A 90,029-nucleotide genomic window follows, 5' to 3' on the forward strand; every position below is an offset into this window, starting at 1 on the left:
CCGCGTCCACCGCAAGCCCGGCTCGCGAACGTGACGACCACAAGATCGCCCCTCAAGGATGAGCCGGGATGGGCGACGCATACGCCAAAACCGAATTTCGGTAAAGTGGAATATTTTTTCCGAAGGGGATTGACGCGCCGGCGACACAGGTCGCGCAATGAGACGCCTCGCGCAGAAGCAACAAGGGGCGGCGAAACACCGCCCCTTGTTGCTATCTTGGCGCGAAACGAGACTGCGGCGAGGACAGGCGCCTAATACGGCTGATAATAGCCACGCGGACCATAGTAGGGACCGCCGCCGTAATATCCCTGGCCGCCGTAGTAAGGACCGGGGCCGTAATTATAGCGGTCCTCGTAATACTCCTGGCGCCTGCTCTCCGCGATCGCGCCGCCGATCAGACCTGCCGCCACGCCCATGAAGGCAAGGCCTGCTGCGTTCGGACCCCGTCGATAATAGCGATGGCGGCGAGCGGCGCTGAAATCTGTGGCAGCCTGAGCGGCCGGGCCCACGGCAGCGGCCTTGGCGGGCGCGGGCGAGTTGGCAGCCGAAGGCGTGACAGAGGCCGTAATCAGAACAAGACTTGCGAAAGCTGCCAACGCAACGTTGCGGCCGGCTGCAGAAATCATCTTTCCCTTATTCATCTTGACCTTCCCTGTTCTCGCTCAAAGCGACACAATCAAACAAGACTTAATGCGCAAACCACTGAAATGGTTTCAGGATCGCGGCAATCTGCCACGCTTCGAACGTTTGTAAACCGAACGTCCAGATCCAGCTTGAACCATCCAACATGAGCGGATAATGAACAGGCGCACCGTTTTTCGGTCGCCGTAAGCGTTTTACGTGAACCAACGCATCAACCGACGCCGTCGGGATCGATGCCATTCTTGAGTTCACCGTGACTGACGCGTCCTTATTCCAAAGAGAAACCAGATGATTGCGGTTCGCAAACTGCCGGCGCGCTATGCGCCGATCGTGATGCCATTCGTGCTGTCCATCCTCATGACAGCCGTGGTGTCGGTCATTTCCACGCTTCGAAGCCTCGGCGCAACGCCGGCGTTTCTCGCGACCTGGCCGGGCGCCTGGGCGCTGTCATGGCTCGTCGCCTTTCCGACGCTGCTGATGGTGCTGCCGCTGGTCCGCCGGATCGTGGCGAGCGTCGTTGCGGCTCCCTCCCAACCGGCCCGATAGCCGGCGCGGACGGCGGCGCATGACGCACGCCGTCCCGCTTCCGCGTGACCTTTACGACAGCGCGCCGAGCACGCCGCGCGTGGCCTTGTCGATCTCCTCGACATAGCGGCGACGGGCGAAGGTCTCGGTGAGGAAGCCGACCACCTTGCGGCTGTCGGTGGAATCGACCACCGCCAGCATCTCGGCCTCCGCCTCGTCGAACACCGCCATCGCCGACTTCACGTTCATTTCCGGGATCAGCACGATCTCGGTCAGGCGCGCGAGCTCGATCACCTGGATCTCGTCGGCGATGGTGTCGAGGTCGCCGGAGAACAGGTCGGGCAGCAGGACGAGGCCGACATATTCGTCCGCATTGTTGACGATGACGATCCCGGGCCGCGATCCCAGCACGAATTCGCGACGGACCGCGGCAATCGTCGTGGTCGACGGCACCTTGCCGACATCGGAGCGCATCAGCCGCTCGACGGTGAGGTTGCGCAGCCAGCCGACGTCGTTGGCGCTGCGAATGGTCTCGCCGCGCAGATGCAGGCGCCAGGTCGAGAAGGAGTGCCCGAACATGAAGCGGACGCAGATCGAGGTGACGATGCAGCCGGCCAGCACCACGGCGGTGACGTCGACGTTGCGGGTCATCTCGAGCACGAGGAACGACATCGTCAAGGGACCGCCGACGATGGCGACGCCGAGCGTCGCCATGCCCGTCAGCATCGCGACCAGCGGATCGATCACGAAGTTGGGGCTGATCAAGAGCAGCACCGCGGCAAAGAACTTTCCGATCAGGCTACCGACGAACAGCGAGGCAAAGAACAGCCCGCCGCGGAAGCCGGAGGCGAGCGAGATCAGGCAGGCCGTCACCTTCAAGGCGATGATCAGCGCGATCAGGCCGATCGTCATGTCGTGAAAGAGATCGAGCACCATCGCGCCGTGACCGGCCGCCAGCACCTGCGGCGTGACAATCGCAAATCCGCCGACGATGAGGCCGCCGATCACCGGGCGCAGCCAGACCGGCAACCATTTGAACAGGCGCTCGAACATCGAGGACGAGCGCATCACGGCGATGCCGACGCCGCTGGTGACGAGCGCGAGCCCGATCAGCGCCAGATATTGCTCGACGCCGACGGCGCTGACCTTGGGGATTTCGAGCGAGTATGGCGCGCCGCCGAGCCATTGCGCGGTCAGCGCGCCGGCGAGCGAGGCGGCGAGGATCGGCGCGGCGCTGCCGACCGAATAGACGCCGACGATCAGCTCGCAGGCGTAGAAGGCCCCCGTGATCGGTGCACCGAAGGCCGCCGCGATCGCCGCAGCGGCGCCGCAGCCGACGATCAGGCGCAGATCGTTGCGGCGCAGATTGAAGAACTTGCCGAGCAGCGAGGCGATGCCCGAGCCGATCTGGGTATAGCCGGCCTCGAGGCCGACGGAGGCGCCGCAGCCGTTCGAGATCAAGGTCTGGCTGGACACCACCACGCTGTCGCGCATCGACAGATTGCCGCCACGCAGCGCGTTCGCCTCGATCGGATCGACCGCGCTGGAGAGCTTCAGCCGTCGCCGCCACCACTCCATGATACCGAGCGCCAATCCGCCCAGCGCGGGCGCGATCAGCGCGGCCCAGGGACTGACGCTGGTATTGGCGGACAGGCGGACGTCGATGGGGATGCCGTAGATTACCATATGGGCAATCTGTGCAATCTCGGCCATCAGCGTCACGATGGCGCCGGCAAGCGTGCCGATCACCAGCGCCAGCGGGATCAGATAGAACTCGTTGCTGCGCAGCAGCGCCCGCAGCCGAACCATGACGCGGTTCGTCCCCTTGCGATCGGCGAGATGTCTGATCCGCAGGAACACGTTCTGCCCGCCCTACCCTTCCGCCATGCCGTAACCGGACATGCGCTGGCGGACCCGCTCGATCTCGGCGCTCGACAGCAGCGGCGGCTCTCCGATCTGGAGACAGCCGTGATATTGCCGCGCCAGCGTCTCGACCTCGACGGCGAGCCACATCGCCTTGTCCAACGACTTGCCGATCGCGATCATGCCGTGATGGTCGAGCAGGCAGGCAAGCCGGCCCTCCAGCGCCCGCACTGCATGTTCGGACAGCTCCATCGTTCCAAAGGTGGCATAGGGCGCGCAGCGGATGCTGTCGCCGCCGGCAGCCGCGATCATGTAGTGCACGGGCGGGATCTCCAGGCCCATGATGGCCAGGATGGTGCAATAGGTCGGATGGGTGTGGACGACGGCGTTGACGTCTGGCCGGGCCTTCAGGATGTCGAGGTGGAAGCGCCACTCGCTGGATGGCTTCTGATCGGGCGCATGCGAGCCGTCCATCGTCATGAACACGATCTGGTCCGGCGTCATGGCGTCATAGGGCACACTGGTCGGGGTGACCAGAAGCCCGTCCACATGCCGGACGCTGATGTTGCCTGAGGTGCCCTGGTTGATGCCGAGCGCGTTCATGCGGCGGCAGGCGTCGATGATGGCCTGTCTCTTGTCGAGCTCGTCCGCTGTCATCGACATCTCGATTTCCTGACGATGGGCGCCTGTCAGACGGGGAGTACGTCAAGCCATATGGCAGCGCAAGAGAAAGCGGACCGGATCGCGCGCGATCGTGGCGGCCGCCTCATGGCATCATGAAATAAACATGAAAATCAACGCATTAACAGATTGTCGCGAACCTACGGCAGGCTCGCCCGGACCGCCGCGATGCCGTTGATCACGAACTGCACCGAATAGGCCGCGAGCAGCATGCCGAGCACGCGCGAGAGGACGGCGTTGCCGGTGCGCCCAAGGCTCCGCGCGATCATGTTCGCGGAGACAAAGCAGAGCATGCAGAGCAGGCACACGCAGAGCACGACCGCGATGATGATCGCGAGCCTAGGCCCGTAGCCGGCATCGCCCGTCAGGAGCAGCGTGGTTGCGATCGCGCCGGGACCGGCCATCATCGGGATCGCCAACGGGAATACCGCGACGTCGGAGGCGTGCTCGGAGCTTGCCTTGTCGGCCTCGCGGGCCTCGCGATGCGGACGGTCGCCGAAGATCATCTGGTAGGACACGCCGAACAGCAGCAGCCCGCCGGCGATCTGGAAGGCGGGGATGCCGATCCCGAGCTGGCGCAGCAGCCAGTTTCCAATCAGGGCGATCACCACCAGGATCGACGCCGCAATCAGCGGCGCGCGCAGCGCGATGGTGCGTTTGGTCTTGTCGGGCATGCCTCCGGTCGCGGCGAGGAAGGCGGGCACGAGACCAATGGGATCGACCACCAGCAGCAACGTCACAAACGCGGACAGGGAGAAATCAATCATGGCGCCTCTTCCGGTCCGACGGCCCAAGCACGTCGCAATAACAAAAGTTAGTTCAGGGTCGGGTCAAAAAGATCAACCAGCTCAATCGCGAAGCAACCATTCCGCAGGATTGCCGTTTCACTGATCATCGATACGAGCAGAAGCAGCACAGACAATTGCACGAGCCCCGTTCCAGAATTGATCCGCACGATCCCATTTCCTGCAGCCGCTGGGCGCTTCGATTAGGGACAAACGTCAGAGAACTCAAGGCCGCCATTCACCAATTCGGCAGCGCCGCGGACGCAGTCGCCTACGGCCTTCAGCAGTGGCGGCTCACCGCATCCCGAGGCCAGTGGCAAGCCCGCAGCGGGGCGCCGCAGGTCGGCATCCTCTCGGATTCCATCGTTGCGCGCGGCGAGCAGCTTGCCTCCGTCGCCTTGATCTGCGTCAACGCCGTCGGCCTCGTCGCTGGCGCCGTGCCGCGGGTCTTGCCCGCGGCCCCCGAAGCAGATGTCGATGCGTATCTCGACGGCCTCGACGGCCTCTTCATCGGCGGTGGACAGACCAACGTCCATCCTTCCCGCTACGGACAAACAGCCGACGAAGCGCGCGATGGTCCGTTTGATGAATTCCGCGATGAGGTCGCGCTTCGCCTGATTCCGCGCGCGCTGGCGCGCGGCATTCCCGCCCTGTTCGTCTGCCGCGGAATCCAGGAGCTCAACGTCGCCTTTGGCGGCACGCTGGCGAAGGAGCCAGACGGTTTGCCGGAGGACAAACGCCACGGCACGCCCGAGGCGGACAATGAGGATGCCCGCTATCGGCTGCGGCAAAAAGTGACGCTGCGCAAGAGTGGCGTGTTGCAACAGATCTGCGGCTCAGATGCCATCACCGTCAATTCGCTGCACAGCTTCCTGATCGACGATCTCGCACCGGGTCTGGTGGCGGAGGCCGTCGCCGAAGACGGCTCGGTCGAGGCCGTCAGCGTCGAAGGCGCGGGCGCTTTTGCGCTCGGCACCCTCTTTCATCCCGACTATTGGGCGAGCTCCGACCATGCGTCAGCCCGCATTCTCTCTGCCTTCGGAGACGCGGTTCGTCAGCATGCGAAGGCGCAAGGGGCAGCGTAGGTCATGCACCGTTATCGCTTCGGCATCGAGGAGGAATATTTTCTGGTCAACCGCCAATCGGCGGCACCGAAGTCCGAGCTGCCCAAATCCTATATGGCAGCGGCCCAGAAACGCCTCGGGGAGCGGCTGACCACCGAGATCCTGCAATCGCAGATCGAAGTGGCGACGCCGCCATTGGCGACTTCAGCCGATGCCATCGCCGAGCTCGGGCACTACCGCGCGGTTCTGGCCGAGGTCGGCAAGGAGCACGGGGTCGGTATCATCGCGGCGGGAACGCATCCGTTGGCTCAACCCCAGCAGCAGCGCATGACGCGCAAGCGCCGCTACAGCAAGGTCATCAACGACCTCGGGATGGTCGGCCTCGGCAATCCGATCAGCGGGCTGCACGTCCACGTCGAGGTGCCCGAGCCGGACCACCGGGTCGAGATCATGCACCGCCTGGTCCCGTTCCTGCCGCTGCTGCTGGCGCTGTCGACCTCGTCGCCGTTCTGGTGCGGCTACCCCACCGGATTGCTCGGCTACCGCAATGCCGCAAACGACGCCCTGCCCCGGACCGGCTTTCCCGAGATGTTTCGCAACCTCGCGGAATACGAAACCTATGTGAGAACCCTGGTCGATGCAGGCATCGTCCCCAATGCCACCTATGTGTGGTGGGCGCTCCGGCCTTCGCTCCAACATCCGACCCTGGAGCTGCGCATCACCGACTGCTGCACGGCAATTGCGGACTCGGTGGCGATCGCGGCGCTGTTTCGCGCGCTGGTCAGGCACGCCGTGCACCATCCGGATCTGAACGCCACCCATTCGGCCGTGCACCGCGCGCTGATCGAGGAGAACCGCTGGCGTGCCCAGCGCTACGGAACCGACGGGACGTATATCGATCTGGTGTCGTTCGAGCCGGTCTCGTTCAGGACCTGGCTCGAGACGGTGATCGCCATGCTGGCAGCCGACATCGCGCATCTTCGCATCGAGGACGATATCCAGCATCTCAAGACCATCCCCAAGCGCGGCACGTCGGCCCATCTTCAACTGGAATATTTCCGGGGCTTGAGGAAATTCGGCCGATCGCCCCGGGACGCGATCGGCGACGTGACGAAATGGCTGCGGACCTCGACCGAGGCCGGTGACTTCACCGCGCGGGCGGGCGAGCCGAAGGGGACTTCGGTGCGGCAGCCTGTCGCCAATCCCGTGTGAGGCGTCGGATGCGAGGAGGGCTGGTTGAGGAACGACCTTCCGCCATCCGACTTAGCTGACCATGACCGCAAGGGACATGGTGGAGATCATCTATGAGCGACAGCGGAGTTAGCATGTTGCTGGGCCACGCCTCGAGCCAGATGCTTTGGCTCTGGTTCATCGGCGCGTTCGTGCTCGGCGGCGCCCTCGTCTACGGCGTCATGAAGGCCGGTCACCTCCGTCGCAGCGAGCGCGCACGCCTCGATCGCGCGACGGAAGCGCGACAGCGGCAGGACGATCCGTACAAACGGCCGGGTTAATCCACACTGCGTTGCATATTGGGAACCTTTGGCCGCGCAGAGTCTTGATCGCCCGAGGATAGAGGAAGGCGGGGCCTTCCCGTTCACCTCGACAGGAGGATGTATGGCCAAGAAAGCAAAGAAGCGCACAACCAAGAAATCGTCGACGGGCCGCGCCCGTCAGGCGCCGAAGATGTTGAGCGACCTATTCCTGGAGACGCTCAAGGACATCTATTTCGCCGAGAACAAGATCATCAAGACCTTGCCCAAGATGGCCAAGGCCGCCAACTCGAAGGAGCTCGCGGCGGCTTTCAACAAGCATCTGCGCGAGACCCAGGGCCAGGTCAAACGTCTGGACCAGATCTTCAAGATGTTGGGCAAGCCGGCCCGCGGCAAGCCTTGCGAAGCGATCAACGGCATCACCGACGAAGGCGCCGAGATCATGAAGGAGTTCAAGAACGCTCCTGCGCTCGACGCCGGCCTGCTCGCAGCCGCGCAGGCGGTCGAGCATTACGAAATCTCCCGCTACGGCACGCTGCGCACCTGGGCCGAGGAGCTCGGCATGCAGGACGCCGCAAGGCTGCTGCAGGCGACGCTGGACGAGGAAGAGGCGACCGATCACACCCTGACCGAGCTCGCCACCTCCGTGATCAACCTCGAGGCGGAAGAGGAATATCGCCAGGCGGCCTGAGCCCCACGTGGCGTTACGACGAAACGCCGCGGCCGGAAGGCCGCGGCGCTTGTGTTTTCGGATCGCACGATCCGCATGGCACCTCCGCGCCGCCGGGCTGGAATTCTCGGGAACCGGCCCCATATTCAGCGTTCCCCACCGCCGAGCCCGCATCATGCAACCCAAAAATCCCCTCGACTGGATGCTGTCCGAAGCCCTGGACTCGCTGACCCGCGCCGAACGGCTGCGCCAGCAGTTCGGCCGCCAGGACGCCTGCTGGGAGCCACCGATCGACGTGCTCGAAACCGAGCATGAACTCCTGATCCTGGTCGCGCTTCCCGGCGTCAATCCCGACAATGTCGAGACTGTCATCCATGACGGCGTGCTCGTCATCTCTGGCCAGCGCACCCTTCCACCCGAGCTTCGCAACGCCCGCATCCACCGGCTCGAACTGCCGCAGGGGCGTTTTGAGCGCCGCATTGCATTGCCCGTTGGCCGCTACGCCATCAGCCGCTTCGTGATGGACGGCTGCGTCGCGCTGCGCCTCGCCAAATCCTGAGGTCGATCATGGCCACCGAACCTATGAATACCGCACCGACCAATCCCCAGAGCAATTCCGACGTGAAGATTCCCGAAGACGCGCTGATCATCATTCCCGTGCGCGAGATGGTGCTGTTCCCCGGCGCCATCGCGCCGATCGCGATCGCGCGACCAAAGTCCGTCGCCGCCGCGCAACAGGCGCTGCGCGAGCAGCGGCCGGTCGGCATCGTCCTGCAACGCAGCCCCGAGACCGAGGAGCCCGGACCGGACGACCTCTATCGGGTCGCGACCATCGCCAACATCGTGCGCTACATCACCGCGCCCGACGGCACCCATCACATCGTCTGCCAGGGCGTGCAGCGCGCGCGCATCCTCGACTTCCTGCCGGGGACGCCGTTCCCGGCCGCGCGGATCCAGCAGATTCCGGAGCCGACCACGAGCACGCCCGAGATCGAGGCCCGCGGGCTAAACCTGCAGCGTCAGGCCATCGAGGCGATCGAGCTGCTGCCGCAGGCCCCGCCGGAGCTGATCGCGATGTTCCAGGGCACCACCGCGCCCGGCGCGCTGGCGGACCTGGCGACCTCGTTCATGGACATCAAGCCGCAGGACAAGCAGGAGGTGCTGGAGACCATCGACCTCGCTCTGCGCGTCGAGAAGGTGTCGAAGCATCTGGCCGAACGGCTGGAGGTGCTGCGCATCAGCAACGAGATCGGCCAGCAGACCCGCGCCAGCTTCGACGAGCGGCAGCGCGAGGCGATCCTGCGCGAGCAGATGGCGACCATTCAGCGCCAGCTCGGCGAAGGCGACGGCAAGGCGGCCGAGGTCGCCGAGCTGACCGCTGCCATCGCCAAGGCCAACATGCCGCCCGAGGCCGATGCACATGCGAAGAAGGAGCTGCGCCGCTACGAGCGCATGCCGGAGGCCGCCGGCGAAGCCGGCATGGTCCGCACTTACCTGGACTGGCTGATCGAGCTGCCGTGGGCGCTGCCCGCGGAGAAGCCGATCGACATCAAGGAAGCGCGCCGCATCCTCGATGCCGACCACTTTGGCCTGGAGAAGATCAAGAGCCGGATCATCGAATATCTGGCGGTGCGCAAGCTGGCGCCGCAGGGCAAGGCGCCGATCCTGTGCTTCGTCGGACCGCCCGGCGTCGGCAAGACCTCGCTCGGCCAATCCATCGCACGCGCGATGGACCGTCCCTTCGTGCGCGTCAGCCTCGGCGGCGTGCATGACGAGGCCGAGATCCGCGGCCATCGGCGCACCTATATCGGCGCGCTGCCCGGCAACATCATCCAGGGCATCAAGAAGGCCGGCACCCGGAACTGCGTCATGATGCTGGACGAGATCGACAAGATGGGCCGCGGCGTGCAGGGAGATCCTTCCGCAGCGATGCTGGAGGTGCTCGACCCCGAGCAGAACGGGACGTTCCGGGATAATTACCTGGGCGTGCCCTTCGACCTGTCGCGGGTGGTGTTCATCGCGACCGCCAACATGCTGGACCAGATCCCGGGTCCGTTGCTGGACCGCATGGAGCTGATCAGCCTCGCCGGCTACACCGAGGAAGAGAAGCTGGAGATCGCGAAGCGCTACCTGGTGCGGCGGCAGCTCGAGGCCAATGGCTTGACGCCGGAGCAAGCCGAGATCGAGCCGGAGGCGCTGAAGCTGGTGGTCAAGGGCTACACCCGCGAAGCCGGCGTGCGTAACCTCGAGCGCGAGATCGGCAAGCTGTTCCGGCATGCCGCGGTGCAGGTCGCCGAGGGCACGGCTGTCAAGGTCGTCGTGGCGCCAAAGGACATCGGCACCGTGCTCGGCCAGCCGCGCTTCGAAGGCGAGATCGCGCAGCGCACCAGCATCCCGGGCGTGGCCACCGGCCTTGCCTGGACGCCGGTCGGCGGCGACATCCTGTTCATCGAGGCCTCGCGGGTATCCGGCCGCGGCGGCATGATCCTGACCGGCCAACTCGGCGAGGTCATGCGCGAGAGCGTGCAGGCTGCGATGACGCTGGTGAAGAGCAAGGCCACGCAGCTCGGGATCGATCCGCAGCTGTTCGAAAAGAGCGACATCCACGTTCACGTGCCCGCAGGCGCGACCCCGAAGGACGGGCCGAGTGCGGGGGTCGCGATGTTCACGGCGCTGACGTCCCTGCTCACCAATCGCACGGTGCGCAGCGACACCGCCATGACCGGCGAGATCTCGCTGCGCGGCCTGGTGCTGCCGGTCGGCGGCATCAAGGAGAAGGTGGTGGCGGCTGCGGCCGCGGGCCTGAAGCGGGTGATGCTGCCGGCGCGCAACAAGCGGGACTACGACGACATCCCGCAGAGCGCGCGGGACAAGCTCGAATTCATCTGGCTGGAGCGCGTCGACGAGGCCATCGCCGCGGCGCTCGAGCCGGCCGAGGCCAAGGTCGAAGCGGCGGAGTGAATGCGATGAAGAAACTGCTGGAAAGAGCAAAGCGATCGCGGAAGACGCAGCGGCTGCGCCAGTTGCTCGATCGCGCCATCGACGGGGTTCGCGATGCGCTGGCGGCGCCAGGACCGCGGCTTCAGCCCGTCCCGGTCCGGGTGAAGCGCCGCAAGGGTTGAGCCCTCCGTCTCAAGTCCTCGCGGCAGCCCCAAACAAAAGGCCCCCTCGGTCGAGGGGGCCTTCGCGTTGTTAGCCCACTGCGTCCTTGGCAGCCTTGACCGGGCGGGCGCGGACGATCTTCCGGGCCGGCTTGGCCTTGAACATCATCTCTTCACCCGTGAACGGGTTGGTGCCCTTGCGCGCCTTGGTCGCGGGCTTCTTGATGACCACGAACTTGGCGAAGCCCGGCACCAGGAACAGGCCGTTCTTCTTGAGCTCCTTATGGCCGACGTCGGTCAGCGTCTCCATGACGCTCTTGACGTCACGCTTGGAAAGCTCGGTGGTGGTCGCGATCTTTTCGATCAGCTGCGATTTCGACATTTGGGTGGCCATCGTGTCTCCTCTGATTCGTTGACGGCTGCATATTAGACCAACCGGTGAAGGCCTATAGCCTTCTGCACAGTTTTGTCGGGGTTTTACGGGCTTTTTTGGCCCTCTGTGGCAAAAAACCCTGCTTTTTAGCCACTTCCGGAGCGGGAGAAGCCTCAGGCAGCGGATTTTACCTTGTTTCAAAGGCCCGCACGCAGCCTTGCTAAAGCTGATTCGATGCTTTCGACAAGCGACGACCGGCCTCTTTGTCGGAGTCCGGTCGCGATTCACCCTGGAAAATAAGCCTAGATCGTCGTGATGCGGCGATCGCGGGTACTTTCTCTCCCTTATTTCTAAGGAGCGCGACGAGCTTCGCTCGCGCTAGATACGTTCGATGATGACGGCCGGGGCCATGCCACCGGCCGCGCACATGGTGACGAGACCGCGCTTCAAGTCGCGCCGTTCGAGCTCGTCGAGCACGGTGCCGATCAGGATCGAGCCGGTGGCGCCGATGGGATGGCCGAGTGCGATCGAGCCGCCATTGACGTTGACCTTGGCGCGGTCGAGCTTGAGGTCGCGGATGTATTTCTCCGCAACCACGGCAAAGGCCTCGTTGATCTCGAACAGGTCGATGTCGTCCATGGTCAGCCCCGCCTTCGCCAGCACCTTGCGCGTCGCCGGCACCGGCGCGTTCAGCATCAAGGTCGGCGAGTCCCCCATGTTGGCCATCGCGACCACGCGGGCGCGCGGCTTCAGGCCATGCGCCTTGGCATAAGCCGGCGACGCCAGCAGGATCGCAGCCGCGCCGTCGACCACGCCGGACGAGTTGCCGGCGTGGTGCATGAAGTCGATCTCGAGTTCGGGGTACTTCTGCAGGATCAGGCCGCGATAGGTCGTGCCCTTGTCGTCGAGCGCATGGTCGGCGACCGCGGGGAATGCGGGCTTCAAAGCGCTCAACCCTTCCATCGTGGTCTGCGGCCGCGGATATTCTTCATGGTCGAGCGCGAGGCTGCCGTCCTCGCGATGCACCGGCACGAGGCTGTTCTTGAAGTGGCCATTCGCGATCGCAAAGGCTGCGCGCTTCTGGCTTTCGAGGCCGAGCGCGTCGACGTCCCTTCGCGTGATGCCTTCCAGCGTTGCGATCGCGTCGGCGCAGACGCCCTGATGCGACTGCGGATGCCGCGCACGCAGGCGCAGATTGCCGTTGTCCATCATCATCGGGCCGCCGCCGCGACGTCCTTCCATCGACATCATCTCGCAGCCGCCGGCGACGACGAGGTCCTCCGTGCCCGACATGATCGAGGCCGCGGCCATGTTGACGCTGGTGATGCCGGAGCCGCAGAAACGGTCGAGCGTCACGGCACTCGCGCGTACGTCGTAACCGGCGTCCAGCGCCGACATGCGGCCGAGATCGCCGCCTTGCGTTGCGACCTGCGCGCTGCAGCCCCAGACGATGTCGTCGACGTCGGCAGTGTCGATGCCGGTGCGCGTCGCGAGCGCGCGCAGCACGGTTGCTCCCAGCTGCTGCGGATGAATGCCCGAGAGTGCGCCCTTGCCGGCCTTGCCGACGCCGCGCGGGGTCCGGCAGGCATCGATGATGAGTGCGTCGGTCATTGGCGTGTCCTCTTGTTATGAGTGGTTGAGGACGGTTTTGAATAAGGCAGAGAGTGGAGTCAATGCGCGGCGCTGCACTCCCTCTCCCCGTTCTTACGGGGAGAGGGTTGGGGTGAGGGGCTGCCTCAATAAAGACGGTGACAGACGGACTCGCGGAGACTCCCCCTCACCCGGATTTTCCGCTGCGCGTAAAATCCGGCCTCTCCCCGCAAGCGGGGAGAGGCGAAGAGACGCCGCTACACCCCCGCCGCGTTCTTCGCGATCACGTTGCGATAGAAGCTGGCGCTGAGTTTCGGCGTACGCACCTGGGTGTCGAAATTGACGTGGTAGAGCCCAAAGCGCTTGTTGAGCCCGAACACCCATTCGAAATTGTCCATCAGGCTCCAGAGGAAATAGCCGCGCACCGGCACGCCTTCGGCCGTGGCGCGCTGGAGCTGAGCGAGGTAGTTGCGCAGATACATGATGCGGTCGGTGTCGTAGATCTTGCCGTCGGGCGTCACGACGTCTTCGCCGGAGGTGCCGTTCTCGCTGATATAGATCGCATCCGTCTTCCAGATCTTCGCCGCCAGCTTCGGCACCCAGTAGATCGTCTCGGGGCCGACGCGCAGCCAGTCCGAGTTCATGTGCGGGAACGATTTCGGGATCGGCAGCGGCATGAAGCCCGCGCCCTGGTCGGACGCCACCACGTAGTTCTGCGGCGCGTAGATGTTGAGGCCGAGGAAATCGACCGGCGAAGATATGATCTTCAGCTCGGCATCGGTGTATTTCGGCGCGTCGCGCCCCGCGAACTTCAAGAAGGCGTCGGTGTACTGGCCCGTCATGATGACGTTGAGATAGCCGGCGTTCATCTCGCGCAGCGCGATCTCGGCGGCACGGACGTTCTCCGGCGTGTCGATCGCGGGGGCGCAGGCATCGATGTTCTCGGCCGGCCCCACCCTGGTGCCGCGGCGGCCATGGGCGCGTACCGCCTGCACCGCGAGCCCGTGCGCGAGTGCGCTATTGTGCCTGATCTGGTTGACCTCGGCTTGCGGCAGCGTCACGCCGGGCGCGTCGATGCCGATGCCGTAGCCGAAATGGACGAACCGACCGCTCTCGTTCAGTGTGAAGACGTTCTTGACGCGATCGGTCAGGTGCTCGGCGACATAGGCCGCGTAATCGCCGAATATCTTGCAGGTCTCCGTCGAGCGCCAACCGCCAAACCGGTCCTGGAGCGATTGCGGCAGGTCCCAATGATAAAGCGTCAGCCACGGCTCGATGCCGTTCTTGAGGAGTTCGTCGACCAGGCGGTTGTAGAAGTCGAGCCCCTTCGGGTTGGGTTTGCCATCGCCGTCCGGAAACAGCCGCGGCCAGGCCACCGAGAAGCGATAGGCCTTGCAACCGAGCTCCCTGATGAGCGCGATGTCCTCCTTGTAGCGGTGATAGTGCTCGTTGGCGCGGTCGCCGGTCGAGCCGTCCTCGATCTTGCCGGGGATGCGGACGAACTTGTCCCAGATCGAGGCCCCTCGCCCGTCCTCGTTGACGGCGCCCTCGACCTGATAGGACGAGGTCGCGGTGCCCCAGACGAAGCCCGCCGGAAAGCCGTCCCCGCTCCGTGGCGGCGATGCGGGCTTGGCGTCCGCCCCCGTAAGAGGATTGGCGATGCCGGCTGCGGACAATCCCGCCAGCGTGGCGAATTGGCGGCGCGAGACCTTGTCCGACATTGATAGTGCTCCGGGGTGATGCTCTTTCGGCGGCACCATGGCGAATCGCGGGTCGTTTGAGAAGCGGGCGAGCGGAAGGCTGAGGATACAGAATTGCCGAATGCGACAAAGTTGTCCGAAAGGGGCTAGGGCGATTGTCGGCAGAGCTACCCCAAGCCGAAATACCAGCCCAATCAGGCGAGGAAGTTGTCAGTTCCCCTCGATACGAGGGCCCGTAGGCTCACAGAATGCCATAAACCGCTCGGAAATTACGACCAAAGTTCGAAAATATGGCGTATGGTGCAACCATCGCCGCTCCGCTCTGGGCGATTGTCTGTCCGCACCGGTCAAGCAAGAGAACGACTGACTATGACGCGGTTTGACCGCACGAGACTGTGGTCACCTCTTCCGCTTGACCAAGCGCCTGTCCTGCCAGGGATACAACGACCGACCCCGCGTCAGAGCCACTGTGAATTCGAGGTAGATATATGTCGTATGCCTACAAGCTGAATGAAGACGTTCGCCACCAGCCCCAAGGCCCACAAGGACGTGCCGCAACCGAGCCACCGATGATTTACACCATCGTCCAGCATATGCCTATCGAGGCCGATGGACGTCTCCGATACCGCATCAAGTGCAAGTCTGAGAAAATCGAGCGAGTCGTCACGGAAGATCAGCTTTCGTATTCGCAGTGAACTGCTCGATGACGGCGGCTCCCTCGCTCAGCGTGAGCGCTTCGGCAACTTTGGCAGCTTGTCGGGATTGAACGGCGGTATCTGCCGGGCTCGTTCGGGTGCGGGGGTCTGCTGTTCCGTCAGGATCAGCGTACCCTGGAGGATCATTCCCGGCACTTGCGCTGCTATCGCCGTGTAGGTCGCGACCTTGCCCGGGCAGTTTCCCTCGATATCCAGCGTGAGCTCATCGTCGACGCCGAATACCGTTGCGCGTCCGTCGGTATGGCGCTTCGTCGATACGGTGGCGGTGAAGCGATCGCCGTCGACCTTGCAAGAGCCGTGATAGGTCATCAGGCTGTCGCAGCCCCAGATCTGTCCGTCCGCGATATGGACGATCCCGGTCCCCTGATCGAGCGGCGTCTTGTACCACGCCGCATAGGTGCCGTCCTTCAACACGGGAGCAGTCTCCCCTGGTATTCCCTCGCGCATCATCGACACGATCAGCGCTAACAAAGCGTTAATCGCGCGGTCCATGCCAATCCGGACTATTCCTGCGCAGCTCGGCTTCGAGGTCTTCAATGATGCTGTGAAGCAGACACGCGGCAAGTGGATCGGTCACTTCGCGCTCCAGATGCCGGTACCGCGCGATCTGGAATTCCTGCTCTCTCAACTGGCGCTCTGTCATGGGACGGGCCCTCCGACAGATCGACGCCGAGACAGCCGAACAGTTTCGTTACAATTTTAGGATCATTCGCTATGGTTTCCGATCGGTAAAACAACGCGACGCCAAGCTTCGCCGGCGCGCGGGATCATCGGAGGTTTCGAAAGGTCGATACGCCGACATGCGCCGCTGTTACGGCACATCACCACTTCTCCGATTCTCGCCGATGCTGTGCGGCTTGTTGAGGAAGAACTCCCGGTTACCGAGAGCCGCTTCCGCATACTGGTCGATCGCGACCTGGATGGCCTCGATGTGCATGCGGCACCAGCCCTCGAGGCAGGACAGGCGCCGCGCATGATGGAGAGCCTTCAGAAATTCCGGGGGCTCCGGCATGTCGGAGAAGTAGGTCGGCTTCTCCCCCTTCATGCCCGTGCCATCTCTCGCGGCGGAACGAGGCGGCGCTTCTCGACACCGACGCGCGATGGCATCGGCCGCCGGCGGGGAACGAAGAGGCTGGCGACAACGATCGGGTCGGTGTCTCCGAGCGCGGCCCGCTCCTGAACGAGGCCGCTCATCACCGTGCGCATCTTCATGACTTCGCCTGCGACGAAGCTGCAGTCCTCGTCCCTGTTGATCTGCTCATGCATGATGGCCTCGGCCTCACGCATGCTGACGCGTAACGCCCTGATGATCCTACGGATTTCGTTGATGCGGTTGTCCATGGCTCGCTCCCTTGGCTGGACGAGCAACATAAGAACAAAACATGAACAATGAGTCAATCGGCTTTAGGTAGAACACACCCGGGACAGCACGCCGCGCCGGCGAAGACCGGCCTCCTCCTCCCCCCACATCTGCCGGGCTTGGAGGACCTGATCAGAACGTCACCCGCATCCCCGCGTAGAATGCACGCGGCCTGGCCGGGCTGAGCGAGCGCGGGTCGGTGAACTCGGCACCGCCATTGGTGAAGTTGGGCACGGCTTCGCGGTCGAAGAACTGTCCATAGGTCGCGTAGCGCTTGTCGAAGATATTGTCGATCTTGCCGTAGAGCTGGAAGTTCTTGGTCACCTGGTAGGACGTGTGCAGGTTGAACACGGTATAGGACGGCAGCTTCGCATATTGGTTGGACTCGTCGCCGACCAGATATTGGCTGGAGACGAACAGTGCGTTGCCGCCGACCTTCCAGACGTCAGTGACCGCATAGTCGACACCGACCTTGACGCGATGGCGCGGGATCGCGGGGAGCTGGTTGCCGGGCAGCACCTGAATGGTTTCGGTGACAGTATCCCTGAACGGGCTTTCGGAACCGAGCGCGAAAGCGTCGAGATAGCGTGCGTCGACGAACGCGTAGCTCGCCTGAAACTGAAGCGTGGGCGACTTGATGTTGATCTCGGCTTCGAGCCCCTGACGCCTGGTCCGGCCCACGTTGGAGAAATAGCCGAAGCCGGTGCGGCCGACTGCGGGAACGGCGACGATGTCGTCGTAATTGGTCGCGCGGAATCCGCCGAGCTTCCATCCGAGCGTGCCGATGTTGAGCTCCCTGCTGCCGCGCAGGCCCGCTTCCACGGTCTTTGACACGACCTGCTTCAATGGCGGATCGGAGACGAGAAACGCGGCAATGAGACAGGGACGGGCTGGATCGGAGCAGCCGAGCTCCAGCGGAGTCGGAACGCGGTTGGCCTCGGAATAGCCGGCATAGGCCGTCAGCTCCGGTGTAATTTTGTATGTGCCGCCGATCACCGGATTGAAGCGGGTGAAGGTGTGATCGCCGTTAAGGTCGGTCCCGAGCTGATCCTCCAGCGTGATGCGCGCCACGTTGAAACGGCCGCCGCCGGTGACGGCGAAGGCGTCGGTGATATTGAACGTGTCCATTGCGTAGAGGCCGTTATACTGGTTGACGGTCCGCAGCGAGACAGGGCCGGCAACGGTATCAGGTACGCCGGTCGGCCCCAGGAAGAGGCCGCTGCCGCTGACGACGTAGTTTTCTCCGATCGTGCCGATTTCGGCGGTGGCGTTATAGCGCGTGACGCTGGCGTCATAGGTGGCGCCCATCACGAAGCGGTTGTCGTGGCCGAACAGTTGATCGGTATTGGTGGCCTGCCCCGACACGCCGAAGGTGGTCGAACGTATCGAGCTGCGGTCGATCTCGCCGAGGATGGTCCCGGATGCGAAAGGATTGGCAAGCGGCAGGCCGTTCACGCCGTTTGCCGGTGTGGCGCCGTCGCCGAAGCAAAGAAGGCCGGCGAGTCCCGGATCGGTGCATTCCTGCGCGTCGGTCGGATTGCCGTCGACGAGCTTCTGCTCGTACCTGCGCACATGCGCAGTTCCTTCGAGCGTCCAGGTCGGCGTCGCATCGACCTTGCCGGTCAGATTGAGATAGCCGACGCGATTGGAGGTGGTCTGCGGTGTCGTGTAGGTCGCGCCCCAATATTTATCGAGCAGCTCGGCGGGAACGGTGGCGCTGGCGCCGAAATCGTTTTTGGCGACGCCCATGTTGGCGTGGAATTCGCTGTCGCCGGCCTTGTAGCCGACATCGCCGTAGAAGCGCCGCACGTCCGACTGGGAGAAATTGCGGAAGCCGCTGTCGTGCAGGCCTTCGAGCGCGGCATAGACGCCGTAGTTCTTGTCGACCGTCTTGCCCCATTGCGCCGAGCCCTGGATGCGGCCGAACGAGCCGCCCATGAGATCGAGCTCCGCACCCTGATAGGTGAAACCATCCTTCATTTGCAAATTGATCGCGCCACCCAGCGCGTTGAGGCCGAAGGCTGGGTTGTTGGTCACGAGCGTCACCGACCGGATCGCCGCGGTCGGGATCAGGTCCCAGTTGACGGCGTCGGAGAAGGCTTCGTTGATGCGGACGCCGTTCTGATACACGGCGAGGCCTTGCGGCGTGCCCGTCACCGGCGAGGCAACGAAGCCGCGGAATTCGACATCCGGCTGAAATGGATTGCCGGTGACCTCGCTGATGTTGACGCCGGCGATGTTGTCGCGAAGCGCATCGGTGATGTTCATCGAGCCGGTGCGCTTGATCTGGCTGGCGTCGACGGCGTTGATCGCCGACGGGACCTTGTCGACGTCGAGACCTCTGCCGGTACCCGGCGCGGTCGGATAGACGTAGAGGCGCGTCCTGGGGCTGGCGGATGATGGTGCCCCGATGTGCGCGACGGGACGCGACGACGCGGTGCGCCGCGCCGTCGACGGCGGCGGCGCCGTCACCTCGACCGGCGGCAGGTTCTGGACGTTGGTTTCCTCGTCCTGCGCGGCCCCCGCGGGGATCGCGAAGATCAACCCCGACACCAGCCCGGTCGAAACCGAGGCCATCACCAAACGACGCTTGAACCCAAGAGGCTTGAACCCAAAACGCTTGAACCGAACACGATCGCCCATCCCAGCCTTCCCATCCGTGACCACCGGCTGTTTTGATTTTCGCCGGTTGGTCGAGCGAGTGTAGTCGGCAGGGACGCGTGCGCCAGCCACAAAAGGTCGGGCCGCATCCGCACCAATTTTCCCGACAAAATCGGGAATTTTTCCCGACGCGATCAGGCCGCCGCCGTCGGAACCAGCGCTTCGACGGTCAGACCGCCATCACCGGACACGACGTTGAGCGTGCCGCCCAGCGCCAGGATCCGCTCGCGCATGCCGACGAGGCCGAAGCCGAGCTTCTGGCCCGGCTCCATGCCACGGCCATTGTCGCTCACCCGTACCCGGGCACAGCCGCGGCCATCGCTTGCCGCCTGCGCCACCGGCTCGATGACGACATTGACCGAGGTCGCGCCGGCGTGGCGGAACACGTTGGTGAGCGCCTCCTGCACGATGCGATAGATGGTGAGGTCGGCGGTCTCCCCGGTGACGCCAAGCGCCGGCGAGATCGCGGTCTCGATGGTGACATCGGGATGCGACTCCCGCCACAGCCGCGACAGCGATTCCAGCGCCTGGCGCAGGCCGAGCTCGGCAAGGCCGACGGGCCGGAGACGCTCCAGCACGCGGCGATTGAACTGCTGAAGCGCGTTGATCTGCTCCAGCATGGCACTGCCGTGTTTTCGCACGGCCTCCGCACTCGGGGCGCGTCCGTCCGCCTGCTTCGCCAGCGCGCTGGCATGCGCGCGTAGCGAGAACAGATATGGCCCGAACTCGTCATGGAGCTCGCGCGCGATCTCCTTGCGCTCGACGTCCTGGAGCGACACCGTTCGCTCGGCGAGGCGCCGCTTGTCCTCGATCGCCTCGCTGAGCGTTGCCGCAAGATGGTTGAGCTTGGTGCAGATCGCGGCGAGCTCCGGTGCGCCGCCCGGCGCGACGCGCGCCTGATAGCGCCCGTCTTCGAGCTCGGCCATGACATCCGCAAGGGATTGGAGCGGCGCCAGTGCCCGGCCGATCACATTCATCATCACCAGGAACAGCGCCAGCGCGATCACAGAGCCGACCTCGAGCTGGGTCACGATGGCGTCCCAGATCTCGGCGATCTCGTCATCGGGATGGGAAGTGATCAGCAGCGAACCCGGCTTGCCATGGATCGAGACGGGTACGCTCACCGCGGTCTGCTCGGGATGCACCAGGCTGACGAACCAGGCCGGCGGCGCGCGGGTGTCGTCGTCGGCGTCGGTCCGGGGCTGCGTCAGCGGATGGCCAGCTTCGTCCCGAAGCGCGATGCTGACATGGCGCAGGCGGCTGAGGTCGCGTGCGATCTGGTTCAGCCTGGCATCCGGATCGGGCGCCTCGTTGAGATCCGCCACGATCATCTCGATGAATTCGCGCGCGAGCCGGATCACGCTCTGGTCCTCGGCTTGCACGCGCGGCCCGGCTTCCGCGACCTGGCGGCCGATATTGACGGCGAGCCCCAGCGCCAGCAGCAGCGCCAGCAGCAGGTTGATGCGCCCACGCAAGGATAAATTTTGCCACATTGGTATCGCCCGTGCCCCGCGAAGGATTGGCCTGCGCCTGTCCGATAACGTTGACAGAGGCGAAGCGCCCGATATCTAATCGAAAGCGTACAGCAATCCCGGCCGGGCGCGAAACAGGCCAAGACGCTGTCGCGAGGAACGCCTATGCGCATTTTGATCGTCGACGATCATCCCATCGTCGCCTCCGGCTGCCGTGCCGTGCTGGCCGACGAGGGCGAGATCGAGATTTTGGAGGCCGCCGACGCCGAAGACGGCGAGTGCGTCTTCATCGTCGAGCGCCCCGACCTCTCGATCATCGACATCAACCTGCCGACCGTGTCCGGTTTCGAGCTCGCGCGCCGCATCCTCGAGCGCGCGCCCGAGGCCCGAATCATCATGTTCAGCATGAACGACGACCCTGCGTTTGCCGCGCGTGCGATCGAGTGCGGCGCCAAGGGCTATGTCTCCAAGACCGGCGACCCCGACGATCTCGTCGAGGCGATCCGCACCGTCGGCGGCGGCGGCACCTATTTGCCGAGCGCGATCGCGCGCAGCATCGCCTTTGCGGGACCCGCGCTGGCGCAAAGCCCGCTGTCGAAGCTGAACGCGCGCGAGATGGAGATCTTGCGGCTGCTCAGCGCGGGAAAGAGCCTTTCCGAGATCGCCTGGCTGGTGCAGTCGTCCTACAAGACTGTCGCCAACACCTCGTCCATCATGCGCCAGAAGCTCGGGGTGAAGACCTCTGTCGAGCTGGTGCGGCTGGCGATCGACAGCGGCGTGGCCTGACGGCCGCCACGAATTCGGTCACACAAGCGTTGCAATCCTGATGTGGTTTGATGCCACGGAGCATAACGGCATGACGATCCAGACTGTCTCGACCAATACATCCTATGGCGGCGTGCAGGGCGTGTATCGCCATGCCAGCCAGGCGACCGGAACCGACATGACGTTCTCGGTCTATGTTCCCCCGCACGCGCAGGGCGCCACGCTGCCCGTGGTCTGGTATCTCTCCGGCCTCACCTGCACGCACGCCAACGTCACCGAGAAGGGCGAATTCCGCAAGGCCTGCGCCGAGCTCGGCTTGATCTTCGTCGCGCCCGACACGAGCCCGCGCGGCCCCGACGTGCCGGGCGATGCCAACAACGCCTATGATTTCGGCCTCGGCGCCGGCTTCTATGTCGACGCGACGGAGGCGCCGTTTTCACGCAATTATCGCATGTGGAGCTACGTCACCGACGAACTGCCGAAACTCGTGGCGGAGAATTTTCCGGTCGATGCGAAGCGCCAATCGGTGATGGGCCATTCGATGGGCGGCCACGGCGCGCTGACGGTCGCGCTGCGCAACCCGCACCGTTTTCGCGCGGCCAGCGCCTTTGCGCCGATCGTGGCGCCGTCGCTTGTACCTTGGGGTATCAAGGCGCTGACCGGCTATCTGGGGCCGAACAAGGACGTTTGGCGCAGCCACGACACGGTAGCGCTGATCGAGGACGGCGCGAAATTTTCAGGCTTTCTGGTCGATGTCGGCGAGGCCGATAATTTCCTCAAGGAGCAGCTCAAGCCGGAGCTGCTGCAAGCCGCCTGCAACAAGGCCAACCTTCCGCTGACGCTGCGGCGGCAGGCGGGCTACGACCACAGCTATTATTTCATCTCGACCTTCATGGGCGATCACCTGCACTGGCATGCGGAGAGATTGAAAGGGTGATGGCTTCTTCTCTCTCGGAAGAACCTACTCCGGCTTGCCGTAGTTCGGTGCCAGCAACCGGTTGCGGATCAGATAGCTCATCGTGCGCGTCCAGGATTCATCCGTGTTGCCGCGCATGTCGGCGCTCGCGGCCGTGATCATGTTGCCGGTCTTCACGTCGCGCAGGTAGATGTTCAGATTGATGATCAGGTTCGAGACCTTCTGCACCATGCCGGTGATTTCCAGGTCGGCACCCAACTGTCCGGCAAGCTTGAGGTCGCAGCCGCCGCAGGCCTGCAGATTGGCGTGACGGGCCGCGTCCCGGATCGGCGCGATATCGAGCAGCTGGAACCTGCCTGACTCGACCAGTGCCTTGCGCAACTGCTCACTGATGAGGTCGAGCCGCGCCTCCTCGGGCTTGGAGCCGTAGAACTCGCCGGGCAGGCTGGTGTCGATCAGTTCGAAATCGAACACGGCGAGTTTCGGCGGATCGGCGAATGCGGCCGAGCCCGTCAACAGCAAAGCGACGAAACATATCAGCGCTCGCATGATCGTGATTCCCAGCGTGGCAGCGTGAGGACGAAATGCGGGGTTGCATGGCCTGACAAATCGGTCATGCTTTAGCAGAGACAATTCTCCATCGGCGGTCAAGCCGGGGAGAACATCTGGAGGAAACATGATCCGATGGTTGGTCGGCCTGATCGGCCTAGGTGTTGCTGCGACGAGCGCGCTCGCGGCCGACCCTGTCATGATCGGCGTCGGCTATCTCGGAATCGCCGGTACCAGATCGACGCTGTCGCTGGTCGAGCAGCCCGCGGAGAATGACGGCGTCGCCGGCGCACGCCTCGCCATCGAGGACAACAACACCACCGGCAAGTTCCTCGACCAGCGCTTTGCGCTGGAGGAGCGGCGTATCAAAGAGGGCGAGGATGCCGTGCAGGCCGCGACCGAACTCGCCGCACGCAACGGCTTCATCATCGCCGACCTGCCGGCCGACGCGCTGCTGAAAGTCGCCGACGCCCTGCGCGAGCGCGGCACGCTGCTGTTCAACGCCGGCGCGATCGACGAGCGGCTGCGCGAGGCCGATTGCCGTGCCAACGTCATCCACACCGCGCCGACGCGCGCGATGCTGGCGGATGCGCTCGGTCAGTATCTGGTGTGGAAGCAGTGGAAGCGCTGGCTGCTCGTGGTCGGCTCGCATGACGAGGACAAACTGTTCGCCGATGCGCTCCGGCGCACCGCGACGCGGTTCGGCGCCAAGATCGTGCAGGAGCGCAGCTTCGAAGACAAAGGCGGCGCGCGCCGCACAGACTCGGGCGTGACGCTGATCCAGCGCCAGATGCCGGTATTCACGCAACAGGCTCCGGCCTACGATGTGCTGGTCGCCGCTGACGAGAGCGAGGTGTTCGGCGCCTACCTGCCCTATCGCACCTGGGATCCGCGGCCTGTCGCGGGCTCTGCCGGGCTGGTGCCGCGGAGCTGGGACGCCGCGCAAGACCAGTGGGGCGCGATCCAGATGCAGAACCGTTTCGTCAAGCTGAATGCGCGGCGGATGACCGCGCTCGACATGCAGGCCTGGACGGCCGTGCGCATGATCGGAGAGGCCACCTCACGCACCAGTTCCGGCGACGTCAAGAAGGTCACCGATTTCATCAAGGGGCCGGATTTCTCGGTCGCCGCCTTCAAGGGCACCAAGCTGACCTTGCGCGACTGGAACCTGCAGCTGCGTCAGCCGATCCTGCTGGTCGACGGCCGCATGGTGGTGTCGGTGTCGCCGCAGGAAGGTTTCCTGCACCAGGTCTCCGAGCTCGACACGCTCGGCTATGACCGCCCGGAGAGCAAATGCAAGCTGAAGTGAGGAAGAAGATGTTGCGCGCGTGGCGTGTTGGGTTGCTGTCCGCACTGGCGCTGACGGCGGCGCCGGCGCATGCGTTCATCGCCTATGTCTCGAACGAGAAGAGCAACACCGTGTCGGTGATCGATACCGAAAGCTGGACGGTGACGAAGACCATCAAGGTCGGGCAGCGTCCGCGCGGCATCGACTTCACGCGCGACGGCAAGTTCGTGATGGTCGCGGTCGGCGACGACGACACCATCCAGATGATCGACGCCAAGACGCAAACCGTGGTGGACAGCCTGCCCTCCGGGCCCGACCCGGAATTGTTCGCCCAGGATGCCGCCGGCAAGGTCCTCTATGTTGCCAACGAGAACGACAACACAGTGACCGTGATCGACCTCGAGAAGCGCGCCCGCCTTGGCGACATCCAGGTCGGCGTCGAGCCCGAGGGCATGACCATCAGCCCGGACGGCAAGACGCTGATCAACACGTCCGAGACCACCAACATGGCGCATTTCATCGACACATCGTCGCGCCAGATCGTCGCCAACGTGCTGGTCGACGCGCGGCCGCGCTTTGCCGAATTCAAGCACGACGCTTCCGAATTGTGGGTATCCTCGGAGATCGGCGGCACCGTCTCGATCATCGATCCCGGCAAGCACGAGGTGACCGGCAAGATCAATTTCGAGATTCCGGGGTTGAGGAAAGAGGCGATCCAGCCCGTCGGCATCGGCATGACCCGGGACGACAAGACCGCCTTCATCGCGCTCGGTCCCGCCAACCGCATCGCCGTGGTCGATACCGCCTCGCGCAAGGTGACGAAATATCTGCTGGTGGGACAACGGGTCTGGCACATGGCCTTCACGCCGGACGAAAAATATCTGCTGACCACCAACGGCGTATCGAACGACGTCTCCGTCATCGACGTCGCCGCGCAAAAAGTAATCAAGACCATTCAAGTGGGTGAACTGCCCTGGGGTATCACGATCGCGCCATGACCAGCCCTGCTCCCATCGCCGAACAACGCGAAACACCAAGGCCAGCTCCGGCGGCCGTGCCCGCGCTATCGATCGACAGCGTCAGCCACGCCTATGGCCCGCGCCGCGCGCTGATGGACGTGTCCTTCAACGTGCAGCCTGCGAGCTTCACGGCCCTGCTTGGCCTCAACGGGGCGGGCAAGAGCACGCTGTTCTCGCTGATCACGCGCCTGTTCGGCATCCAGTCCGGCCGCGTCGGCATTTTCGGCCATGACATCAGCAAGAGTCCAGGCGAAGCGCTGCGGTTGCTCGGCGTCGTGTTCCAGCCGCGCACGCTCGATCTCGATCTGTCGCTGACGCAGAACCTGCTCTATCACGCAGCACTCCACGGCATCAGCCGCCGCGAGGCGCGTGCGCGAGCCGCCGAGCTGCTCGGCCGCATCGGGCTTACCGAGCGCGCCGGCAGCAAGGTGCGCGATCTCTCGGGCGGGCAGATGCGGCGGCTGGAGATCGCACGCGCCCTGCTGCACCGGCCGCGCCTGCTCTTGCTGGACGAACCGACCGTCGGCCTCGACGTCAAGGCGCGCGCCGACATCATCAGCCATGTGCGCCAGCTCGTGAGCGAGCAAGGCATCGGGGTGCTCTGGGCCACGCATCTGTTCGACGAGATCGTGGCAGGTGACGATCTCGTGGTGCTGCATCAGGGCAAGGTGCTGGCGCAGGGACCGATGAGCCGCGTCGTCGCGGAAGCCGGCGCGCAGGACGTCAACACCGCCTTCATGCGCCTGACCGGCGCGCAGACCCTGCCGGGTGGCGGCGCATGAGCAGCATCACCACGCGCGAGGCGCCGCGCGGCTTCTCGGCCGCCGAATACATGACCTGTCTCACGGGCATCGTCTGGCGCGAAGGCCTGCGCTTTCTGCACCAGCGCGAGCGTTTCGTCTCGGCGCTGGTGCGGCCGCTGGTGTGGCTGTTCATCTTCGCCGCTGGCTTCCGTCAGGTGCTCGGCATCTCCATCATCCCGCCCTACGAGACCTACATCCTCTACGAGGTCTTCATTGCGCCCGGACTGATGGCCATGATCCAGCTCTTCAACGGCATGCAGTCCTCGCTGTCGATGGTCTATGACCGCGAGATGGGCAACATGCGCACGCTGCTGGTCAGCCCACTGCCGCGCGGCTACCTGTTGTTCTGCAAGCTGCTCGCGGGCACCGCGGTGTCGCTGCTCCAGGTCTATGCGTTCCTGCTGATCGCCTGGTTCTGGGACATCACGCCTCCTCTATCAGGCTATCTCACGGTGCTGCCGGCACTGATCCTGTCCGGACTGATGCTGGGCTCGCTCGGCATGCTGATCTCCTCCGGCATCAAGCAGCTGGAGAACTTTGCCGGCGTGATGAATTTTGTCATTTTCCCGATGTTCTTCGCTTCATCGGCGCTCTACCCGCTCTGGCGGGTGCAGGAGGGCAGCCCCTATCTCTACTATGTTTGCGAGGCCAATCCGTTCACCCATGCGGTCGAGCTGATACGTTTTGCATTCTACGGGCAAATCAACTGGATCTCGCTGGCGGTGGTCGCGACCTGCACAATCGTCTTCATGATCGGCGCGATTCTGGCCTATGATCCCTCGCGCGGGCTGGCGCGACGGGGCCCTGCGGGAGGCGAAGGATGACGGTTCGGGTTCTGGCCATGGCCGCTCTACTGCTCGCAGCCGCGAGCACGGCGGCACGCGCGGCCGATCCGCGCTATCCGGATTGGCCCTGCACGCAGGCAAAAGTGCCGGAAATTTCGCTCGCGGCCGTTTGGGCCGGTCCTTCGCTTGACGACGTGCAGAACAAGTGGAAGGACGACGCCAAAGTCAGCGCGCTGGTCGCCAAATTGTCGGCACGCAAGACGCCGCTGGACGAAGCCGAGAAGTTGGTGAGGGAGTTTTTAGCGGGCTCCGCGGTCGACAAGACTGCGAATGCGAAACTGCTGTTCGCAGGCCTGTTCGACACGCTCAACGCTCAGCGCTCGCAGGTCATGAGCGGACTGGAACGCGTCAGCCGCAAGCAGCGCGAAGCGGCCGACAAGATCCGCGAGGAGAGTGTTCAGCTCCAGGCGCTCCAGGGCGCCACGCCGCGCGACGAGGCCAAGGTCGATGCGCTCAGCAACGAGCTGATCTGGAAGACCCGCATTTTCGAGGACCGCCACAAGGTGGTGCGGTTCGTTTGCGAGGTTCCCACCACCATCGACCAGCGGCTGTTTGCGCTCGGACGCGTGATCCAGCAGGAAATGGAATAGCGTCAGCCTCATTGACGCGGCAGGTTCCCTCGCCTCCATTGCGATCATTAACCTGCCGCCGTGCTATATGCCGGAACCAAATCGGCCTAGGATGTCTTGTCGACGGGTAATCCAAGGCATCGGGAGGCCTCGATGGGAACCACGAAATTCATCCTCGCAGGCGCTGCGGCCATCAGCATGCTCGCAAGCAGCGCATTCGCTGACGATCTGACCGGAATGGTCACCCGGATAGATCGGCTCAACAGCACGATTTCGATCCAGCAGACGCAGAAGGGCACAGTCGGCGGCAGCGCGGGCGGCGCCGGCGCGCTGCAGGAGTACAAGGCCAAGGATGCCGCGATGCTCGACGCCGTCCACGCCGGCGACAGGGTGAGCTACTCTGCGACCGACAATAACGGCACGGGCACGCTGACGAAGTTGCAGAAGCAGTAGGCTTTTCCTCGCTCTTCCCACGTGCGACACGGCGTCATGGCCGGGCTTGTCCCGGCCATCCACGCATGGCCACACGGCACCAAGAACGTGGATGCCCGGGACAAGCCCGGGCATGACGATCTGGCATGACGATCTCTTGCCTATTGCTCCGGCCGCGGCTCGGGCTGCGCCTCCTCGGTCGGAAGTTTGGCGCGCTCCCAGCCGTCGGTACCATCGGGATACCAGGCGAGGTTGGAGTAGCCATACGCGAGCGCTCGCTTGGCGGCGTTCCAGGACATCCAGCAATCGGCCAGGCAATAGATCACGAGCAACGCGGTCTTGTCGCCGTGTGATGCACGCGCGAGGCCGCGCTGGAAATAATCGTCCATGGCGGGCGGCAGCGTGCCGTAGCCGGTGTCCGGCAGCCAGATGCTGCCCGGAATGTTTTTGCGCGGCGCCTCGCGCCAGACGGTACCCGCTGGAAGGTTCTTCGGCTTCGGCGCGCGCGGCAGCACGTCGATGAAGGCGCCGCTCTTCGCGTGCCAGATCGCCTCGGCTTCTGACGTCGACAGCACGCGCGCGCCGCCCAGCGTCGCCGGCACAGGCGCGCGGTAATTGTCGGTGCGATAACCCTCCGGCTCGAACGGCTCCTGCTGCTGCGCAACGACCGGCGCCACCAGCACGGCGGCGACCAGCGCAGCGGCAAGGTGCCGCCTCATGGCGTCTGCCTCATGGCGTCTTCTTGGCCGTCTCCGCGCCGAGCGGCCGATCGCTCTCGTCCAGCAGCGGCACGCCAAAGTCGAGCAGGATCTTGTTGATCTCGCCCTGGTTCTCCTGGATCAGCTTGTTGAGCTGCCGCTTCCAGTTCTGGTCGGCGCCACGCACGCCCATGCCGATGCGATAGACCAGTTTGGGCCCGGTGGTTTCCTTCACCAGCGGCGTGACATGAAGCGACCCCGCCTTCTTCGCGTAGAACCCTGCCATCGGTCCCCACAGCACGCCGGCGTCGATCTTGCCCGCCGTGAGATCATCGATCATTGCCTGCGCCGAATTGTCGTAGCGCGTGTCGATCATCAGCGGATAGGGCTTTGCATCACCCATCAGTCCCGCAATGGCCATGTTGGTCGCAGGCGGCGTGCCGGCGACGATGCCGACATGCTTGCCCTTCAGCCTGGGATCCTCGAGCGTGTCGACCTCCTCCAGCCCGCTGCCTGCTTTCGCGACCAGCGCATAGCTCGTGCGGTAATAGGGATTGGTGCCTTGCACGAGGTCATCGCCTTGGGGGAAGCCCATGATGACGTCGCAGCGATGCGAGCCGAGCGTCATGCGCACGAAGCCGGTGGCTTGCGGAAAAAAGACATAGTCGAGCTTCTTCTGGAGCTTGTCCGCAAACAGCTCGGCAAGCTTGTTCTCGAACCCCTCGCCCTTCTCGTTCGAGAACGGCAGATTGCGCGGGTCGGAACAGACGCGCAACACCTTGGGGTCGACCAGCTCGAACGAGAGGTCACCCGTCTCGTTGGTCTGCGCGATGGCGACGTCGCCGAACGCGCAAGACGCAACCAGGATACTCAGTGAAAACAACCAGCGACGATGTCGTCCGGCCTCCGTCATCGCGCTTCCTCCTGGGCTTGTTGAATGCTAGCCATGCAACGCATGACGCGCCATGTTTTGCCAGACTGTGTGCTGGCTTTCTTTGTTGCAGTGCAATGCGCACAACCTTTGAACTGGGGCTGAAAAGTGTCTCGCATCGCTCTCGTGATCGCAGCCTTGTCCCTGCTGGTGACAGCGACGCTAGCATGCGCCGCAGCGGCCGAATTGCCTGTAAGCGAAGTCGCGCCGGGAATCTTCGTACACTCCGGGACCATCGCCCTGATGACCCGCGAGAATGAGGGCGACATCGCCAATGTCGGCTTCATCGTGGGCGAGGATGCGGTGGCCGTGATTGATACCGGCGGTAGCGTTCGCGAGGGCGAGGCGCTGCTGGCGGCGGTGCGGGCCCGCACCAGCAAGCCGATCCGCTACGTCATCAACACCCACGGCCATCCCGACCATGTTTTCGGGAATGCGGCCTTCGCAGTCGGGGACAACATTTTCGTCGGTCACAGCAGGCTGCCGCGGGCGCTCGCTGCCCGCGGGCCGTATTATCTCGACAATTTTAGGCGCATCATGGGCGACGAATTGATATCTCCCGTGAAGATCGTGCCACCCACAATGCTCGTCACGGACACAATGACGCTCGATCTCGGCGCGCGCCGCCTGAGCTTGCGGGCCTGGCCGGCCGGGCACAGCGACAATGACCTGACCGTGTTCGATGAGATGACGAAGACGCTGTTCACTGGCGACCTCGTCTTCCTCCGCCATATTCCGGTGATGGACGGCAGCATTCGCGGCTGGCTCGGTACCCTCGGGGAACTCGAGAGCATTCCGGCGCAGCGCGTCGTTCCGGGTCACGGGCCCGTGAGCGAATGGCCTGCGGCGCTGACCGATGAACGGCGCTATCTGATGGCGCTGCTGGCGGACGTCCGGGCGTCGAACAAGAAGGGCGAGCCGATCCGAATCGCCGCAGACAAGGCCGCCGCCTCGGAACGGCCGCACTGGGAGCTGTTCGACGACTACAATGCCCGCAACGCAACCGCAGCATTTTCGGAAATTGAATGGGAGTAGCGGACGCGCTACGATGCGCGAAACGTTGCTTCGTCCGCGGGACCATGACCATGACCATGACGGGACGCACGCGCCGACTACCTCTGATCGCCCTGCTCCTCGGCATTGCATTCGCCGTGCCGGCGCAGGCGGAAGAGGCTTACGATCCCTGGCCGGGCCTGGTGCAGGACATCTTCAGCAACCGTCCGATGAATGACGGCGGCAATGTCATTGGCATCGAAATGCCGTATCGCGCCGAGGACGCGGCCATCGTGCCGGTGACCCTGCGCAGCAAGCTCTCGCCTGGCGATGCCCGCCGCATCCGTTCGATCACGCTGGTGATCGATCGTAATCCCGCGCCAATGGCGGCGAAGTTCGAGCTCGGACCGGATGCCAACGTCACCGAAATCTCGACGCGCGTGCGCGTCAACAATTACACTGACGTCCATGCGGTGGCCGAGCTCAGCGACGGCCAGCTCTATGTCTCAAAGGTCTATGTAAAGGCCTCCGGCGGCTGCTCGGCACCGGCGGGGAAGAATGCCGAGGAAGCCCAGAATCGACTCGGGCAGATGCGCTACCGGCAATTCGCGCGCGAGGAGGCCCCGGCGAGCCGCATGCGGGAGGCTCAGATCATGATCGGCCATCCCAACAATTCCGGGCTGCAGATGGACCAGGTCACGCAGCTCTACATTCCCGCCTTTTTCGTCAACCAGCTCAAGCTGACGCAGGACGACAGCCCCGTGCTCTCGATGGAAGGCGGCATCTCGATCTCGGAAGATCCCAATCTGCGCTTCACCTATGTGTCCAACGGCGCCAAGCGTTTTCGCGCGGAAGCGAAGGATACGGACGGACACGTGTTCCGCAACGAGTGGGATGTGGAGAAGCCGGGGACGTAGCGCGCCACCTTCCCCTTCAAAGTCAAACGCGCTGCGGATGGCTGTGCCCTCGCCCCTTGTGGGAGAGGGGCAGCACCGCTGGTAGACAAAAATTCGCTTGGGTGAGGGGTTCGCCTCCGCGAGCTACTCTCTTGCGGTAGTATTCGCGGAGACATACCCCTCATCCGGCGCTTCGCGCCACCTTCTCCCACAAGGGGAGAAGGAAGAAAGTATCAGAAACACCTCACCTCGGCTTCCGCCTGCGCTCGCCGCAAATCATTCACGGCCGAGTTGGCCTGCTCCGAGGTGCGGAACTGGACGCCGAGATTGCCGCGGACCTGGGACATGCTGAGCGCGGTTTCTGCGGTGACGTAGCGCTCATAGGATACAATCGAGGCCACCACGTCGATCGAGCAGGAACATTGCTCGATCGCCTGCCGGCTCTCGCCATTGGCCTTCATGCAGCCATAGACATACTCGGTGCGCGCCGACGTCGGATAATCATTGGCCTCTTCAGCCTGCGCGGCGAGCGCGGTCGCAGCCCACACCGCCAATGCGGCGACAATCGGTCGTAGCTGTCCGGCCAGATTCATGCGCGTCCTCCCGCTGGTTGCGACGGAAGCTATGCTATGCGTATTGTCCTGAAAAGCACTCTATCAGAGGAAACGGCTCACAAGGTGATGAGAGCAATTGGTCGATCATTGGCACTTGCGGTAACGCTGGCGCTGACATTAGCCGGGCCCGGCCGCGCCGCGGATACGATCCGCCTTGCGGTGCAGAAGACCGGAACATTCTCGTGGGAGCTGGCCGCGATCCGCGCCGGTGGCCTCGACAAGGAGGCCGACCTGTCGCTCGACGTCACCGAGCTTGCGAGCCCCGAGGCCGGCAAGATCGCGCTGCGCGCCGGCAATGCCGACATTATCCTGTCCGACTGGCTGTGGGTGTCGCGCGAGCGCACGCTCGGCGCCAAGCTCACCTTCTATCCCTATTCCAGCGCGCTCGGCGCGGTGATGGTGCCGGCCGCCTCGCCGATCAAGTCGCTGGCTGATTTGAAGGGCCGCAAGCTCGCGGTCGGCGGCGGTCCCATCGACAAGAGCTGGCTGCTGCTCCAGGCGCGCTTGAAGCAGGACGGCATCGACCTGAAATCGGAGGCGACTATCGTCTATGGGGCTCCGCCTCTGATCGCCGCCAAGGCGCTCGACGGCGAGATGGATGCAAGCCTCAACTTCTGGAATTTCTGCGCACAGCTGGAGGCGAAGGGTTTTAGACGCCTTGCTGGCATCGAGGACATATTGCCGAAGCTCGGCGCCAAGGGCGCGGTCTCAGCAGTCGGCTATGTCTTCGACGAGAGCTGGGCGGCAAGTCATCGCGAGGCCGTGGCGCGTTTCATCGCGATGACGCGCAAGGCCAAGCAGCTGCTGGCGACCTCGGATGCCGCCTGGGACAAGATCGCGCCGCTCACCGGCACAAGCGATGCCACCCTGCTCAAGACCTATCGCGAGCGATATCGCGACGGCATTCCGCGCCGGAGCATCGATGACGAAGAAAAGGACGCGCGCGTGCTCTACCGCGTGCTGGCCGAGACCGGCGGACGCGACCTCGTCGGCTCGGCCGCTGAACTCGAGCCCGGCACGTTCTATCACGCAGTTCCCGGAGACTGAGGTGCTGCGTCTTCTGTCGTTTGCCTTGTTGCTCGCGATCTGGTGGACAGCCGCGCTGTTCGTCGGCGCCGCAAAGCTGCCCTCCCCGCCCGCCGTGCTCGACGTCGTCGTCGCGGAAGCATCGAGCGGCGCGCTGTTCCTGCATCTTGGCGCCACGCTCGTCCGCGTAAGCCTCGCCTTCGTGCTGGCGATGTCACTCGGCAGCGCCATCGGCTATCTGATGGGACGGGTGAAGCTCGCCGACCGGCTCGGCGATCCCTGGCTGATCCTGCTGCTGAACCTGCCCGCGCTGGTCGTGATCGTGCTGGCCTATATCTGGGCCGGCCTCACCGAGGCCGCAGCGATCGCGGCGATCGCGATCAATAAGCTGCCGACCGCCATCGTCACCCTGCGCGAGGGCGCACGCGCGCTCGACCGCTCGCTCGACGAGATGGCGAGCGTGTTCGCGATGCCGCGCTGGCGCGCCTTCCGCCACGTCGTGCTGCCGCAACTGGCACCCTATATCGCAGCCTCAGCCCGGTCCGGATTATCGCTGGTGTGGAAGATCGTACTGGTCGCCGAACTCCTGGGGCGACCCAACGGCGTCGGCTTCGAGATCGGCGTCGCCTTCCAGCTGTTCGACACGCCGCGGCTGCTTGCCTATTCGCTAACCTTCGCCGCCGTCGTGCTGGTGATCGAAACCGCGCTGGTGCAACCGTTCGAAGCCCGTGCGACACGGTGGCGACCCCGTGCGGCTTGAGGTCGATATCACAGGCAAGACGTTCAGGAGTGCCGCGGGCGGAACGCAGGAGGTGCTCGCGCCGGTCAGCTTCGCGCTGCAATCCGGCGAGGTCGGCGTGCTGATCGGTCCGTCCGGCTGCGGCAAGAGCACGATGCTGCGCATCATCCTCGGGCTCGACCGCGATTTCGAGGGACGCGTCTCGCGCCCGCCGGAAGCGCGGATCGGCATGGTTTTCCAGGAGCCGCGGCTGCTGCCATGGCGCTCGGTCGAGCAGAATGTGCGGCTTGCGGCACCCGATGTCACCGACGCCAAGCTTGCCGAGCTGTTCAGGATCCTGGAGCTGGACGCGCATCGCAACCACTTTCCCGGCGAGCTGTCGCTAGGCCTCGCCCGGCGCGTAGCGCTCGCCCGCGCCTTTGCGGTGGAGCCCGACCTGCTCGTGCTCGACGAGCCCCTCGCCTCGCTCGACGACGCACTCGCCGGCCGTTTGCGCGACGAGATCGCGACGCTGGTGGCGCGCCGTCCGGTGATGACGTTGCTCGTCACCCACAGCCTGGATGATGCGATCCGCCTTGGCGACCGCCTGTTCTTGCTGTCGCCGCGACCGGCGTGCATCGTGCGCGAGGTGCCGATTGCGATCCCGCGCGCGGGGCGCAGCGAGGCCGAGCTCGGCAAGATCAGGGCCGAGCTCGCGGCGTTGCAGCTTGAATCGAAATGAGAACTCATGGTCAACTGGACCAACGACATCTTCGCGGGAGGTTCACCATGCGGCGTACGCTGATTGCGATCGGCATCCTGTTGGTTGCGATGCCGGACGCGGCGCTCGCGCAGGCCAAGGGCAAGGGTATCCGGCTCTGGAATCTGACGACGGAGACGATCTCCGGCTTCCAGCTCTCGCCGGCCGGGAAGACCGAGTGGGGGCCGAACCAGTGCTTGAACGACAAGGACAAGGAGGTCGACCACGACGAGCGGCTGCGCATCACCGGCGTCGAGCCCGGCCGCTACGACGCCAGGGTCAGCTATCCCAATGCGCGGCAGTGCATCGTGCGCGACATCGAGATCAAGGCGGATGCGGTGTTCTCGATCGCCGACAAGGATCTGAAGGACTGCACGAAATAACGCCGGCGGCTTACGCCTTGTCATTCGGGTGCGGATATTCGCAGCGCCATCGCACCGCCTGCCACTTCGGATGGTCGCCGACCCATTGCGCGATATAGGGCGGCGCAGCCATCGCGCATTGCGTCGGCGACCCCGCATAGTTGAACACCAGATGCTGCTCCTCGCAGGTCGCAGGCGAGAGCACCGCACACACAGTCACCACCAGGTCGATCGGGTTCATGCCGGGATCCTCGCAGAGGCGATGAAGATTAGCACAAAAGATTACGCTCCGAGGAGCCGGAAGTTTCAATCCGGCCGCGCGAAATCGAGCGGGAATTGCCGGTCGCATGTCCCCGCAACCGCTGAGCGAGCGCTAGAAATTGATCCCAAACACCAGCCTCGCCTGGTGGCGCTCGAAATTGGCGAGATCAAGATTGCCGCCTGATCCGGCCGGACGGCCCCAGGCCTGCATGCTCCAGCTCATGGTCAGGCGCGAGCGCTCCGAAAGCTGGAAATAAGCGGTCGGACCGACGAAGAGCGCCTGTCCTGCGAACTCGCCGAGGCCGATGCCTTCGTACTGCCGGAAGTAGCGCACCTCGCCGCCGAGCAGCACATCGGGCCGCACGCGCACCAGGCCGGCGAAGGCCGCGCCGACGGTTGAGCTCTTTTCGGATAGCCCCGTCATCTCGAAGCGCGCCCATTCGGGTTGATAGATCAGGTTGAGCGCCCCGATAGCAAAGTTCGGGATCAGCTCGCGATCGAAGGCGAGCGTGAAATCGGTACCGTACATCCGCCCTTTTGCGCCGGAGGTCTCGTCAATGCGGTCGCCATGGAGTTCGGCGGCGACGGTCAACCCGAACGGCGCGTGCTCGCGATCGAGCAGGCGATAGCGCAGGTCGAGCGAAGCGCCCTGGAAATTGAACTGGCGGCGGTCGCCGATATCGGGGACGCCGGTGATGTCGTGCAGCGTGGCCGTGCCGCCGACCTCGACGCGGAAGTTCGGCAGCGGCACGACCTCGATCTCGACCTCCTGCGACAGCGCGCGATAGGTCCCGCCGCCTTTGCCGAATCGACCTGTCGTCTGGGTCTGGAATTCGCGCTCGCCGGGATTGCCGACATCGGTGCCGATCATGAAGCCGAAAATGTGCTCGGTATCGAAGCCCTCTTCGGCGCTGACGCATGCCGGCGCGAGCGCGACGGTGCAGGCGGCTATGGTCCGGAATGTAAGGGCTCTCGCGCGCATCCCCGACACTACCACGGCTTCGACGGTGGTTGCCATCGAAGCCGCGGCAGGTCGTCAGCCTTACTTGTGGTCTTACTTGCGCAAAGCGCAGGCGTACATGTTGATTTCCATGCCGACCGGCACTTCCACGATCTTCGGAGCTTTCCAGGCCATTCGGGGACTCCCAAGGGATTGAGCGCGACATCGCGCCGGCCAAAACCTAGGGCTGCGTCAGCCACAGCGCAAGTCGGGAATCGCGCCGTTGACACAGCGAACTGTCGCATCGCGCTTGCAAATTTCTCTCTGGGGCAACTCGCCTTCGCTCCCAGTCAAGCAGCACGGCGCTCACTGCAACAGGCGCAGCAGTGCGCGGCCGGTGCGCGAGTTCAGCTCCTTCGCATCCAGCGTTCCGTCCTTGTCGGGATTCGCTGCGTTGAAGCGCTGCTCCACCACGGAGAGATATTCGTCGAGCGTGAGAGTCCCGTCGCGATCGGGATCGGCGGCGGCGAGTTCTTTCGCCGTTAACCGTCCGCGCAATTCGCGGGCGTCGAGCGTGCCGTCGTGATCGGGATCGAGCTTGGCGAACGACGCGGCCGCTGCCTTCTTCACCTCGGCAAGATCGAGCGTGCCGTCATTGTCGGTATCGAACGCCTTGACCGCGTTGCCGGAGGCCGACCATGCCGGACCGGCCAGCAGTGCAATCGTGAACGCAAGTGCAACAGAGCGACGCGATATCATGAAAACCTCCCAGACCAAGAGCTCCGATTCGAGCCGGATCGAAACGACATAAGTCCACAAGCGAGCCTCGGTTCAAGCCCCGAATTGCAGCCTGCGCCCGTACAACTTGCGGAACCGGTCGGCCCGACCGCTGCCGTCGCGCACGCGCACTGCTCCATGCCGCGGAATTTCTTCAGCGCCTGCGCACAAGTGCGAGTTGCTTGTCAGCTCTCCGTCAGGTGACCGGCATCCCGCCGCCCACCATATCGGCATCCCAATTACGACTTTCGTATTGACGCGTTTTGCATTCGGGCGGAGTGTTGCTGTCGCAGCGTCAATAGGCGCGCATATTGGGAGGGACGGATGAAACGCTTTGCGATGGCCGCGAGCCTCGTCATGCTTGCATCGACTTGTGCAAATGCACAAACCAGCGAGCAGCTGGTCAAGGGCGCGACCGATACATCGAACGTTCTCAATTACGGGATGGGCTACAATCTCCAGCGTTTCTCGACGCTGAACCAGATCAACAAGGACAGCGTCAAGAACCTTGTCCCGGTCTGGAACTACTCTTTCAACGACGATCGCAGCGAGGAATCGCAGCCGCTGGTGTACCAGGGCGTGATCTACGTGACGTCGCACAACGCGACCATGGCGGTCGACGCCAAGACCGGCAAGCAGATCTGGAAATCCAAGGTCGAGTATCCTGCCGAAACGCCGCGCATCGTCTGCTGCGGCATCATCAATCGCGGCGCCGCACTCTATGACGGCAAGGTGTTCCGCACCACGCTCGACGCCAACGTGATCGCGCTCGACGCCAAGGACGGCAAGGAGCTGTGGCGGCAGAAGGCGGCCGATATCAAGGAGGGATATTCGATGACGGTGGCGCCGCTGGTCGCCGACGGCGTCGTGATCACCGGCATCTCCGGCGCCGAGTTCGGCACCCGCGGCTTCATCGACGGCTGGGATCCCGCAACGGGCAAGCATTTGTGGCGCACCCATTCGATCCCATCCCCGGACGAGCCCGGCGGCGACACGTGGAAGGGCGATACCTGGAAGCTCGGCGGTGGCTCCACCTGGATTACGGGCTCCTATGATCCCGAGCTGAACACGGTCTATTGGGGTATCGGCAATCCCGGACCGTTCAACTCGGCGGTGCGCCCGGGCGACAACCTCTACACTTGCTCCGTGCTGGCGATGGATCCCAAGACCGGCAAGATCAAGTGGCACTACCAGTTCTCGCCCAACAATCCGTTCGACTATGACAGCGTGGCCGAGATGGTCCTCGCCGACATGAACGTCGAGGGCAAGCCGACGAAGGTGTTGATGGACGCCAACCGCAACGGCTTCTTCTACGTGCTCGACCGCACCAACGGAAAGCTGCTCGCGGCCAATCCTTACGTGAAGGTCAACTGGGCGACGGGAATCGACATGAAGACCGGGCGCCCCATCGAGACCGACGTCTCGAAGGATGCGCGTGAGGGCAAGAAGGTGACCGTCTATCCGTCGATCCTCGGCGGCAAGAACTGGGAGCCGATGTCGTTCAATCCGCAGACCGGCCTCGCTTACGCCAACACGCTCGCCTTCGGCGGCAGGTACAAGACCGAACCCGCCACCTTCAAGCAGGGTGAATGGTATCTCGGCATGGACCTCACCGATCTCTGGGAATGGGGTGACGGCCCGCGCGGTCATCTGAAGGCGATCGATCCCATGACCGGCAAGGCGAAGTGGGAAGCACCAAGCGACATCCCGCGCTTCTCCGGCGTGTTGTCGACCGCGGGCGGCGTCGTATTCTCGGGCGCGCTGACCGGCGAGTTCGAGGCCTTTGATGCCGACACCGGCAAGAAGCTCTGGCAGTTCCAGACCGGCTCGGGCATCGAGGGACAACCGGTGACCTGGCAGCAGGACGGCGTGCAGTATGTCGCGGTGACGAGCGGCTATGGCGGCGTCTACTCGCTGTTCTCCGGCGACGAGCGGCTGGCCAAGGTCCCGCCCGGCGGCTCGCTTTGGGTTTTTGCGGTCAAGCAATAACCACGGCACGATGCTGAGAAAGCTATCTCACAAGACGGTGGCGATCCTCGCCACCGTCGCGGTGCTGCCGGTCGCGCTTGCGGCGACCGTTCGTGCCGCGGATGATTCAACCGGCAATCCCGTGCAGGCACAGATCGACCACGGCAAGTCGACTTATGCCGAGAAATGCTCGCACTGCCACGGTCCCAACATGATGAACCCCGGCACCATCACGCCCGACCTGCGCGCCTTCCCCGACGACAAGACGCGCTTCGTCACCACGGTGAAGAACGGCAAGAACAACAAGATGCCGCCCTGGGCCGACATTCTCAGCGACGAGGAGATCGGGAATCTCTGGGCCTTCATCTCGAGCCGGAGAAAACCATGAGGCGCTGGCTGGCCGCTTGGAGCATTGCCGCGATCCTCGCGGCGGCGGCCGCGGCTGCACGCGCGGCCGACGATCCGCTCAAGATTTGTCTCGACGAGGACAGGCCGCCGCTCTCGGTGCATCACAAGGGCAAGCCGGGCTCGGGGTTCGACGTGCTGCTGGCGCAAGCGATCGCCGATCGGCTCGGACGGCCGCTGACGATCCAGTGGTTCGAGAGCAAGCTGGACGAGGATTCGAGCCCGCAGCTCGAGGCCAATGCGCTGCTGTCCGACGGCCGCTGCTCGCTCGTCGGCGGCTACGCGCTGACGATGGACTCCCTCGTCAAGCCCGGCATGAAAACGGCGCGCCTGCCGGATTTTGCCGGCGCCACGCGCGACGACCGGCGCCGCCGCGTCGCGCTCGGCGTGCTCGCGCCGAGCCAGCCCTATGTCTACTCGCCGATGACGGTCGTGCTCGGACCGAAGGCGCGGGGTCGCAAGATCGGCGATATCGGCGATCTCGCCGGCCTGCGCCTCGTCATCGAGAGCGGCTCGCTCGGCGATGCGATCCTCATGACCTTCGACAAGGGGCGCCTGATCGACGACATCACCCATCTCGTTCCCGGCCGCGATGATCTCCTCGGTGCACTTGCCCGGGGCGACTATGACGCGACGCTGATCGACCTCGGCCGCCTCGACGCCCATCGCGCCGCGCACCCCGATACGGCGATCACCGCGTCCGGCTACTACTATCCAATCGGGGCCAATCGCGGCTATGTCGGGCTCGCCAGCGATCCCGCGCTGATCGACGCCGTTAACAAGGCGCTGAGCGGGCTTGCTGCCGAGCGCAAGATCGCCGAATTCGGCAGGCAGGCGGGGCTGACCTATCTGCCGCCGCGTGAGCCTGCGATCCTCGGCGACGTCTGGATGAAGATCATTCAGCGTTGACCGGAGCGTCCGGCTCCCGGAATGACGGATAAAGTGGTCGGCGACGGGCCCGTTACAACCATCGCTGGCTCGACGACATTCTGCCCCCTATGATGCCGCCGTTTTCATTCGGCCATCCGGTGGCATCGTGAATCCTTCCGCCGCAAGCCTGCGCGATCTCCTCTCGCGCGAAATCAAGACCGGCGAATTGGTGCGGGCGCTGATCGTCGTCGGCCCCATAGTCGCCGCCTATTTCTTCGCGCGCGAGACGGCGCTGCTGAATCTCGGGTTGGTCGCGGTCTCGTTGCTCATTCCCGCGCTCAGGCTGCGCCTGCCGCCAAAAGTCGTCACGTGGCATTATCTCGCCATCCTCCTCACTTTTGCCGCGCTGTTCCTCGCGAGCTCGATCAAGCCGCTATTCGCGGTGTTGACGGCGCTCGCCGGATTCCTTGCGGTCGCGGTGACGCGCCATGGCGAACATTTCCGCACGCTTGGGAATTGGGTGTTCATCCCCGCCGTGTATCTTGCCTGCGAGGTGCGGGAGGGCGTGAGCGCCTCGGAAGCTCTGCGCCATGCCGGCATGATCATCGTGTCCTCTCCGATCGCGCTGGCGCTGGTCTGCGCTATCCGGATTTACGACCAGCGACGGTGCGGCGATGCCGCGACCTCGTTCGGAGCGCCCGCGGCCGAATGGTTTGTGTCCGCGGCGGCAACCGCCCTTGCGGTATTCGCTGCGGCGGCTCTGGTCGAGATCCTCGATCTCGCGCAGGGCCAATGGGTGATGTGGTCGGCCGCAAGCGTCGTGGTCGGCGATCTCGCCGCTTCGACCGGCAAGCTGAAGCAGCGGGCGATCGGCGCCGTCGCCGGCGTGCCGCTCGGTTTCCTCGCCGGCATGGTGCTGCCGCAAAGCCGGGTCGGCTATGCGCTCGCGGTTCTCGCGGCCACCCTCACGCTGATCTCGTTCTCCCGCTACATCATCGGCTTCGGCCTGCGCTGCTTCTTCATCGCGCTGGCCGCCTCTTTCGCCGGCAGCGCCAGCGGCATCGCGGAGGAGCGCATCGTCAACGTGCTGATCGGCGGCACCTTTGGCTTGCTTGCGGTAGCCGTGACCGAAATCGCCTGGCTGCGTGTCATGCGAAAAGTGGGATTGTCCGGATGACGCCCGAATAGGCACAGCGCGGCCCTTCGAATGCGCCAATGTGTCTCGCCTGCCACCCATGGCAGAGGCGATCCGATGCAGTACCGTCGACGGCAATCCGGGAGAGAATCATGTCCGCAACGCTCGATCGCCGCCACTTCATCGCCGCCGGCACCACCGCACTCGCGATGCCCTTCGTCTCGCGCGGCGCCTCGGCGCAGGCTGCGTGGCCATCGCGGCAGATCCGCATGATTTGCAGCTATCCCGCCGGCGGACAGACTGACCTGCTCGCACGCGCCTACGGCGAATTCATTGCCAAGCAGGTCGGAAAGACCGTCGTCGTCGAGAACAAGCCCGGTGCCGCGGGCGCGATCGGGACGGCGGAGGTCGCCCGCGCGGAGCCCGACGGCCACACCATCCTGTGCTCGATCTCGACCACCTACATCATGAACCGGGTGGTGATGAAGACTCCCGGCTACGACATGGACAAGGATTTGACGCTCGTCAGCGTCATTCCGGGCGCCGGCCTGTTGCTGGTGGCGAACCCGAAGACCGGCGTCAAGACGCTGGAGGATTTCGTCGCCTTTGCGCGCAAGAGCGGCAAGGTCAACTTCGGCACCTATAGCGCGGGCTCGGCCCCGCATATGACGGTCCACGAGCTCAACAAGCAGTATGGCCTTGCCATCGAGCCGATCCACTATCGCGGCGAAGCCCCGATGTGGACGGGCATGCTGGAAGGTACGCTCGATGTGGCCATGGGCAGCTACACGGCAGCGCAATCGGTTTTGCAGAGCGACCGTGGCACCGTGTTCGCGGTGCATTCGAAGAAGGTCGACGCCATCCCCGATATCAAGACCCTCCCCGAGCAGGGCGCGACGTCGAAATTCTTCACCGTTAGCGGCTTCTCCGGCTGGGCCGTGCCGAAGGCGACACCGCAACCGGTCGTCGACCGCCTGGCGGAGCTTTGCGTCGCTGCCAACAACGATCCGAAGGTGAAGGAGGTTCTCAATACGTTCGTGCTCGAACCCGCGATCGGCTTCAAGGAAACCAACGCCCTATATCAGCGCGAGCTGCCGATCTGGATCGAGAGCGCGCGGTCGCTCGGCCTCGAGCCCTCCTGAACCGCGAGACAAGACGCCCTTCGCGGCGCAGCATCCGACCAAAGCCTAGTGCCGGAAACGTATTTTCCCGCTATAATTGTGGGACGCTGCCGGGAAGGTCTCACCGGCGCGGACGAGAAAGGCCGATCCCATGACACCGGATGGCGTTGCCGTAGCCGTCATGATCATCCTGCTCTTTCCGATGGGCTATTTCACGTTGGCGTCTCCGGCCTTCCTGCTGGTGAAGCTGGATATCCAGCCCGTCGCCCAGCTTTTGCGCGGAATGTTCAATGCGCATTTTCTGGTGATGCGCGTTGCCGGACTCATCGGAGCGGTCGCTTTCCTGCTCGACGGTCGTCTGGTCGCAGCGATGGGCGTCGGCCTCCTTGCAGCCTTGGCGATCTACGGACGCCGCTGGTTCATGCAACGGATGGACGAACAGCTCAGCGCCAGGGACGCCGGCGATGCCGAGGCACCGCGCCGGCTACGCCGACTACATTGGAGTGGAATGCTCGGCAATGCGGCGCTGCTCGCCGCTCTCCTGACCAGCATTCCCTATATCGCCATATCGGCGTGAGAGACATCGCGGGCGCGTGACGGTCAACCGTCGTCGTCGCCGAACCTGGCGTTTGCCTAGTGCTCGTCCGCAGCAACCGCGCCCTGTTGCGCCTTGTGGATCGAGGACGGCACCACGCCGAAATACTTCCGGAACACCCGGCTGAAATGCGATGAGCTGGAGAAGCCCCAGGAGAACGCGACGTCGGTGATGGTCTTGCCGGCGTGGGCCTCGAGCTCCTGGCGGCAATTCTGAAGACGTGCCTGCCAGATGTAGTCGCTCACCGTGGTGCCGCGCTCCGAGAACAGCATGTGCAGATAACGCTTGGAGCAGCCGAGCTCGGCGGAGATCTGGTCGATGCACAGATCCGGATCACGCAAATGCTCGCGGATGAAGAACTGCGCCCGCACATAGGTCGCTTCGGGCCCGACGCGATCCAGCATCGTGTCGGCCTCGCGCAGCGGCAGCAGCAAGAGGTCGATCAGCGAATCGGCGACGCCGACCGCACTGTTCGCCGACAGCTTGGCCGCCTCGTCGAAGGTCGCATGGACGAAATCATGGGCGATCCGCCCGGTCCCGGTGCGTGAGGTCAATTTGCAGGCGGGCATTCGCTGCGACGGGAACCCGCGGTCGCGCAGCAGCGCTTTCGGCACGATCACCACGTCGTGGCGCGTGAAAGCAGGGCTGATGATCGAATGCGGACAGGAGACGTCATAGGCGATGATGTCGCCCGGGTTCAGCTCGATGTGACGGCCTTCCTGCTCGAAATAGGACACACCGTAGGTCTGGAAGTGGATCTTGATATAGGGGTGTTCGTTGGCCTTGGCGCGCGCCAGGGTGTGCGCGATGCGATGCTGGCTGACCTCGATCTGGCAGAGCTTCAGACGCGAGACGCTGGTGTAGTCGATGCGGCCTTCAAGCGAAGACGCTTCCAGCGGATCGACGTCGAAATGTCCACACAGGCTGGTCAGCCCGTCGATCCAGCTTTGGATCTGACGTTTCGGCGTCATGCCCGTCGTCGAGAGCGTGTGAATTGTGTCGGACATTAATCCAGCCACTGGTTTGATCCGGAAATTTGACGCGAATCGCGAGCCGCGCTGCCGGAGCCCTGAACCGTGATTGCGTGACGTTTACCTCGATTTTGAGCGATCTTCCAGAACGAGCGCCATCGTTCCATTGCCACCCTTGTAAGTTAATCCTCCGCCTTAGTTGCAGCGCCGTCAAGGGGAACCTGAGCGTTGATGGCGCTCCCAACGCGTTGCAGAAGCCGCTGAATTCGCTACTGCAAAATCAAAAACTTCCTACCCGTGCGCTGTCAAGCAAACCAGCTTCTCTCTTGGGCAAGTTTCCCGATAACGAAGTCGTTAGGGATTGTATCAGGAACAACAAGAACGGGCCGCTCCGCACGTGGACCCGTGGCTCTCATCAGGAGGAGGAAACACCACAGCATCGTTTCTGGTCCCAATCGTGACCGCCCTGCACGAGCAGACGCCGGACGAAAAGCCCGGCGATTAAGCAATGCTTCGGAAACAATAAACGAGACCAATGGAGGAATGACTATGCGCAAGGTACTACTCGCGGCCTATCTTGGCTCCGCGGCGGCTCTCGCCGTCGGCAGCGCCTCGGCCAACGACGAAGTGCTCAAGATGTCGCAGAACCCGAAAGACTGGGTGATGCCGACGGGCGACTACGCCAACACCCGCTATTCCAAGCTGAACCAGATCAACGCACAAAACGTAGGCAAGCTCCAGGTCGCCTGGACCTTCTCGACCGGCGTGCTGCGCGGCCACGAAGGCGGGCCGCTGATCATCGGCAACATGATGTACGTCCACACGCCGTTCCCGAACAAGGTCTACGCTATTGACCTTTCGAACGAGAACAAGATCGTCTGGAAGTACGAGCCGAAGCAGGATCCGAACGTCATCCCGGTGATGTGCTGCGACACGGTCAACCGCGGCTTGGCCTATGGCGACGGCAAGATCTTCCTGCATCAGGCCGACACCACGCTCGTCGCGCTCGATGCCAAGAGCGGTCAGGTGGCATGGACCGCGAAGAACGGCGACGCCAGCAAGGGCGAGACCGGTACTTCGGCCCCCATGGTCGTCAAGGACAAGGTGCTGATCGGCATCTCCGGCGGTGAGTTCGGTGTCCAAGCCCATATGACCGCCTACGACATCAAGACGGGCAAGCTGGCTTGGCGCGGCTACTCCGAAGGACCGGATGATCAAATCCTGGTCGACGCAGAGAAGACCACCGCGCTCGGCAAGCCGATCGGCAAGGACTCCAGCCTCAAGACCTGGCAAGGCGATCAGTGGAAGATCGGCGGCGGCGCCACCTGGGGCTGGATCTCGTACGATCCCGAGCTGAACCTCGTCTACTACGGATCGGGCAATCCCTCGACCTGGAATCCGAAGCAGCGTCCCGGCGACAACAAATGGTCGATGACGATCTGGGCTCGCAACCCTGACACCGGCCAGGCCAAGTGGGTTTATCAGATGACGCCCCACGACGAGTGGGACTATGACGGCGTCAACGAGATGATCCTCTCGGACCAGGCCATCAACGGCCAGCCGCGCAAGCTGCTGACGCACTTCGATCGTAACGGCCTCGGCTACACGCTCGATCGTGCCACCGGTGAGCTCCTGGTCGCCGAGAAGTACGATCCGAAGGTGAACTGGACCTCCGGCGTCGACATGGACAAGAACTCGGCGACCTACGGCCGTCCGAAGGTGCTCGACACCGCTTCGACCGACAAGGCGGGCGAGGACCACAACGTGAAGGGCATCTGCCCGGCCGCGCTCGGCACCAAGGACGAGCAGCCGGCAGCCTACTCGCCAGACACGCAGCTGTTCTACGTTCCGACCAACCACGTCTGCATGGACTACGAACCGTTCAAGGTGAGCTACACCGCGGGCCAGCCCTATGTGGGCGCGACGCTCTCGATGTATCCGCCGCAGGGTGAAACCCACATGGGTAACTTCATCGCCTGGGACGGCAAGACCGGCAAGATCGTCTGGTCGAACAAGGAGCAGTTCTCGGTCTGGTCAGGCGCGCTCGCAACCGCAGGCAACGTGGTGTTCTACGGAACGCTCGAAGGCTACCTGAAGGCAGTCGACGCCAAGACCGGCAAGGAGCTCTACAAGTTCAAGACTCCTTCCGGCATCATCGGCAACGTCACCACCTATGAGAACGGCGGCAAGCAGTATATCGCAGTGCTCTCCGGCGTGGGCGGCTGGGCCGGCATCGGTCTGGCGGCAGGCCTGACCGATCCGACCGCCGGTCTCGGCGCAGTTGGTGGCTACGCGGCGCTCAGCAACTACACCGCACTCGGCGGCACGCTGACCGTGTTCTCGCTGCCCAACTAGGCCTCTCAGCATCGCTCCGGCGCGTGGATCAACTCCACGCGCCGGCTCGTCTCACCGAATGCCTTCTGAGGAAAATCTCTTGCGTAAAATCTGCTCTGCCATTGCTGCGATGTTCTTGGTCGCGTCCGGGGGAATTGCCGTCGCGGACGGCTCAGGCGACCCGACCGCCGTCAAGCAGAACGAAACCGGCGAATGGTCCGACAAGGAAGGCAACCCAACCTATAAGGTCACTGACGGATCCGTCGACTGGTACACCTATTCCGGATACCGCCGCTATCACTCGGACTGCCATGTGTGTCACGGCCCGGATGGCATGGGCTCGACCTACGCCCCGGCGCTGAAGGATTCGCTAAAGACGATGAGCTATGCCGATTTTCTCGGCGTCGTCGCCTCCGGCCGCAAGAACATCTCGACTGCCGCAGAGAACGTGATGCCGGCCTTCGGCGATAACCCGAACGTCGCCTGCTACATGGACGATCTCTACGTCTATCTGCGCGCCCGCTCCAACGAGGCCTGGGGCCGCACCAGACCTGGCAAGCACGAGGACAAGAACGACGCCTATACCAAGAACGAAGATTCGTGCATGGGCAAGAAGTGAACGTGCGGAGCCCGACCAAGACCTGCTTCTTGGCGCCCTGCCGGAATTTGAGGAGTTTAAGATGAAGACACGTGCCGCCGTCGCTTTCGAAGCCAAGAAGCCGCTCGAGATCGTCGAAGTCGATCTGGAAGGACCGAAGGTCGGCGAAGTCCTGGTCGAGATCAAGGCGACGGGCATCTGCCATACCGACGCCTACACACTCGACGGCTTCGACAGCGAAGGAATCTTCCCGTCGATCCTGGGCCATGAGGGCGCGGGCATCATCCGCGAGATCGGCCCTGGCGTGACCTCGGTGAAGCCGGGCGACCATGTTATCCCGCTCTACACGCCGGAATGCCGGCAATGCAAAAGCTGCCTCAGCCAGAAGACCAATCTTTGCACCGCGATCCGCGCGACGCAGGGCAAAGGCGTGATGCCCGACGGCACCAGCCGCTTCTCCTACAAGGGCAAGCCGATCTACCACTACATGGGCTGCTCGACCTTCTCGAACTTCACCGTGCTGCCGGAGATCGCGGTCGCCAAGATCCGCGAGGACGCGCCGTTCGACAAGAGCTGCTACATCGGCTGCGGTGTCACCACCGGCGTCGGTGCCGTCGTCAACACCGCCAAGGTCGAACCGGGCTCCAACGTGGTCGTGTTCGGCCTCGGCGGCATCGGCCTGAACGTGATCCAGGGCGCCAAGATGGCTGGCGCAGACAAGATCATCGGCGTCGACATCAACGACTCCAAGGAGGAATGGGGACGCCGGTTCGGCATGACCGATTTCGTCAATCCCAAGAAGATCACGGGCGACATCGTCCCGCATCTCGTGACCCTGACGGACGGAGGCGCCGACTACACCTTCGACTGCACCGGCAATACCACAGTGATGCGCCAGGCGCTGGAAGCCTGCCATCGTGGCTGGGGCACCTCGATCATCATCGGCGTTGCCGAATCCGGCAAGGAGATCGCGACCCGCCCGTTCCAGCTCGTCACCGGGCGAAACTGGCGCGGCACCGCCTTCGGCGGCGCGCGGGGCCGCACCGACGTGCCGAAGATTGTCGACTGGTACATGAACGGAAAGATCCAGATCGACCCGATGATTACCCACACGCTCAAGCTCGAAGACATCAACAAGGGCTTCGACCTGATGCATGAGGGCAAATCGATCCGTTCAGTCGTCGTGTTCTAGCTCGAAAAGCGTCACCCCAAGGAGGATCGACCCATGACTGTTGCACTCCATCCCTCGATCGATAACGGCATCAAACAGGGCAGCGGCAGCTTCGCCGGCGGCACGCTCGCATGTAAATGCAGCGACCATCAGGTCAAGGTCGCCGTCAAGGGCGACATCGCGCATAACCATGCCTGTGGCTGCACCAAGTGCTGGAAACCGCAGGGCGCGAATTTCTCCGTCGTCGCCGTGGTACCCCGCCAGAACGTCACCGTGCTCGAGAACGGCGACAAGCTCCAGATCGTCGATCCGTCGGCGGTGATCCAGCGCTACGCCTGCAAGGCCTGTGGCACGCACATGTATGGCCGCATCGAGAACAAGGGTCACCCGTTCTACGGCCTCGACTTCATCCACCCCGAATTGTTCCAGGAACAGGGTTCGCAGGCGCCGCAATTCGCTGCCTTCGTCTCGTCGGTGATCGAATCGGGCGTGAAGCCGGAGCAGATGGGCGGAATACGGGCTCGGTTCAAGGAGCTTGGTCTCGAGCCCTATGACTGCCTGTCGCCGGCGCTGATGGACGCCATCGCGACCCACGTGGCGAAGGCCAAGGCTGCCTGAGCCAAGGCCGCCTGACGTTTGCCGCGCCCCGTTCGCTCGCTGGTTCCACCACACCCAGCGAGCGGACGGAGCCGGCCGGGACAATCGCGGCGATGCCGCCGCTTCTCGACTGCACCTGTGTGGGGACCGTCAACTCCCTCAGTCCTGGTCTCTGAATGACTGCGCAGGGCCGCCGGCTTCCTGCTTGAAGTCCGCGGCGCCTGCGTTTCTCCCTCCCTCGACTGAGGCATCCTGCTTCGTCCGCACAGGTCTTCTGGCGGACGAAGCTTTTTTTCATTGTGCCCATGTGCAGAGGCGCGCGGCGTGATGCGGCGCCCTGCTTTTGACAAACCTTCGTTGCAATCTTTTCCCATCGAGAACAGCTGACGAGAGAACACTTGGCTGTGAATGCTACCGAAGCGATCCTTGCTAGATCGCGACGTGACGATGCCGCGCGAATTCAATAATCAAGAACACGACGGGAGGTATCGAACACATCCGGACATGACATTGGCATTCCTGAGTCCTGCCGGGATCTGCCCGCGCGGGATGACCGCTGGAATGCGACGCCGCGCAGCGGACATTGCTCCGACCGGCATCTGGAAAATCTGAAATCAACAAGCTTATGAAGAGCGAGGGACGATCATGATCAAGGTGAAGATCAACGGCCAGGAACAGAGCTGGGACGGCGACCCGGATCTCCCGCTACTCTGGTTTCTGCGCGACGAGGCCGGGCTGACCGGCACCAAATTCGGCTGTGGCCAGGCCCTGTGCGGCGCCTGCACCGTCATCGTCGACAAGGAAGCCGTGCGCGCCTGCATCACGTCGATCAACGACGTCGCCGGCCGCGAGATCACGACGATCGAGGGACTGCATCCGAACGGCGATCACCCGGTGCAGAAGGCCTGGCGGCAGGTCAACGTTCCCCAATGCGGCTTCTGCCAGGCAGGCCAGATCATGCAGGCGGCCGCGCTGCTAATGGACAATCCAAAGCCGTCGCACGACCAGATCCGCGAAGCGATGTCCGGCAACATCTGCCGCTGCGGCTGCTACCAGCGCATCGAGAATGCGGTCCATCTCGCATCGACGGGAGTGTGACATGAATTTCATCGACAATCCCAGGAAGCTTCGTGGCTTCGAGAAGAACATCAGGGTCGAAAAGGTTTCGCGCCGCAGCATCCTGAAGGGGCTCGGCATCACCGGCGGCTTCGTGCTCGCGGCGCCCGTGATGTCGCGCCAGGCGTTCGCCTACGAGACCGGCGCCGGCAAGATGCCGCACGGCGTCGTGGTCGATCCGCGCGTGTTCGTCGCGGTCGCACCCGACGGCACCGTCACCATCCTCGCCCACCGCGCCGAGATGGGCACGGGCGTGCGCACCAGCCTGCCGCTGATCGTGGCCGAGGAGATGGAAGCCGACTGGTCGCGGGTCAAGGTGGAGCAGGCCCATGGCGACGAGGTCAAGTTCGGCAACCAGGACACCGACGGCTCGCGCAGCACGCGGCATTATTTGATGCCGATGCGCCAGATCGGTGCCTCCGCCCGCACCATGCTCGAGCAGGCCGCAGCGAAACGCTGGGGCGTGCCGGCAACCGAGGTCAAGGCCGTCAATCATGAGGTCGTCCACAGCGCGACGAGCCGCAAGCTCGGCTTCGGCGAGCTCGCAGCCGATGCTGCCAAGGAATCGGTGCCGAGCATCGAAGGGCTCAAGCTGAAGGACCCCAAGGACTTCCGCTATCTCGGCAAAGGCCAGATCGGCATCGTCGATCTCCACGACATTACGACTGGCAAGGCGCGTTACGGCGCCGACGTGCGGCTGCCAGGCATGAAGTATGCAGTGATCGCGCGCCCGCCGGTGACCGGCGGCAAGCTGGTCAAGTTCGATCCGGACGCGGCGTTGAAGGTCCCCGGCGTCGAGAAGGTGATGCAGGTGCGCGGATGGCCGTGGCCGTCGAAATTCCAGCCGCTCGGCGGTGTTGCCGTGATCGCGCGCAACACCGGCGCGGCGATCAAGGGCCGCGACGCGCTGAAGCTGACCTGGGACGACGGCGCCAACGGCAAATACGATTCCGTCGCCTACCGCAAAGAGCTCGAGGAGGCCTCGCGCAAGCCGGGGCTCGTCGTGCGCCAGGAAGGCGACGCCGAGGCCGCTCTGAAGGGCGCCGACAAGGTCGTCGTCGGCGAATATTATCTGCCGCACCTTGCCCATGTCAGCATGGAGCCGCCGGTGGCTGTCGCCGACGTCAAGGGTGACAAGGCGGAGATCTGGGCGCCGGTGCAGAGCCCGGGCGGCACGCGCGAGGACGTTGCGAAGACGCTCGGCATTCCCGAGGGCAATGTCACGGTCAACGTCACGCTGCTCGGCGGCGGCTTCGGCCGCAAGTCGAAATGCGACTTCGCACTCGAGGCCGCGCTGCTGTCCAAGGAGCTCGGCGTGCCCGTGAAGGTGCAATGGACGCGCGAGGACGACGTCCGTCACGATTTCCTGCACACGGTCTCCGTGGAACGGATCGAGGCAGGGCTCGACAAGAGCGGCAAGGTGATCGCCTGGCGCCATCGCAGCGTGGCCCCAAGCATCGCCTCGACGTTCGCGGCGGGTGCAAAGCATGAGGCGCCCTTCGAGCTCGGCATGGGCCTCGTCGACATGCCCTTCGAGATCGCCAACATCTCCTGCGAGAACCCGGAGGCCGCGGCGTTCACCCGCATCGGCTGGTTCCGCTCGGTCTCGAACATCCCGCGCGCCTTCGCGGTGCAGTCGATGGTGGGTGAGATCGCCCATGCAACCGGCCGCGACCAGAAGGAGACGCTGCTCGCGCTGATCGGCAGCCCGCGCATCGTCAAGCCTGCTGTGAAGGACATGTGGAACTATGGCGAGCCAATGGACAGCTATCCGATCGACACCGCGCGCCTGCGCAAGGTGGTCGAGCTGGTCGCCGAGAAGGGCGAATGGGGCCGTCAAATGCCGAAGGGCCATGGCCTCGGCATCGCCGTGCACCGGAGCTTCGTCAGCTATATCGCGACCATCGTCGAGGTGGCCGTCGACGACAAGGGCAAGCTGACGGTGCCGCGGGTGGACACCGCCATCGACTGCGGCACCTATGTCAATCCCGAGCGCATCGCCTCGCAGATCGAGGGCGCGGCGATCATGGGGCTGAGTCTCGCCAAATACGGCGAGATCACCTTCAAGGACGGCAAGGTGCAGCAGAAGAACTTCGACGACTTCCAGGTCCTCAGGATCGACGAATCCCCTGCGGTGACCAACGTCTACATCGTGCCGCCAGGACCCGACACGCCGCCGAGCGGCGTCGGCGAGCCCGGCGTCCCGCCATTCGCGCCGGCGCTGATGAACGCCATCTTCGCCGCGACCGGAAAGCGCATCCGCAGCCTTCCGCTCGGCAAGCAATTGGAAGCGTAAAGGCGGGAACACAAGGCGGCCTCGCGCCGTTTGCATCGATCTGACAGGAGCAGATCGATGACCCATATCTCAAAGGCGCTCGCAGTCTCGTTGCTGTCGAGCGCCTTTCTTTTGACGGCCACTGGCGCGTTCGCCCAGAGCAACACAACCCCGCCGACGACCGCGACGCGCCCCAGCACGCCGGACCAGAACTCTGTGCCCAACGCCAATGCCCCGCCGCCCTCGACCACCCAGACCACCGGGCAGCACAATCCAGATCCCAAGGTTCGCGAGATGAACCAGAAGGAGAAGGACAAGGTCGAGCGCGAGGGGAAGTAGCGATCTGCGCATCGGCGTTTTGACGTCGTGACTATCGGCTCTACTTCTTCGCCGAAGCGCATCGATGTGCCCTCTCCACTTGCGGGAGAGGGCAGCGACGCCGGTTGCCACGATCACGCTTGGCTGAGGGGATGCCTGCGCGAGTCTCGCACATTGTGATGCGCGGATAGAACCCCTCATCCGGCGCTTCGCGCCACCTTCTCCCGCAAGGGGAGAAGGGAAGCCGCCGACGCAAAATGCGGCGGACGTTGCCGTCCGCCGCATTTGCCCCCTGATACTCCGCTTCTTTCGATCCGCCAGCGGAGCTTACTTCTTCAGCGCGAACACCCAGATCACGCCGCCCTGCGGCACGTTGGCTTCGATGCCGATATTGTTGGTCACGAGTGCATCCTGGATGCGCTGCGCATCCACGCCCCATCCCGACTGAATCGCGATGTATTGCGTGCCGTCGATCTCATAGGACACCGGCATGCCCATGATGCCGGAGTTGGTCTTCTGCTCCCACAGCAGCTCGCCGGATTTCGCGTTGAAGGCGCGGAAGTTGCGGTCGTTGGTGCCACCCACGAAGACGAGATCGCCCGCGGTCGCCGTCACCGAGCCGAACAGCTGCGATTTCGGGAAGTTGTGTTGCCACATCTTCTTGCCCGTCACGGGATCCCAGGCCTGGAGCTCGCCGAAATGATCCGCCCCGGGCTTCGTCTTCAGCCCGATGTCCTCCGGCTTGGTGCCGAGCCAGAGCTCGCCGGGCTTGAGCGGAACCTTCTCGCCGGTGAACCCGCCGCAGAAATTCTCGTTGGCGGGCACGTAGACGAGGCCGGTCTTCTGGCTGTAGGCCGCCGACGGCCAATCCTTGCCGCCCCACAGTGACGGACAGAACTCCACGCGCTTGCCGACCATCGGCTTGTGCGCGGGGTCGACGATCGGCCTGCCGCTCTCGGCGTCGATGCCTTTCCAGACGTCGGTGGAGACGAACGGCCAGCCGGCAACGTAGTTGATCTTGGTCGGCGTGCGCTCGAGTATCCAGAAGATCGCATCGCGTCCCGGATGGACCAGGCTCTTGATGTTGCGGCCGTCGCGTTGCAGGTCGATCAACATCGGCGCTTCGACCTCGTCCCAATCCCAGGAATCGTTCTGGTGATACTGGTGATAGGTCTTGATCTTGCCGGTGTTCGGATCGAGCGCGAGCACCGAGGAAGTATAGAGATTGTCGCCGGGATGCATCTCGCCGGGCCACGGCGCGGCGTTGCCGACACCCCAATAGATCGTCTTGGTGTCCTTGTCGTAATTGCCGGTCATCCAGGCCGAGCCGCCGCCGTTCTTCCAGTCCTCGCCCTGCCAGGTGTCGTGGCCGGGTTCGCCTTCGCCCGGAATGGTATAGGTCCGCCACAGCTCCTTGCCGTCCTTGGCATCATAGGCGGCGACATAGCCGCGCACGCCGAACTCGCCGCCGGAGCCGCCGACGATGACCTTGCCGTCGACGATCAGCGGCATCAGGGTCATGTACTGGCCCTTCTTGTAGTCCTGCACCTTGGTGTCCCAGACTACCTTGCCGGTCTTGGCGTCGAGCGCGACGACATGGTCGTCGGTGGTGGCGAGATAGAGCTTGTCCTCCCAGAGTCCGACGCCGCGGCTGGTCGGATGCAACTGAAACAGGTCGTCGGGGAGCTGCCGCTTGTAGCGCCAATATTCGTCGCCAGTCTTGGCGTTCAGCGCGATCACCTGCCCCATCGGGGTTGCCACGAACATCACACCGTTGTTGACGATCGGCGGCGCCTCGTGGCCTTCGACCACGCCGGTCGCGAAGGTCCAGACCGGCGTCAAGTTCTTCACGTTCGAGGTGTTGATCTGGTCGAGCGGGCTGTAGCCCTGCCCATCATAGGTGCGCCGGTAGAGCATCCAGTTGGCGGGCTCCGGGTTTTCCAACCGCTGCGCGGTGACCGGCGCGTAGTTCTCGATCGGGCCTGATACGGCGGCGGTCGAGGCAAGAGTCGATGCAAGACACGTGAAGGCGACGAAGCCGGACAGTAACCACTGCTTCCTGGTCATGGCGTTCCCCTTTTCATCCGTTTTGAATTCTTGTTTTGAATTCTTGTCGTTCGTCCCGTCGTCCACCCATCGGCGGATGCGGTCTCTCATGACGCGGGCACAACCCGCACGCCCATCATCCCGGCTGCGCGCCACCTACCTTTCCGACGAAGTTTCCGGCGACGCTGAGCGAGCCGTCAGCCAGCGCCAGCGGCAGCGCAGCGAGCCGTCGCGGCGCCGGCCCGAACACGACCTGCGCGCCCGCGCGAGGATCGTATTCGGAGTTGTGGCACATGCATTTGAGCACTTCCTTGTCGCCGACATCGCTCTTCACCCACGCCGTGACAGGACAGCCGGCATGCGAGCAGATTGCCGAATAGGCGAGGATGCCGTCGACAGCGCGCGCTTTCGTCTGCTCGTCGAGCTCGGCGGGGTCGAGGCGGATGATCAGAATCTCGTTGAGGCGCGAGGCGCTGCGTACGACCGATGTCTTTGGATCTTTCGGCCAGGCATGCACCGGCGGTCCGCCGGCCGACAGATCGGCCGCGGTGACGGGCTTTCCCTCCTGATCGCCTTCGGAGAATACGAGCAGATCGCCCTTCTGAGGCCGCTCGTCGGAGCCGGGCGCATCCTCGCCCGCGTGCACCTGCGTGGAACAGGCGAGGCACGCCGTCGTGGCCAGCGCGCTCATCAACAGCGCCCGCCGGGTTTGCTCCGTGCACGCGTCAGCTTCGGATTCCGCTGTGTTGTCGGAGGATGAAGAGGATGTGTTGAACGATGCACGCGACATGTCCACAAGCAGGCGCTGGAACTCTGCCGAAAAAAAGGCAAAGATTTTTTCCCGCAGTGCATCACACGGTTATGCTCGCATTGATTGAACGCGAACACGCGCATTTACGCGCATTTTTCTAATTGCAACGTCACGCTACGCGACCGGCATGATGATTTTGCAGATCAGGTCAATGCTGTCGGTATTGGTGCAAATGCGCCGACGCTCGGCGCGACCGTAGCGCCATCAATGCGGCTTGCGCATTTCTCAGGCAGGCATTTTGTATTCTAGGAACGGAGCACGTGACGCGGCGCGGCGATACGACCGGCCAAGGTGGCCGACGCCATCTCAAAGCTGTCGGCGATGCGGCGCGCCCTGTCGATGAATAGCGCGGCGGCCGGCGGCGGGCAGACCTCGCGCGCAGTCTGTTCGAACAAATCGAGCCAGCGATCGAAATGATGGCCAGCCAGGCTCAGCGGCATATGCGCCCGCATCGGCGAGCCGTGATAGCGGCCGCTCATCAGCACGACCGACGACCAGAAATCCCGGAGCTTGGCCAGATGCTCGTCCCAATTCTGCACGATCGCGAACACCGGTCCCAGCAGCGCATCCTCACGGACGCGGCCATAGAAACGGGTGACGAGTTCCCCGATCATCTCTTCGGTGATCCCGGTGCGCTCGATCGCATCCTGGGTCAGCAAGTTCCGCCGCGCGGCCGCAGCCTCGCGCTCGGCTTTCAGTCGATCCGACATATTTGTTTCGTCCGTTTTGTCTTCACCCTCTCCCTTTGTGGGAGAGGGTGGCTCGCCGCGAAGCGGCGAGACGGGTGAGGGGTTCTCTCCGGGTATTCCTCACGCATTTGGGCTCGCGGACCCAACCCCTCATCCGGCGCTTCGCGCCACCTTCTCCCACAAGGGGAGAAGGAAGAACGCATCCGCCCATTTTGCCGCAAGTCCCTGCACCCGTCTTTGTCGCAACGCAAATAACGGGGTCAGGCGCTGTAGGTGTAAAAGCCCTGCCCCGTCTTGCGGCCGAGATGGCCGGCGTCGACCATTTCCTTGAGCAAGGGGGCCGGACGGTATTTGGGGTCGTTGAAGCCTTTGTAAAAGACCTCCATCACCGACAACATGGTGTCGAGCCCGACGAGATCGGCGAGCGCCAACGGTCCGATCGGATGGTTGCAGCCGAGCTTCATGCCGGCATCGATCTCTTCCGCCGTCGCGATCCCCTCCTGCAGCGCGAAGATCGCCTCGTTGATCATCGGGCAAAGGATGCGGTTGACGGCAAAGCCCGGGCTGTTCTTGGCCGTGATCGCTACCTTGCCGACGCGCTTGGCGAAATCGAGCGCCTTGGCGTGGGTGTCGTCCGAGGTCTGCAAGCCGCGGATGAGCTCCAGCAGCGCCATGACCGGAACCGGGTTGAAGAAGTGCATGCCGATGAAGCGGTCGGGGCGGTCGGTCGCTGCGGCGAGCTTCGTGATCGAGATCGACGAGGTGTTGGTGGCGAGCAGTGTGCGCGGCGACAGCGTCGCACAGAGATCCTTCAGGATCTTGACCTTGAGTTCCTCGTTCTCGGTGGCGGCCTCGATGACGAGATCGCAATCGACGAGCTTGGCGCGGTCGGTGGTGCCGGTGATGCGCTTGAGCGTGGCGTCGCGATCGCCCGCCGACATCCTCTCCTTCTTGACCAGGCGCTCGAGGCTGCCGCCGACCGTCGAAATCCCGCGGTTTACCGCCGCATCGGAAATATCAACCATCACGACCGAAAGCCCGGCCGCGGCACAAATCTGCGCGATGCCGTTCCCCATGGTGCCTGCCCCGATGATACCAACGGTTTGGATCATTGCCTCAAATCCTTCATCCTTGCGGACGTGCCATACCGGCCCGCCCCTTTGTTCCTGCATCAGGGTCTAGCACCGCCCCTGGGCGGGTGCGACCTGATCCTCTCCCTTCCTTAAAGCATCCAAGGCGGGAATAAAGCCGCCTTTCGGCTGCCAAACGGCGTGATTTGGTGTCCCGGCCTGTTTGGCCCGGCCTATCTGCGGCATCCCGTCCCCGCAGGGCGCGAGGGTGCAGGGAGCACCGGGCTCGAGGCGGTAGCGGCTTAACCGAGACGAAGCACCTTGCCCGGATTCATGATGTTCTTGGGATCGAGCGCCCGCTTGATCGTGCGCATGATGTCGAGCTCGGTCCGGGAACGGTAGTGCTGGAGCTCGTCGAGCTTCTCGATGCCGATGCCATGTTCCGCCGAGATCGAGCCGCCCATGGAGGTGACGAGGTCGTTGACGGCCCGTGTGATCGCCGCGGAATACTGGGAGAGCGTATCGCGGTCCATGCCCTTCGGGCCCATGAAGGAGAAGTGCACATTGCCGTCTCCGATGTGGCCGAGCGGATAGGGGCGGATCGTCGGCAGGATGGCGAGCACGGCCTCGAGACCGTTGTCGATAAACTCGGGAATCCTGGAGACCGCAACCGACACGTCGTAGCTCAAGCCCGGACCTTCGGTGCGCGATGCCTCGGCGACGCTCTCGCGAATCCGCCACATGTTGCGCGACTGCGCTTCGGTTTGCCCGATCACAGCATCCAGCACCCGGCCCGCCTCGAGTTGATCGGCCAGGAACAGCTCCATCCTGTCCGACATGCCCGTGCCTCCGTCCTGCCGTGGCCGGGCCGACGACCATTCGAGAAGGAGATACCATTCGGTCTCGGCCTTGAGAGGATCCTGGGTGCCGGGAATGTGGCGCAGCACCATGTCGGTGCACGCACGGCTAATGAGCTCACAGGAGCCGACATTGTCATCGGAAGCGGCATGCGCTTCCGACAGAAGGTCGATGGCTGCCTTGGGATCGCGAATTGCGAGCCATGCCGTGCACACGTCTTTCGGCGCCGGCCAGAGTTTCAGCACCGCCTTGGTGATGATGCCGAGCGTCCCTTCGGCGCCCATGAACAGATGCTTGAGGTCATAGCCGGTGTTGTCCTTCTTGAGTGCGCGCAGGCCGTCCCAGACATCGCCGTTAGCCAGCACGACCTCGAGACCCAACACCAGATTTCGCGCATTGCCATAGCGCAGCACCTGCACGCCGCCGGCATTGGTGGACAGATTGCCTCCGATCATGCACGAGCCCTGAGCACCCAGGCTGAGCGGAAAGAGGCGGTCGTGGCGCGCGGCTGTGTCCTGAAGCGTCTCTAGGATGCAGCCTGCCTCCACGGTCATGGCATAGCCGACGGGATCGACATTCAGCACCTGGTTCATGCGACCGAGCGACAGCACGATGCCGCGGTGCATGGGCCACGGCGTGGCGCCGCCCATCAACCCGGTGTTGCCACCTTGCGGAACGATGGCAATGCCGTTGTCGTAGCAGAGCTTGACGACAGCGGAGACTTCCGCGGTGCTGGCCGGACGCACGACCGCCGCGGCCTGCCCCGCCAGTTCGCCGCGCCAGTCGGTCACGAAGGGCCGCTTGTCGTGCTCGTCCAGGATCAGACTTTTGTCGCCGACGATGGCCCGCAAGCGGTCGAGAACGGCTGAGGTCACGGGCGCGGTTGGAATCGAGGGAGCGGTGGGAAGGGTTGCACCCGGCATGTGTTCCTCGCTTTTCGGCCGTTCAGTGCCCTGGGGCGCACCGGCCTTCATTCTTGTTTTCATTCTGGGCAGTGGTGCGACGACCCTAGCATAGGGGTCGCGCTTGCGGGAACGCCCCCGGCAGTAAGTCTCGTGCGGATTTGCCTGGAATGCTGAATGCAGGCGCACTTCCGCCGAGGTCCCGCATACCCTACTGTGCCCCGATCAAATTCGGATTGGAGCTCATGAGCCGTTTCTGGAGTCCGGTCGTCCACACGCTTTCGCCCTATGTCCCCGGCGAGCAGCCCAGGCAGGACGGCATCGTCAAGCTCAATACCAACGAGAATCCCTACCCGCCCTCGCCGCGCGTGCTGGCGGCGATCGCATCGGCCGCGGAGCGGCTGCGCCTTTATCCCGATCCTCGCGCGACGCGCCTACGCGAGGCGATCGCGGCCCATTGCGATGTGGCGCCCGAGCAAGTGTTCGTCGGCAACGGCTCCGACGAGGTTCTGGCCCACACCTTCCAGGCGCTTCTGAAGCACGATACGCCGCTTCTATTCCCCGACGTCACCTACAGCTTCTACCCCGTCTATTGCGGCCTCTATGGAATAACGCATGACGAGGTGCCGCTCGATGCTGCGATGAGGATCGATATCTCCGACTACCGGCGACCATCGAGTGCCATCCTGCTCTGCAATCCGAACGCTCCGACCGGAATTGCCCTTCAGCGCGACGCAATCGCATCGCTGCTGACCGAACAGCCGGACCGGCTGGTGGTGGTGGACGAGGCTTATGTCGATTTCGGCGCCGAGAGCGCCGTGCCGCTGGTTGCACGCCACGACAATCTGCTGGTCATCCAGACCTTCTCGAAGTCGCGCTCACTCGCTGGCCTACGGGTTGGTTTTGCCATCGGCCAACGACCGTTGATCGAAGCGCTGGAACGGGTGAAGGACAGCTTCAACTCCTATCCCGTCGATTGCCTTGCGATCGCCGGCGCCGTCGCCGCGATCGAGGACGAGGGCTGGTTCAGAGACACCCGTGCTCGTATCATCGCAAGCCGGGAAATCTTGGCCCGCGATCTCAGACAACTCGGCTTCGAGGTGTTGCCGTCGCTCGCCAACTTCGTCTTCGCGCGCCATCGAAGCCGGAGCGGAGCAGGTCTCGCGGCCGCGCTACGCGCGCGTGGCGTTCTGGTCCGTCATTTCGGAAAACCGCGCATCGAGGATTTTCTGCGCATCACGGTCGGAACGGAGGTCGAGTGTGCCCGGCTCGTTGAAGTGCTGCGCAGCTTGATCTGAGCTGACGCACGCATCGCGGTTCGTGCCGCCAAAGGCGCTGCGTGCGGCCGCTCGTCGTCTGTGCTCGTGACGCGCCTCACACAAGCATTCACGGCAGTTTTGTGACATAGACCACATCTGTTTCGTGCCCGAGCTGTTAGCGTCGTGCATATGAAGAAACACATCGCACTCCCCGTGATCCTCACCGCGGTCGGTTCGAGCATCGGCGTCGGCCTGATCAAGAAAGAGTCCGTCGATTTCGGCGCAAGCGATATGCCGATGGACCCCAAGGAATTGGACAAGCTCGGCATGATGCAATTTCCGATCGTGATCGGAGGGGTCGTGCCTGTCGTCAATATCGACGGAGTCAAGCCCGGCCAGATCCGCTTCACCGGCCAGATGCTCGCCGATATCTATCTCGGCAGGCTCAAATCCTGGAACGACCCGGCCATTCGCGCGGTCAACCCCGACATCAGGTTACCGAATGCGCCAATCACGGTGGTTCATCGCACCGACGGATCGGGCACGACGTTCAATTGGTCGAACTACCTGTCCAAGGTCAACCCGCAGTGGAAGGCGAGCGTCGGAGAAGGGACCTCCGTCGAGTGGCCGCTTGGCCTCGGCGGCAAGGGCAATGATGGCGTCGCCTCGCTCGTCAGCCTCGTCCCCGGCGCGATCGGCTATCTCGAATACAGTTACGCACTGCAGCGGCTCGACCGGATCTCCTTCGGTCGAGTGCAGAACAGCGCCGGCAATTTCGTCATTCCCGACGCCGCATCGTTCCAGGCGGCGGCCGCGAGCGCGGACTGGAAGGCGGACAAGGATTTCCATCTCGTGCTCACCAATGCGCCCGGCGAAGACGCCTACCCGATCACGGCCACGACTTTCGTGCTGATGCCGAAGGCGCCCAAATCCGTTGACAGGTCGGCGGCCGCCATCGATTTCGTCCGCTGGTCGCTGGAGAACGGAAAGCCGCAGGCCGAGACGCTCAACTACGTTCCGCTGCCGCCCGCCTTGGTCGAGCAGATCGAGAATTATTGGCAGCAGAGCATTGGGGCATCCCCCACGCTCTCGGCATCGGCCAGCGTCAAGCGGTAATATCAAAGGGAAGCTGCTGCCAGGCAGCCCGCGACTTTGATGTCCGGTCGAATTCGGTTTCCAAACCGGTCCACGCGAGTATTCTGTGACTGGCCTGCTGCCTGGAAACTTTTGCTGCGGCGGCCGGGCCACTGGATACTTGCAGGGAATCAGACGTGACGCAGCTCCGCAGTCCCGGAATTGACGGACCCCAGCCATGGCGGCTGGCGCCGAAGCTCAGGCACGGATGAACGACTTCGCGCGATCCGTCGGCGCCGCATTCACGCTGATCGGCGAGGCCGACGCAGAGCTTCTGGGCATCGTCGGGCTTTCGGTGCGCGTCAGCCTGACCGCCAGCATCCTCGCGCTTCTAATTGGGGCGCCGTTCGGGGCGCTGCTTGCGATCACCCGGTTCCGCGGACGGCAGGTCATCATCGTCCTCACCAATGCCTTGCTTGGCCTTCCGCCGGTCGTGGTCGGGCTCGCGCTCTATCTTCTGCTGTCGCGCTCCGGCCCGCTCGGGGTCGCCGGCCTGTTGTTCACGCCGGCGGCCATGGTGGTCGCGCAGACGCTGCTCGCCACACCGATCGTGGTCGCACTGGTGCACCGGCCGGCGAGCCTGCTGTGGGCGGAGTATGGCGACCTGGCGCGGATCGACGGGCTGTCAACGCTACGCAGCATCGGCTTGCTGTTCGCGCTGGGCCGGACCTCACTGCTGACCGCCTTTCTCGCAGCCTTCGGCCGCGCGATTGCGGAGGTTGGCGCCATCCTCATCGTCGGCGGCAACATCCGCGGCTTCACGCGTACGATGACGACAGCGATCGCGCTGGAGACCAGTAAGGGCGATCTGCCGTTGGCGCTCGGGCTCGGGTTGATCCTGCTCGCACTCAGCGTCGCAGTGTCGACCGTCGCGTTCCTGCTAGTGGGACGCGTTGGGGAAAAATAGCTGCTCGCCCCCGACCTTGTAGCCGGCGATGGCCTCCTGCCCTTTCGAAGAGATCAGCCAGTCGATGAAGGCTTGCCCGTCCCGCGCCTTCACGTTCGCATGCTTGGCCGGATTGACCAGCATGACGCCGTACTGGTTGAACAGCCGCTTGTCGCCTTCGGTCAGGACGGCGAGCTCGCCGCGGTTCTTGAATGACAACCAGGTGCCGCGGTCCGACAGCAGATAGGCGTTCGACGACGACGCCATGTTGAGTGCCGGGCCCATGCCCTGGCCGATCTCGCGATACCAGCCGTCCTTGGCGACACCGAGGTCGATGCCTGCCTCCTTCCACAGCCGCAGTTCGGCCGCGTGCGTGCCGGATTTGTCGCCGCGCGAGATGAACGGCGCCTTCGCGGCCGCGATCTTGCGCAGCGCCTCGGCCACGTCCTTGCCGCCGGCGATCTTCGCGGGATCGCTCTTCGGCCCGACAATGACGAAGTCGTTGTACATCACGTCGAAGCGCTTCACGCCCTCCCCTTCAGACATGAACTTGTCTTCGGCGGGCCTGTCATGGACGAACACGACGTCTGCATCGCCGCGCCGCCCGATGTCGAGTGCCTGGCCCGTGCCGACGGCAACGACCTTCACGTCGATGCCCGCGGCCTTCGAGAACAGCGGCAGCAAGTAACCGAACAGCCCCGACTGTTCCGTCGACGTCGTCGAGGCCACGGTGATGGCGCGCTCCTGCGCGACTGCGATCGTGGACCAGAGCAGAACCGCTGCGAGAGTCAGTATCCTTTTCATGCCTCGTCCTTACACCAGATGCCCGATGTTCCAAACTCTCGATAGAGCTGTACAGGGAACCTCGACAAGCGCCGCAACGCATTTGTCATGATCCCTCGCGGCGCTCCCCTGTGAGGAACGTCCGCTCCGCGCGCAAGTTGTACTGAAATCAACCCAGGAGGAAACCAGATGAAGAAGCTCATTTTGGCATCCGCGTGCATCATGGCGCTGGCGACCGGCGGCGCCTTGGCGCAGACACAGCCCGCCCCAGGCGCATCCGGCCAAGGCGATGTCGGGCCCTCGTCCCGGGGCCCCGCGACCAAGGGCATGACGACCGGCACGTCATCGAACATGCAGAACGAGGCCGCCGACAGCAAGGGCAAGCAGGCTCCGAGCGCCAATAACATGGGCAGCCAGGCCGGCGGCGGCGCGGGCTCCGGCTCCGGCGTGGGAAAGTAGGCCGGTATCGATCGGAAATCTGGAGAGGCGTCAGTCCCTCTCCAGATAGGGCGGGCTGTGCGTAGTCAGCGTCCGAGGTACCTCGAGACGTGGCTTGTCTATCCCTCCGGCTCTTTCAGTCAATCATCTTCGTGCGGCCAAAGCCTGTCATCGCCGATCACGTTCGCCTCCGTCACGCGCGCGTAACGGAGGCGCCGATGTTCTGCAATTGGTCCCACCTACATTGACATCAGTGTGACAGCCGGGGATTTTTACATTGCTGGCGAATCAGCGATGGCCTTAAGCCGAGTACCTCTTGGACAACTCCCAGTGCTTTCGAGACTGATATCGTTGCTGCGCCGCATCCCCACGGTGAAATGGGCGTTCAACCGGCTCCGGCCCGCGCCGCACGGCGGCAGCATCGAAGTCGCGCCTGATGCCGCGGACGCCTCGTCCGGCCTCGTTGCCGACATTTTAGAAGCCGCTCCGGCTCTCGACACCAGCATCAGCGCGGAAACGTCAAACTGCGACGTTGCGGCCGCCGCTTCAGCCACCGAAGACGAGACCGCCAGACCCGACATCGCGGAGAGCCCGTCGGAAGCGCCAGCCGATGTTAGCGGCAGCGACGTTTCATCCCGGGGGACGGCGGCGGAAGTCGAGCCGGTCGTCGTGGAGGAAGCTTCGGTCGCGACCATCGATGTCGAGCTTGCGACGGTCGACGTCCCCGAACTCATCATCAACAGCGATCTATCTCCCGAACTCGCGGCCGACGTTGAGCCCGTTGTCGCGGAGAAGGCCTCGTCTGTCGAGGTCGTGCCGGTTGATGCCCCCGCTCTCGCCATCAACGACGAGCATTTCTCCGCCGTCGACGTGGATACTTGCTCAACTCTCGACGACACGCGTGTCGCGCTTGCCGATCGCGACATCCCGCCGGAGCATGTCCCTGAGGACAGCATTGACAGCGATCCTTCCTCCAGCGCGGCGGAAGTCGTCGCCAGCACGCCCAGCGTCGTCACGGATGTTGCGCCGGAGCCGGCCCTCGAGGCTTCCGCTCCGGAGATCACCAGCGCGCCGAAGATTCGTGCAAGGATCGCAGAACCCGCCGACCGCGCCGCGCTGATCCGACAGCGTTGGGCGGAGACCGGGAGCAGGATGTGGAATCCGCGCGTCCACGGCGCCGGTGATGCCACGCTGAACATCCAGGGAAGCGTCGGGCTGCTGCCGCCCGCGCCTGGCGAGACGATGCCGCGCTACGACAAGCTGGAATTCAGGATGCTCGGCGGACAAATCGTCTGCGAGGGCGTGATCGTCGAAGCACCCGCGCATGCGAGCCAGCGCAGTTTTACGCGGCTCGCGGAGCCGGGGAAACCGGATCGGATCCGCGAACCAATGCGGGAACGCCAGGCCGCTCTCGCCTGACCCCTTATTTCCTGCGACGACCAGCCCATATGATAGGCTAACGCCCTGAATTTGGGAGATCGCATGCCCGCAAAATCATTGCGACTGGTTGTGATTGCCGCCCTCTGCGTCTCGCAGACATCGTTTGCAGAGGCCGGCAAGCTGCCACGCCATGCGCCCGCGACCGATCGGGCGTCATCCTACAAAGCCGACCGCCTCTCCTCTTCGCGCGGAGAGACGATCCTCAACACGCCCGGCCAGACCACCGTGCTGACGCGAGAGGTCCTCGACGACAAGAACGCGACGAGCCTCAAAGATGCCATGCGCTCGACCGCCGGCGTGACGATCGGACGCTAGGCCACTTCGCTCAGGGGATCGAGTAGCCCTTCCAGACCCACTCCAGCGCCGACGGCAGCGTCTGCGCGATCGTGGGCCGGTCGACGTGCTTGGCGTTGCGTACGAACAGAAACTGATAGTGGTAGCCCTTCTCCGCCAGCACCTTGGCCATCAGCGCGTTGGAGAGGGTCCAGTCGTGCATGCCGTCGGGAATCGTGGGGTTCGGATAGAACAGGTCCTGGTCGCCGCCGAAGAACCAGAAGCGGATCGGCTTGGTCGGCGCAGCGACGATCAGCGGCACGCCGGGCGGCTCGGCGGGCGTGAGCACGCCCGCCTTGGAGATGAGATTGGGTGTGGCCGGACCCGTCCATGCGCTGTGATATTCCCAGGCGCCACCGCGCAGCGACGGGTCATGCGGCCATTGCTGGTTGACCATGGTCGGCGAGAACGCCAGCACGCGGTGATAGAGATCGGGATAGAACCACGCCATGGTGAAGGCCGCCACGCCGCTCGAACTCAGCCCCATGGTCGCACGCCCATCTGGATTTTTAGTCAGCCTGACGTCGGCGTTCTTTTCGACCAGCGGCAGCACTTCACGCTCGACGAATTGCGCGTAGGCGCCTGACACCGCGTCATATTCGCGGCCGCGCTGACTGCCCTGCGCGTCCTGCCCGCCATTGCCGATCTGGATCGCGATCATCGGCGGCACGCGGCGCTGCGCGATCAGATTGTCGAGCGTGACGGCGAGATCCTTGTAGGCGTTGGAGCCGCCGTCGCCGACCACGATGAACGGCGCCTCGCTGCCGCGCACATATTGCGCAGGTACATAGACGTCGATGGTGCGCGACCAGACACCGGGATGGCTGGTGGTGACGATCATGTGCGACTTGTCGTCCGGCGCCGTGACGGTCGTCATGATCGAGGAATTGGTGCAACCGGCAAGATCGTCGCGGATCAGACCCGGATTGTAGATGGTGCTCTCCTTCGACGACAACGTGAAGGACTTTGTCGTCCCACGCGGCACGCCCTCTTTCGCTATCGTCTCCGGCGCAGGATTGTGGGTGGGACCGATGATGAAATTGCCCTCGGCATCCGGTGGCGGCAGCGTTCCGTCAGGAAGCTCGGTGGCGCGTGGATAATTGGGATTGGAGGGATCACGTGTCGGAGGCGCCGTCCTGAAGTCGAGACCTGCCGTATCGATGAAGAACGGGCCTGCCTTGTCGGTGGTGTTGGCCCCAGGCGGCGCCACCATGTTCTGGGTGACGCAGGCCGGCTGGGAGAAGGCAATCGAAGTGAAGGAGACGAGGGAAATCAGCGTCCCCGCAAAGACGGAGAATGATTTGGTCATTTGAGCTCCCGGTGCTGACGAGTCTTTCTGGCTCGGCTTGGTGCAAAGTATGACGAGCCGCGTGCGCGCGGTCAAACCCCAGCCGGCCGCGTTGCAGCTATGGCGGCCATGCTCAGAACGGACAGGCACGGTTATTCCGCGCATGCCACGAATTTTTTCAGACATGTGGCCGTTGCTGCCGCACCTCGCACGACGTAGCTTGCCGGCCGGCCGCGCGAAGACCGCGCCGGATCAAGACGACAGGAACAATCTGCAAGAACAATCCCGGGAGACAAACCATGAAGAAGCTCACGGCCGCGCTGTGCGCACTGGCGTTCCTCGCAACCGGCGCGCAGGCGCAGACCGTCAAGGACTTCCTGGCGGTAGTCACCAAGAAATGGACCGCGCCGTTCGAGCCGTTCCAGCTCATCGGCAACATCTACTATGTCGGCACTGACGGCATCGCCGTCTACATCATCAAGACCTCACAAGGCCTGATCCTGATGGATACGGCGCTTCCGGAATCCACCGGCATGATCAAGGACAACATTGCCAAGCTCGGTCTCAAGGTCTCCGACATCAAGATCATCCTCAACACGCACGCGCATTTCGACCACACCGGCGGTTTCGCCGAAATCAAGAAGGAGACCGGCGCTCAGCTGATCGCCGGCGAACGCGACAAGCCGCTGCTGGAAGGCGGCTATTATCCTGGCGACGAGAAGAACGAGGACCTCGCCTTCCCCGCAGTGAAGGTCGATCGCGCCGTGAAGGAAGGCGACAAGATCACGCTTGGCGACACCACGCTGACGGCTCACGCCACCCCCGGCCATTCGCCTGGCTGCACGAGTTGGGAGATGACCGTCAAGGACGGCAATCAGGACCGCGAGGTGCTGTTCTTCTGTAGCGGGACGGTGGCGTTGAACCGGCTGGTCGGCCAGCCGACCCACGCCGGAATCGTCGACGACTACCGTGCGACCTACGCCAAAGTGAAGGCGATGAAGATCGACGTGCTGCTCGGGCCGCATCCGGAGGTCTATGGCATGCAGGCCAAGCGCGCCGAAATGAAGGACGGCGCACCGAACCCATTCGTCAAGCCGGGTGAGCTCGCAACCTACGCGACAACCCTGTCGGAAGATTTCGACAAGCAGCTCGCCAAGCAGACCGCCGCGCTCGAGAAGAAATAGCGATCGTCTCGCGCTATTTTCACCTCTCCTTCTCTCCGGGGGAGAGGTGAAGCCGGCATGCCGGCTCGCACCGCTTTCGGTGCGACAATAGGTTGCGCCGGCGCATATGGTTAGCAGAGCGTACCGCATCTTATGCGGGCTCTTTCAGCCAATCCCCGCACTTCCGCCGCCGGATATCGTTAACGCAACCTGACCGGTGCGCGGATCGAGAAGGTCTGCGGCGTGTCGAACCTCTCGCGAGGACTCCAATCTAACGCCCCCTTTACCGCCGCCGTGCAAGATCGCCCGCGTTTTGAGGAAATTCAGGGCTGATATTGCAATGCCTGTCACCAATTTGAAGTCACATCTAGCTGCCGTCGCAGAGCTGTTTCGGGTGCCGGCCGACAATCCGGAGCTGATGCGCGCGCAATTCGACGCCTTCTCGAAACAGATCCCGCTGCTCTATTTCATCCTGATCACAAACACGATTGCGGTGGCTTATACCTATGTGCCGCTGGCACCGGCCTCGCTGAGTATGGTCGTGCCGGCCGTGCTGATCGCGGTGACAGGCTTTCGCACATTCTGGTGGCTGCGCCAGCGACGTGTCGTGCGCACCGATGCCGACATCCTGCGCAATCTGCGCTTTACCAACTGGATCGCGGCGCCGATCGGCGCAGGCTTCACCGCATGGTCCTTCGCGCTCTATCCTTACGGCGATGCTTTCGCCAAGAGTCAGGTAGCCTTCTACATGGCGGTGACCGTGATCGGCTGCATCTTCTCGCTGATGCATCTGCGCTCGGCGGCACTGATCGTGACGCTGGTCGTCGACGTGCCCTATGTAGTGTTCTTCTGGGCCACCGGCGAGCCGACGCTGAAGGCGATCGCCGTCAACAATCTGCTCGTGTCGGGGGCGATGGTGACGGTACTGTTCATCTACTATCGTGACTTCGCCGACCTCGTCGCCAGCCGCAAATCGCTGCTGGCGCAGCAGGCGGCCACCCAAGCCCTTTCGGACGAGAACTTCCGCCTCGCCAACCTCGATTCCCTGACCGAACTACCGAACCGCCGCCGCTTCTTCGCCGAGCTGTCGAGCGCGTTCACCGATGCCGAGCGCAGAAACGTTCGCGTCGCGGTCGGGATCATCGACCTCGATGGCTTCAAGCCGATCAACGACAATTACGGCCATTCGGTTGGCGACCGCGTTTTGATCGAGGCGGGCCGGCGCATCCGCGAGGTCTGCGAGGGCTTCGGCCCGCAGCGGGTGGAATTCGCCAGGCTCGGCGGCGACGAGTTCGGCCTCGTCGTGTGCGGCGACCCTGACGATGCGGATCTGATGCGGCTCGGCGAACGCGTTGGTGACCAGGTCAAGCTGCCCTACCAGCTCGACACCGCCCATACCGGGCTGTCCTGTTCGATCGGTTTCGCGCTTTTCCCGCAATCGGCAACGACGGCGGAAGCGCTCTATGAATGCGCCGACTATTCGCTCTATCACGCCAAGCGCCATCTGCGCGGCCGCACCGTGATCTTCTCGAGCGAGCTCGAGGCCGAGATCCGCAGCCGCGGCGTCATCGAGAATTTGCTGCGCACCGCAGATTTCAGCACCGAGATGGACCTGGTGTACCAGCCGATCGTGGACGCCATGAGCGAGCATACCGCCGGCTTCGAGGTCCTGGCGCGCTGGCACAGCTCCCGCCTCGGCCTGGTTTCGCCGGCCGATTTCATTCCGGCCGCCGAGCGCATCGGCCTGATCCGGCCGCTGACGCAGGCGCTCCTGGTACGCGCGCTCGCGACAGCCAGGACCTGGCCCGACCACATCCGCCTGTCGTTCAACTTGTCTGCCCACGACGTCTGCTCGCCCGAGGGCATCCTGCCGCTGATCACGATCGTCGAGAAGAGCGGGCTGCCGCCGCACCGGATCGACTTCGAGATCACCGAGACCGCCGTCACCTTCGATTTCGTACGCGCACAACAGTCGATCGCTGCATTGAAGGCGATGGGCTGCGGCATTTCGCTGGACGATTTCGGCACCGGCTACTCCTCGCTGAGCCACGTGCACTGGCTGCCGCTCGACAAAATCAAGATCGACCGCAGCTTCATCGCCGACGTCAACGACAATCCAGTGAGCCACAAGATCATCAAGTCCCTCACGGGCCTCTGTGACGACATGGAGATCGCCTGCGTCGCCGAGGGCGTCGAGACCCGCGCCCAGCTCGACACCCTGCGCCGGCTGGGATGCGACTTCATCCAGGGCTACTACTTCGCCAAGCCCATGCATGGCGACGCGATCGACGAGTATCTCGCCAAGGAACGCCAGCGCCTCGGCGGCGCCGTATCCAGGGTCGTGGCCTAAAGTCAGACCGCGCAGTAGCGCTCCTGGATGTCCTTGTCCGCCAGCAGCGCCGCGGCGCTGCTTTGATGCACGACTTCACCCTGATCGATGATCACGGCACGGTCAGCGAGCCGCAGCGCCCATTCGACGTTCTGCTCGACCAGGAGCAGCGTCTTGCCCTCGTCGCGCAGGCGACGGAACAGCACGCCCATCTCCTCGACCAGGACAGGCATGATGCCCTCCGACGGCTCGTCGAGCAGAAGCATCTTGGGCTTTGCGATCAAGGCGCGTGCAATCGCCAGCATCTGCTGCTCGCCGCCTGACAGCGTGACACCCTCCTGGTCGAGGCGCTCCTTCAGGCGCGGAAAGGTCTCGGCGATCTCGTCGATCGCGACGCGCTCATCGATGTCGCTTCCTGCCGCGACGAGGCCGAGACGAAGGTTCTCGCGCACGGAGAGACCGGGCACGATGCGGCGCTCCTCGGGGACGTAAGCAAGGCCGAGATGGAAGCGCTGATGGGCGCGCAGCTGCAGAAGCTCCCGGCCCGCAAAGCGCACGCGACCCGTCGCCTTTGGCATCAGGCCCATCATCGACCGCAGCGTGGTGGTCTTCCCGGCCCCGTTGCGGCCGACAAGGGCAACGACCTCGCCGGGCTGCACATGCAAGGAAATGCCGTGAAGGACGTGGCTCGCGCCATACCAGGCGTGGAGATCCTCAATTTCGAGCAGTGCAGTCTCAGCCATAGCCTTCACTTTGTCCGAGATAGACCCGGCGGACCTCCGGATTGCTCCTGATCTCATCGGGCGCGCCGTCCGCAAGCAAGCGGCCATGATGCAGCACCACGACGCGCTTGGATAGGCCCAGCACCATCTTCATCTTGTGTTCGACGAGAAGCACGGTGCGCTTCTCGGCGAGCCGTTCGAGCAGCGCGACCATGTCCTTGGTCTCCTCCGGCCCCATGCCGGCGGTCGGCTCGTCGAGCAGAAGCAATTCCGGCTCCGAGACCAACGCAATCGCGATCTCCAGCGCACGCTGCTGGCCATGCGACAGGAATTTCGCCAGTTCGGCGCGCCGGCCAAGCAGCCCGACCGCCTCGAGTGCAGCATCGGCGCGGGCATTGAGCTCTGTAAGTCGAGCGCGGTTACGCCAGATGTCGTAGCTCACGGTCAGCGCCTGCGCCGCCACGCGAACGTTCTCGTGCACGGATAGGTCCGGGAAGATGTTTGTGATCTGGTAAGAGCGCGAGATGCCCTGATGCACGAACCGATGCTGCGGAAGGCCGTTCAGCTCGCGTCCTCTGAAATGCAGCTTGCCTGACGTCGGTGTCAGCGCGCCGGAGAGGATGTTGAAGAACGTGCTCTTGCCGGCGCCGTTCGGCCCGATGATCGAGGTGAGCTGTCCGGCCGCAAAAGACACCGTGATGCCTTCGAGCGCGACGAAGCCGCCGAAGTGCTTGCCTATCCCCTCGGCACGAAGCAATTCGCCGCTCATGGCCGCGCCTTTCCGACACCCAATGTGTCGAGCAGCGTGCCCCAGATGCCTTTGGGCAGGAACAGCACGAACAGGACGAAGATCGCGCCGACGAAGAGCTGCCAGTGCGGGGTCCAGACCGAGATGACGTCCTCCAGAATCAGGAACGCCGCTGCACCAACGAACGGCCCGAAGAAGCTGCGCGCGCCGCCGAGCAGCACCATCATCACGATCATGCCCGAGGTCTGGTAATGCAGGATGTCGAGCGGCACGATCGACAGATGTAGCGCCAGCATGCAGCCACCGAGCGAGGAGATCGCGCCCGACAGCATGAACACGATCAGCTTGCTGCGCTCGACGTCATAGCCACAGGCCCGCGCCCGCTGCTCGTTCTCGCGGATTGCCTCGATCACGGCCCCGAAGGGCGAGTTCAGGATGCGCGACTGGAACCACATGGCCAATGCGGCGAAGGCCATCAGCACATAATATTTGTTGACGGGGTCGAGGAAATTGACGGGGAAGCCGAACAGGCTGATGCGATCGACGGTAAAGCCGCGCAGGCCATTCTCGCCACCGGTGAAAGACGAGGCCTGGAGCGCCACGTAATAAACGAGCTGAGCCAGCGCAAGCGTCACCATGGAGAAATAGATGCCGCGCGTGCGCGTCGAGACGATGCCGATCGCGGCGGCGAGGCCGGTGCTGAGCAGTACGGCAATCGGCACCGCGGCAAACCAGGGCACGCCGTAACGACCGATCGCAATGCCGGTGAAGTAGGCGCCCGCACCGAAGAACGCGGCCTGGCCGAACGACAACAGCCCGGTGTAGCCGAACAGCAGGTTGTAGCCCATCACAACGACGCCGTAGATCAGGACGTTGACGGCCAGCGCCTGAGACGGCAGCAGCCAGGGCAACACAGCCAGCACCGCGATGGAGAGCAACACGCGTTGCTCGATAAGCCGGCTGAGCCCGTTGGACGACGGTCTGGCGACCGCTTCGCCGCTCGATGGCGAGGTCACGCGGTCCTCCCTCTGATGCCGAACAGGCCCTGCGGACGGATCAGCAGCACCACGGCCATCAGCGCGAACATGACGATGGTCGCCATCTCCGGCGCGAACAGCGCGACCAGGCTGATGGAGATGCCGACCATGAGGCCTGCGACCACCGCCCCGACGATCGACCCGAGGCCACCGATCACGGTCACCACGAAGGCTTCTGCTAGCACCAGCGATCCCATCTCCGGATTGACGCTGCGCATGGGACCCGCGAGCACGCCGCCGAGCGCGGCCAGCCCGACACCGAGCCCGAAGATCGCGAGCCAGACCCGGCCGATGTCGACCCCGAGCACCTGCATGATGGTGGGATCGCGGGCGCCCGCGCGCACGATCAAGCCGATCCGCGTCTTCTCCAGCGTCAGCCAGAGCACCAGGAGCACCACCGCCACCAGCGCAATGACGAACAGGCGGTAGCGCGGGAAGAAGCCGATGCCGAGATCGAGCACGCCGATCAGCTGCGGCGGGGTCGGAAACGGGATGCCGTCGCTGCCGAACACGATCCGGACGCCCTCGACCAGGATGTAGCTGAGGCCGAAAGTGAGGAGCAGCGGATCGTCGATCGAGCGCCCATAGAGCCTTCGGATCAGGATGAACTCGATCAGCATGCCGAAGGCGCCGATCAGGATGGGCGCCAGCAGCAATCCCCACCAGAAGCTTCCGGTGAGAGACGCCAGATACAGCCCCGCATAGGCCCCGATCATGAACAGCGCGCCATGAGCGAAATTGACCACCCCGAGCATGCCGAACACGATCGTCAGTCCAAGCGCAGTGATCACCAGAACCGCCCCAAGGGCGATCCCGGAAAGAAGCTGCATGATGATCAGCGACAGGTCCATTGCCCGGGCTTCAGGTCGCGTGGCCCAGCTCGCTGCAACTGCGCAGCATGTCGTCGGAGCCAGTGTCGTTGGCGAGAATGGCGAACAGATCGTTGTCGTTGGCCATGGCGGACTTCTTCTTGGACTCCAGCACCAGCACCGGCTGCACCGACTGGTGGTCGCATTTGCGGTAATGCTGCGGACCCTTGGTCAGGTCGTATTGCAGCTTCTCCAGGGCATCGACGACCTTGTCGGTCTCGGTGCCACCCGCGGTTTGCATGGCCGCCAGCAGCGACCCGACGCCGGCATAACCGTAGGCGCCGTAGTCGGTCGGGATGGCGCCGCCATTGGCTGCCTTGAAGGCGGCGTTGAAAGCGGCGGCGGACTTGCTCTGCGTCTCCAGGCCCCAATAATAGTTGGCGCCGCCGACCACGCCCTCGAACACGTCGGGGCCGACCGCGAGCCGCTGGTTGTGCAGGATCACCGGCACGACGATCTTCATCTGTTGCTTGACGCCGAAGTCCACCGCTTGCTTGATCGCATTGGCCTGGTCGCGGCCGAAATTGGAGATGCAGAGCACGTCGGGCCGCAGCGACATCAGGCGCGGCATGAAGGTGGAATAGTCGGCAGCGCCGAACGGATGCAGGATCTCGCCGACGCTATCCGCGCCGATGGCCGCCTGCGCGCGCTTGAAGCCGCGCAGCATCTCATGCCCGTACGCGTAATCTGCGACGAGATGGGCAACCTTCATGCCCTTCTTCAGGGTCTGCCGTGCCACGGCGGCGGTCGTCATGTGCGGGTTCAGCGCCTCGTGGAAGGTGTATTTGCTGAAATCCTTGACCTCGTTGATGGTGTCGGACTGGCTGATCGAAACGTAGATCACACCGCGGGCGCGGGTGACTTCGTTGACCGCCAGCTGCACGGCGCTAGAGAGCGCGCCGACCACGGCGTGAACCTTGTCCTTCTCGATCAGCTCCAGCGTACGGGTCGCGGCCTCGCCGGCATTGAGCTTATCGTCGCGCACCAACAGCTCGACCTTGCGGCCGCCGATGCCGCCCTTGTCGTTGGCGAGCTTGACCGCGAGCTCGGCGCACTTGACCTGGTCGCGCGCCTCCGCAGCGAACGGGCCGGTCAGCGGGGTCGGAAAGCCGATGCGGATCGTTTCGTCGGCAGCGCGCCCGAGCCGCGGCATGGCGAGCAGTGCCGCGCTTGCGGAGAGACCCGCGAGCGCGGTGCGGCGGGATATTTTCAGGGTCGAACGGGATTTGGGCATGATTTCCTCCAATGTCTTTTTTCTAGAATCGCTTCAGGGCTTTCAGGACTCTTGCGGGCGTGATCGGGATGGAATTGATCGTTGCATCGAACGGTGCGAGCGCGTCGTTGACGGCGTTCAGCACACAGGCCGACGCCGCCGCCGTCCCCGCCTCACCGCATCCCTTGGCGCCAAGCTCGGTGTCGGCGGTCGGTGTCTCGACATGGGCGATGACGATGTCAGGCATCTCCATCGGCATCGGGACGAGGTAGTCGGCGAGCGAGCCGTTCACGAGCTGGCCGGTCTCGCTGTAGCGACACTCCTCGAACAGCGCCGCGCCCAATCCCTGCACGATGCCACCGCGGAGCTGCTCGTCTACCAGCATCGGATTGATGACCCGGCCACAATCCTCGACGATGAAATGCTTTAACATCTTGATGAAGCCAGTCTCGACGTCCACCTCCAGCGAACAGCCCTGGATGCCGTTGGTGAAGGCGAACGGATAGCCCTGTGGCGCGAAGTGATGGCTCACGGTGAGCTGGGCCTGCGTGCCCGGCGGTAGCGTATCGGAACGGAAATAGGCAATGCGCGCGATCTCGGAGATCGGCATCCGCTGGTTTCGCGTGCCAGCGTCGACGACTTCGCCATCGATGATGTCGAGTGCCGATGGCTGCTCCTGGAGGATGAGCGCAGCGATTTCCAGGATGTTGCGCCTGAGCGCGCGCGTGGCCTGGAGCGCAGTCTCGCCGCCGATGCCGGCGCCGCGGCAGGCCCAGGTCGCACCGCCATGCGGCGTCACCTCGGTATCACCGGTAATGACCTTGACGTGCTCCTGCGCGAGACCCAGCTGATCCGCCACGATCTGGCTGATGATCGCCTCGGTGCCTTGCCCCTGCTCGGTGACCGAGATCAGGCAGCGCACTTCGCCTGATGGGGTCAGGCTGATGATCGCACCGTCCTGCGAGGAGATACGGGCTCCGCCAACGCCATAGAACGCGGGACTTGGATTGGTGATCTCGACAAAGGCCGCGATGCCGATCCCGCGATAGACGCCGCCCTTGCGCAACTCCGCCTGCTCGGCGCGCAGCCCGTCATAATCCATCATCTCGTGCAGCCGCTTCAGGCAGGCCTGATGCGACAACGCCTCGAAGCGGTAACCGGTCGGCGAGGTCTGCGGATAGGCATCATCGGCGATGACATTCTGCGCTCGGATCGCGAAGGGATCGAGACCGAGCTTCGCCGCGGCCATGTCGACCAGCCGCTCGGTGACCGCGCAGGCGATGGGATGGCCGACCGCGCGATACTGGCTGGTCTGCACCTTGTTCTGGAAGAGCACCTCGAGCGTCGCGCGGTAGTTCTTGAAACGATAGGGCGCGCCGATCAGGCGGATGACCTGGTTGCCCTCCACCACGCTTGTACGCGGATAGGTCGAAAACGCCCCGATTGCGGTCAGGTCCAGCACGTCCATCGCAAGGATCTCGCCCTTGGCATCAAGCGCCATCCGGGCGCGGACGCGATGGTCGCGGGCGTGGATGTCGGAGACGAACGATTCGATACGGTCGGCGACGTATTTGACGGGACGGCCGAGCAGGATCGAGAGGCCGACCACGGCCATGTCCTCATGATAGACATGCAGCTTCATCCCGAAGGAGCCGCCGACGTCGGTCGCGATCACGCGTACGCGGGCCTCCGGAATGCCGAAGTGGCGCGAATAGAGGTCCTGGAACTGATATGGCGTCTGTGTCGCGTGATGCACGGTGAGCATCTCGGCCGAAGGATCGTAATCGGAAACGATGGCACGCGGCTCCAGCGTCACAGCGGTATGGCGGCCGAAGGACAACTCCTCCTCCACCACAAGGGCCGCATGCGCAAAGGCGTCGTCGACGCTGCCGTTGTCGAGCTGGCTGCGGAAGCAGACATTGTTGGCACTGCCAGGATTGATCAGCGGCCCGCCGCCCTCACGCGCGCTGTCGATATCGGCGACGATCGGAAGGTCTTCGTAGTCGATCTCGATCAGTTCCAGCGCATCCTCGGCGATCGCACGGCTCTCGGCAACGACTGCAACCACCGCCTGCCCGGCCCAGACCACGCGGTCGAGCGGCAGCGGTAATTGCGGTGCCGAGATCATCCCCTTGAAATGATCGAGCGTGCCGGTCCAGGGCGTGCAGATCTTTGCGAGATCGGCACCGGTCGCGACGAGATGCATGCCTTCGAGCGCTCGCGCCTGCCCAGCATCGATCGAAATGATCTTCGCATGCGCATGCGGGCTGCGCAGGAACGCGGCATACAGCATCCGCGGCAGCCGGAGGTCGCTGACATAGCGCCCGCGTCCGGCGAGCAGCCGCTTGGCGTTCGGGCGCGGCACGGAGCGGCCGATATAGGAATTCGGGCGATCCAGCGAGGTCAGCGGCGCGCTCATGTCGGGCCTCCGCTTTCGCTTCGCGCTTTTGCCACGGCGTCGATCGCATCGACGATCGCTTCATAGCCAGTGCAGCGGCAGTAATTGCCCGACAGCGCGTCGCGAATGTCCTCACGACTGGGCCGCGTCACCTGCGAGAGGAGTTCGTGGGCGTTGACCAGCATGCCCGGCGTGCAAAAGCCGCATTGCAGAGCGTTGCGGCGGTGGAATTCGGCCTGGAGGTCAGCGATTACGCCGCTCTCCGTGAGCCCTTCGATCGTATCGATCCTGGCGCCGTCAGCCTGCACCGCGAACATCAGGCAGGCGTGCACGGCTTGGCCGTCGAGCTGGACGAGACACGCGCCGCAGGCGCCCATCTCGCAGCCGGCATGCGTGCCTGTCAGCTCGAGCACGTTGCGCAGGCAATCGACCAGCGTCTCGCGCGGCGCGACCTCACAGGCCACCTTGCGGCCGTTGACGACGAAGCGAACGCGCACGGTCTCGTCCGCATCATCCAGAAGGGATTCGTCGAAGCCGCTCATCCGCCCACTCCGAGACGTCCGAGCATGCGTCCGAGCAATACGCGCGCGAGATGCAGCCGCATCGCCGGCGGCACCTCGTCGCCTTCAGGTGGTGCGAGATCACCTTCGAGGGCGGCCTGCGCTGCGGCGATGCGTTCAGCATCAAGGCTCGAACCGATGAGCGTAGCCTCCGTTCCCTTCACCCGCGACGGCGTATTGCCGACAGAGAAGAACGAGATCCTTATGTCATCGATGCGCTCGCCGGTGCAGGTCGCGAGCATGCCGCAACCGACCAGCGCATAATCCCCGCGTCGCCGGGCCAGTTCGTCAAATGCAAAGCGCTGATCGGCCTTGAACAGCGGGACGAAGACCGCGGTGATCAGCTCGCCGGGCTGCAGAGCCGTCTCGAACAGGTCGACGAAGAAGTCGTCGGCCTTGACGCGCCGGCTGCCCGAAGGGCCGACAATCTCGATCTCGGCATCGAGCGCCAGCGTCATCGCCGGAAATTCGGAAGCCGGGTCGGCCTGCGCGACGCTGCCGCCGAACGTGCCGCGGTTGCGGATCGCGGGATGGGCGACGAAGGGCGCAGCCGCATGCAACAGCGGCGCGAATTCGGCAATCAACGGCTCGCTAAGCATCTCGCAATGGCGTGTGAGCGCGCCGATACGCAAATATCCGCCCTCACGCCTGACGCCACGCAGCTCGGAAATATGAGTGATGTCGATCAGCAGCCGCGGCGCCTGCAGCCGCAGCGACAACGCCGGCACGAGGCTCTGACCGCCGGCAATGAAACGCGCATCGTCGCCGGCGCGCGCGTGAGCGTCCAACGCCTGGTCGATCGTCGCAGCGCGAAAATAGCTGAAAGCCCTCGCCTTCACCGCCGTTTCCTCGGATCCCTCGGCTCATCAGCCGGGACGCCAGATTTGTAACCATCTGGTCTCAAAATCCTGACACGGCGTCGGAAGCCGGTCAACAGGAAATGACCATTTGGTTACAAATGCGCATTGGGCTATGAAGACGACGGGACGTGCGATTCAGCGACGAAATGGCCCGCAAAGCGCAGAAAACGGCGAAGCGACCGGTCCGGAAGCGGTCCGAGACAGGCAGCAAGTCCGCGCCAAAGCGCCGCAACATGCGTGCGGCCGACCGCGAGCGCGCCATCCTGGACGAGGCAATCCGATTCTTTGCCGAGCGCGGCTTCGAGGGGCAGACGCGCGAGCTCGCCAAGCGTCTGGGCATCACGCATTCGGCGATCTACCGCCACTTCCCGAGCAAGGAAGCGCTGATCGAGCGTGTCTACCAGGAGGTTTATCTCAGCCGCTGGTCGCCCGATTGGGGTCCGATGATCCGCGACCGCTCGCTATCGCTCGAGGCCCGGCTGACGCGCTTTTATCTCGACTATGTCGAACGCGTGTTCGAATACAATTGGGTGCGGATCTTCGTCTTCTCCGGCATGAAGTCGTTCGGCATCACCGGCCGCTATCTCGACATCATCAGGCGCGAGATCATCGAGCCGGCGGCCGGCGAGCTGCGCCACGACCTGAAACTGCCCGAAGCAAAGACACATCCGCTCGGCGAGCGCGAGACCGAGCTGTTCTGGGGCCTGCACGGCCGCATTTTCTATCTCGCGATCCGCAAATTCATCTACGCGACGCCAATCCCGGCCGATCTCGACGCGATCGTTCGCGATGCCGTCCAGACTTTCATGGACGGCGCGAAGACGACGATGCCGAGGCTGCTGGCGCGCGACTGAGCCCGGCTACGTCGTCAGGCTCGGCAGATCGAGCCCTTTGTCGCGGGCACATTCGATCGCGGTGTCGTAGCCCGCGTCGGCGTGGCGCATGACGCCGCTGGCAGGGTCGTTCCAGAGCACGCGCGCGATCCGCTTTGCCGCTTCCGGCGTACCGTCGGCGACGATCACCATGCCGGCATGCTGGGAATAGCCGATGCCGACGCCGCCGCCGTGATGCAGCGACACCCAGGTCGCGCCGCTGGCGCAATTGAGCAGCGCGTTGAGCAAGGGCCAGTCGGACACAGCGTCCGAACCGTCCTTCATCGCTTCGGTTTCGCGGTTGGGGCTCGCCACCGAACCGCTATCGAGATGATCGCGGCCGATCACGATAGGAGCCTTCAACTCGCCACGCGCCACCATCTCGTTGAAGGCAAGGCCCAGGCGATCGCGATCGCCAAGCCCGACCCAGCAGATCCGCGCCGGCAGGCCCTGGAACTTGATGCGCTCCCTGGCCATGTCGAGCCAATTGTGCAGGTGCTTGTCGTCAGGCATCAGCTCCTTGACCTTGGCGTCGGTCTTGAAGATGTCCTCGGGATCGCCCGACAGAGCGGCCCAGCGGAACGGCCCGACGCCGCGGCAGAATAAGGGACGGATATAGGCAGGGACAAAGCCGGGAAAATCGAAGGCATTCTTCAGGCCCATGTCCTGCGCCATCTGGCGGATGTTGTTGCCGTAGTCGAGCGTCGGAATGCCCAGCGCATGGAAATCCAGCATGGCCTGGACGTGCTCGACCATCGAGGTTTTCGAGGCGCGCTCCACGGCCTTGGGGTCGGCGGCGCGCGTGGCTTCCCACTCCGCGAGCGTCCAGCCCTTCGGCAAATAGCCGTTGATCGGATCGTGCGCGCTGGTCTGGTCGGTGACGATATCGGGCCTGACGCCGCGGCGGACCAGCTCGGGAAAAATCTCAGCGGCGTTGCCGAGCAGGCCGACAGAGACGGCTTTCTTCGTCGTCGCCGCCTCCGCCATGATCGCAAGCGCGTCATCGAGCGTTGTGGCCTGGCGATCGAGATAACCGGTGCGCAGACGCATCTCGATGCGGCTCGGCTGGCATTCGACCGCCAGCATCGAAGCCCCGGCCATGGTCGCAGCCAACGGCTGCGCGCCGCCCATGCCGCCGAGACCGGCCGTCAGAATCCATCTGCCGGCGAGGCTGCCGCCATAGTGGCGGCGGCCAACTTCAACGAAGGTTTCGTAGGTGCCCTGCACGATGCCCTGGCTGCCGATATAGATCCAGGAACCGGCCGTCATCTGGCCGTACATCATCAGGCCCTTGCGATCGAGCTCGTTGAAATGATCGAGCGTCGCCCAGTGCGGCACGATGTTGGAGTTCGCGATCAGGACGCGCGGCGCGTCGGCGTGGGTGCGGAACACGCCGACCGGCTTGCCGGACTGGACCAGCAGCGTCTGGTCGTCCTCGAGCTCGCGCAGCGAAGCAATGATCCGGTCAAAGCTCTCCCAGTCACGCGCGGCGCGGCCGATGCCGCCATAGACCACGAGCTCGCTCGGACGTTCTGCAACGTCGGGATCGAGATTGTTCATGAGCATGCGCAAGGGCGCTTCGGTCAACCAGCTCTTGGCGCTGATTTCGCTGCCGCGGGGCGCGCGGATGGTGCGGTCATTGTCCAGTCGGCGGTTCATGCGGAACACCTCGTCAGGCAAGTGTCGGAAACGGGTCGGTTGAAAGCACGGCGAGCGCCGCAGCCGGCAGCGCGTCGGCCTCGACCAGCGCTGCAGCCTTGGCGAGATCGCCGGCCATGTAGCGGTCGGCACCGAGCGGCGGCACCTGCTCGCGCAGTGCGGCCATGACGGCAGCGAGCGGCGCGCTGGTTGCATGCGGCGCGCGCAGCGTGATGCCCTGGGCGGCGACCAGCAGCTCGATGCCCAGGATGGTGGCGAGATTGTCGGCCATGTCCGACAGCCGTCGCGCGGCATGCGCGGCCATCGAGACGTGGTCTTCCTGGTTGGCACTGGTCGGCGTCGAATCGATCGAGCAGGCAGCCGCGCGCTGCTTGTTCTCGGCATAGAGCGCGGCCGCCGTCACCTCGGCGATCATGAAGCCGGAATTGATACCGGGATCGGGAGTGAGGAACGGCGGCAGGCCGAAATTGAGCGCGGGATCGACCAGCGTCGCGATGCGCCGCTCGCTGATCGCACCGATTTCCGACAGCGCGAGCGCGATGGTATCCGCGGCAAAAGCCACCGGTTCGGCATGGAAATTGCCGCCGGAGACGATCTCGCCGGTCTCGACCAGCACGAGCGGATTGTCGGTGACGGCATTGGCCTCGACGACAAGCGTCCGCGCCGCCTGCACGATCAGGTCGAGCGCCGCGCCCGCAACCTGCGGCTGGCAGCGCAGGCAATAGGGATCCTGCACGCGTTCGTCGCCTTCGAGATGCGACAGGCGGATGTCGCTGCCGTCGAGCAGCGCCATCAAGGTTGCCGCCGCCGCGATCTGTCCGGAATGACCGCGCAGCGCCTGGATCTCGGGGCGGAACGGCGCCGTCGAGGCCATCGCCGCATCGACCGACAGCGCGCCGGTGACGAGCGCAGCGCGAGCCAGGCGAAATGCGCGCAGCACGCCGGAGACGGCATAGGCGGTGGAGAATTGCGTGCCGTTGATCAGCGCGAGCCCTTCCTTGGGACCGAGCGTCAGTGGCGGCAGGCCGGCCGCGGCGAGCGCCTCGAGGCCCGATACGATCTTGCCGTCGACGATCGCCTGCCCTTCGCCGATCATCACAGCGGTCATATGCGCGAGCGGCGCGAGATCGCCGGAAGCACCGACCGAACCCTGCTGCGGCACCAGCGGTGAGATGCGTCGCGCCAGCATGGCCTGCAACTGCTCGATCACCTCGCGGGGCACGCCGGAAGCACCGCGCCCGAGCGAAATGATCTTCAGCGCCATCATCAGCCGAACGATCGGCTCGGGAGTTGCCGCACCGACGCCGCAGCAATGCGAGACGATGAGATTGCGCTGGAGCAGCGCGGTCTGGTCCGGCGGAATCCGCTTCGAGGCCAGCTTGCCGAAGCCGGTGTTGATGCCGTAGACGGGAGCATCGGCTCGCGCAGCCCTTGCAACGATCTCCGCGGCCGCGTCGATGCGCGGCCAGAACGAGGGATCGAGAACGACAGGTGCGCCTTCGAGCACGCGCGCGAGATCATCGAGGCAGACCGTCCCCGGCTTGACAACGATCGGCGCCCGCTGCTCCGTCATTGTCCCCTCCACACCCGGCGGTGCAGCGGATTGAAGCCGATACGGTAGACCAGCTCGGCCGGGCGCTCGATATCCCATATTGCAAGGTCACACCATTTGCCGGCCTCTAACGTGCCGGTATCATTGAGCACGCCGAGCGCTCGTGCGCCTTCGCGAGTGACACCGGCAAGGCACTCGGCCACATTCATCCGGAACAGCGTCGCGCCCATGTTCATGGCGAGCAGGAGCGAAGTCAGCGGCGAGCTGCCCGGATTGCAGTCGGTCGCGAGCGCCATGGCAACGCCGTGCTTGCGGAACGTCTCGACCGGCGGTTTTTGCGTCTCGCGGATGAAGTAGAAGGCGCCAGGCAACAACACGGCCACCGTTTTAGCTTTTGCCATCGCCGCTGCACCGGCTTCGTCGGTGTGCTCGAGGTGATCGGCCGAAAGCGCCGAGAATTTTGCGGCGAGCGCAGCCCCGCCGAGGTTCGAGAGCTGGTCGGCATGCAGCTTGACCGGCAGTCCAAGCCGCTCCGCTGTCTCGAACACCTGCGCCGTCTGCTCGCCGGAAAATGCGATCCCCTCCATGAAGGCATCGACAGCATCGGCGAGGCCCGCCTTCGCGACCGCAGGCAACATCTCCCTGCAGACGAGATCGATGTAACGATCCTTGTCGCCATCGGCCTCCGGGGGCAGCGCATGCGCGCCAAGAAACGAGGTTTGGATCGCGACCGACCGCTGACGGCCCAGGCTTCGCGCGGCGGCCAGCTGTCGCATCTCGGTCTCGGTGTCCAAGCCGTAGCCGGACTTGATCTCGACCGTGGTGGCGCCCTCGCCAATCAGCGCATCGAGCCGCGGCAGCGCGTGGGCTACGAGTTCGGCCTCGCTTGCCTTGCGCGTCGCGGCCACTGTCGAGACGATACCGCCGCCGGCGCGCGCGATCTCCTCGTAGCTCGCGCCCTTCAGGCGCAGCTCGAATTCATGGGCGCGGTTGCCGCCATAGACCAGATGGGTGTGGCAATCGACGAGACCGGGCGTGATCCAACGCCCTCCGCAATCGATCCGGTCGGCTGCATCCGCGTCCGTCGGAAAGTCCGCCGCGGCGCCCGCATAGACGATATGGCCGCCGCGCGCGGCGATCACGCCGTGCTCGATCTCGCCGAGATCGGGACGGTCGGCCCGCATCGTGGCGAGCCGGGCGTTATGCCAGATCCGGTCGAAGCGCTCTGCCATGCAACTGTCCCTTCGCGTGGGATGCTTGACTTATATGTCTAGACATATAATCGTGTCGCGGTTCTGTCCAGCCGGCATGGAAACATGACACGACTGCATTTCGCCTCCGCGCTCCTGCCCTCGGGCTGGGCCAATGACGTGCAGGTGGTGATCACCGCCGGCGCGATCGCCGAGGTGACGCCGGGCGTGGCCGCGGCCGCCGGCGACGAACGCCACGAAATCGCGCTTCCGGGACTTGCGAGCTTGCACAGCCACGCGTTCCAGCGCGGCATGGCGGGTCTCGCGGAGCTGCGCGGCGACAGCACCGATACCTTCTGGACCTGGCGCGAGACGATGTACCGCTTCGCGCTGGCGATGACGCCGGATGACGTCGCAGCAGTCGCGACACTGCTTTATGTCGAGATGCTGGAGCAGGGTTTCACCCGCGTCGGCGAATTCCATTATCTGCATCATGATCGCGACGGCTCGCCCTACGCCGACATCGCCGAAATGGCCGCACGCATCGCGCAGGCCGCAGAGGCCTCGAGTATTGCGCTGACGTTGCTGCCGAGTTTTTATGCGCATGGTGGCTTCGGGGGCACAGCACCGCATGCCGGCCAGCGCCGCTTCATCTCTACGGTTGATCAGTTCGCCGCGCTGGTGGGCGCCTCGCGCAAGGCGCTCGCAACATTGCCGGATGCCAACATCGGCGTGGCGCCGCACAGTTTGCGCGCTGTGACGCCGGCCGAGCTTGCAGCGATCATTCCGCTTGCTGAGGGCGGACCGGTGCACATTCATGCCGCCGAGCAGGTGAAGGAAGTCGAGGATTGCCTGGCCTGGTCCGGACGACGTCCGGTGCAATGGTTGCTGGAGCACGCGCCCGTCGACCAACGCTGGTGCCTCATCCACGCGACCCATACGACGGATGAAGAAGTCACTGCATTCGCCAAGGCCGGCGCGGTCGCCGGACTCTGCCCCATCACCGAGGCAAGCCTTGGCGACGGCATTTTCCCGACCCGGGAATTCGTCGGTGCCGGCGGCGCCTTTGGCATCGGCACGGATTCCAACGTGCTGGTCGGCGTCGCCGACGAGCTGCGCCAGCTCGAATATGGCCAACGGCTCAAGCACCGCGAGCGCAACGTGCTCTCCGCCGGCGCGGGGCGCTCGACGGGACGCACGCTGTTCGATCATGCGCTTGCAGGCGGCGCGCGGGCACTGGCACAGATGTCCGTCGGTCTCACACCCGGTGCGCGCGCCGACATCGTCACGCTCGACACCGCGCATCCCTCGCTGGCGGGACGCGCGCGCGACGCGGCCATCGATGGCTGGATCTTTGCCGCGGGCAGCGGTGCGGTCGATTGCGTCTGGGCCGGCGGCGACAAGGTCGTCGAAGGCGGCCGCCACAGACTGCGCCAGGCCGCGCGCGAACATTTCAACGCATCGGTGCGGAGGCTCGTTGCATGAGCCTTGCCACTGATACGCCGGACCAGCCGACGCTCTACAAACGGATACGCGCCGATATCGAGAAGCGCATTCTGACCGGCGAGTGGCCGCCCGGGCATCGCATCCCGTTCGAGCACGAACTGGTGGCACGTTACGGCTGCTCGCGCATGACCGTGAACAAGGCGCTGTCGGAGCTCGCGCAAGCCGACCTGATCGAGCGGCGGCGACGTGCCGGCTCCTTCGTCCGCCGGCCGCAACATCAGTCTGCCGTGCTCAAGATCGCCGACATGCGCGCCGAGATCACCGCGCTCGGGCGTGCTTACGGCTACGAGCTGATCGGTCGCAAGCTCCGCGCCGCGACCGCGGCCGACCGTGACCGCCTCGGTGTCAAGAAGGCCGGCAAGGTGGTCGCGATCACCTGCCGCCACAGCGCCGACAACGTGCCTTTCGCCGTCGAGGACAGGTTGATCGATCTCGCGTCGGTGCCAGATGCGGCGACCGCGGATTTTTCGCGTGAGCCGCCCGGCTCGTGGCTGCTTCACCATGTTCCATGGACGGAGGCCGAGCATACGATCAGCGCCATCGTTGCGGACGATCGCACGGCGGAGGCGCTCGACATCGCCGTGGGCGCACCCTGCCTCGTGATCGACCGCTATACCTGGCGCAGCGCGCGCACGATCACCGCGGTGCGGCTGCTCTATCCCGGTGACTCTCACCGCCTTGTCGCCCGATTCAAGGGAGGCTGAGAGGACGTGTCGGCACAAATCGTGCAACGCTTCGGGCAACGGTCCATGAGGACCGACCAAGATCAACAGGACGTCAATCCATCGATCGGCAAGAGGACGACAATCATGCGTAGTTCGAAAGTTTTTGCGACAATCATTGCCCTCGCAGCTTCCACCCCGGTGCTCGCCGACGACGTCAAGGTCGGCGTCGGCATCTCCGGATGGACCGGCTTCGCGCCGCTGACGCTGGCGAAGGAAGCCGGCATCTTCAAGAAGAACGGCCTTGAGGTCACCATCAAGAAGATTCCGCAGAAGGATCGCCATCTTGCGATCGCGTCCGGCGACGTCCAGTGCGCGGCAACGACCGTCGAGACCTGGATCTCCTGGAACGCCAACGGCGTCGCGACCAAGCAGATCTTCCAGCTCGACAAGAGCTTTGGTGCCGACGGCATGGCCGTGCGCAACGATCTCGCCGCGATCAAGGATCTGAAGGGCAAGACGGTTGCTGCTTCCGCGCCTGGTACCTCGCCCTATTTCGCGCTGGCCTGGATGCTCAAGAAGAACGGCCTGTCGGTGAAGGACGTCACGGTCGTGAACCTCGAGCCGGCCGCGGCCGCGCAGGCCTTCGTCTCCGGCCAGAACGATGCCGCGATGACCTATGAGCCGTATCTGTCGACGGTTCGTGCCGCAGCCGACAAGGGCAAGATCATTGCGACCACGCTCGACTATCCGATGGTCATGGACACGTTCGGCTGCACGCCGAAATTCCTCAGCGAGAACCCGAAGGCCGCCAAGGCGCTCGCCGACAGCTATTTCGAGGCCCTCGACATGATCGCCAAGGACCAGGCCAAAGCCTACGAGATCATGGGCGCCGACGTGAAGCAGAGCGGCGAGGCGTTCGGCAACTCGGCAAAGTATCTGCGCTGGCAGGACAAGGCCGCGAACCAGAAATTCTTCGCCGGCGATTTCCTGACCTTCAACAAGGAAGCCGCCGACCTCCTGCTTGAGATCGGCATCATCAAGGCCGCGCCGAAGGTCGAGGATCTCTTCGACGCCAGCTACATCAAGTAAATCTCCCAGGAGCCGCCGGCCCCGTCTCGCGACGGGGCCGGTAAACTTGTTCACCGCCCGGATAGACATTTAGATGCGTCCCCTCGATCCCGTGACGTCAAGGCAGCGCGTGGCTTACGGCCTTGCGTTCTTCGTAGTGTTCGTTGCCCTCTGGTCCTGGGCGACCTTCGGCGGCCACGTGTCGAAAGTGTTCCTCGCCAATCCGCTGACCATGGTGCAGGAAGGCGTCGATCTGATCATCAAACAGGGCTTCCTGTTCGACATCGGCATGACGATCTGGCGCGTCGTCGGCGGCTTCGTACTGGCCGCCATCATCGCCGTGCCGTTCGGCGTGCTGATGGGCGCATACAAGCCGGTCGAGGCGTTCCTCGAACCGTTCGTCTCCTTTGCGCGCTATCTGCCGGCTTCCGCCTTCATTCCCCTCCTGATCCTGTGGGCCGGCATCGGCGAGCTGCAGAAGCTGCTCGTCATCTTCATCGGCTCGGTGTTCCAGATCATCCTGATGATCGCGGTCACCGTCGGCACGACGCGGCGCGATCTGGTCGAGGCGGCCTATACGCTGGGGGCCAGCGACCGCGGCATCATCCGCCGCGTGCTGTTGCCCTCCTCCGCGCCGGAGATCGCCGAGATCCTGCGGCTGGTGCTGGGCTGGGCCTGGACCTATGTCATCGTCGCCGAGCTGATCGGCTCCTCCTCCGGCATCGGCCACATGATCACCGACAGCCAGGCGCTGCTCAACACCGGCCAGATCATCTTCGGCATCATCGTGATCGGGCTGATCGGCCTGGTCTCGGACTTCCTGTTCAAGGCGTTCAACGCGTGGCTGTTTCCCTGGAGGCTCGCATGACGATCCTCAAGATCGAACAGGTCTCGCGGACCTTCCCAGCGCGCCACGGCAACGCCCCGACCAGGGCGCTGGAGCCGACCGATCTGGTGATCGGCAACAACGACTTCGTCACCATCCTCGGCCCTTCCGGCTGCGGCAAGTCCACGCTGCTTCGCATCGTCGCCGGCCTCGATCGCCCGACTGGCGGACGTGTGGTGCTCGATGGACGCGAGGTGACCGGCCCGGGCGCCGATCGCGGCATGGTGTTCCAGTCCTACACGCTGTTTCCCTGGCTGACGGTGCGCGAGAACATCGCGTTCGGCCTGCGCGAGCGTGGCGTGTCCGAGGCGGAGCGAAACAAGATCTCCGATGGCTTCATCCGCCAGGTCGGTCTGTCCGGCTTCGAGAACCATTGGCCGAAACAGCTCTCCGGCGGCATGCAACAGCGCACCGCGATCGCCCGCGCGCTCGCCAATGATCCCAAGATCCTGCTGCTCGACGAGCCCTTCGGCGCGCTCGACAACCAGACACGCGCCCTGATGCAGGAAATGCTGCTCGGGATCTGGGAGCGCGACCAGAAGACCGTGCTGTTCGTGACCCACGACATCGAGGAAGCGATCTTCCTCGGCAGCCGCGTCATCGTCATGAGCGCACGCCCCGGCCGCATCAAGGCCGAGATCAACGTCGACCTGCCGCATCCGCGCTCCTACAAGATCAAGACCACGCCCGAATTCGTCCAGTTGAAGGAACGGCTGGTCGAGGAGATCCGCACCGAGGCGTTGAAGGTTGCCGAACATGCCTGACACCTTTTCACGCGCAAACGGGATGCGCGTTCTCGCCGATCTCAATGCGCTCCGTGCCATCGGCGCCTACAAGACCGGCGTGCACAAGCCGACCTTCTCCGAGCCGCACAAGCTTTCGCTGGATTGGCTGGTGCGGAAGCTGCCCGACGCGGGCCTCTCCGCCGCGATCGACGGCATCGGCAATGTCTTCGGCACCAGCGCAAAGGCGGGACCCAAGCTGCTGGCGGGATCGCATCTCGAAAGCCAGAACTACGCCGGCTGGCTCGACGGCCCGCTCGGTGTCGTCTACGCGCTCGAAGCGGCGCGCGTGCTCAATGCCGATCCCTCGCTCGAAGGCGCGGTCGAAATTGCCGCCTGGTGCGACGAGGAAGGACACTTTGGGCACTTCCTCGGTTCGCGCTCCTATGTCGGGCAAGTGACCGAGGCCGACATTGATGCCGCACGCGACCGCACCAGCGGCCGCACCATGCGGGACGCACTCGCCGACATGGGGCTCGCAGGACGACCGCGCATTACCGCCGAGCCGGGCCGGCACGTCGGATATCTGGAAGCCCATATCGAGCAGGGCGACACGCTCGAAAGCGGCCACCTTGCGATCGGCGTCGTCACCTCCATCGTCGGCATTTGGCAATACCAGACCAACTTCATCGGTGAGCAGAATCACGCGGGCACCACCCGCATGGCTGCACGGAAGGATGCCGGGCTGGCGCTGGCAAGGTTCTGTGTCGCGATCGACGCGCGTTTTCCCGAGAGCTGCGGGCCGCGCACGGTTTGGACCACCGGCCGCATCACGCTTGATCCGGGTGCGCCGAGCATCATTCCAGGTGGTGCCGAAATGCTGTTCCAGATCCGTGACGACGATCCTTCCGTCATCGCGCGGCTGGAGCAACTGCTGCGGAGCATGGCGGACGAGGCCAGCGCGAAGGGTCCCTGCACCGTCACCGTGGAGAAGATTCGCACTGGCGCGCCCGCGATGATGAATTCGGGCTTTCAGGACGCTATCGAAGCCGCGGCCAAGGCCGTCGCCGGCGGACGGTCCGTCCGCATGCCCAGCGGCGCCGGCCACGACGCGCAGATGCTTGCCTCCGTCATGCCCGCAGGCATGCTGTTCGTACCGTCGATCGACGGCATCAGCCATCACTGGACCGAGAACACCGCCGATGCCGACATCGTCACCGGCGCCCAGGTGTTCGTCGACGCTTGCCGGAGGATACTCGGCGGCTAGAACGGCGTGCCGCCCCCACTCTCTCCCCATCGTCATTGCGAGCGTAGCGAAGCAATCCAGAATCCCTCCGCGGCGGCAGACTGGATTGCTTCGCTGCGCTCGCAATGACGGAGTATGAGGCGACGGCTTCGTCCTCCCAGCACCACTGTCATTCCCCGCGAAAGCGGGGAATCCAGTACGCCGCGGCTTCTCGGTTCAATCATAACTGTCTCGGAATACTGGATCGCCCGGTCAAGCCGGGCGATGACAGGGAGTGTGTAGCCGCAGACACGCCTTCGCCTTCTCGCGGCGCATTTCGCCCGAGTCTTTGCCTGGTCGCTTCACCCTCAAATCCATAAGGGCGCAGGGAAGGCCGGGTGCCGGCTGGCACCCGCGGTCCACTGCGCGAAAAGCACACGCGGGAAAACCGCACAGCAGCATACAGGTGTAGCCAATCACTCGGCCTTCCCTGCGCGATGGTTGGACGGCTTATGCCGT

92 protein-coding genes are annotated in these 90,029 nt (G+C 64.1%); 51 read left to right on the forward strand and 41 right to left on the reverse strand.

Going from position 1 to position 90,029, the window contains the following annotated elements; translation table 11 throughout:
• Window positions 1–251 precede the first annotated feature (251 nt).
• Entirely contained in the window at window positions 252–641 is a 390-nt protein-coding gene (locus AC0L3U_RS32745; protein WP_473364493.1) for a hypothetical protein, read from the reverse strand.
• 46 nt (window positions 642–687) lie between these two features.
• Window positions 688–882: a hypothetical protein gene (locus tag AC0L3U_RS32750; RefSeq protein ID WP_473294731.1), complete on the reverse strand. Its 195-nt coding sequence runs from the start codon at window positions 880–882 to the stop codon at window positions 688–690.
• Window positions 883–930: 48 nt separating this feature from the next.
• Here AC0L3U_RS32750 and AC0L3U_RS32755 point away from each other — a divergent pair, with 48 nt between their 5' ends.
• Window positions 931–1,188 carry a DUF2798 domain-containing protein gene (locus tag AC0L3U_RS32755; protein WP_456768835.1) on the forward strand — a complete coding sequence of 86 codons (258 nt, stop codon included), beginning with the start codon at window positions 931–933 and terminating at the stop codon, window positions 1,186–1,188.
• A 51-nt stretch (window positions 1,189–1,239) separates the two neighbouring features.
• Here AC0L3U_RS32755 and AC0L3U_RS32760 read toward each other — a convergent pair whose 3' ends face one another.
• The 3 genes from AC0L3U_RS32760 to AC0L3U_RS32770 all read right to left on the reverse strand — a co-directional run bounded on the left by AC0L3U_RS32760 (window position 1,240) and on the right by AC0L3U_RS32770 (window position 4,478).
• Complete coding sequence (locus AC0L3U_RS32760) at window positions 1,240–3,027, reverse strand: chloride channel protein (RefSeq protein WP_473364494.1); 1,788 nt, start codon at window positions 3,025–3,027, stop codon at window positions 1,240–1,242.
• Between the two features lie 12 nt (window positions 3,028–3,039).
• On the reverse strand, window positions 3,040–3,693 hold the full coding sequence (locus tag AC0L3U_RS32765) for an L-fuculose-phosphate aldolase (protein WP_473364495.1): 654 nt from the start codon (window positions 3,691–3,693) through the stop codon (window positions 3,040–3,042).
• A 158-nt stretch (window positions 3,694–3,851) separates the two neighbouring features.
• Window positions 3,852–4,478 (reverse strand): MarC family protein, encoded by a 627-nt coding sequence (locus AC0L3U_RS32770; protein WP_473364496.1) that lies wholly within the window; start codon window positions 4,476–4,478, stop codon window positions 3,852–3,854.
• Between the two features lie 155 nt (window positions 4,479–4,633).
• Here AC0L3U_RS32770 and AC0L3U_RS32775 point away from each other — a divergent pair, with 155 nt between their 5' ends.
• The 7 genes from AC0L3U_RS32775 (at window position 4,634) to AC0L3U_RS32805 (ending at window position 10,842) form a co-directional block, all read left to right on the forward strand.
• Complete coding sequence (locus AC0L3U_RS32775) at window positions 4,634–5,581, forward strand: gamma-glutamyl-gamma-aminobutyrate hydrolase family protein (protein ID WP_473364497.1); 948 nt, start codon at window positions 4,634–4,636, stop codon at window positions 5,579–5,581.
• A gap of 3 nt (window positions 5,582–5,584) precedes the next feature.
• The gene (locus tag AC0L3U_RS32780; protein ID WP_473364498.1) at window positions 5,585–6,772 is read left to right on the forward strand and encodes a carboxylate-amine ligase; all 1,188 of its coding nucleotides are present in this window, start codon (window positions 5,585–5,587) and stop codon (window positions 6,770–6,772) included.
• Window positions 6,773–6,864: 92 nt separating this feature from the next.
• Window positions 6,865–7,071 (forward strand): hypothetical protein, encoded by a 207-nt coding sequence (locus tag AC0L3U_RS32785; protein ID WP_456768828.1) that lies wholly within the window; start codon window positions 6,865–6,867, stop codon window positions 7,069–7,071.
• A 103-nt stretch (window positions 7,072–7,174) separates the two neighbouring features.
• Window positions 7,175–7,741, forward strand: coding sequence for a YciE/YciF ferroxidase family protein (locus AC0L3U_RS32790; RefSeq protein ID WP_007612902.1), 567 nt, complete (start codon window positions 7,175–7,177; stop codon window positions 7,739–7,741).
• Window positions 7,742–7,895: 154 nt separating this feature from the next.
• Window positions 7,896–8,279: an Hsp20/alpha crystallin family protein gene (locus tag AC0L3U_RS32795; RefSeq protein ID WP_007612908.1), complete on the forward strand. Its 384-nt coding sequence runs from the start codon at window positions 7,896–7,898 to the stop codon at window positions 8,277–8,279.
• Between the two features lie 8 nt (window positions 8,280–8,287).
• Window positions 8,288–10,681: an endopeptidase La gene (gene lon / locus AC0L3U_RS32800; RefSeq protein WP_473364499.1), complete on the forward strand. Its 2,394-nt coding sequence runs from the start codon at window positions 8,288–8,290 to the stop codon at window positions 10,679–10,681.
• Between the two features lie 5 nt (window positions 10,682–10,686).
• The gene (locus tag AC0L3U_RS32805; RefSeq protein WP_473364500.1) at window positions 10,687–10,842 is read left to right on the forward strand and encodes a hypothetical protein; all 156 of its coding nucleotides are present in this window, start codon (window positions 10,687–10,689) and stop codon (window positions 10,840–10,842) included.
• 70 nt (window positions 10,843–10,912) lie between these two features.
• Here AC0L3U_RS32805 and AC0L3U_RS32810 read toward each other — a convergent pair whose 3' ends face one another.
• From AC0L3U_RS32810 to AC0L3U_RS32820, 3 genes are all read right to left on the reverse strand, one after another.
• On the reverse strand, window positions 10,913–11,215 hold the full coding sequence (locus tag AC0L3U_RS32810) for an HU family DNA-binding protein (RefSeq protein ID WP_007601427.1): 303 nt from the start codon (window positions 11,213–11,215) through the stop codon (window positions 10,913–10,915).
• A 357-nt stretch (window positions 11,216–11,572) separates the two neighbouring features.
• Window positions 11,573–12,805, reverse strand: a complete 1,233-nt coding sequence (locus tag AC0L3U_RS32815) for an acetyl-CoA C-acetyltransferase (RefSeq protein WP_473364501.1) — start codon at window positions 12,803–12,805, stop codon at window positions 11,573–11,575.
• A 236-nt stretch (window positions 12,806–13,041) separates the two neighbouring features.
• A complete protein-coding gene (locus tag AC0L3U_RS32820) occupies window positions 13,042–14,505 on the reverse strand; it encodes a GH1 family beta-glucosidase (RefSeq protein ID WP_473364502.1) in 1,464 nt (487 codons plus the stop codon).
• Window positions 14,506–14,972: 467 nt separating this feature from the next.
• Between AC0L3U_RS32820 and AC0L3U_RS32825 the strand changes: the two genes are divergently transcribed.
• Window positions 14,973–15,179 carry a hypothetical protein gene (locus AC0L3U_RS32825; RefSeq protein WP_007601421.1) on the forward strand — a complete coding sequence of 69 codons (207 nt, stop codon included), beginning with the start codon at window positions 14,973–14,975 and terminating at the stop codon, window positions 15,177–15,179.
• Window positions 15,180–15,206: 27 nt separating this feature from the next.
• Here the strand turns inward: AC0L3U_RS32825 and AC0L3U_RS32830 are convergent, their stop codons facing one another.
• The 6 genes from AC0L3U_RS32830 to AC0L3U_RS32855 form a co-directional block, all read right to left on the reverse strand.
• A complete protein-coding gene (locus tag AC0L3U_RS32830; protein ID WP_473364557.1) occupies window positions 15,207–15,614 on the reverse strand; it encodes a hypothetical protein in 408 nt (135 codons plus the stop codon).
• A 61-nt stretch (window positions 15,615–15,675) separates the two neighbouring features.
• Window positions 15,676–15,843: a hypothetical protein gene (locus AC0L3U_RS32835; protein ID WP_473364503.1), complete on the reverse strand. Its 168-nt coding sequence runs from the start codon at window positions 15,841–15,843 to the stop codon at window positions 15,676–15,678.
• Window positions 15,844–16,011: 168 nt separating this feature from the next.
• Window positions 16,012–16,245, reverse strand: coding sequence for a hypothetical protein (locus tag AC0L3U_RS32840; RefSeq protein ID WP_473364504.1), 234 nt, complete (start codon window positions 16,243–16,245; stop codon window positions 16,012–16,014).
• Window positions 16,242–16,541 (reverse strand): hypothetical protein, encoded by a 300-nt coding sequence (locus AC0L3U_RS32845; RefSeq protein WP_007601417.1) that lies wholly within the window; start codon window positions 16,539–16,541, stop codon window positions 16,242–16,244. Before AC0L3U_RS32845 ends, AC0L3U_RS32840 begins: the two co-directional genes overlap by 4 nt.
• Before the next feature lie 151 nt (window positions 16,542–16,692).
• Complete coding sequence (locus AC0L3U_RS32850) at window positions 16,693–19,203, reverse strand: TonB-dependent receptor (protein WP_473364505.1); 2,511 nt, start codon at window positions 19,201–19,203, stop codon at window positions 16,693–16,695.
• A 152-nt stretch (window positions 19,204–19,355) separates the two neighbouring features.
• The gene (locus AC0L3U_RS32855) at window positions 19,356–20,714 is read right to left on the reverse strand and encodes a histidine kinase (protein ID WP_473364506.1); all 1,359 of its coding nucleotides are present in this window, start codon (window positions 20,712–20,714) and stop codon (window positions 19,356–19,358) included.
• A gap of 144 nt (window positions 20,715–20,858) precedes the next feature.
• Between AC0L3U_RS32855 and AC0L3U_RS32860 the strand changes: the two genes are divergently transcribed.
• The gene (locus tag AC0L3U_RS32860; RefSeq protein ID WP_018460280.1) at window positions 20,859–21,479 is read left to right on the forward strand and encodes a response regulator; all 621 of its coding nucleotides are present in this window, start codon (window positions 20,859–20,861) and stop codon (window positions 21,477–21,479) included.
• 70 nt (window positions 21,480–21,549) lie between these two features.
• Complete coding sequence (fghA, locus tag AC0L3U_RS32865; RefSeq protein WP_473364507.1) at window positions 21,550–22,395, forward strand: S-formylglutathione hydrolase; 846 nt, start codon at window positions 21,550–21,552, stop codon at window positions 22,393–22,395.
• Window positions 22,396–22,419: 24 nt separating this feature from the next.
• On the opposite strand, the gene AC0L3U_RS32870 is transcribed toward fghA, so the two are convergent.
• Window positions 22,420–22,923 (reverse strand): DUF3280 domain-containing protein, encoded by a 504-nt coding sequence (locus tag AC0L3U_RS32870; protein WP_456768819.1) that lies wholly within the window; start codon window positions 22,921–22,923, stop codon window positions 22,420–22,422.
• 127 nt (window positions 22,924–23,050) lie between these two features.
• Between AC0L3U_RS32870 and AC0L3U_RS32875 the strand changes: the two genes are divergently transcribed.
• The 6 genes from AC0L3U_RS32875 to AC0L3U_RS32900 all read left to right on the forward strand — a co-directional run bounded on the left by AC0L3U_RS32875 (window position 23,051) and on the right by AC0L3U_RS32900 (window position 27,900).
• Window positions 23,051–24,232 carry an ABC transporter substrate-binding protein gene (locus tag AC0L3U_RS32875; RefSeq protein WP_473364508.1) on the forward strand — a complete coding sequence of 394 codons (1,182 nt, stop codon included), beginning with the start codon at window positions 23,051–23,053 and terminating at the stop codon, window positions 24,230–24,232.
• Window positions 24,217–25,209 (forward strand): YVTN family beta-propeller repeat protein, encoded by a 993-nt coding sequence (locus tag AC0L3U_RS32880; protein WP_473364509.1) that lies wholly within the window; start codon window positions 24,217–24,219, stop codon window positions 25,207–25,209. The genes AC0L3U_RS32875 and AC0L3U_RS32880 overlap by 16 nt, the downstream gene beginning before the upstream one ends.
• Window positions 25,206–26,012, forward strand: coding sequence for an ABC transporter ATP-binding protein (locus AC0L3U_RS32885; protein WP_473364510.1), 807 nt, complete (start codon window positions 25,206–25,208; stop codon window positions 26,010–26,012). The genes AC0L3U_RS32880 and AC0L3U_RS32885 overlap by 4 nt, the downstream gene beginning before the upstream one ends.
• A complete protein-coding gene (locus AC0L3U_RS32890; protein ID WP_473364511.1) occupies window positions 26,009–26,857 on the forward strand; it encodes an ABC transporter permease in 849 nt (282 codons plus the stop codon). The genes AC0L3U_RS32885 and AC0L3U_RS32890 overlap by 4 nt, the downstream gene beginning before the upstream one ends.
• Complete coding sequence (locus AC0L3U_RS32895) at window positions 26,854–27,468, forward strand: hypothetical protein (protein WP_473364512.1); 615 nt, start codon at window positions 26,854–26,856, stop codon at window positions 27,466–27,468. Before AC0L3U_RS32890 ends, AC0L3U_RS32895 begins: the two co-directional genes overlap by 4 nt.
• Window positions 27,469–27,600: 132 nt before the next feature.
• On the forward strand, window positions 27,601–27,900 hold the full coding sequence (locus tag AC0L3U_RS32900) for a copper-binding protein (protein ID WP_007601401.1): 300 nt from the start codon (window positions 27,601–27,603) through the stop codon (window positions 27,898–27,900).
• A gap of 140 nt (window positions 27,901–28,040) precedes the next feature.
• On the opposite strand, the gene AC0L3U_RS32905 is transcribed toward AC0L3U_RS32900, so the two are convergent.
• Window positions 28,041–28,598, reverse strand: coding sequence for a PQQ-dependent catabolism-associated CXXCW motif protein (locus AC0L3U_RS32905; protein ID WP_473364513.1), 558 nt, complete (start codon window positions 28,596–28,598; stop codon window positions 28,041–28,043).
• A gap of 10 nt (window positions 28,599–28,608) precedes the next feature.
• Window positions 28,609–29,490, reverse strand: a complete 882-nt coding sequence (locus AC0L3U_RS32910; RefSeq protein ID WP_473364514.1) for a substrate-binding domain-containing protein — start codon at window positions 29,488–29,490, stop codon at window positions 28,609–28,611.
• Between the two features lie 126 nt (window positions 29,491–29,616).
• On the opposite strand from AC0L3U_RS32910, the gene AC0L3U_RS32915 reads away from it, so the two are divergent.
• Window positions 29,617–30,543 (forward strand): quinoprotein relay system zinc metallohydrolase 2, encoded by a 927-nt coding sequence (locus AC0L3U_RS32915; protein ID WP_473364515.1) that lies wholly within the window; start codon window positions 29,617–29,619, stop codon window positions 30,541–30,543.
• Between the two features lie 56 nt (window positions 30,544–30,599).
• Window positions 30,600–31,418: a quinoprotein dehydrogenase-associated SoxYZ-like carrier gene (locus AC0L3U_RS32920; RefSeq protein ID WP_473349592.1), complete on the forward strand. Its 819-nt coding sequence runs from the start codon at window positions 30,600–30,602 to the stop codon at window positions 31,416–31,418.
• 212 nt (window positions 31,419–31,630) lie between these two features.
• Here the strand turns inward: AC0L3U_RS32920 and AC0L3U_RS32925 are convergent, their stop codons facing one another.
• Window positions 31,631–31,990, reverse strand: a complete 360-nt coding sequence (locus tag AC0L3U_RS32925; protein WP_473364516.1) for a hypothetical protein — start codon at window positions 31,988–31,990, stop codon at window positions 31,631–31,633.
• 87 nt (window positions 31,991–32,077) lie between these two features.
• Here AC0L3U_RS32925 and AC0L3U_RS32930 point away from each other — a divergent pair, with 87 nt between their 5' ends.
• Genes AC0L3U_RS32930 through AC0L3U_RS32945 form a run of 4 tightly spaced genes read left to right on the forward strand, consistent with a single transcriptional unit; the run spans window position 32,078 to window position 34,898 of the window.
• Window positions 32,078–33,058 carry an ABC transporter substrate-binding protein gene (locus AC0L3U_RS32930; RefSeq protein ID WP_473364558.1) on the forward strand — a complete coding sequence of 327 codons (981 nt, stop codon included), beginning with the start codon at window positions 32,078–32,080 and terminating at the stop codon, window positions 33,056–33,058.
• Window position 33,059: 1 nt separating this feature from the next.
• Entirely contained in the window at window positions 33,060–33,797 is a 738-nt protein-coding gene (locus AC0L3U_RS32935; protein ID WP_473364517.1) for an ABC transporter permease, read from the forward strand.
• Window positions 33,787–34,497: an ABC transporter ATP-binding protein gene (locus tag AC0L3U_RS32940; protein WP_473364518.1), complete on the forward strand. Its 711-nt coding sequence runs from the start codon at window positions 33,787–33,789 to the stop codon at window positions 34,495–34,497. Before AC0L3U_RS32935 ends, AC0L3U_RS32940 begins: the two co-directional genes overlap by 11 nt.
• 47 nt (window positions 34,498–34,544) lie before the next feature.
• On the forward strand, window positions 34,545–34,898 hold the full coding sequence (locus AC0L3U_RS32945; protein WP_473364519.1) for a hypothetical protein: 354 nt from the start codon (window positions 34,545–34,547) through the stop codon (window positions 34,896–34,898).
• Window positions 34,899–34,908: 10 nt separating this feature from the next.
• Here the strand turns inward: AC0L3U_RS32945 and AC0L3U_RS32950 are convergent, their stop codons facing one another.
• From AC0L3U_RS32950 to AC0L3U_RS32965, 4 genes are all read right to left on the reverse strand, one after another.
• On the reverse strand, window positions 34,909–35,118 hold the full coding sequence (locus AC0L3U_RS32950) for a hypothetical protein (protein WP_027566545.1): 210 nt from the start codon (window positions 35,116–35,118) through the stop codon (window positions 34,909–34,911).
• Between the two features lie 132 nt (window positions 35,119–35,250).
• On the reverse strand, window positions 35,251–36,156 hold the full coding sequence (locus AC0L3U_RS32955; protein ID WP_473364520.1) for a hypothetical protein: 906 nt from the start codon (window positions 36,154–36,156) through the stop codon (window positions 35,251–35,253).
• Between the two features lie 36 nt (window positions 36,157–36,192).
• Window positions 36,193–36,273 carry a pyrroloquinoline quinone precursor peptide PqqA gene (pqqA, locus tag AC0L3U_RS32960; protein ID WP_018460299.1) on the reverse strand — a complete coding sequence of 27 codons (81 nt, stop codon included), beginning with the start codon at window positions 36,271–36,273 and terminating at the stop codon, window positions 36,193–36,195.
• Window positions 36,274–36,444: 171 nt separating this feature from the next.
• On the reverse strand, window positions 36,445–36,837 hold the full coding sequence (locus AC0L3U_RS32965) for an EF-hand domain-containing protein (RefSeq protein WP_473364521.1): 393 nt from the start codon (window positions 36,835–36,837) through the stop codon (window positions 36,445–36,447).
• Window positions 36,838–37,179: 342 nt separating this feature from the next.
• Here AC0L3U_RS32965 and AC0L3U_RS32970 point away from each other — a divergent pair, with 342 nt between their 5' ends.
• The 6 genes from AC0L3U_RS32970 to AC0L3U_RS32995 all read left to right on the forward strand — a co-directional run bounded on the left by AC0L3U_RS32970 (window position 37,180) and on the right by AC0L3U_RS32995 (window position 42,931).
• Complete coding sequence (locus AC0L3U_RS32970; protein ID WP_473364522.1) at window positions 37,180–38,844, forward strand: methanol/ethanol family PQQ-dependent dehydrogenase; 1,665 nt, start codon at window positions 37,180–37,182, stop codon at window positions 38,842–38,844.
• A gap of 10 nt (window positions 38,845–38,854) precedes the next feature.
• Window positions 38,855–39,211: a c-type cytochrome gene (locus AC0L3U_RS32975; protein WP_473364523.1), complete on the forward strand. Its 357-nt coding sequence runs from the start codon at window positions 38,855–38,857 to the stop codon at window positions 39,209–39,211.
• Window positions 39,208–40,137 (forward strand): substrate-binding periplasmic protein, encoded by a 930-nt coding sequence (locus tag AC0L3U_RS32980; protein ID WP_473364524.1) that lies wholly within the window; start codon window positions 39,208–39,210, stop codon window positions 40,135–40,137. Before AC0L3U_RS32975 ends, AC0L3U_RS32980 begins: the two co-directional genes overlap by 4 nt.
• 127 nt (window positions 40,138–40,264) lie before the next feature.
• Window positions 40,265–41,275 carry an FUSC family protein gene (locus tag AC0L3U_RS32985; protein ID WP_473364525.1) on the forward strand — a complete coding sequence of 337 codons (1,011 nt, stop codon included), beginning with the start codon at window positions 40,265–40,267 and terminating at the stop codon, window positions 41,273–41,275.
• A gap of 110 nt (window positions 41,276–41,385) precedes the next feature.
• Complete coding sequence (locus tag AC0L3U_RS32990; RefSeq protein WP_473294763.1) at window positions 41,386–42,375, forward strand: Bug family tripartite tricarboxylate transporter substrate binding protein; 990 nt, start codon at window positions 41,386–41,388, stop codon at window positions 42,373–42,375.
• A gap of 130 nt (window positions 42,376–42,505) precedes the next feature.
• Complete coding sequence (locus AC0L3U_RS32995) at window positions 42,506–42,931, forward strand: hypothetical protein (RefSeq protein WP_473364526.1); 426 nt, start codon at window positions 42,506–42,508, stop codon at window positions 42,929–42,931.
• A gap of 56 nt (window positions 42,932–42,987) precedes the next feature.
• Here the strand turns inward: AC0L3U_RS32995 and AC0L3U_RS33000 are convergent, their stop codons facing one another.
• The gene (locus tag AC0L3U_RS33000; protein ID WP_456768799.1) at window positions 42,988–43,956 is read right to left on the reverse strand and encodes a helix-turn-helix domain-containing protein; all 969 of its coding nucleotides are present in this window, start codon (window positions 43,954–43,956) and stop codon (window positions 42,988–42,990) included.
• Window positions 43,957–44,469: 513 nt separating this feature from the next.
• Between AC0L3U_RS33000 and xoxF5 the strand changes: the two genes are divergently transcribed.
• The 7 genes from xoxF5 to AC0L3U_RS33035 all read left to right on the forward strand — a co-directional run bounded on the left by xoxF5 (window position 44,470) and on the right by AC0L3U_RS33035 (window position 52,350).
• Window positions 44,470–46,275 carry a lanthanide-dependent methanol dehydrogenase XoxF5 gene (gene xoxF5, locus AC0L3U_RS33005; protein ID WP_473364527.1) on the forward strand — a complete coding sequence of 602 codons (1,806 nt, stop codon included), beginning with the start codon at window positions 44,470–44,472 and terminating at the stop codon, window positions 46,273–46,275.
• 109 nt (window positions 46,276–46,384) lie between these two features.
• Window positions 46,385–46,873, forward strand: coding sequence for a c-type cytochrome, methanol metabolism-related (locus AC0L3U_RS33010; protein WP_473294794.1), 489 nt, complete (start codon window positions 46,385–46,387; stop codon window positions 46,871–46,873).
• A gap of 61 nt (window positions 46,874–46,934) precedes the next feature.
• Window positions 46,935–48,044, forward strand: coding sequence for an S-(hydroxymethyl)glutathione dehydrogenase/class III alcohol dehydrogenase (locus AC0L3U_RS33015; protein WP_027566533.1), 1,110 nt, complete (start codon window positions 46,935–46,937; stop codon window positions 48,042–48,044).
• Between the two features lie 33 nt (window positions 48,045–48,077).
• Window positions 48,078–48,641: an S-(hydroxymethyl)glutathione synthase gene (gene gfa, locus AC0L3U_RS33020; protein ID WP_473364528.1), complete on the forward strand. Its 564-nt coding sequence runs from the start codon at window positions 48,078–48,080 to the stop codon at window positions 48,639–48,641.
• 624 nt (window positions 48,642–49,265) lie between these two features.
• On the forward strand, window positions 49,266–49,718 hold the full coding sequence (locus tag AC0L3U_RS33025) for a (2Fe-2S)-binding protein (RefSeq protein WP_007601363.1): 453 nt from the start codon (window positions 49,266–49,268) through the stop codon (window positions 49,716–49,718).
• 1 nt (window position 49,719) lies between these two features.
• Window positions 49,720–52,032, forward strand: a complete 2,313-nt coding sequence (locus AC0L3U_RS33030) for a xanthine dehydrogenase family protein molybdopterin-binding subunit (protein WP_473364529.1) — start codon at window positions 49,720–49,722, stop codon at window positions 52,030–52,032.
• Between the two features lie 57 nt (window positions 52,033–52,089).
• Window positions 52,090–52,350, forward strand: a complete 261-nt coding sequence (locus AC0L3U_RS33035; RefSeq protein ID WP_473364530.1) for a hypothetical protein — start codon at window positions 52,090–52,092, stop codon at window positions 52,348–52,350.
• A 306-nt stretch (window positions 52,351–52,656) separates the two neighbouring features.
• Here the strand turns inward: AC0L3U_RS33035 and AC0L3U_RS33040 are convergent, their stop codons facing one another.
• The 5 genes from AC0L3U_RS33040 to AC0L3U_RS33060 form a co-directional block, all read right to left on the reverse strand.
• Entirely contained in the window at window positions 52,657–54,396 is a 1,740-nt protein-coding gene (locus tag AC0L3U_RS33040; protein ID WP_027519387.1) for a methanol/ethanol family PQQ-dependent dehydrogenase, read from the reverse strand.
• Window positions 54,397–54,511: 115 nt separating this feature from the next.
• A complete protein-coding gene (locus AC0L3U_RS33045) occupies window positions 54,512–55,165 on the reverse strand; it encodes a QcrA and Rieske domain-containing protein (protein ID WP_473364531.1) in 654 nt (217 codons plus the stop codon).
• Between the two features lie 266 nt (window positions 55,166–55,431).
• Window positions 55,432–55,896 carry a group III truncated hemoglobin gene (locus AC0L3U_RS33050; RefSeq protein ID WP_473364532.1) on the reverse strand — a complete coding sequence of 155 codons (465 nt, stop codon included), beginning with the start codon at window positions 55,894–55,896 and terminating at the stop codon, window positions 55,432–55,434.
• A 239-nt stretch (window positions 55,897–56,135) separates the two neighbouring features.
• Window positions 56,136–57,047, reverse strand: coding sequence for a 3-hydroxybutyryl-CoA dehydrogenase (locus AC0L3U_RS33055; protein ID WP_473364533.1), 912 nt, complete (start codon window positions 57,045–57,047; stop codon window positions 56,136–56,138).
• A gap of 200 nt (window positions 57,048–57,247) precedes the next feature.
• Complete coding sequence (locus tag AC0L3U_RS33060; protein ID WP_473364534.1) at window positions 57,248–58,726, reverse strand: FAD-binding oxidoreductase; 1,479 nt, start codon at window positions 58,724–58,726, stop codon at window positions 57,248–57,250.
• A 224-nt stretch (window positions 58,727–58,950) separates the two neighbouring features.
• Here AC0L3U_RS33060 and hisC point away from each other — a divergent pair, with 224 nt between their 5' ends.
• From hisC to AC0L3U_RS33075, 3 genes are all read left to right on the forward strand, one after another.
• A complete protein-coding gene (gene hisC / locus AC0L3U_RS33065) occupies window positions 58,951–60,003 on the forward strand; it encodes a histidinol-phosphate transaminase (protein ID WP_473364535.1) in 1,053 nt (350 codons plus the stop codon).
• Between the two features lie 150 nt (window positions 60,004–60,153).
• Window positions 60,154–61,080: a phosphate ABC transporter substrate-binding protein PstS gene (gene pstS / locus AC0L3U_RS33070; RefSeq protein WP_473364536.1), complete on the forward strand. Its 927-nt coding sequence runs from the start codon at window positions 60,154–60,156 to the stop codon at window positions 61,078–61,080.
• A 226-nt stretch (window positions 61,081–61,306) separates the two neighbouring features.
• Window positions 61,307–62,005: an ABC transporter permease gene (locus AC0L3U_RS33075; RefSeq protein WP_473294795.1), complete on the forward strand. Its 699-nt coding sequence runs from the start codon at window positions 61,307–61,309 to the stop codon at window positions 62,003–62,005.
• Here AC0L3U_RS33075 and AC0L3U_RS33080 read toward each other — a convergent pair.
• On the reverse strand, window positions 61,979–62,788 hold the full coding sequence (locus AC0L3U_RS33080) for an ABC transporter substrate-binding protein (protein ID WP_473294771.1): 810 nt from the start codon (window positions 62,786–62,788) through the stop codon (window positions 61,979–61,981). The two genes, AC0L3U_RS33075 and AC0L3U_RS33080, sit on opposite strands and share 27 nt — an antisense overlap.
• 168 nt (window positions 62,789–62,956) lie before the next feature.
• Between AC0L3U_RS33080 and AC0L3U_RS33085 the strand changes: the two genes are divergently transcribed.
• The 3 genes from AC0L3U_RS33085 to AC0L3U_RS33095 all read left to right on the forward strand — a co-directional run bounded on the left by AC0L3U_RS33085 (window position 62,957) and on the right by AC0L3U_RS33095 (window position 64,960).
• The gene (locus AC0L3U_RS33085; protein WP_473364537.1) at window positions 62,957–63,226 is read left to right on the forward strand and encodes a hypothetical protein; all 270 of its coding nucleotides are present in this window, start codon (window positions 62,957–62,959) and stop codon (window positions 63,224–63,226) included.
• 309 nt (window positions 63,227–63,535) lie between these two features.
• On the forward strand, window positions 63,536–64,624 hold the full coding sequence (locus tag AC0L3U_RS33090; RefSeq protein ID WP_473364538.1) for a hypothetical protein: 1,089 nt from the start codon (window positions 63,536–63,538) through the stop codon (window positions 64,622–64,624).
• 63 nt (window positions 64,625–64,687) lie between these two features.
• Window positions 64,688–64,960: a TonB-dependent receptor plug domain-containing protein gene (locus AC0L3U_RS33095; RefSeq protein ID WP_473364539.1), complete on the forward strand. Its 273-nt coding sequence runs from the start codon at window positions 64,688–64,690 to the stop codon at window positions 64,958–64,960.
• Window positions 64,961–64,970: 10 nt separating this feature from the next.
• On the opposite strand, the gene AC0L3U_RS33100 is transcribed toward AC0L3U_RS33095, so the two are convergent.
• A complete protein-coding gene (locus AC0L3U_RS33100; RefSeq protein WP_473364540.1) occupies window positions 64,971–66,287 on the reverse strand; it encodes an alpha/beta hydrolase in 1,317 nt (438 codons plus the stop codon).
• Between the two features lie 278 nt (window positions 66,288–66,565).
• On the opposite strand from AC0L3U_RS33100, the gene blaBJP reads away from it, so the two are divergent.
• A complete protein-coding gene (gene blaBJP / locus AC0L3U_RS33105; protein WP_473364541.1) occupies window positions 66,566–67,450 on the forward strand; it encodes a BJP family subclass B3 metallo-beta-lactamase in 885 nt (294 codons plus the stop codon).
• Between the two features lie 319 nt (window positions 67,451–67,769).
• Window positions 67,770–69,779: a putative bifunctional diguanylate cyclase/phosphodiesterase gene (locus AC0L3U_RS33110; protein WP_473364542.1), complete on the forward strand. Its 2,010-nt coding sequence runs from the start codon at window positions 67,770–67,772 to the stop codon at window positions 69,777–69,779.
• A gap of 2 nt (window positions 69,780–69,781) precedes the next feature.
• On the opposite strand, the gene AC0L3U_RS33115 is transcribed toward AC0L3U_RS33110, so the two are convergent.
• Genes AC0L3U_RS33115 through AC0L3U_RS33150 form a run of 8 tightly spaced genes read right to left on the reverse strand, consistent with a single transcriptional unit; the run spans window position 69,782 to window position 78,144 of the window.
• Window positions 69,782–70,501, reverse strand: a complete 720-nt coding sequence (locus AC0L3U_RS33115) for an ABC transporter ATP-binding protein (RefSeq protein WP_473364543.1) — start codon at window positions 70,499–70,501, stop codon at window positions 69,782–69,784.
• Window positions 70,494–71,249, reverse strand: coding sequence for an ABC transporter ATP-binding protein (locus tag AC0L3U_RS33120; RefSeq protein WP_473364544.1), 756 nt, complete (start codon window positions 71,247–71,249; stop codon window positions 70,494–70,496). Before AC0L3U_RS33120 ends, AC0L3U_RS33115 begins: the two co-directional genes overlap by 8 nt.
• Entirely contained in the window at window positions 71,246–72,244 is a 999-nt protein-coding gene (locus AC0L3U_RS33125; RefSeq protein ID WP_473364545.1) for a branched-chain amino acid ABC transporter permease, read from the reverse strand. Before AC0L3U_RS33125 ends, AC0L3U_RS33120 begins: the two co-directional genes overlap by 4 nt.
• Entirely contained in the window at window positions 72,241–73,116 is an 876-nt protein-coding gene (locus AC0L3U_RS33130) for a branched-chain amino acid ABC transporter permease (protein WP_473294780.1), read from the reverse strand. Before AC0L3U_RS33130 ends, AC0L3U_RS33125 begins: the two co-directional genes overlap by 4 nt.
• Before the next feature lie 10 nt (window positions 73,117–73,126).
• On the reverse strand, window positions 73,127–74,368 hold the full coding sequence (locus tag AC0L3U_RS33135) for an ABC transporter substrate-binding protein (RefSeq protein WP_473364546.1): 1,242 nt from the start codon (window positions 74,366–74,368) through the stop codon (window positions 73,127–73,129).
• Window positions 74,369–74,390: 22 nt separating this feature from the next.
• Window positions 74,391–76,766: a xanthine dehydrogenase family protein molybdopterin-binding subunit gene (locus tag AC0L3U_RS33140; RefSeq protein WP_473364547.1), complete on the reverse strand. Its 2,376-nt coding sequence runs from the start codon at window positions 76,764–76,766 to the stop codon at window positions 74,391–74,393.
• Window positions 76,763–77,287: a (2Fe-2S)-binding protein gene (locus AC0L3U_RS33145; RefSeq protein WP_473364548.1), complete on the reverse strand. Its 525-nt coding sequence runs from the start codon at window positions 77,285–77,287 to the stop codon at window positions 76,763–76,765. The genes AC0L3U_RS33140 and AC0L3U_RS33145 overlap by 4 nt, the downstream gene beginning before the upstream one ends.
• Window positions 77,284–78,144, reverse strand: coding sequence for an FAD binding domain-containing protein (locus tag AC0L3U_RS33150; protein WP_473364549.1), 861 nt, complete (start codon window positions 78,142–78,144; stop codon window positions 77,284–77,286). The genes AC0L3U_RS33145 and AC0L3U_RS33150 overlap by 4 nt, the downstream gene beginning before the upstream one ends.
• 254 nt (window positions 78,145–78,398) lie before the next feature.
• Here AC0L3U_RS33150 and AC0L3U_RS33155 point away from each other — a divergent pair, with 254 nt between their 5' ends.
• Window positions 78,399–79,019, forward strand: a complete 621-nt coding sequence (locus tag AC0L3U_RS33155) for a TetR/AcrR family transcriptional regulator (protein WP_027519406.1) — start codon at window positions 78,399–78,401, stop codon at window positions 79,017–79,019.
• Window positions 79,020–79,025: 6 nt separating this feature from the next.
• Here AC0L3U_RS33155 and hutU read toward each other — a convergent pair whose 3' ends face one another.
• The 3 genes from hutU to hutI are packed head-to-tail and all read right to left on the reverse strand — an operon-like array spanning window position 79,026 to window position 83,480.
• The gene (gene hutU, locus AC0L3U_RS33160) at window positions 79,026–80,696 is read right to left on the reverse strand and encodes a urocanate hydratase (RefSeq protein WP_473364550.1); all 1,671 of its coding nucleotides are present in this window, start codon (window positions 80,694–80,696) and stop codon (window positions 79,026–79,028) included.
• Window positions 80,697–80,709: 13 nt separating this feature from the next.
• On the reverse strand, window positions 80,710–82,269 hold the full coding sequence (gene hutH / locus AC0L3U_RS33165; RefSeq protein ID WP_473364551.1) for a histidine ammonia-lyase: 1,560 nt from the start codon (window positions 82,267–82,269) through the stop codon (window positions 80,710–80,712).
• On the reverse strand, window positions 82,266–83,480 hold the full coding sequence (gene hutI, locus AC0L3U_RS33170) for an imidazolonepropionase (protein WP_473364552.1): 1,215 nt from the start codon (window positions 83,478–83,480) through the stop codon (window positions 82,266–82,268). The genes hutH and hutI overlap by 4 nt, the downstream gene beginning before the upstream one ends.
• A gap of 84 nt (window positions 83,481–83,564) precedes the next feature.
• Between hutI and AC0L3U_RS33175 the strand changes: the two genes are divergently transcribed.
• From AC0L3U_RS33175 to AC0L3U_RS33200, 6 genes are all read left to right on the forward strand, one after another.
• A complete protein-coding gene (locus AC0L3U_RS33175) occupies window positions 83,565–84,923 on the forward strand; it encodes a formimidoylglutamate deiminase (protein ID WP_473364553.1) in 1,359 nt (452 codons plus the stop codon).
• Window positions 84,920–85,648, forward strand: a complete 729-nt coding sequence (hutC, locus tag AC0L3U_RS33180; RefSeq protein ID WP_247402712.1) for a histidine utilization repressor — start codon at window positions 84,920–84,922, stop codon at window positions 85,646–85,648. Before AC0L3U_RS33175 ends, hutC begins: the two co-directional genes overlap by 4 nt.
• Window positions 85,649–85,753: 105 nt before the next feature.
• On the forward strand, window positions 85,754–86,698 hold the full coding sequence (locus AC0L3U_RS33185) for an ABC transporter substrate-binding protein (protein ID WP_473364554.1): 945 nt from the start codon (window positions 85,754–85,756) through the stop codon (window positions 86,696–86,698).
• A gap of 73 nt (window positions 86,699–86,771) precedes the next feature.
• Window positions 86,772–87,545, forward strand: a complete 774-nt coding sequence (locus AC0L3U_RS33190) for an ABC transporter permease (RefSeq protein WP_007601313.1) — start codon at window positions 86,772–86,774, stop codon at window positions 87,543–87,545.
• Window positions 87,542–88,327, forward strand: coding sequence for an ABC transporter ATP-binding protein (locus AC0L3U_RS33195; RefSeq protein ID WP_473364555.1), 786 nt, complete (start codon window positions 87,542–87,544; stop codon window positions 88,325–88,327). The genes AC0L3U_RS33190 and AC0L3U_RS33195 overlap by 4 nt, the downstream gene beginning before the upstream one ends.
• Window positions 88,320–89,552, forward strand: a complete 1,233-nt coding sequence (locus tag AC0L3U_RS33200; RefSeq protein WP_473364556.1) for a hydantoinase/carbamoylase family amidase — start codon at window positions 88,320–88,322, stop codon at window positions 89,550–89,552. The genes AC0L3U_RS33195 and AC0L3U_RS33200 overlap by 8 nt, the downstream gene beginning before the upstream one ends.
• Window positions 89,553–90,029 lie beyond the last annotated feature (477 nt).

Source organism: Bradyrhizobium sp. Kon69 (genome assembly GCF_055807515.1).

What these genes read in the sequence shown, in the direction of transcription:
- AC0L3U_RS33175 (WP_473364553.1), top strand. Translation starts at nt 83,565, where the DNA reads ATGACACGACTGCATTTCGCCTCCGCGCTCCTGCCCTCGGGCTGGGCC.
- AC0L3U_RS32900 (WP_007601401.1), top strand. Translation starts at nt 27,601, where the DNA reads ATGGGAACCACGAAATTCATCCTCGCAGGCGCTGCGGCCATCAGCATG.
- AC0L3U_RS33135 (WP_473364546.1), bottom strand. Translation starts at nt 74,368, where the DNA reads ATGCCCAAATCCCGTTCGACCCTGAAAATATCCCGCCGCACCGCGCTC.
- AC0L3U_RS32845 (WP_007601417.1), bottom strand. Translation starts at nt 16,541, where the DNA reads ATGGACAACCGCATCAACGAAATCCGTAGGATCATCAGGGCGTTACGC.
- AC0L3U_RS33035 (WP_473364530.1), top strand. Translation starts at nt 52,090, where the DNA reads ATGACCCATATCTCAAAGGCGCTCGCAGTCTCGTTGCTGTCGAGCGCC.
- AC0L3U_RS32970 (WP_473364522.1), top strand. Translation starts at nt 37,180, where the DNA reads ATGAAACGCTTTGCGATGGCCGCGAGCCTCGTCATGCTTGCATCGACT.
- AC0L3U_RS32880 (WP_473364509.1), top strand. Translation starts at nt 24,217, where the DNA reads ATGCAAGCTGAAGTGAGGAAGAAGATGTTGCGCGCGTGGCGTGTTGGG.
- AC0L3U_RS33085 (WP_473364537.1), top strand. Translation starts at nt 62,957, where the DNA reads ATGAAGAAGCTCATTTTGGCATCCGCGTGCATCATGGCGCTGGCGACC.
- AC0L3U_RS33040 (WP_027519387.1), bottom strand. Translation starts at nt 54,396, where the DNA reads ATGACCAGGAAGCAGTGGTTACTGTCCGGCTTCGTCGCCTTCACGTGT.
- xoxF5 (WP_473364527.1), top strand. Translation starts at nt 44,470, where the DNA reads ATGCGCAAGGTACTACTCGCGGCCTATCTTGGCTCCGCGGCGGCTCTC.
- AC0L3U_RS33000 (WP_456768799.1), bottom strand. Translation starts at nt 43,956, where the DNA reads ATGTCCGACACAATTCACACGCTCTCGACGACGGGCATGACGCCGAAA.
- AC0L3U_RS32945 (WP_473364519.1), top strand. Translation starts at nt 34,545, where the DNA reads ATGCGGCGTACGCTGATTGCGATCGGCATCCTGTTGGTTGCGATGCCG.
- AC0L3U_RS32770 (WP_473364496.1), bottom strand. Translation starts at nt 4,478, where the DNA reads ATGATTGATTTCTCCCTGTCCGCGTTTGTGACGTTGCTGCTGGTGGTC.
- AC0L3U_RS32995 (WP_473364526.1), top strand. Translation starts at nt 42,506, where the DNA reads ATGACACCGGATGGCGTTGCCGTAGCCGTCATGATCATCCTGCTCTTT.
- blaBJP (WP_473364541.1), top strand. Translation starts at nt 66,566, where the DNA reads ATGAAGAAGCTCACGGCCGCGCTGTGCGCACTGGCGTTCCTCGCAACC.
- AC0L3U_RS33120 (WP_473364544.1), bottom strand. Translation starts at nt 71,249, where the DNA reads ATGAGCGGCGAATTGCTTCGTGCCGAGGGGATAGGCAAGCACTTCGGC.
- AC0L3U_RS33050 (WP_473364532.1), bottom strand. Translation starts at nt 55,896, where the DNA reads ATGTCGGATCGACTGAAAGCCGAGCGCGAGGCTGCGGCCGCGCGGCGG.
- AC0L3U_RS32885 (WP_473364510.1), top strand. Translation starts at nt 25,206, where the DNA reads ATGACCAGCCCTGCTCCCATCGCCGAACAACGCGAAACACCAAGGCCA.
- AC0L3U_RS33100 (WP_473364540.1), bottom strand. Translation starts at nt 66,287, where the DNA reads ATGACCAAATCATTCTCCGTCTTTGCGGGGACGCTGATTTCCCTCGTC.
- hutC (WP_247402712.1), top strand. Translation starts at nt 84,920, where the DNA reads ATGAGCCTTGCCACTGATACGCCGGACCAGCCGACGCTCTACAAACGG.
- hisC (WP_473364535.1), top strand. Translation starts at nt 58,951, where the DNA reads ATGAGCCGTTTCTGGAGTCCGGTCGTCCACACGCTTTCGCCCTATGTC.
- AC0L3U_RS33060 (WP_473364534.1), bottom strand. Translation starts at nt 58,726, where the DNA reads ATGCCGGGTGCAACCCTTCCCACCGCTCCCTCGATTCCAACCGCGCCC.
- AC0L3U_RS32840 (WP_473364504.1), bottom strand. Translation starts at nt 16,245, where the DNA reads ATGAAGGGGGAGAAGCCGACCTACTTCTCCGACATGCCGGAGCCCCCG.
- AC0L3U_RS33140 (WP_473364547.1), bottom strand. Translation starts at nt 76,766, where the DNA reads ATGAGCGCGCCGCTGACCTCGCTGGATCGCCCGAATTCCTATATCGGC.
- gfa (WP_473364528.1), top strand. Translation starts at nt 48,078, where the DNA reads ATGACTGTTGCACTCCATCCCTCGATCGATAACGGCATCAAACAGGGC.
- AC0L3U_RS33045 (WP_473364531.1), bottom strand. Translation starts at nt 55,165, where the DNA reads ATGTCGCGTGCATCGTTCAACACATCCTCTTCATCCTCCGACAACACA.
- AC0L3U_RS32745 (WP_473364493.1), bottom strand. Translation starts at nt 641, where the DNA reads ATGAATAAGGGAAAGATGATTTCTGCAGCCGGCCGCAACGTTGCGTTG.
- AC0L3U_RS32795 (WP_007612908.1), top strand. Translation starts at nt 7,896, where the DNA reads ATGCAACCCAAAAATCCCCTCGACTGGATGCTGTCCGAAGCCCTGGAC.
- AC0L3U_RS32950 (WP_027566545.1), bottom strand. Translation starts at nt 35,118, where the DNA reads ATGAACCCGATCGACCTGGTGGTGACTGTGTGTGCGGTGCTCTCGCCT.
- AC0L3U_RS32910 (WP_473364514.1), bottom strand. Translation starts at nt 29,490, where the DNA reads ATGACGGAGGCCGGACGACATCGTCGCTGGTTGTTTTCACTGAGTATC.
- pqqA (WP_018460299.1), bottom strand. Translation starts at nt 36,273, where the DNA reads ATGGCCTGGAAAGCTCCGAAGATCGTGGAAGTGCCGGTCGGCATGGAA.
- AC0L3U_RS33195 (WP_473364555.1), top strand. Translation starts at nt 87,542, where the DNA reads ATGACGATCCTCAAGATCGAACAGGTCTCGCGGACCTTCCCAGCGCGC.
- AC0L3U_RS32785 (WP_456768828.1), top strand. Translation starts at nt 6,865, where the DNA reads ATGAGCGACAGCGGAGTTAGCATGTTGCTGGGCCACGCCTCGAGCCAG.
- AC0L3U_RS33130 (WP_473294780.1), bottom strand. Translation starts at nt 73,116, where the DNA reads ATGGACCTGTCGCTGATCATCATGCAGCTTCTTTCCGGGATCGCCCTT.
- AC0L3U_RS32780 (WP_473364498.1), top strand. Translation starts at nt 5,585, where the DNA reads ATGCACCGTTATCGCTTCGGCATCGAGGAGGAATATTTTCTGGTCAAC.
- AC0L3U_RS33095 (WP_473364539.1), top strand. Translation starts at nt 64,688, where the DNA reads ATGCCCGCAAAATCATTGCGACTGGTTGTGATTGCCGCCCTCTGCGTC.
- AC0L3U_RS32965 (WP_473364521.1), bottom strand. Translation starts at nt 36,837, where the DNA reads ATGATATCGCGTCGCTCTGTTGCACTTGCGTTCACGATTGCACTGCTG.
- fghA (WP_473364507.1), top strand. Translation starts at nt 21,550, where the DNA reads ATGACGATCCAGACTGTCTCGACCAATACATCCTATGGCGGCGTGCAG.
- AC0L3U_RS33080 (WP_473294771.1), bottom strand. Translation starts at nt 62,788, where the DNA reads ATGAAAAGGATACTGACTCTCGCAGCGGTTCTGCTCTGGTCCACGATC.
- AC0L3U_RS33110 (WP_473364542.1), top strand. Translation starts at nt 67,770, where the DNA reads ATGCCTGTCACCAATTTGAAGTCACATCTAGCTGCCGTCGCAGAGCTG.
- hutU (WP_473364550.1), bottom strand. Translation starts at nt 80,696, where the DNA reads ATGAACCGCCGACTGGACAATGACCGCACCATCCGCGCGCCCCGCGGC.
- hutH (WP_473364551.1), bottom strand. Translation starts at nt 82,269, where the DNA reads ATGACGGAGCAGCGGGCGCCGATCGTTGTCAAGCCGGGGACGGTCTGC.
- AC0L3U_RS32805 (WP_473364500.1), top strand. Translation starts at nt 10,687, where the DNA reads ATGAAGAAACTGCTGGAAAGAGCAAAGCGATCGCGGAAGACGCAGCGG.
- AC0L3U_RS33155 (WP_027519406.1), top strand. Translation starts at nt 78,399, where the DNA reads ATGCGTGCGGCCGACCGCGAGCGCGCCATCCTGGACGAGGCAATCCGA.
- AC0L3U_RS32765 (WP_473364495.1), bottom strand. Translation starts at nt 3,693, where the DNA reads ATGTCGATGACAGCGGACGAGCTCGACAAGAGACAGGCCATCATCGAC.
- AC0L3U_RS33115 (WP_473364543.1), bottom strand. Translation starts at nt 70,501, where the DNA reads ATGGCTGAGACTGCACTGCTCGAAATTGAGGATCTCCACGCCTGGTAT.
- AC0L3U_RS32890 (WP_473364511.1), top strand. Translation starts at nt 26,009, where the DNA reads ATGAGCAGCATCACCACGCGCGAGGCGCCGCGCGGCTTCTCGGCCGCC.
- AC0L3U_RS33190 (WP_007601313.1), top strand. Translation starts at nt 86,772, where the DNA reads ATGCGTCCCCTCGATCCCGTGACGTCAAGGCAGCGCGTGGCTTACGGC.
- AC0L3U_RS33015 (WP_027566533.1), top strand. Translation starts at nt 46,935, where the DNA reads ATGAAGACACGTGCCGCCGTCGCTTTCGAAGCCAAGAAGCCGCTCGAG.
- AC0L3U_RS32870 (WP_456768819.1), bottom strand. Translation starts at nt 22,923, where the DNA reads ATGCGAGCGCTGATATGTTTCGTCGCTTTGCTGTTGACGGGCTCGGCC.
- lon (WP_473364499.1), top strand. Translation starts at nt 8,288, where the DNA reads ATGGCCACCGAACCTATGAATACCGCACCGACCAATCCCCAGAGCAAT.
- AC0L3U_RS32905 (WP_473364513.1), bottom strand. Translation starts at nt 28,598, where the DNA reads ATGAGGCGGCACCTTGCCGCTGCGCTGGTCGCCGCCGTGCTGGTGGCG.
- AC0L3U_RS32815 (WP_473364501.1), bottom strand. Translation starts at nt 12,805, where the DNA reads ATGACCGACGCACTCATCATCGATGCCTGCCGGACCCCGCGCGGCGTC.
- AC0L3U_RS32820 (WP_473364502.1), bottom strand. Translation starts at nt 14,505, where the DNA reads ATGTCGGACAAGGTCTCGCGCCGCCAATTCGCCACGCTGGCGGGATTG.
- AC0L3U_RS32895 (WP_473364512.1), top strand. Translation starts at nt 26,854, where the DNA reads ATGACGGTTCGGGTTCTGGCCATGGCCGCTCTACTGCTCGCAGCCGCG.
- AC0L3U_RS32990 (WP_473294763.1), top strand. Translation starts at nt 41,386, where the DNA reads ATGTCCGCAACGCTCGATCGCCGCCACTTCATCGCCGCCGGCACCACC.
- AC0L3U_RS33145 (WP_473364548.1), bottom strand. Translation starts at nt 77,287, where the DNA reads ATGAGCGGCTTCGACGAATCCCTTCTGGATGATGCGGACGAGACCGTG.
- AC0L3U_RS33025 (WP_007601363.1), top strand. Translation starts at nt 49,266, where the DNA reads ATGATCAAGGTGAAGATCAACGGCCAGGAACAGAGCTGGGACGGCGAC.
- AC0L3U_RS32925 (WP_473364516.1), bottom strand. Translation starts at nt 31,990, where the DNA reads ATGAATCTGGCCGGACAGCTACGACCGATTGTCGCCGCATTGGCGGTG.
- hutI (WP_473364552.1), bottom strand. Translation starts at nt 83,480, where the DNA reads ATGGCAGAGCGCTTCGACCGGATCTGGCATAACGCCCGGCTCGCCACG.
- AC0L3U_RS32860 (WP_018460280.1), top strand. Translation starts at nt 20,859, where the DNA reads ATGCGCATTTTGATCGTCGACGATCATCCCATCGTCGCCTCCGGCTGC.
- AC0L3U_RS33185 (WP_473364554.1), top strand. Translation starts at nt 85,754, where the DNA reads ATGCGTAGTTCGAAAGTTTTTGCGACAATCATTGCCCTCGCAGCTTCC.
- pstS (WP_473364536.1), top strand. Translation starts at nt 60,154, where the DNA reads ATGAAGAAACACATCGCACTCCCCGTGATCCTCACCGCGGTCGGTTCG.
- AC0L3U_RS32825 (WP_007601421.1), top strand. Translation starts at nt 14,973, where the DNA reads ATGTCGTATGCCTACAAGCTGAATGAAGACGTTCGCCACCAGCCCCAA.
- AC0L3U_RS32810 (WP_007601427.1), bottom strand. Translation starts at nt 11,215, where the DNA reads ATGGCCACCCAAATGTCGAAATCGCAGCTGATCGAAAAGATCGCGACC.
- AC0L3U_RS32955 (WP_473364520.1), bottom strand. Translation starts at nt 36,156, where the DNA reads ATGGCAACCACCGTCGAAGCCGTGGTAGTGTCGGGGATGCGCGCGAGA.
- AC0L3U_RS32980 (WP_473364524.1), top strand. Translation starts at nt 39,208, where the DNA reads ATGAGGCGCTGGCTGGCCGCTTGGAGCATTGCCGCGATCCTCGCGGCG.
- AC0L3U_RS32755 (WP_456768835.1), top strand. Translation starts at nt 931, where the DNA reads ATGATTGCGGTTCGCAAACTGCCGGCGCGCTATGCGCCGATCGTGATG.
- AC0L3U_RS32975 (WP_473364523.1), top strand. Translation starts at nt 38,855, where the DNA reads ATGCTGAGAAAGCTATCTCACAAGACGGTGGCGATCCTCGCCACCGTC.
- AC0L3U_RS33075 (WP_473294795.1), top strand. Translation starts at nt 61,307, where the DNA reads ATGAACGACTTCGCGCGATCCGTCGGCGCCGCATTCACGCTGATCGGC.
- AC0L3U_RS32790 (WP_007612902.1), top strand. Translation starts at nt 7,175, where the DNA reads ATGGCCAAGAAAGCAAAGAAGCGCACAACCAAGAAATCGTCGACGGGC.
- AC0L3U_RS33010 (WP_473294794.1), top strand. Translation starts at nt 46,385, where the DNA reads ATGTTCTTGGTCGCGTCCGGGGGAATTGCCGTCGCGGACGGCTCAGGC.
- AC0L3U_RS33055 (WP_473364533.1), bottom strand. Translation starts at nt 57,047, where the DNA reads ATGCAGGAACAAAGGGGCGGGCCGGTATGGCACGTCCGCAAGGATGAA.
- AC0L3U_RS32855 (WP_473364506.1), bottom strand. Translation starts at nt 20,714, where the DNA reads ATGTGGCAAAATTTATCCTTGCGTGGGCGCATCAACCTGCTGCTGGCG.
- AC0L3U_RS32835 (WP_473364503.1), bottom strand. Translation starts at nt 15,843, where the DNA reads ATGACAGAGCGCCAGTTGAGAGAGCAGGAATTCCAGATCGCGCGGTAC.
- AC0L3U_RS33200 (WP_473364556.1), top strand. Translation starts at nt 88,320, where the DNA reads ATGCCTGACACCTTTTCACGCGCAAACGGGATGCGCGTTCTCGCCGAT.
- AC0L3U_RS32920 (WP_473349592.1), top strand. Translation starts at nt 30,600, where the DNA reads ATGACGGGACGCACGCGCCGACTACCTCTGATCGCCCTGCTCCTCGGC.
- AC0L3U_RS33030 (WP_473364529.1), top strand. Translation starts at nt 49,720, where the DNA reads ATGAATTTCATCGACAATCCCAGGAAGCTTCGTGGCTTCGAGAAGAAC.
- AC0L3U_RS32850 (WP_473364505.1), bottom strand. Translation starts at nt 19,203, where the DNA reads ATGGGCGATCGTGTTCGGTTCAAGCGTTTTGGGTTCAAGCCTCTTGGG.
- AC0L3U_RS32930 (WP_473364558.1), top strand. Translation starts at nt 32,078, where the DNA reads ATGAGAGCAATTGGTCGATCATTGGCACTTGCGGTAACGCTGGCGCTG.
- AC0L3U_RS32750 (WP_473294731.1), bottom strand. Translation starts at nt 882, where the DNA reads ATGGCATCGATCCCGACGGCGTCGGTTGATGCGTTGGTTCACGTAAAA.
- AC0L3U_RS32875 (WP_473364508.1), top strand. Translation starts at nt 23,051, where the DNA reads ATGATCCGATGGTTGGTCGGCCTGATCGGCCTAGGTGTTGCTGCGACG.